The organism is Janthinobacterium sp. BHSEK, from assembly GCF_056174685.1.
The window spans coordinates 1-115,343 of record NZ_JBWBYV010000058.1; the positions used below are offsets into that span (position 1 = coordinate 1).

The 115,343-nt window shown below is 63.8% G+C and carries 86 protein-coding genes and 4 tRNA genes (1 of these 90 running past the window's edge); 20 read left to right on the forward strand and 70 right to left on the reverse strand.

All coding sequences use genetic code 11. The features are described 5' to 3' along the window. Window positions 1-158: 158 nt before the first annotated feature. Complete coding sequence (locus AC0V2Y_RS19380) at window positions 159-2,030, reverse strand: phosphoenolpyruvate carboxykinase (GTP) (RefSeq protein WP_475416661.1); 1,872 nt, start codon at window positions 2,028-2,030, stop codon at window positions 159-161. 328 nt (window positions 2,031-2,358) lie between these two features. On the opposite strand from AC0V2Y_RS19380, the gene AC0V2Y_RS19385 reads away from it, so the two are divergent. Beyond that, on the forward strand, window positions 2,359-3,372 hold the full coding sequence (locus tag AC0V2Y_RS19385) for a D-2-hydroxyacid dehydrogenase family protein (RefSeq protein ID WP_475416662.1): 1,014 nt from the start codon (window positions 2,359-2,361) through the stop codon (window positions 3,370-3,372). Here AC0V2Y_RS19385 and AC0V2Y_RS19390 read toward each other — a convergent pair. Further along, the gene (locus AC0V2Y_RS19390; RefSeq protein ID WP_475416663.1) at window positions 3,360-4,133 is read right to left on the reverse strand and encodes an L-asparaginase; all 774 of its coding nucleotides are present in this window, start codon (window positions 4,131-4,133) and stop codon (window positions 3,360-3,362) included. The genes AC0V2Y_RS19385 and AC0V2Y_RS19390 overlap by 13 nt on opposite strands. 151 nt (window positions 4,134-4,284) lie before the next feature. On the opposite strand from AC0V2Y_RS19390, the gene AC0V2Y_RS19395 reads away from it, so the two are divergent. Beyond that, window positions 4,285-4,770, forward strand: coding sequence for an asparaginase domain-containing protein (locus AC0V2Y_RS19395; RefSeq protein WP_034781194.1), 486 nt, complete (start codon window positions 4,285-4,287; stop codon window positions 4,768-4,770). Window positions 4,771-5,289: 519 nt separating this feature from the next. Further along, on the forward strand, window positions 5,290-8,013 hold the full coding sequence (locus AC0V2Y_RS19400) for a TonB-dependent receptor (protein ID WP_475416664.1): 2,724 nt from the start codon (window positions 5,290-5,292) through the stop codon (window positions 8,011-8,013). A 134-nt stretch (window positions 8,014-8,147) separates the two neighbouring features. Here AC0V2Y_RS19400 and AC0V2Y_RS19405 read toward each other — a convergent pair whose 3' ends face one another. Together AC0V2Y_RS19405 and dinB are read right to left on the reverse strand one after the other, a co-directional pair. Beyond that, complete coding sequence (locus AC0V2Y_RS19405) at window positions 8,148-9,044, reverse strand: recombination-associated protein RdgC (protein ID WP_034754435.1); 897 nt, start codon at window positions 9,042-9,044, stop codon at window positions 8,148-8,150. Between the two features lie 116 nt (window positions 9,045-9,160). Beyond that, a complete protein-coding gene (dinB, locus tag AC0V2Y_RS19410) occupies window positions 9,161-10,345 on the reverse strand; it encodes a DNA polymerase IV (RefSeq protein ID WP_475416665.1) in 1,185 nt (394 codons plus the stop codon). A 162-nt stretch (window positions 10,346-10,507) separates the two neighbouring features. Here dinB and AC0V2Y_RS19415 point away from each other — a divergent pair, with 162 nt between their 5' ends. The 8 genes from AC0V2Y_RS19415 to AC0V2Y_RS19450 all read left to right on the forward strand — a co-directional run bounded on the left by AC0V2Y_RS19415 (window position 10,508) and on the right by AC0V2Y_RS19450 (window position 15,717). Then, complete coding sequence (locus AC0V2Y_RS19415; RefSeq protein ID WP_475416666.1) at window positions 10,508-12,679, forward strand: S9 family peptidase; 2,172 nt, start codon at window positions 10,508-10,510, stop codon at window positions 12,677-12,679. A 98-nt stretch (window positions 12,680-12,777) separates the two neighbouring features. Continuing rightward, window positions 12,778-12,853 (forward strand) — tRNA-Val (locus AC0V2Y_RS19420). 54 nt (window positions 12,854-12,907) lie between these two features. Continuing rightward, window positions 12,908-12,984: transfer RNA gene (locus tag AC0V2Y_RS19425), tRNA-Asp, on the forward strand. Between the two features lie 217 nt (window positions 12,985-13,201). Continuing rightward, window positions 13,202-13,277: transfer RNA gene (locus AC0V2Y_RS19430), tRNA-Val, on the forward strand. Between the two features lie 57 nt (window positions 13,278-13,334). Next, window positions 13,335-13,411, forward strand: a tRNA-Asp gene (locus AC0V2Y_RS19435). Window positions 13,412-13,513: 102 nt separating this feature from the next. Continuing rightward, window positions 13,514-14,617 carry a hypothetical protein gene (locus AC0V2Y_RS19440; RefSeq protein WP_475416730.1) on the forward strand — a complete coding sequence of 368 codons (1,104 nt, stop codon included), beginning with the start codon at window positions 13,514-13,516 and terminating at the stop codon, window positions 14,615-14,617. Next, the gene (locus tag AC0V2Y_RS19445) at window positions 14,608-15,234 is read left to right on the forward strand and encodes an ABC transporter ATP-binding protein (protein ID WP_475416667.1); all 627 of its coding nucleotides are present in this window, start codon (window positions 14,608-14,610) and stop codon (window positions 15,232-15,234) included. The genes AC0V2Y_RS19440 and AC0V2Y_RS19445 overlap by 10 nt, the downstream gene beginning before the upstream one ends. A 135-nt stretch (window positions 15,235-15,369) precedes the next feature. Further along, window positions 15,370-15,717 (forward strand): CzcE family metal-binding protein, encoded by a 348-nt coding sequence (locus AC0V2Y_RS19450; RefSeq protein ID WP_475416668.1) that lies wholly within the window; start codon window positions 15,370-15,372, stop codon window positions 15,715-15,717. 66 nt (window positions 15,718-15,783) lie between these two features. Here AC0V2Y_RS19450 and ahpF read toward each other — a convergent pair whose 3' ends face one another. The 21 genes from ahpF to AC0V2Y_RS19555 form a co-directional block, all read right to left on the reverse strand. Next, window positions 15,784-17,379: an alkyl hydroperoxide reductase subunit F gene (ahpF, locus tag AC0V2Y_RS19455; protein ID WP_475416669.1), complete on the reverse strand. Its 1,596-nt coding sequence runs from the start codon at window positions 17,377-17,379 to the stop codon at window positions 15,784-15,786. 98 nt (window positions 17,380-17,477) lie between these two features. Further along, on the reverse strand, window positions 17,478-18,041 hold the full coding sequence (gene ahpC, locus AC0V2Y_RS19460) for an alkyl hydroperoxide reductase subunit C (RefSeq protein WP_070219447.1): 564 nt from the start codon (window positions 18,039-18,041) through the stop codon (window positions 17,478-17,480). A 194-nt stretch (window positions 18,042-18,235) separates the two neighbouring features. After that, window positions 18,236-18,631, reverse strand: a complete 396-nt coding sequence (locus tag AC0V2Y_RS19465; RefSeq protein WP_475416670.1) for a DUF3597 domain-containing protein — start codon at window positions 18,629-18,631, stop codon at window positions 18,236-18,238. Window positions 18,632-18,798: 167 nt separating this feature from the next. Then, window positions 18,799-21,642 (reverse strand): EAL domain-containing protein, encoded by a 2,844-nt coding sequence (locus AC0V2Y_RS19470; protein ID WP_475416671.1) that lies wholly within the window; start codon window positions 21,640-21,642, stop codon window positions 18,799-18,801. 134 nt (window positions 21,643-21,776) lie between these two features. Continuing rightward, window positions 21,777-22,169 carry a D-ribose pyranase gene (rbsD, locus tag AC0V2Y_RS19475; RefSeq protein WP_475416672.1) on the reverse strand — a complete coding sequence of 131 codons (393 nt, stop codon included), beginning with the start codon at window positions 22,167-22,169 and terminating at the stop codon, window positions 21,777-21,779. A 13-nt stretch (window positions 22,170-22,182) separates the two neighbouring features. Continuing rightward, a complete protein-coding gene (rbsK, locus tag AC0V2Y_RS19480) occupies window positions 22,183-23,091 on the reverse strand; it encodes a ribokinase (RefSeq protein WP_475416673.1) in 909 nt (302 codons plus the stop codon). After that, the gene (locus tag AC0V2Y_RS19485) at window positions 23,088-24,146 is read right to left on the reverse strand and encodes a LacI family DNA-binding transcriptional regulator (protein ID WP_475416674.1); all 1,059 of its coding nucleotides are present in this window, start codon (window positions 24,144-24,146) and stop codon (window positions 23,088-23,090) included. Before AC0V2Y_RS19485 ends, rbsK begins: the two co-directional genes overlap by 4 nt. 9 nt (window positions 24,147-24,155) lie before the next feature. Then, window positions 24,156-25,127, reverse strand: coding sequence for an ABC transporter permease (locus tag AC0V2Y_RS19490; protein WP_070303783.1), 972 nt, complete (start codon window positions 25,125-25,127; stop codon window positions 24,156-24,158). Window positions 25,128-25,145: 18 nt separating this feature from the next. Next, window positions 25,146-26,699, reverse strand: a complete 1,554-nt coding sequence (locus AC0V2Y_RS19495) for a sugar ABC transporter ATP-binding protein (protein ID WP_475416675.1) — start codon at window positions 26,697-26,699, stop codon at window positions 25,146-25,148. Window positions 26,700-26,785: 86 nt separating this feature from the next. Then, window positions 26,786-27,745 (reverse strand): substrate-binding domain-containing protein, encoded by a 960-nt coding sequence (locus tag AC0V2Y_RS19500; protein WP_475416676.1) that lies wholly within the window; start codon window positions 27,743-27,745, stop codon window positions 26,786-26,788. 208 nt (window positions 27,746-27,953) lie between these two features. Then, on the reverse strand, window positions 27,954-28,835 hold the full coding sequence (locus AC0V2Y_RS19505; RefSeq protein WP_475416677.1) for an EamA family transporter: 882 nt from the start codon (window positions 28,833-28,835) through the stop codon (window positions 27,954-27,956). 160 nt (window positions 28,836-28,995) lie between these two features. Further along, window positions 28,996-30,066: a zinc ribbon domain-containing protein gene (locus AC0V2Y_RS19510; RefSeq protein ID WP_475416678.1), complete on the reverse strand. Its 1,071-nt coding sequence runs from the start codon at window positions 30,064-30,066 to the stop codon at window positions 28,996-28,998. Window positions 30,067-30,074: 8 nt separating this feature from the next. Further along, the gene (locus AC0V2Y_RS19515) at window positions 30,075-31,190 is read right to left on the reverse strand and encodes a hypothetical protein (protein WP_475416679.1); all 1,116 of its coding nucleotides are present in this window, start codon (window positions 31,188-31,190) and stop codon (window positions 30,075-30,077) included. A 65-nt stretch (window positions 31,191-31,255) separates the two neighbouring features. Continuing rightward, on the reverse strand, window positions 31,256-31,981 hold the full coding sequence (locus AC0V2Y_RS19520; RefSeq protein WP_475416680.1) for a hypothetical protein: 726 nt from the start codon (window positions 31,979-31,981) through the stop codon (window positions 31,256-31,258). 49 nt (window positions 31,982-32,030) lie between these two features. After that, a complete protein-coding gene (locus AC0V2Y_RS19525; protein ID WP_475416681.1) occupies window positions 32,031-33,035 on the reverse strand; it encodes a zinc ribbon domain-containing protein in 1,005 nt (334 codons plus the stop codon). Between the two features lie 280 nt (window positions 33,036-33,315). Then, window positions 33,316-35,577, reverse strand: a complete 2,262-nt coding sequence (locus tag AC0V2Y_RS19530) for a YgiQ family radical SAM protein (protein WP_475416731.1) — start codon at window positions 35,575-35,577, stop codon at window positions 33,316-33,318. A 248-nt stretch (window positions 35,578-35,825) separates the two neighbouring features. After that, on the reverse strand, window positions 35,826-36,104 hold the full coding sequence (locus AC0V2Y_RS19535; RefSeq protein WP_034753883.1) for a DUF4404 family protein: 279 nt from the start codon (window positions 36,102-36,104) through the stop codon (window positions 35,826-35,828). An 11-nt stretch (window positions 36,105-36,115) separates the two neighbouring features. Beyond that, window positions 36,116-36,328, reverse strand: a complete 213-nt coding sequence (locus AC0V2Y_RS19540; RefSeq protein WP_071326083.1) for a VF530 family protein — start codon at window positions 36,326-36,328, stop codon at window positions 36,116-36,118. 109 nt (window positions 36,329-36,437) lie between these two features. Beyond that, entirely contained in the window at window positions 36,438-38,588 is a 2,151-nt protein-coding gene (locus AC0V2Y_RS19545) for a M3 family metallopeptidase (protein ID WP_475416682.1), read from the reverse strand. A 227-nt stretch (window positions 38,589-38,815) separates the two neighbouring features. Further along, on the reverse strand, window positions 38,816-40,969 hold the full coding sequence (locus AC0V2Y_RS19550) for a M3 family metallopeptidase (protein WP_475416683.1): 2,154 nt from the start codon (window positions 40,967-40,969) through the stop codon (window positions 38,816-38,818). Window positions 40,970-41,123: 154 nt separating this feature from the next. Beyond that, window positions 41,124-41,342, reverse strand: coding sequence for a SlyX family protein (locus AC0V2Y_RS19555; RefSeq protein ID WP_070290273.1), 219 nt, complete (start codon window positions 41,340-41,342; stop codon window positions 41,124-41,126). 160 nt (window positions 41,343-41,502) lie between these two features. On the opposite strand from AC0V2Y_RS19555, the gene AC0V2Y_RS19560 reads away from it, so the two are divergent. Together AC0V2Y_RS19560 and AC0V2Y_RS19565 are read left to right on the forward strand one after the other, a co-directional pair. Continuing rightward, complete coding sequence (locus AC0V2Y_RS19560) at window positions 41,503-41,886, forward strand: type II toxin-antitoxin system RelE/ParE family toxin (RefSeq protein WP_475416684.1); 384 nt, start codon at window positions 41,503-41,505, stop codon at window positions 41,884-41,886. Further along, complete coding sequence (locus AC0V2Y_RS19565; RefSeq protein WP_475416685.1) at window positions 41,883-42,239, forward strand: addiction module antidote protein; 357 nt, start codon at window positions 41,883-41,885, stop codon at window positions 42,237-42,239. Before AC0V2Y_RS19560 ends, AC0V2Y_RS19565 begins: the two co-directional genes overlap by 4 nt. Window positions 42,240-42,250: 11 nt before the next feature. Here the strand turns inward: AC0V2Y_RS19565 and AC0V2Y_RS19570 are convergent, their stop codons facing one another. After that, window positions 42,251-44,311: a UvrD-helicase domain-containing protein gene (locus tag AC0V2Y_RS19570; RefSeq protein WP_071326079.1), complete on the reverse strand. Its 2,061-nt coding sequence runs from the start codon at window positions 44,309-44,311 to the stop codon at window positions 42,251-42,253. Window positions 44,312-44,520: 209 nt separating this feature from the next. On the opposite strand from AC0V2Y_RS19570, the gene AC0V2Y_RS19575 reads away from it, so the two are divergent. Continuing rightward, window positions 44,521-45,006 (forward strand): SRPBCC family protein, encoded by a 486-nt coding sequence (locus AC0V2Y_RS19575; RefSeq protein ID WP_475416686.1) that lies wholly within the window; start codon window positions 44,521-44,523, stop codon window positions 45,004-45,006. 9 nt (window positions 45,007-45,015) lie between these two features. Here the strand turns inward: AC0V2Y_RS19575 and AC0V2Y_RS19580 are convergent, their stop codons facing one another. Together AC0V2Y_RS19580 and AC0V2Y_RS19585 are read right to left on the reverse strand one after the other, a co-directional pair. Next, complete coding sequence (locus AC0V2Y_RS19580; protein ID WP_475416687.1) at window positions 45,016-46,137, reverse strand: HD-GYP domain-containing protein; 1,122 nt, start codon at window positions 46,135-46,137, stop codon at window positions 45,016-45,018. Between the two features lie 165 nt (window positions 46,138-46,302). Further along, complete coding sequence (locus AC0V2Y_RS19585) at window positions 46,303-47,751, reverse strand: dihydrolipoyl dehydrogenase (RefSeq protein ID WP_475416688.1); 1,449 nt, start codon at window positions 47,749-47,751, stop codon at window positions 46,303-46,305. Between the two features lie 128 nt (window positions 47,752-47,879). On the opposite strand from AC0V2Y_RS19585, the gene AC0V2Y_RS19590 reads away from it, so the two are divergent. Continuing rightward, window positions 47,880-48,770, forward strand: a complete 891-nt coding sequence (locus tag AC0V2Y_RS19590; RefSeq protein ID WP_475416689.1) for an ArgP/LysG family DNA-binding transcriptional regulator — start codon at window positions 47,880-47,882, stop codon at window positions 48,768-48,770. Here AC0V2Y_RS19590 and AC0V2Y_RS19595 read toward each other — a convergent pair. Both AC0V2Y_RS19595 and hemE read right to left on the reverse strand, forming a co-directional pair. Then, window positions 48,767-50,824 (reverse strand): primosomal protein N', encoded by a 2,058-nt coding sequence (locus AC0V2Y_RS19595; protein WP_475416690.1) that lies wholly within the window; start codon window positions 50,822-50,824, stop codon window positions 48,767-48,769. The two genes, AC0V2Y_RS19590 and AC0V2Y_RS19595, sit on opposite strands and share 4 nt — an antisense overlap. Window positions 50,825-51,666: 842 nt before the next feature. After that, window positions 51,667-52,752 carry a uroporphyrinogen decarboxylase gene (gene hemE / locus AC0V2Y_RS19600; protein WP_070312001.1) on the reverse strand — a complete coding sequence of 362 codons (1,086 nt, stop codon included), beginning with the start codon at window positions 52,750-52,752 and terminating at the stop codon, window positions 51,667-51,669. Window positions 52,753-52,951: 199 nt separating this feature from the next. Here hemE and AC0V2Y_RS19605 point away from each other — a divergent pair, with 199 nt between their 5' ends. From AC0V2Y_RS19605 to AC0V2Y_RS19625, 5 genes are all read left to right on the forward strand, one after another. Beyond that, window positions 52,952-54,895, forward strand: coding sequence for a dipeptidyl-peptidase 5 (locus AC0V2Y_RS19605; RefSeq protein WP_475416691.1), 1,944 nt, complete (start codon window positions 52,952-52,954; stop codon window positions 54,893-54,895). Next, window positions 54,892-59,073, forward strand: a complete 4,182-nt coding sequence (locus AC0V2Y_RS19610; protein WP_475416692.1) for a DEAD/DEAH box helicase — start codon at window positions 54,892-54,894, stop codon at window positions 59,071-59,073. The genes AC0V2Y_RS19605 and AC0V2Y_RS19610 overlap by 4 nt, the downstream gene beginning before the upstream one ends. A gap of 69 nt (window positions 59,074-59,142) precedes the next feature. Next, complete coding sequence (locus AC0V2Y_RS19615) at window positions 59,143-59,631, forward strand: hypothetical protein (RefSeq protein ID WP_475416693.1); 489 nt, start codon at window positions 59,143-59,145, stop codon at window positions 59,629-59,631. Window positions 59,632-59,801: 170 nt separating this feature from the next. Beyond that, window positions 59,802-61,661: a DUF885 domain-containing protein gene (locus tag AC0V2Y_RS19620; RefSeq protein WP_475416732.1), complete on the forward strand. Its 1,860-nt coding sequence runs from the start codon at window positions 59,802-59,804 to the stop codon at window positions 61,659-61,661. 172 nt (window positions 61,662-61,833) lie between these two features. After that, complete coding sequence (locus AC0V2Y_RS19625) at window positions 61,834-62,235, forward strand: hypothetical protein (protein WP_475416694.1); 402 nt, start codon at window positions 61,834-61,836, stop codon at window positions 62,233-62,235. Window positions 62,236-62,319: 84 nt separating this feature from the next. Here the strand turns inward: AC0V2Y_RS19625 and tatC are convergent, their stop codons facing one another. The 40 genes from tatC to AC0V2Y_RS19825 all read right to left on the reverse strand — a co-directional run. Further along, on the reverse strand, window positions 62,320-63,075 hold the full coding sequence (tatC, locus tag AC0V2Y_RS19630) for a twin-arginine translocase subunit TatC (protein WP_035823092.1): 756 nt from the start codon (window positions 63,073-63,075) through the stop codon (window positions 62,320-62,322). Next, window positions 63,072-63,605: a Sec-independent protein translocase protein TatB gene (gene tatB, locus AC0V2Y_RS19635; RefSeq protein WP_475416695.1), complete on the reverse strand. Its 534-nt coding sequence runs from the start codon at window positions 63,603-63,605 to the stop codon at window positions 63,072-63,074. Before tatB ends, tatC begins: the two co-directional genes overlap by 4 nt. Window positions 63,606-63,653: 48 nt before the next feature. After that, window positions 63,654-63,890, reverse strand: a complete 237-nt coding sequence (gene tatA / locus AC0V2Y_RS19640) for a Sec-independent protein translocase subunit TatA (protein WP_046683197.1) — start codon at window positions 63,888-63,890, stop codon at window positions 63,654-63,656. 80 nt (window positions 63,891-63,970) lie between these two features. Continuing rightward, entirely contained in the window at window positions 63,971-64,342 is a 372-nt protein-coding gene (locus AC0V2Y_RS19645; RefSeq protein WP_475416696.1) for a histidine triad nucleotide-binding protein, read from the reverse strand. A gap of 15 nt (window positions 64,343-64,357) precedes the next feature. Then, window positions 64,358-64,729 carry a phosphoribosyl-ATP diphosphatase gene (locus AC0V2Y_RS19650; RefSeq protein WP_034753849.1) on the reverse strand — a complete coding sequence of 124 codons (372 nt, stop codon included), beginning with the start codon at window positions 64,727-64,729 and terminating at the stop codon, window positions 64,358-64,360. Further along, the gene (gene hisI / locus AC0V2Y_RS19655; RefSeq protein ID WP_070219635.1) at window positions 64,726-65,163 is read right to left on the reverse strand and encodes a phosphoribosyl-AMP cyclohydrolase; all 438 of its coding nucleotides are present in this window, start codon (window positions 65,161-65,163) and stop codon (window positions 64,726-64,728) included. The genes AC0V2Y_RS19650 and hisI overlap by 4 nt, the downstream gene beginning before the upstream one ends. A gap of 34 nt (window positions 65,164-65,197) precedes the next feature. After that, entirely contained in the window at window positions 65,198-65,959 is a 762-nt protein-coding gene (gene hisF, locus AC0V2Y_RS19660) for an imidazole glycerol phosphate synthase subunit HisF (RefSeq protein ID WP_034753845.1), read from the reverse strand. A 60-nt stretch (window positions 65,960-66,019) separates the two neighbouring features. Then, a complete protein-coding gene (gene hisA / locus AC0V2Y_RS19665) occupies window positions 66,020-66,793 on the reverse strand; it encodes a 1-(5-phosphoribosyl)-5-[(5-phosphoribosylamino)methylideneamino]imidazole-4-carboxamide isomerase (protein ID WP_475416697.1) in 774 nt (257 codons plus the stop codon). A 55-nt stretch (window positions 66,794-66,848) separates the two neighbouring features. Next, on the reverse strand, window positions 66,849-67,487 hold the full coding sequence (hisH, locus tag AC0V2Y_RS19670; RefSeq protein ID WP_475416698.1) for an imidazole glycerol phosphate synthase subunit HisH: 639 nt from the start codon (window positions 67,485-67,487) through the stop codon (window positions 66,849-66,851). 38 nt (window positions 67,488-67,525) lie between these two features. Further along, the gene (gene hisB / locus AC0V2Y_RS19675; RefSeq protein WP_010402123.1) at window positions 67,526-68,116 is read right to left on the reverse strand and encodes an imidazoleglycerol-phosphate dehydratase HisB; all 591 of its coding nucleotides are present in this window, start codon (window positions 68,114-68,116) and stop codon (window positions 67,526-67,528) included. A 19-nt stretch (window positions 68,117-68,135) separates the two neighbouring features. Then, window positions 68,136-69,230: a histidinol-phosphate transaminase gene (gene hisC, locus AC0V2Y_RS19680; protein WP_475416699.1), complete on the reverse strand. Its 1,095-nt coding sequence runs from the start codon at window positions 69,228-69,230 to the stop codon at window positions 68,136-68,138. Between the two features lie 33 nt (window positions 69,231-69,263). Then, window positions 69,264-70,193, reverse strand: coding sequence for a DNA-methyltransferase (locus AC0V2Y_RS19685; RefSeq protein ID WP_475416700.1), 930 nt, complete (start codon window positions 70,191-70,193; stop codon window positions 69,264-69,266). Next, window positions 70,190-71,515 carry a histidinol dehydrogenase gene (hisD, locus tag AC0V2Y_RS19690; RefSeq protein ID WP_475416701.1) on the reverse strand — a complete coding sequence of 442 codons (1,326 nt, stop codon included), beginning with the start codon at window positions 71,513-71,515 and terminating at the stop codon, window positions 70,190-70,192. Before hisD ends, AC0V2Y_RS19685 begins: the two co-directional genes overlap by 4 nt. Before the next feature lie 26 nt (window positions 71,516-71,541). Then, a complete protein-coding gene (gene hisG / locus AC0V2Y_RS19695) occupies window positions 71,542-72,210 on the reverse strand; it encodes an ATP phosphoribosyltransferase (protein ID WP_070219646.1) in 669 nt (222 codons plus the stop codon). A 146-nt stretch (window positions 72,211-72,356) separates the two neighbouring features. Further along, a complete protein-coding gene (gene murA, locus AC0V2Y_RS19700) occupies window positions 72,357-73,607 on the reverse strand; it encodes a UDP-N-acetylglucosamine 1-carboxyvinyltransferase (protein ID WP_076569461.1) in 1,251 nt (416 codons plus the stop codon). Window positions 73,608-73,611: 4 nt separating this feature from the next. Then, window positions 73,612-73,848 carry a BolA family protein gene (locus tag AC0V2Y_RS19705; protein ID WP_034753824.1) on the reverse strand — a complete coding sequence of 79 codons (237 nt, stop codon included), beginning with the start codon at window positions 73,846-73,848 and terminating at the stop codon, window positions 73,612-73,614. Between the two features lie 46 nt (window positions 73,849-73,894). Next, window positions 73,895-74,656: an ABC transporter permease gene (locus AC0V2Y_RS19710; protein ID WP_076569463.1), complete on the reverse strand. Its 762-nt coding sequence runs from the start codon at window positions 74,654-74,656 to the stop codon at window positions 73,895-73,897. Further along, entirely contained in the window at window positions 74,653-75,570 is a 918-nt protein-coding gene (locus AC0V2Y_RS19715; RefSeq protein WP_475416702.1) for an ABC transporter ATP-binding protein, read from the reverse strand. The genes AC0V2Y_RS19710 and AC0V2Y_RS19715 overlap by 4 nt, the downstream gene beginning before the upstream one ends. Before the next feature lie 211 nt (window positions 75,571-75,781). After that, window positions 75,782-76,129 carry an STAS domain-containing protein gene (locus AC0V2Y_RS19720; protein WP_475416703.1) on the reverse strand — a complete coding sequence of 116 codons (348 nt, stop codon included), beginning with the start codon at window positions 76,127-76,129 and terminating at the stop codon, window positions 75,782-75,784. Window positions 76,130-76,181: 52 nt separating this feature from the next. Beyond that, window positions 76,182-76,817, reverse strand: coding sequence for an MlaC/ttg2D family ABC transporter substrate-binding protein (locus tag AC0V2Y_RS19725; RefSeq protein ID WP_475416704.1), 636 nt, complete (start codon window positions 76,815-76,817; stop codon window positions 76,182-76,184). Window positions 76,818-76,889: 72 nt separating this feature from the next. After that, window positions 76,890-77,771 (reverse strand): MlaA family lipoprotein, encoded by an 882-nt coding sequence (locus AC0V2Y_RS19730; RefSeq protein ID WP_475416705.1) that lies wholly within the window; start codon window positions 77,769-77,771, stop codon window positions 76,890-76,892. After that, entirely contained in the window at window positions 77,768-78,238 is a 471-nt protein-coding gene (mlaD, locus tag AC0V2Y_RS19735) for an outer membrane lipid asymmetry maintenance protein MlaD (protein WP_070219660.1), read from the reverse strand. Before mlaD ends, AC0V2Y_RS19730 begins: the two co-directional genes overlap by 4 nt. 78 nt (window positions 78,239-78,316) lie before the next feature. Next, window positions 78,317-79,099 (reverse strand): lipid asymmetry maintenance ABC transporter permease subunit MlaE, encoded by a 783-nt coding sequence (mlaE, locus tag AC0V2Y_RS19740; protein WP_034780952.1) that lies wholly within the window; start codon window positions 79,097-79,099, stop codon window positions 78,317-78,319. Continuing rightward, window positions 79,096-79,905, reverse strand: coding sequence for an ABC transporter ATP-binding protein (locus AC0V2Y_RS19745; protein ID WP_152252789.1), 810 nt, complete (start codon window positions 79,903-79,905; stop codon window positions 79,096-79,098). The genes mlaE and AC0V2Y_RS19745 overlap by 4 nt, the downstream gene beginning before the upstream one ends. Window positions 79,906-80,164: 259 nt before the next feature. Continuing rightward, the gene (locus AC0V2Y_RS19750) at window positions 80,165-81,628 is read right to left on the reverse strand and encodes a glutamate synthase subunit beta (protein WP_475416706.1); all 1,464 of its coding nucleotides are present in this window, start codon (window positions 81,626-81,628) and stop codon (window positions 80,165-80,167) included. Window positions 81,629-81,708: 80 nt separating this feature from the next. Continuing rightward, complete coding sequence (locus AC0V2Y_RS19755) at window positions 81,709-86,409, reverse strand: glutamate synthase-related protein (protein WP_475416707.1); 4,701 nt, start codon at window positions 86,407-86,409, stop codon at window positions 81,709-81,711. Between the two features lie 194 nt (window positions 86,410-86,603). Next, window positions 86,604-87,311, reverse strand: coding sequence for a transposase (locus tag AC0V2Y_RS19760; protein WP_475416708.1), 708 nt, complete (start codon window positions 87,309-87,311; stop codon window positions 86,604-86,606). Between the two features lie 154 nt (window positions 87,312-87,465). Beyond that, window positions 87,466-88,146, reverse strand: a complete 681-nt coding sequence (locus AC0V2Y_RS19765; protein ID WP_034753797.1) for a response regulator transcription factor — start codon at window positions 88,144-88,146, stop codon at window positions 87,466-87,468. Between the two features lie 137 nt (window positions 88,147-88,283). Next, on the reverse strand, window positions 88,284-89,411 hold the full coding sequence (locus AC0V2Y_RS19770; RefSeq protein WP_475416709.1) for a PAS domain-containing sensor histidine kinase: 1,128 nt from the start codon (window positions 89,409-89,411) through the stop codon (window positions 88,284-88,286). Window positions 89,412-89,460: 49 nt separating this feature from the next. After that, on the reverse strand, window positions 89,461-92,565 hold the full coding sequence (locus tag AC0V2Y_RS19775) for a DEAD/DEAH box helicase (protein ID WP_475416710.1): 3,105 nt from the start codon (window positions 92,563-92,565) through the stop codon (window positions 89,461-89,463). Between the two features lie 132 nt (window positions 92,566-92,697). After that, window positions 92,698-93,177, reverse strand: coding sequence for a YbjN domain-containing protein (locus AC0V2Y_RS19780; RefSeq protein WP_475416711.1), 480 nt, complete (start codon window positions 93,175-93,177; stop codon window positions 92,698-92,700). Window positions 93,178-93,205: 28 nt separating this feature from the next. Continuing rightward, window positions 93,206-93,901, reverse strand: coding sequence for a hypothetical protein (locus AC0V2Y_RS19785; protein ID WP_475416712.1), 696 nt, complete (start codon window positions 93,899-93,901; stop codon window positions 93,206-93,208). 6 nt (window positions 93,902-93,907) lie between these two features. After that, the gene (locus AC0V2Y_RS19790) at window positions 93,908-95,641 is read right to left on the reverse strand and encodes a putative porin (protein ID WP_475416713.1); all 1,734 of its coding nucleotides are present in this window, start codon (window positions 95,639-95,641) and stop codon (window positions 93,908-93,910) included. Between the two features lie 37 nt (window positions 95,642-95,678). Further along, the gene (locus AC0V2Y_RS19795) at window positions 95,679-96,395 is read right to left on the reverse strand and encodes an energy transducer TonB family protein (RefSeq protein ID WP_475416714.1); all 717 of its coding nucleotides are present in this window, start codon (window positions 96,393-96,395) and stop codon (window positions 95,679-95,681) included. A gap of 10 nt (window positions 96,396-96,405) precedes the next feature. Further along, window positions 96,406-96,816, reverse strand: coding sequence for an ExbD/TolR family protein (locus tag AC0V2Y_RS19800; protein WP_034753784.1), 411 nt, complete (start codon window positions 96,814-96,816; stop codon window positions 96,406-96,408). Window positions 96,817-96,829: 13 nt separating this feature from the next. Next, window positions 96,830-98,599, reverse strand: a complete 1,770-nt coding sequence (locus AC0V2Y_RS19805; RefSeq protein ID WP_475416715.1) for a DUF2341 domain-containing protein — start codon at window positions 98,597-98,599, stop codon at window positions 96,830-96,832. Window positions 98,600-98,655: 56 nt separating this feature from the next. Next, window positions 98,656-100,293: a ShlB/FhaC/HecB family hemolysin secretion/activation protein gene (locus AC0V2Y_RS19810; RefSeq protein WP_475416716.1), complete on the reverse strand. Its 1,638-nt coding sequence runs from the start codon at window positions 100,291-100,293 to the stop codon at window positions 98,656-98,658. A 141-nt stretch (window positions 100,294-100,434) separates the two neighbouring features. Further along, window positions 100,435-114,081 carry a filamentous haemagglutinin family protein gene (locus AC0V2Y_RS19815; protein WP_475416717.1) on the reverse strand — a complete coding sequence of 4,549 codons (13,647 nt, stop codon included), beginning with the start codon at window positions 114,079-114,081 and terminating at the stop codon, window positions 100,435-100,437. 181 nt (window positions 114,082-114,262) lie between these two features. Continuing rightward, a complete protein-coding gene (locus tag AC0V2Y_RS19820; RefSeq protein ID WP_475416718.1) occupies window positions 114,263-115,210 on the reverse strand; it encodes a FecR family protein in 948 nt (315 codons plus the stop codon). Continuing rightward, on the reverse strand, window positions 115,203-115,343 hold the 3' end of the coding sequence (locus AC0V2Y_RS19825; RefSeq protein ID WP_035823145.1) for an RNA polymerase sigma factor. The gene runs 417 nt beyond the window's last position; only the last 141 of its 558 coding nucleotides appear in the window; its start codon lies off the right edge, out of view; it ends in the stop codon at window positions 115,203-115,205. The genes AC0V2Y_RS19820 and AC0V2Y_RS19825 overlap by 8 nt, the downstream gene beginning before the upstream one ends.

A 115,343-nucleotide genomic window follows, 5' to 3' on the forward strand; every position in this document is an offset into this window, starting at 1 on the left:
CCGTTTCTCTTTTTGCTAGCACGCCAGTCATTGCCGGCGTGTCACTTATAGCACGCCAGTCTATGCCGGCGTGTTTCTCCCCCACTACAACTCTCAACACCTGACAAGCTATTGCGCGGCGCGCTACGCTTGTCAGGCGCCGTCGTACGTTAACTTATTTACGCACTCAGCCGCTTTTCCAGCGCAGCCTTGTGATCTGCCAATTCTTGCGGCAGATGATACGCGAGTTTTTCAAACAACTGCGTATGCAATTTCAATTCTTCCACCCACGCGGCCTTGTCGATCGAGGTGATGGTGTCGAACTGTTCTTGCGTGAATGGCAAGCCATCCCAGTTCAGGTCGCCATACTGCGGCGTCGTGCCGAACAGGTTTTCCACGCCGCCCGCCTTGCCTTCGATGCGCTCCAGCATCCATTTCAGCACGCGCATGTTGTCGCCAAAGCCAGGCCAGACGAACTTGCCAGCCTCGTCCGTGCGGAACCAGTTGACGCAGTAGATCTTCGGCAGGGCAGCCGGGTTGACCTTGCCCACCTTGACGCCCATGTCCAGCCAGTGCTGGAAGTAATCGCTCATGTTATAGCCGATAAACGGCAACATGGCAAATGGATCGCGGCGCACGACGCCCATCTGGCCCACGGCGGCAGCCGTCGTTTCCGAGCCCATGGTGGCGGCCATGTACACGCCTTCGACCCAGTTGCGCGCTTCGGTGACGAGCGGCACGGTGGTCGAGCGGCGGCCGCCGAAGATGAAGGCCGAGATCGGCACACCGGCCGGATCGTCCCAGGCCGAGTCGATCACTGGGTTTTGCGTTGCAGCAACAGTGAAGCGCGCATTCGGATGCGCCGCCTTGGTGCCGGACGCCGGCGTCCAGTCCTTACCCTGCCAGTCGATCAGGTGGGCAGGTGCTTCCTTGGTCAAGCCTTCCCACCAGACGTCGCCGTCGTCCGTCAGCGCCACGTTGGTGAAAATCGTGTTGTCGCGCATGGATGCCATGCAGTTGTAATTGGTTTTTTCGTTGGTGCCCGGTGCCACGCCAAAATAGCCGGCTTCCGGGTTGATGGCGTACAAACGGCCATCGGCGCCCGGCTTGATCCAGGCGATATCGTCGCCGATGGTGGTTACTTTCCAACCGTTAAAACTTGCCGGCGGGATCAGCATGGCGAAGTTGGTCTTGCCGCAAGCGGACGGGAACGCTGCCGCGACGTAATGCTTCTTGCCTTCCGGCGATTCCACGCCGAGGATCAGCATGTGTTCGGCCAGCCAGCCCGGGTTGTTGTCGGACGCTTGCGCTTCCTGGTAGCCCATGTTCGAGGCGATGCGCAGGGCGAAGCATTTCTTGCCCAGCAAGGCGTTGCCGCCGTAGCCGGAACCGAAGGACCAGATTTCGCGCGTCTCCGGGAAATGCACGATGTACTTGGTGCTGTTGCACGGCCATTTCACGTCTTGCTGGCCGGCGGCCAGCGGCGCGCCCACGCTGTGCACGCACGGCACGAATTCGCCATCGGTGCCCAGCACGTCGTACACGGCACGGCCCATGCGGGTCATGATCTTCATGTTGACGGCGACATACGGCGAATCGGACAGTTCCACGCCGATGTGGGCGATCGGCGAGCCGAGCGGCCCCATCGAGAAGGGCACCACGTACATGGTGCGGCCGCGCATGCAGCCGTCGAACAGGCCGTTCAGGGTGTGGCGCATCTCGCCCGGATCGGTCCAGTTGTTCGTCGGGCCGGCCGCTTCTTTCGTTGCCGAACAGATATACGTGCGGTCTTCGACGCGCGCCACGTCGCTCGGGTCGGAGCAGGCCAGGTAGGAATTCGGGCGCTTGTCGGCATTCAGTTTTTTCATGGTGCCGCTGGCAACCATCTCGGCGCACAGGCGCTCGTACTCTTCCTGCGAGCCATCGCACCAGTAGATGCGGTCCGGCTTGGTCAGCGCGGCAATGTCGGCCACCCAGTTGATCAGTTTCTGTTGTTTAATATAAGCTGGGACGTTGAGTGCGGCGACGCCACCCATGACGGGCTGATTCATATTACCTCCAATACCAATAAAAGAAATTCTGGTCATTCCGGCAAGACAGGCAGCATCGTTGAGAGTTGGCTGCGGCTCACTGCGGGCGGGGTGCTCACGCGGGCAGGGCTCTGGAGTCGTTTACCTGGATCATGCACCCAGGCTGCAGGAACAGTTTGCGCTATAACTATAATCAGGAAGCTTTAAAAGTGCCGGCGATTGTACACCCGCGTAACGGCTATTCTCGCAAAAATGTAGGAGAATAGCTTGACTAATGTAGTAGGCTATTCAGCATTTCCCGTATCCTGTTATTTCCCTACCAAATCTTCACTAAAATCGGCCATCCACCATGAAAATTGCCATACTCGATGACTATCAGGATGCCGTGCGCGGCCTCGATTGTTTCCAATTGCTCGATGGCCACGAGGTCAAAGTGTTCAGCAATACGGCGCGGGGACTGGGCCAGCTGGCCATCCGCCTGGCGCCGTTCGACGCGCTGGTGCTGATCCGCGAACGCAGCAGTTTCAACCGGGCCTTGCTGTCGAAACTGCCGAACCTGAAACTGATATCGCAAACGGGCAAGGTCAGCGGACACGTCGACGTGGCGGCCGCCACGGAACTGGGCATCGCCATCGCGGAAGGCATCGGCTCGCCCACGGCGCCGGCCGAACTGACGTGGGCGCTGATCATGGCGGCGCAACGCAAGATCGTGCCGTACGCGCAACATTTACAGGAAGGGCTGTGGCAGACGTCGTCAATCGAGCCGGCGCGCAACACGCTCGGTACGGTATTGAAAGGGCGCACCCTGGCGATCTGGGGCTACGGCAAGATCGGGCAATTGATCGCCGGCTATGGCCGCGCCTTTGGCATGACCATCCTCGTGTGGGGCAGCGAAGCGAGCCGTGCGGCGGCCGTGGCGGCCGGCGACACGGCGGCACCATCGCGCGAGGCCTTCTTTGAACAGGCCGACGTGCTGAGCCTGCACCTGCGCCTGTCCGACAAGACACGCGGCCTGGTCACAGCCGAGGACCTGGCGCGCATGAAACCAAACTCGCTTTTCGTCAACACCAGCCGCGCCGAACTAGTGGCCGAGGGCGCGCTGGAAGCGGCGCTTCAGATGGGACGTCCGGGCGCCGCCGCGCTGGACGTGTTTACGGATGAACCCTTGCCGCCCGGCTCGCCATTGCTGCTGCTGCCGAACGTGCTGGCCACGCCACACCTGGGCTACGTCGAGCGGGACAGCTATGAACTGTATTTCCGCTACGCCTTGCAAAACATTGTCGATTTCATGCAGGGTCAATGCACGCGCCTGCTCAATCCGGAAGTACTGGCGCACGCGCGGCAAGTCCCTCAGGAGCGCTGAAAGCCCTTGAGGAGGTCGGGTTCTCCAGTGATGCGGATGGCGGGCGCCGGCAGCACGTGCCGGCCGCGCCACAGGCCGGCCCAGCCGGGCGGCCAGGCGATCTGCGGTCCCGCATACGGCGCCACGCCGGCGCGCACGGCCACTACCGGCACGGGCGGCATGTCTGGCAAGGGCTCGCCTGCCGTGCGCTGCATGTCCAGGCTGTACATGTAATTCGGCAATAAAGCATCGCAGACGCGGCCAAACCAGTCGCTATGGTCGTCGTCGCGCCCCAGCGCCTGCGCCAGGCCTTGCGGATCGAAACGGGCCAGGGCATCGATCAGCTCGCCAGTGGTGGCGCCGGGCGTGTCGCCCCAGCCCATCACCGGGTTGACGTTGTAATCGGCGCCCGAGCCATACCAGCCTTCGCGCCACGGCCGCTGCATCCAGTCGCGCGGCCCCGTGAACAGATGCCAGCGCCAGTGCAGGCCGGACGGCTTGGGCCAGGAATACAGATACAGTTTCTGGTAACCGGCCTGGTGCAGCTCGCGCACCATGGCCATCAGGCGCGCGTGCGGCATGCGGTCCGGCGGCGCGCGGCGAAACAGGATCGCTTCGCCATCGGCGAACTGCACGTCGTCGGTCGACAGGTTCAGGTCCAGGGTCCGCGCTTCGCTGCCGAAACGGGCGGCGATCCAGCCCGTCAGCAGATTGACGGACGTGATCACCCCGTAGCCGCGGTGGCGGTGAAAAATAACGGTACCGGGAGCGAGCGCTTTCATACGGAGTCGGGGTGGCAGGCAAACAAAGAAACCAGTGTACTCACAGATGGCTGAATTTTCCAGGTGCGATGCGCACCGGCCCGCCATTCACGCAAGGGACACAATCCACGCTATCATGCGCGTCATTCTCCACTGACATCGTGACCACATCATGACTTTGCGCATACTCGCCACCGGCGGCACTTTCGACAAACACTACAACGAATTGAACGGTACCCTGGGCTTTTCCGACAGTCATTTGCCGGCAGCGATTGCCCGCGCGCGCATGACGGCGCCCGTGGCGCTGGAGCAACTGCCACTGCTGGACTCGCTCGACATGCAGGATGCGGACCGCCAGCGCGTGCTGGCCTCGTGCCGCGCGGCGCAGGAAAAAGCCATCGTCATCATCCACGGCACCGACACCATGCGCGAAACGGCGCAAGTGCTGGGCGCGGCGAACCTGCAGCAAACGGTGATTCTCACGGGCGCCATGATTCCCTACGAAATCGACAATTCCGATGCCCTGTTCAACCTGGGCTTTGCCTGCGGCGTGGCGCAAACCTTGCCGGCCGGCGTGTACGTGGCCATGAACGGCCAGATCTTCGCTTGGGACAATGTGCAGAAGAACCGCGCCGCCGGCGTGTTCCAGCCCTTGTAAGCGATGGCAAAGCACAGGGGCACAAACAGGCCGGCAACGGCCTGACCGACACTCTGTCACAATTCGCCCCGCCCGCTTTCAGCGGGCTTTTTTACGTTTTTTGACCTTTCAGAAATTCTGCATAGCAACACTTTTCCTCGAATTATTGTAGGTAAAACATCGAATTGCCAATACAATAATTTTATGTTGTAAAAAAACGCCATTCAACATTTTTTAAAACACTGATATATTGAAATATAAAACTGCAATTTAACAAATAAATAAAATATTCTTCAGTATCTATAATTTATTGCCAAATCCGACACGGTTGACATGCATTTTTCCTTGCTGAGAAGACATAATGTTTGCCTCGACAAGTCAAAAGTGCATTTATAACAATATTGCGCTAAGTAGTCTTCCACCTCCCACCGACGTGGTTCCGCCTACCGTACACGCCTCCGCTGGCCCTCTATCCGATGGCCTGAGCGGTGCTCGTGTACTGCTTGTCGTTATTAAAACTACTACGGAGTAATTGTTACAATGGCATTTAAAGAAAAAATCGGCGTACGCAGCGTACGCCTGGCCCTGACCGTACTGGCAGGCAGCGTCTTGTTCTCCGGCCAATCCATGGCGGACGAAGCAATTCAAAAAGTTGAAATTACCGGTTCGAGCATCAAGCGTATCGCTGTCGAAGGCGCCCTGCCTGTGCAGCGCCTGTCGCAAGAAGCGATCGCCAAATCGGGCGCTACTTCGGTAGCCGACCTGATCCAGGCCCTGCCTGCCATGCAAGGCTTCACCATCGGCGCAGTCGCCGCTGGTTCCGACTCGGGCGGCAATACCAGTGCATCGCTGCATGGTATCGGTGAAACCTACACCCTGGTGCTGTTGAACGGCCGCCGCATCGCGCCACAAGGTTCCGGCACCACGGTCAACCTGAATGCCATTCCAATGAGCGCCGTTGAGCGCGTCGAAATCCTGACCGACGGCGCTTCGGCACTGTACGGTTCGGACGCCATCGCCGGCGTACTGAACTTCATCCTGAAGAAAAACCAGCAAGGCGCCACCCTGGAAGCCACCTACGGCGGTCCGGAAGACAAGGGCGGCAACGCCTGGAACACCAGCGTCACCTACGGTTTCGGCGATCTGGACGAAGACCGTTTCAACGTGCTGCTGTCGTACCGTCACGACGAGCAGTCGAAACTGCGCGCCACCGACCGCACGTTCGCCGCTAGCTCGTATGTGCCATTTAGCCGCAACGGCAATAACTACATCTGGGACCGCACCAGCACCTCGGCTTCGCCAGCAGGCGCCACGGTTGCCTACAAGAGCGGTGCGCCATCGACCGCGTTTTCGCCTTACCTGGCTAAAAATGGCAATTGCCCTGAAGGTTTCGACGTCACCACCGCCAATGCACGCGCTTGCGGCTTCGACACTGGCTCCACCGTGGAAGTCGTGCCGCAATCGAAACGCGACAGCCTGTTCTCCAAAGCGACGTACAAGCTGAACGACAACCTGAACGCATTCGCCGAACTGGCCTACTCGCGCTACGACCTGACGGCGCGTATCGCCGCCAATCCGATCCCGATTTCGATCGCCAAGGACAGCGCGCTGTACAACACCTATGTGTCGCCCTACCTGACGCCAGCGCAACGCGCCGACGTCAAATCCGTGACGGCCAACTACCGCAGCACCGACTTCGGTCTGCGCGCCAGCAACACCATCACCGAAACCAAACACATGGTCGTCGGTGTGGAAGGCGAACTGGGCGCGTGGAACTTCGAAAGCGGCCTGACCTGGTCGCAAAACTCGATCGACGAGCGCTACACGGGTGGCTACCAGAAAAATCAGGCGTTCAAGGACATCCTGGCCAATCCGGACTTCAACCCGTTTGCAGCGACGCAAAAGCCATCCGTGCAAGCACAGGTCGCTGGCGCGCAATTCGTCGGCTCCGTGCGTACCGCATCGACCACGATGCGCGGCGTCGACACGCACGGTTCGCGTGAATTGTTCAGCCTGCCAGGCGGCAAAGCCAGCCTGGGTATCGGTGGCGACTACCGCACCTATACCTATGAGCAATCGCCAGGCGCCACCGGCGACGACATCTACAGCTTCAACACCAAGCCTGCCTACGACATGAGCCGCGACACCTACGGCGCGTTCGTCGAGTTGCTGGCACCGCTGACCAAGTCGTTCGAAATGACCGTCGGTGGCCGTCACGATACCGTCAAGGCGATCGATGACAAGCTGAACAACAAAACTGTCGGCAAAAAAGACAGCGCCAATACCTACAAGGTATCGGCACGCTGGCAGCCGGTACAGACCGTGCTGATCCGCGGTTCCTATGGCACGGGCTTCAAGGCGCCGAGCATGCTGGAAATTGCTCAGCCACTGGTCAACGCCGGCTTTACCGCCAAGAAATTTGACTGCCCATACCCAGGTAACGCACTGTGCCGCGCGGAAGCAACGCAATACAATGCCGTATCGCAAGGCAACCCGGATCTGCAATCGGAAAAATCGAAGCAGTTCACCCTGGGCTTCCGTGTCGAGCCTAGCGCGGCCTTCTCGTTCGGCGCCGATCTGTGGGATGTGAAACTGCGCAATGCTGTGTCGGAAGTTTCCGAAGAGCAGGCATTTGCCGATCCGATCAAGTATGCATCGAGCTTCGGAACCTATACCGAACCATCGACCGGCATCACCTACTACTCGTTCAAGAAACTGTCGGTCAACATCGGCAAGAAGGAATACCGTGGTATCGACTGGGATCTGTCGGCCAACCACAAGTTTGACTTCGGCAAGCTGACCGCCCAATTGAGCGGTACGCACATGTTGCACGCCAACTACACCAAGGCTGGTAGCGACAATATCTACACCAGCAACATGAACTTCTTCGGCGACACCAACGAAGTCACGTTCCGTAACCTGATGAAGCTGACGACGACCCTGGACACGGGCCGTCTGAGCAACACGGTCACGGTCAACTACCGTAACGGCTACACCGACGCAGCCGCTACCGTGTACAACCTCGCTACTCAGAAAGAAGAGAAAAACTTCCGCCTGCAAGTACCGTCGTACACCACGTTCGACTGGCAAGCACGTTTCGCCTTTGACAAGCAAACCACGATACGCGCAGGTATCAAAAACCTGTTCGACCGTGCACCGCCGCTGTCGCTGCGCGCGTCGTCGGGCCACCAGGTCGGCTTCGACCCACGCTACGCCGATCCAATGATGCGTTCGTTCTACATCACCGGCAACTACAAGTTCTAATTTGACGTTGTGAATTAGCTTGTCTGGAAAGCGCCTTGCACTTCACCGTGCAAGGCGCTTTTTTTATGCGCCCGCATATTGCACAGACGAAAAAAAGGAGCCGAAGCTCCTTTTCCATACCGATATAACTGCTTTTATGCAGTCGCTTCGCCGCCCAGCGCTTCGACCACGTCGGCCATCAGCTTGGAGAGCTCGCCCGTCATCAGCATCACGTCGCCGTCGAAACGCTCTTCGTCGTTCTTCGTGCTCGATTCCGTTTCCTTGATCACGTCCAGCGGCTTGACGCTCTTGATCGCCAGCGACTCCGTCAGCACGAACGAGATCTTGTCGTTCCACGTCATGGCCAGGCGCGTGCACTGCTTGCCGGCCGCGATGTGGCGGCGCACGTCGTCCGCTTCCAGGGTGTGGCGCACGTAGCGCACGGTGGCCTTGCTCTCGCCCGTGGCGCGCAATTCCGTGTCCATGTCGACCGTGAAGCCGGCAGGCGCGTCGTCCGCCTGCAGCCACTCCGTCATCACCGCCACGGGCGAGCGCTGCACGCGCAGGCTTTCCAGCGGCAATTTATCGACGGCTTTCAGCAGCAGCTTGATGACTTCGTCGGCTTTCGCCGGGCTGGCCGCATCGACCACCAGCCAGCCGTTGACGGGATCGATCCATGTCCAGACGTTGCTGCGGATGCTGAAGGCGCGCGGCAGCAGCTCGTCGGCCACGCGCTCCTTCAATTCCTTCATGGCCTTTTTACCAGGCGCAAAGCCTTGCGCTTCTTCCATCTCGGCGGCACGGGCCTTGGCCACCTGGTTGATGACGGTTGCTGGCAGCAATTTCTTTTCCGTGCCCAGCAGGATCAGCATTTGCTTGTTGACCACGTGGACCAGGCCGCCGTTCGGGCGCGGCGTATCCCAGCCCTGGCGCATCAGATCCATGCTGGTCGCCGGCGTAAATTTGTTCGAGGACAAAGCCTCTTCCAGTTGTTCTGGCGTGTAAGCCCACGGTGCGGGCAGGCGGTAAATCTGAAGATTCTTGAACCACATAGTTTTTGTCTTCCGTTTGTTTCAGTAGTGCCAGGGGAACGCCATTCTACACTTTCGACGTGAAAATGCCGTCAAAAGCGCGGTCTGGCGCGGTATGTATCTTGTAGGAAACGCCGCTACAGGGCGGGAAACAGCTCCGCCTGGGCTGGTGCCTGCCGCGTCACGACGGCCGGATCGGACAAGGTCGAGATGCGCACGCCCAGCAGGCGGATTTTCTTTTCAAATGGCACGCGCCGCAAGCAGTCGCGGCTGGCGCGCAGGATGGCGGCGGCGTCCGCCGTGGCGCTGGGCAGGGTGACGTCGCGCGTCACCGTGCTGAAATCCTCGAAGCGCAGCTTGATGCCCACCGTGCGCCCCGCCAGCGACTGCTTGTCGAGGTCGCCCGCCACGCGCGTGCACAGGCTTTCCAGCTTTTCCGACAGGGTGGCGCGGTCGCGCACCACCTGCAAGTCGCGCTCGAACGTCGTTTCGCGGCTGACGGACTTGGTTTCCCGGCTCGTCTGCACGGGCCGCTCGTCGATGCCCAGCGCCGCCTGGCGCAGCCAGCCCGTGTACAGGTCGCCGAACTGCGTGCGCAGCATGGCCATGTCGGCCCGCGCCAGCTCGCCGATGGTGACAATGCCCAAGGCTTCCAGCTTGGCCGTCGCCTTCGGGCCGATGCCGTTGATCTTTTTCGCCGGCAAGGGCCACACGCGCGTTTCAATATCCTCGGGCGACAAAATGGTCAGACCGTCGGGTTTTTCCAGGTCGGAACAGATTTTCGCCAGCAATTTGTTCGGCGCCAGGCCGATCGAGCACGACAGGCCCGTCGCCTCGAACACGGCCGCCTTCAGGCGCGCCGCCATGGCCGGCGCCTGCTCGCCATGTTCGGTCAGGTCGACATAGATTTCATCGATGCCCACGTTCTGGATGATGGGACACAACTGCGCCACGGCTTGTTTGAAGCGGGCCGAATAGTCGCGGTAAGCCTCGAAATCGGCGGGCAGCAGGATGCTGTCGGGCGCCAGTTTCGCCGCCTTCATGATGCCCATGGCGGAAAACACGCCGAACGCGCGCGCCGCATAGGTCGAGGTGGTGACGACGCCGCGCCCCACATAGTCGCGCATGCGCGCGAATTGCCGCGTGCCGTCTTCCTGCAGCACGGGCTGCTGCAGCCGGCCGCCGCCGATCACCACCGGCTCGCCGCGCAATTCGGGATATTTCAGCAATTCCACGGACGCGAAGAAGGCGTCCATGTCCAGGTGGGCTATCCAGCGGCGGGCGGCAGGCGGCTCGGGAAGTGGGGAGGCAGATGTGGTCAAGGGCACCTCGCGGCGGAATGCAGTTAAATACTGTTGTTATATACAGTATCGCTGGAAATGCCCGTGGATGCAAGCGCCGCGCCGTGTTGACTGAAATCATGATTGGCTTTTCTATTTAGCAAGAATAGAATTGCTGCACAACAACGAACCGAAGGAGTTGCCTTGTCCACCGCACATCACGCCTTGCGCCGCATTGCCGCCTGCTCATCCATCCTGCCGGCCCTGCTGCTGTCCACGCTGGCGCCATCCGCGCTGGCCGCCGACGCCACCACCACCGCTGCCACTCTGTCCGCGCCCATCGCCGCCAAGACGGCCTGGCAGGAAACGCGCCACGGCACCGTCGTCACGGACGACTACCGCTGGCTGCAAAAAAAGACCGATCCTGCCGTGATCGACTACCTGAATGCGGAAAACGCCTACACGGCCGCCGTCACGGCCCCGATCCAGCCGCTGGCTGACAAGGTGTATGCCGAAGTCAAGGGACGCATGCAGGAAGTGGACCTGTCCGTGCCTGCGCGCCAGGGCAACTTTTACTATTACACGCGCGTGGAAGCGGGCAAGCAATATCCGATTCACTGCCGCCGCCCCGTCGGCGCCGGCGGCGCCTACGATGCGCAGGCGTTTGAAGAAATCCTGCTGGACCAGAATCAATTGGCCGAAGGCCACAAATTCTTTGCCGTGCGCGCGTTTGCCATCAGCCCGAATGAACAATTGCTGGCCTATACCACCGACACGACGGGTTTCCGCCAGTACGAGCTGCATGTCAAGGATTTGAAGACGGGCAAATTGCTCACGGACAGCATGCCGCGCGTGACGTCCGTGGCCTGGGCGGCGGACAATGCCACCCTGATGCTGGCGCAGGAAGACGCCACCACCAAGCGCTCGGACCGCGTGTTCCGCCTGGCCCTGGGCGGCGCGCCGCAACAGGTCTACCACGAGCCGGTGGAACAGTTCGCCATCCATGTGGACCGCACGCACGACAGGCAGTTCTTCGTGCTCACTTCGGGCAGCACGGATACGAGCGAAGTGCTGCTGCTGCCAACGAGCAAGCCGCAAGGCAGTTTCCAGAGCGTGCTGAAACGCGAGAAGGGCCACCGCTACGGCGTCGAGCACCGCGACGGCCAGCTGTACATTCTCACCAACAAGGATGCGAAGAATTTCCGCGTCGTCAGCGCGCCCCTGTCTGCGCCGCAGCCGAAGAACTGGAAGCCCGTCGTACCGCACAACAAGGATGCCGTGATCCAGTCCATCGACGCCTTCCAGGGCTATCTGGTGGTGATGGAAAAGGCGCGTGCCTTGAACCGCGCGCGCATCTTTGATTTTGCGCAAAAGAACTGGAAGACGGTGCAGTTCGACGACCCCGTCTACCTGGCCACGGCCGTCGGCACGCCGGAGTTTTCGGCCACGCAATTTCGCATGTCGTACCAGTCGCCTGTCACGCCGCCCACCATCATCGATGTCAGCATGAAGGATGGCCAGCGCACGGTACTGAAGCAGCAGGAAATCGTCGGCGGCTTTGACGGCAGCCGCTACACCACGCAGCGCCTGTGGGTGACAGCGCGCGATGGCGTGCAAGTGCCGCTGTGGGTCGTCTACAAGAAGGGCGTCAAGCTCGACGGTTCCGCGCCGCTGCTGCTGTACTCGTACGGTTCGTATGGCATCTCGACGGAAGCCACTTTTTCCATCAGCCGCATCAGCCTGCTGGAGCGGGGCGTCATCTATGCGCAAGCGCATATCCGCGGCGGCACCGACATGGGCGAAGCGTGGCATGAAGACGGCATGCTGATGAAGAAGAAAAACACCTTCCATGACTTCATCGACAGCGCCGACTACCTGGTGCGCGAAAAATGGACGAGCCCGAACCGCCTGATCATCCAGGGCGGCAGCGCCGGCGGCTTGCTGATGGGCGCCGTCGTCAACATGCGCCCCGAACTGTTCCACGCCGTGCACGCGGCCGTGCCCTTCGTCGACGTGATGAACACCATGATGGACGCCAGCCTGCCGCTGACCACGGGAGAGTACCTGGAATGGGGCGACCCGAACCAGAAGGCGGCCTACGACTACATGCTCAGCTACTCGCCGTACGACAACATTGCGCGCAAGAATTACCCGGCCATGCTGGTGACGACGGGCCTGAACGACAGCCAGGTCATGTACTGGGAACCGGCCAAGTATGTGGCCAAGCTGCGCGCCTATAAAACGGACGGCAATCCCCTGCTGCTGAAAACGAATATGGGCGCCGGCCACGGCGGCGCGTCGGGCCGCTATAACGCCATCCAGGAAAACGCCTTCAATATGGCGTGGATGCTGTCGCAGTGGAATATCACAGAATAATGTGAAAAAGCGCTTGCAGAAGGATTTTAGCCATCCTATAATAGCGCCTCTTCCAGACGTGGTGACAAACGTCGGGATGGTTTTCTGAGACAAGCAACGGGTGCTTAGCTCAGTTGGTAGAGCGGCGCCCTTACAAGGCGTAGGTCGGGAGTTCGAGCCTCTCAGCACCCACCAAATCAGAAAACTGTCCAGTGCTTCATGGATCAGCAACACAGATCATACGAGCTTGGAGTGGTAGTTCAGTTGGTTAGAATACCGGCCTGTCACGTCGGGGGTCGCGGGTTCGAGTCCCGTCCGCTCCGCCAATAAAAGAAAAGCCCTTTGGTTCCTGGAACCGAAGGGCTTTTCCCATTTCAGCAGCAGAAATCACGCCAGTACTCCCTTCCTTGAACATTTTTGCGCTTTTCAGCAAAAAAACTGCCATTCCCCCTCAAGAATAGTTGCACAAGCACGAAAGCGCCCCCTATAATAGTGCCTCTTCCAGACGTGGTGACAAACGTCGGGATAGTTTTCTGGGTATGCGGGTGCTTAGCTCAGTTGGTAGAGCGGCGCCCTTACAAGGCGTAGGTCGGGAGTTCGAGCCTCTCAGCACCCACCACCAATACAGAAAATTATCCAGTGCTTCATGGATCAGCAACACAGATCATACGAGCTTGGAGTGGTAGTTCAGTTGGTTAGAATACCGGCCTGTCACGTCGGGGGTCGCGGGTTCGAGTCCCGTCCGCTCCGCCAATAAAAGAAAAGCCCTTTGGTTCCTGGAACCGAAGGGCTTTTCCCATTCTGGAACAGCAAATGCACTAGAATCAGCGCTACCCTGACTCAGTCCACGCCTTGATGCGCCTGCCCCGCAGCTTTTCCCCCTACCTCGCCCTGCGCTTGCGCCTGGCCCATCATGCTTTGCTGCAATTTGCCGCCAGCCTGGCCAGTTCCATGGAGATTCTCGTGTTCCTGGCCGGTCCCGTCCTGCTGGGCTTGCTCAGCGTCATCGCCCTGCCCGGCTTTCTCGCCGTGACCCTGCCCTGGCCCGCCGCCCTGGGCATCATCGGCACGCAGACCGTGCTCACTTGCCTGCCCGCCTGGCTGCTGCGCAAGCGATTGCTGCCGGCGCATACCGCCGCCTGGCTGCGCCAGCTGCCCTTGCCGCCGCGCCTGCGCTGGCAAGCCGATGTGGCCGTGGCCGGCCTGCTGATGCTGCCGCTGGGCCTCGCGTACGCCGTCTCGGCCAGCATCTGGCTGCTGCAGTCGCCGCCCTGGCTGCGCCCGGTCGTCGCGCCCGGCATGGCCGCCACCCTCGCCGCCTGGCTGCTGGCCTGGCTGCTGACGACGCTCATCATGGCACAGCGCCTGCGCGCGCCGCACCCCGCCCAAAGGGCGCGGGCGCCCACGATGAGCACCTATGTGCCGCAGCCCCCCCGTTGGCGCAGCGTCTTCCTGTGGCGCCAGCTGTTCTGGCTGCCGTTCTGGCGCAATGAAAATGTGATTGGCCTGCAGCAAAGCGTGCTGCTGGCTACGGCCGGCGCCAGCATGCTGGCCTGGCTGCTGCGCGCGCCCCTCGTGCCCGCGCCGCTGCTCGGTTTACTGGCCAGCGCCAGCCTGGTCATTGTGACGGACCGCGGCGACAAGGCCGTGCGCGAGCAGATCGCCGTGCTGCGCCCCGTGCTGAACGCCTGGCCCCTGGCCAGTACGGCCCTGACGCGCCTGGCTTGCGCGGCCAGCCTGCTGCCAGCGTTTGCCGTGCTGCTGGCCGCCGGCGTCTTGCTGTACGCCACCGATCCCGCCGCCTTGCAGCAGCGCGCGACCAGGGTGTATGCCATCACCGCCAGCGTCGCCCTGCTGGCCATCGTCGGCCTGCCCCGCCTGACGGCACGCGGGCGTGTCGCCCTCGTCGTCCTGTCCATCCTTGCCTTGAGCGCCATCGGAAGCGAATTATGGAATTGAATGCCTGTCGTCCCACTCTGCACATCGAGCACCTCGATTTTCACTTCCCCACGCACAGCGTGTTCCAGGGATTCAACCAGCAATTCGGCCCCGGCGTCACCTGGCTGCGCGGCGCCAACGGCGCCGGCAAGACAACCCTGCTGAAGCTGGCGAGCGGCGCCCTGCTGCCCGCGCGCGGCGCCATCCGCCTGAACGATATCGACAGCGGCTTCATGCCGCTGGCCTACCGCGCCCAGGCCTTCTATTGCGGCGGCGATGCACCCGCCCTGCCCTGGCTGCAGGTGTACGAGTTTCTCGACCTGCACCTGGCCCTGTACCCGGGCAGCGACCAGGCCCTGCTGAACGATGAGCTGAGCGCGTTTGCCCTGCTGCCAACCTTGCAGCAAAGCATCAACGCCCTCTCGCTGGGCCAGCATAAAAAACTGCAGCTGGCCTTGGCCCTGGCCTTGCCCGTGCGCCTGCTGCTGATCGACGAGCCGTTCAATGGCCTCGACGCGGCCGCCATGGCTTACTTGCGCGCGCGCCTGGCCGAGCCATCGCGCCTGGCGCGCCAGTGCATCGTGCTGACCAGCCACATGGCGCCGGACGTGCCGCTGGCGGCCACCGTGGAAATATAGACAGGAAATACAGCTTTGCAGATCGGCCAAGAACCGCTTACGATGCCGTGTTGCAAAAACCGGCGATCCCGGTGCAGCCACAACGACAACATGGCGCGCTTATTCGGCGCGCCAGGCTAATTCTTGGAGATTGATATGTTGAACACCCACCGCAGCGCCCTGGCCATCCTGTGCGCCGCCCTCACCACCGTTGCCACCTCGGCGATCGCCGCCGGCCCCACGGGCACGGCCGCCGACTATGGCAGCAGCGCCCCCCACGCCGCCGCCCAGCGCAGCATCGAGCTGCAGCCCGATACGCGCCACATCAACGTCACGCGCGGCGAAACCGTCACCATCGCGCGCGCCGGCCAGCGTTTTACATGGCACGTGCAAACTTTTAACAACAAGACCGTCTTCGCCCTGGCCGAGATCGCACCGAAGGACATGGCCGTCGACGGCATCGCGGTGTACGTGGCCGCCAATCCCCTGTACGCGGGCAGTTAAGTTTCTTTACGCATAAAAAAACCGGAAGGGCCCCGCGGCCGTTCCGGTTTTTTCCAGCGTGACGATTTACGCCGTCAATGCTTCTTTCGCCGCGGACTCGTCGACCACTTCCTCGTCGTCCGAGCGGATCAGGTGGTCAAAGGCGGACAAGGCTGCCTTGGCGCCTTCGCCGGTGGCGATGATGATCTGCTTGTACGGCACGGTGGTGACGTCGCCGGCCGCGAACACGCCGGGGATCGAGGTCTGGCCGCGGGCGTCCACTTCGATTTCGCCGTGGCGCGACAGCGCGACCGTGCCCTTGAGCCACTCCGTGTTCGGCACCAGGCCGATTTGCACGAAGACGCCTTCCAGCTCGACCTTGTTCGACGCGCCGCTGACCCGGTCCGTGTAACTGAGGCCATTGACGATCTTGCCATCGCCGTGGATCTCGGTGGTTTGCGCCGAGGTGATCACGGTCACGTTGGGCAGGCTGTGCAGCTTGCGCTGCAGCACCGCATCGGCGCGCAGTTCCGCGCCGAACTCGATCAGGGTCACGTGTTTCACGAGGCCGGCCAGGTCGATCGCCGCTTCCACACCCGAGTTGCCGCCGCCGATCACGGCCACGCGCTTGCCCTTGAACAAGGGACCATCGCAGTGCGGGCAGTAGGCGACACCGTGGTTGCGGTATTCCTTCTCGCCCGGCACGTTGATTTCGCGCCAGCGGGCACCGGTGGCCAGGATGACGGTCTTGGCTTTGAGCACGGCACCATTCGCCGTTTCAATCTCGATCAGCTTGCCTGGCGTCAATTTCGCGGCGCGCTGCGTGTTCATGATGTCGACGTCGTATTCCTTGACGTGCTGTTCCAGCGCCACGGCGAACTTCGGACCATCGGTTTCCTTGACGGAAATAAAGTTCTCGATGGCCAGGGTATCGAGTACCTGGCCGCCGAAACGCTCGGCCAGCACGCCCGTGTTGATGCCCTTGCGGGCCGCATAGATGGCCGCTGCCGCGCCGGCTGGGCCGCCGCCGACGATCAGCACATCAAACACGTCTTTCTTGCTCAAAGCTTCCGCCTGGCGGGTGCCAGCATTGGTGTCGAGCTTGGCGAGGATTTCCTCGACATTCGTGCGTCCCTGGCCAAAGTGCTGGCCGTTGAGGAACATCATCGGCACGGCCATGATCTGGCGCGCTTCCACTTCTTGCGGGAACACGCCGCCATCGATGGTGGTGACCTTGATGCGCGGGTTGATCACGGCCATGGCATTCAAGGCCTGCACCACTTCCGGGCAGTTATGGCAGGAAAGCGAAATAAACGTTTCAAACTCGTAATCGCCGTCGAGGTTGCGGATCTGCTCGATCACGGCGTCGTCGAACTTGATGGTGTGGCCGCCCACTTGCAGCAGCGCCAGCACCAGCGAGGTGAATTCGTGGCCCAGCGGCACACCGGCGAAACGCACGCCGATGTCGGAGCCGGTACGGTTGATGCTGAACGACGGGGTGCGTACGCCAGCGTCAAGGCGCTCGACCAGCGTGATCTTGTCGCTCAACAGGACTATTTCCTGGAGCAATTCCTTCATCTCGCGGGCTTTTGCGCTGTCATCGAGAGAAGCGACCAGCTCAAGCGGATACACCACTTTTTCCAGGTAGGATTTCAGTTGGGTTTTGAGGGTTGCATCTAACATGATTTTTTCTTCCTTTACAAATATTTAGGCGAATGCCGGGCCGGACGCCCGGTCCGGCATCGCGGTAACTACTTGTTTGCTACGTCGTGCATCGAGACTTATATCTTGCCGACCAGGTCCAGCGATGGGGTCAGCGTTGCGGCGCCTTCCGTCCATTTTGCCGGGCACACTTCGCCTGGGTGGTTCGCCACGTACTGGGCGGCTTTCACTTTGCGCAACAGTTCCGATGCGTCACGGCCGATGCCGTTGTCATGCACTTCCAGCACTTTGATGAAGCCGTCCGGATTGATGACGAAGGTGCCGCGCAGTGCCAGGCCTTCTTCTTCGATCATGACTTCGAAGTTGCGCGACAGGGCGCCGGTCGGGTCACCGATCAGTGCGTATTGCACTTTCTTGATGGCGTCCGAGGTGTCGTGCCAGGCTTTGTGCGCGAAGTGGGTATCGGTCGAGATGCCGTAGACATCGACGCCCAGCTTCTGGAACTCGGCGTGGTGATCGGCCAGATCTTCCAGTTCGGTTGGGCAAACGAAGGTGAAGTCGGCCGGGTAGAAGACGAATACCGACCACTTGCCTTTCAGCGACGCTTCCGTCAGGTCGACGAATTTGCCATTGTGGTATGCGGTTGCCTTGAATGGTTTAACTTGGGTATTGATCAGCGACATGTCATTTCCTCTCGTGTGGTGAATCAGTAAGACTCTAGTGTAAGGGGTTTTAACCCATATTCAAAATTGATTGTCACAATAGTTTCAATTGGTTTTAGCTATCATGACGCCATGGGAACTCCATGATAGGCAGTTCCCACGGGATTGGATAGCGGTGACAGTGGATACCCCTGCCGCCGCCAAGTGTTTCCTTCTTAGTTCTTTAGCTCTTCCGGTACCTTGCCGCCGTTTTCCGCCAGCTTGATCATCACCTGGCGGTGCAGCCAGATGTTCATGCTGGCCGAATCGTTGGTGTCGCCCGTGAAGTGCAGCTCTTGCGCCAGTTCCTTGCGCGCGGCCAGGCTGCTGTCGAGTTGAAGCAGTTTCATCAGGTCGACGATGGACGTGCGCCAATTGAGTTTTTCCGCGTTCTTGCTGGCCAGGTCGACCAGCACCACTTCCACGTCCACCACGGGAACGGCAGCCGCCGGTGCGGCATCCGGAGCCGCAGGTGCCGCTGCCGGCGCCGTCGTGGCGGCTGGCGTGGCAGCCGGTGCGGCGTCGGACGAATGGTGGAAGATCTTGTTGTAGATATTGCTGAAAATGCCCATGAGGTCACCTCGAGTTGAGTGAATGGAAGAAGGTTTGCCTGCGTAGGGTCCGGGACCCATGACAGCAAAGCCGGACGCAGGCGCCAGCCCGTCGAGTATAAGCCCGTTCAGGCCGGGGGCCCCGTCCCGCAGGCTTGCGTAACATCTGGTAGCGCGGCGCGCCTGTTTCAAGGGTGCAAGGGCCGCCTGGCGTGCAGCAGCGCGTCGAACGCTTCGATGGCCAGCGGCGGCGCAAACAGCTCACCTTGCGCAAAATCGCAGCCGATCTCCAGCAGCCGCGCGCGCTGCTCTTCGGTCTCCACCCCTTCGGCGATGACTTGCAAACCCAGCTTGTGGGCCATGGTGACGATGGCTTCGCACAGCGCCAGTTCGCTGGCCCCGGGCCCCAGCTTGCGCACCAGCACGCCGTCGAGCTTCAGGTAATCGATGCCGCACTGCTGCAATTGCGTCAGCGAGGCATGGCCGCTGCCGAAGTCGTCGAGGGCGATCTGCAAGCCCGCCTCGCGCAAGTGCTGCAGGCGTGGCGCCATGCTATTGCCGTTAGGTAAGAGTACATCTTCGCGCATGTCGAGCACGATGGCCGAAGGCGGCACATCGAGCGCCAGCAGTTGGCGCAGCCAGGTGCCGGGCGCCTCGACTTCGCGCTGCAATTCCAGCGACGACTGGTTCAGGCACAGCTGCAGCCCCGGCAAGCCGATGACCTGGCCCTGCGCGCGCCAATGCAGCAGCTGCGCGGCCGCCGTGCGCAGCACCCAGTCGCCGATCTCCACGATCAAGCCGCTGCTTTCGGCCAGCGCCAGAAAATCGGGCGGGCACACGATGCCCCGCTGCGGATGGTGCCAGCGCAGCAAGGCTTCTGCCTTGGCAAGTTGGCCGCTATGCAGCTCGACGATGGGCTGGTAATGCAGCTGCATCTGCTGTTCCCGCAGGGCCGTGCGCAAGTCCGCCCCCATGCGCATGCGGTTGACGGCCGCCACCTGCATGGCGGGCGTGAAATAACTGTAGCGGTTGCGTCCCGCGCCTTTCGAGACATACATGGCCTGGTCCGCATGCTTGAGCAATTCCTCGATGGTGCCCGCGTCGTCCGGATACAGGGTGATGCCGATCGAGGCCGACACGAAGGCCTGCTCCTGCCCCAGCAAGAACGGCGCCAGCAAGCCGTCGAGGATTTGCCGCGCGATGCGGTCGACTTGCTGCAAATCATCGAGGTCGGACAGGATCACCGTGAACTCGTCGCCGCCCAGGCGCGCCACCGTGTCCGTCTCGCGCACGCCCACGCGGATGCGCCGCGCCGCCTCGATCAGCAGGATATCGCCCTGGTGGTGGCCGAGGGTGTCGTTGACTTCCTTGAAATGGTCGAGGTCGATGAACAGGATGGCCACGCGGCTCGCGTCGCGGCGGCCCTGGGCCAGCGCCTGGCGCAGGCGCTCGTGGAACATGCGGCGGTTCGGCAATTGCGTCAGAGTATCGAAGTTGGCTTGCTGCCAGATCAGCGCTTCCGTTTGGCGCTTGTCCGTCACGTCTTCCAGCATGCACAAGTGGTGTGGGCCGTCATGGCGTGCCGTGGCGATGGCCGTCACCGAGGCGTCGACCCACACCACGCCGCCATCGGGGCGCACGATGCGCTTGGCGTGGCGAAAGCCCTGCATGCGCCGCGCCAGCAGCTGCGCCACGTGGGCCTGCTCGCCCGCCACGTCGTCGGGATGGCTGATCTCCATCCAGCTCGTCTGCTTCATGTGCTCCAGGCTGCGCCCGGCGATGGCCAGATAGCGCGGATTGATATCCAGAAACTGTCCGCTCACGGTATCGATCAGAGCGATGCCCATGGGCGCCTGCTCGAACATGGTGCGAAAGCGCAACTCGCCCTGGCGGATGGTGTCTTCCGTGCGGCGGCGCTCGCGTGCCAGATTGCTGAAGTGAAAGGCGGCCGACACGGCCAGCAGGCTGCCCGCCACGCCCAGCGACAGGTACAGCCAGCCCAGGTCCGCGCCTGGCACGGGGCGGTACAAAAAGCCCTGGTAGGCGCGGCTGTCCGTGGCATCGCGCGGCAGCACGCCCATGGCGGCATACGTATCGGCGATATGCTGCCAGCGCTGGGGATTCATGTAGCCCGGTTCCACCAGCGTGGGCTGCAGCAGCAATTCCATCTGCTGCGCCTCGTACAGCAGATGGGCGCGGTCATGGCGCTGGCCGTACTTGACATGGATCAGTTGCGCCATTTCCTCGCGGTGCGCCATCGCGTATTGCCAGCCGCGCAGGCTGGCCGCGCGGAACGCTTTCACGCGCTCGGGATGGCGGCGCAGTTCGTGCTCGCTGGTAAACAGGTTGTCGCCGTAGAAATCGATGCCGGCCGTGCGCGGCGTAAACTGGTAATAGGGAAAGCCCGCCCGGTCCAGATAGTCCGGTTCGTTGGTGGAATACGCGGCGATCGCATCGACCTTGCCCTCGATCAAATCCTCGACCCGGTAGCTGGGCGGCAAGTGGCGCATCTGCTGCGGCGCGACGCCCATTTTCTTCAGGAACAGCGACACTTCATCGGACGCGGATGCCGCGTCGGCGGGCGCGCCTATCATCACGGGGGCGCCCGCCAGCCGGCGCACGTCGGGCGCGCCGCCATGCTGGCGCATCAGCAGCACGCTGGGCGAATGCTGGAACACGACGGCCAGCACCACCACGGGTTTACCGGCCAGGCGGCTGAGCAGCAAGGTGCTGTTGCCCACGCCATATTCGGCCTGGCCCGCCAGCACGGCCGCCTCGGCGCGCGGCGCGCCGCTGCCTTCGAGCAGCGTCACGTCGAGGCCCGCCTCGCGGTAATAGCCTTGCTCGATGGCCGCGTAATAGCCGGCGAACTGGAACTGGTGCGTGAAATTGAGCTGCAGGGAGACGGGTTCCAGCGCCCGGGCTTGTGTGGCCAGACACAGCAGCAGGAAGAAAAGGCCGCGCCAGCCGCGCGCCAGCCTGCCGGCGAGCGGCAAGACTAGGCGGAAAGCGTCGGGGGCTTTCATCGGCATGGCGGAACACCACAGGAAGCTGCCGAGCTGGCAGGGGTAAGGCTATTGTAGCCGCCCCTTTTGCCATTGGATAATTATTTCAGTGAGAACAATAGCGTTGATGTTTTTGGCAAACAATGTCGCCATTGTTTGCGCTAGAACACGACGCCGGCGACCAAAATGATGTTGGCATACGGACTGCATTCGCCCGTACGCACGATAGCGCGCGCGCCCTTGCTCAATTGCTTGAACTCCTCGTGCGTCACCTGGCGCGCATCGGGCAAGCCCAGGGCCGCCACCTGCGCCGCCATGGCCGGATTGTGCTGCGGCAACTCGCTGGCGAGCAAATGGTATTCCACCTGCATTTCGCTCAGCACGGTATTCACGGTATCGATGAAGCCGGGAATGCCGCGCGTCAGGGCCAGGTCGATCAGGGGCACGCCCGGCTGCGACGGCAAGCCCGCATCGCCGATGACGAGCATGTCGCCATGCCCCAGCGACGCGATCAGTTGCGACAGTGCAATATTCAGCAGCGGTGATTTTTTCATGGGCGTGGTGTCGTTAGAACAGCTCGTGCAAGTGGGGGATCGAGGTTTGCGCGCCGGGCTTGGTGACGCTCCAGGCGGCCGCGCGCTGGCCTTGCTGGATGGATTCCGCCTCGTCCATGCCGGACGCCAGGCCCGCGACAAAGCCGCCGATGAAGGTGTCGCCGGCGGCCGTCGTGTCGACCGCCTGCACCGCTTCGGCAGGAAACGTGAAATCGCCGCCATACAGGGACGCATGCACGCCCTTGGAGCCGAGCGTGATGATGACGTTGTCGCTGCCCAGCTTTTGCAGCGCCGCCGCCAGCGCCTGGGCATCGGCGCCATCCGGGCTGACGCCGGCCAGCATGGCCGCTTCGATTTCATTCGGAATCAGGTAGTCGACCAGTTCCAGCACGCCGTCCGGCAAGCTGGCCGCCGGGGCCGGGTTCAGCACCACGGTCTTGCCCAGCGAGCGGGCCAGTTTGATCGCGTGCACGACGGTGGCCATCGGCGTTTCCAGCTGCAGCACGACGATGTCCGCCTGCTCGATCAGCTCTTTCGCCGCGTCGATGTGCGCGGGGCTGAGCAGATCGTTGGCGCCGCCGGCGATCACGATGCTGTTCTGGCCGTTGTCGTCGACGAGGATGGAAGCGATGCCGGAAGCGACGCCCGGCAAGGTGGTGACGTGGCTGTCGATGATGCCGTCACCCACGAGGGCCGTGCGCAGGGTCGCGCCGAAGGCGTCGTCGCCCACGCAGCCGACCATGGCCACTTGCTGGGCGCCCGCCACCTTGCCGCTCAGGCGCGCGCAGGCCACGGCCTGGTTGGCGCCCTTGCCGCCAGGAATAGTTCTAAACGCGCCGCCCGTCAGGGTTTCGCCGGGCAGGGGCATGCGCGGCACGCGCAAGACCAGGTCCATATTGATGCTGCCGATAACCACGATCATGATGTCATTCCCATCAGTTCAGTTGCAGGAGAAGAAGTAGGTACTGCAGAAGGTACGGTGGCGGCCACGCTGGAGCCGCGCACGTGCAGCTCGGGTGCGATGCTGCGCTGCTGGCGCGGCAAGGCGGGGTCGGCAATGCGCGCCAGCAGGCACGCGGCCGTGATGCGGCCCAGCTCGCGCGTGTTCTGCGCCACGCTGGTCAAGGCCGGATGCACGAAGCTGGCCAGGTCGATATCGTCGAAGCCGACGACGGCCAGTTCGCCGGGCACGGCGATGCCCCGCTCGGCGGCGGCGCGCAGGGCGCCAAAAGCCATCAAGTCATTGCAGCAGAACAAGGCGTCGGGTCGCTGGCCCTGGGGCAGCGCCAGCAAGTCCAGCGCGGCCGCATAGCCGCCCGCGCTCGTAAAATCGCCATGTACGCACAGGGCCTCGGCCAGGACCACGCCCGCGTCCGCCATGGCGCCGCGCGCGCCGGCAATGCGCTCGTTGGAAATGCTCACCTCGCGGGGACCGGCGATGCAGGCAAGGCGCCGGCGCCCCAGCCCCAGCAAATGGCGCGCGGCCAAGGATCCCCCGGCGCGGTTGTCGACGGCCACCGCATCGATGGCCAGGTCGCTGGGCGCGCGGTCGAGCAGCACGGCCGGCACCTTCATCTTGCGCAGCAGTTCGCCATCGCTGTCGGCCAGCGCGGACAGAATCAGGCCGTCGCAACGCTTGGTCAGCAGCACGTTCAGGTAATCGCGCTGCTTGACGGGGTCGTCATCGGAATTGCACAGGATCACGCTGTAGCCGGCCGCGTAGCAGCTGTCCTCGATGCCGCGCGCCACTTCCGAGAAATACGGGTTCGTATTGTTCGGAATGATCAGACCGATGGTGCCCGTGCTGCGGCTGCGCAGGGAACGCGCCAGCGCGCTGGGCACGTAATGCAATTGTTCCGCCGCCGCCAGCACGGCGCGGCGCGCCTCGTCGCTGACGGGGCGGGTATTGTTGAGGACGTGCGAGACGGTGGTAAACGATACCCCCGCCGCCTGCGCCACTTGCTTGATGGTTGCCATGGGCCGGTATTATGAACGCTCGCCGCGGCGGCGGTAGGTGTCGAGCACGACGGCGGCGACGATCACCAGGCCCGTGACGATGCGTTTCACGGGTTCCGACACGCCCACTTGCGCCAAGCCCGCTTCCAGCACGGAAATGATCAACACGCCGATAAACGTGCTGATGACGGAACCGCGCCCGCCCATCAGGCTCGTGCCGCCGATCACGACGGCGGCGATCACCTGCAATTCCATGCCCACGCCGCCATTCGGGTCGGCCGCTTCCAGGCGCGACACCTGGAACAGCGCGCCCACGCCGGCAAGAAAGCCCATCAGGGCAAACACCAGCACTTTCGACGGTTTTGTATTGATGCCGGACAAACGCACGGCTTCTTCATTCGTGCCGATACCGATCCAGTGGCGTCCCAGCACCGTGCGCGTGAGCACCAGGTGGCCGATGACGACGATGGCGATCGAGGCGATGAAGGCGGGCGACAGACCGAACGCGATCGGCGAGCTGATGCCGTCGACGGCGCTGCCGATGTATTCTGTGCGCGAGTTCGTCACTTGATACGCCATGCCGCGCGCCATTTCCAGCACGCCCAAGGACACAATGAAGGAGGGGATGCGCCAGCCGACGGAAATGAGGCCCGTCGTCGCGCCGCACAGGGCGGCGACGAACATGCCCAGCAGGGCCGCACTCCACACGGGCCAGCCCCAGTGCACGACGGCCAGCGACAGCACGGAAGCGGCCAGCGCCATCACGGAACCGACGGACAGGTCGATGCCGCCGATGATCAGCACGAACGTCATGCCGACGGCCATCACGACCAGGGTCGGGATGTTGTTCGACAGGGTACTCAAGGTCGCCAGGGTAAAGAAGTTTTCGCTGGCAAACGAGAACAGCACGCACATGGCAAGCAAAGCACCGATCAGGCCCGCATAGTTTTTCAGGTCGGCCAGGCTGCGCTGCAGATACGAAGGAGAGGAGTTGGTGGTCATGGGAATCTTTCCGGCGGATCAGGCCGCAGCTGGAGTGGAAGTAGGGGTCAAATAGCCGGAGAAGGCGGCCGACAGCAGCGCGTCCTGGCTCCAGGCACCGCGCTCGAAGGTGTCGACGATGCTGCCCGCGCTCATGACGGCGATGCGGTCGCAGATCAGCATCAGCTCGCGCAAGTCGCTCGACACGATGACGAGGCCCTTGCCCTGGCGCGCCTGTTCGGCCAGCACCTGATAGATATCAAACTTGGCGCCGATATCGATGCCGCGCGTGGGTTCGTCGAACAGCATCACGGGGCAGTCGCGGTACAGCCAGCGGGCGATCACCACCTTTTGCTGGTTGCCGCCAGAGAGCTCGGCCACCGTTTGCGCGCTGTTGCGCGAGCGGATGCCCAGGCGCTGGATGTAATCGTCGGCCACCGACGCTTCGGCCGCGTCGTTGAGCCAGCCAGCGCCGCTGACGGTGTCGAGCGAGGCGAGGGTCGTGTTGACGGCGATCGACTGGCGCAGCAACAAGCCCTGGCCCTTGCGGTCTTCCGTGATCATGGCGATGCCGGCTTGCACGGCCGCCTGCGGCGAGTGCAAGGCGGCAGGGACTTCGCTGTCGCCGAGGAACACGTCGCCGGCGTCGGCGCGGTCGGCGCCGAAGATCAAACGCAGCAATTCCGTGCGGCCAGAGCCGATGAGGCCGGCGATACCGAGGATTTCGCCGGCGCGCAAGTCGAACGACGTCGGGTTGACGACCTTGCCGCGCGCCAATCCCCGCACGCGCAGCAGCGGGGCACCGATGGTGCGCCCGCTCAGGTCGACGGCGTCGTCGGCCGAACGGCCCACCATCAGGCTGACCAGGTCGGCGGCGGAATGGCCGGCGATGTCGTCGTCGCACACGAGCTGGCCGTCGCGCAGCACGGCGATGCGGTCGGCCACGCGCTTGAGTTCTTCCAGGCGGTGGGAAATATAGATGATGCACACGCCGTCGGCCTTCAGGCGCTCGATTTGCAGGAACAGCAATTCCACTTCGCGGTGCGTCAGCATGGCCGTCGGCTCATCTAACACCAGCAGGCGGCAGGCGCCGATCAGGTTGCGCGCGATCTCGATCATTTGCTGGTGGCCGATGCCCAGCTCGCCGACCAAGGTCCACGGGTCGAGGGCGCCCAGGCCCACTTTCTCCATCTGTTCGCGCGCGTCGCGCTCGAGACGGCTGCGATCGATGAAGCCGAAGCGCTGCGGCAAATTCTTCAGGTACAGGTTTTCCGCGATCGACAGGGTGGGAATCAGATTGAGTTCCTGCATCACCATGCGGATGCCCAGCGCCTCGGCGGCGCCGCGCGAGGCGGGCTGGTAGGGCTTGCCGTCGAGCAACATCGTGCCCGTGGTGGCTTGCTCCAGGCCGCAGATGATCTTCGACAGCGTGCTCTTGCCGGCACCGTTCTCTCCCGTCAGCGCCAGCACCTGGCCTGGGGCGAAGCGCAAGCCCACGCCGCCCAGCACGGGGCCGACATAGGACTTGCCGATGTTATCCAGGGTCAATAGAGGGGTGGCGGCTGAGGGCGCCGGGGGGATGTCGGTGGGCATGATAAAACTCCGCGGAAAAAGACGGCGGGGCCGGCGCCGCAGCCTCAGGCAGAGACGCGGACGCTGGCCCCGGCGGGATCAGACGATCAGGACTTGGCGCCCTTGGCGACCAGTTCGACCTTGGTTTCGATGACGCCACCGAGATCGGCCTGTTTCTTCTTCTGCGCCAGGGCTTTGAGCACAGTGTCGATGCCGAACACGGCTTGCTGCGAACCGAACTGGTCGGCGGTAGCCAGCACGCGGCCGTCAGCCAGCATCGGCTTGATGGCGTTGATGTTGTCATAGCCGACGACGAGCACTTTGCCCGTCTTGCCAGCCGCCTTGATGGCGGACACGGCGCCGATGGCCATGTTGTCGTTACCGCACAGCAAAGCCTTGATATTCGGGTTGGCGTTCAGCATGGCGGCCGCCACCGTGTTGGCAGGGGCGATTTCCCACTGGCCCGACTGTACGCTGACGACTTTCGCGCCGGCCGCGTTCATCGCGTCCTGGAAGCCCAGGGTGCGCTGCTGCGCGTTGTAGGTGGTCGACACGCCTTCGATGATGCCGACGGGGTCGCCCTTCTTGATCTGCTTGGCCAGGAAGTCGCCGACGACCTTGGCGCCCTTGCGGTTGTCCGGGCCGACGAACGGCACGCTGATGCCCTTCTCTTTCAGGGCACCATCGTCGAGCTTGTTGTCGATATTGACGACGATGATGCCCGCGTCGATGGCTTTTTTCAGCACCGGCACCAGCGCCTTCGAGTCGGCCGGGGCGATCACCAGCGCGTTGACGCGCGAGACGATCATTTGCTCGACCAGCTTGATCTGGCTCGACGTATCCGTTTCATCCTTGATGCCGTTCGACAGCAGGTCGTACTTGGCGGCATTGGCCTTCTGATGCGCCTTGGCGCCATTTTCCATGGTCAGGAAAAATTCATTGGCGAGCGACTTCATCACCAATGCCACCTTCGGTTTGGCTGGCGTCTGCGCCATCGCCGGCACGGCGGGCAAGGCACATACCAGGACAGCGGCGGCAATCATTTTCAGGCGAATACGGGATGTCATGAGCGTCTCCAGAGTGGTTGGTCAAGCACGTGTACTGCATGCTTTTGTGGAAATTCGTTGCGCGCAAACGTTTGCGCGAAGCGAATAGTGCCTCAATGCCCCATATCAGTGCAAGCAAAACTGTATGTGCGGTGCAGCAAAAAGGGAGCGCCCAGAGGGAAAGGGGCAGGCCGACGCGGTCAGCCTGCCGAGGGGAAATACGCGCAAGTCAGGCGTTTGTTGCGGGACGGGCGCTGGCCCACTGCACCGCCAGCACGCTGGCCAGCACCAGCAGCAAGCCCAGCATCGACCATCCCGTCATGGCTTGCCCCAGCAAGGCCCAGCCCAGCACGACGGCCATCAGGGGACTGAGCAGTCCCAGCGAGGAGACGGCCACGGGCGACAGCCTGGCGATGCCGCGGAACCACAAGGCGTAGGCCAGCAGGGCGCCGGCCAGGCACAGGTAGGCGTAGGCCAGCACTTGTTGCAGCGACAAGGCCGGCAGCGGGGCGTCGGCCAGCCAGGCGACGGGCGCCAGCATCAGGCCGCCGAGCAGCAATTGCCAGCCCGTCAGCGCCAGCACGGGCAAGTCCGGCTTCCAGCGCCGCGTCAGGTAGGTGCCGGCCGCCATGCACGCCGTGCCGCCCAGCGCGGCGGCAATGCCGACGGGTTCCCACACCGTGCGCGGCGACAACAACAAAACGCCCATGCCGGCCACGCCCAGCACGCTGGCAAGCAAGGCCAGGCGGGCTGGACGGCGCCCTTCCACGCCCCAGGCCAGGCCCATCACCAGCAGCGGCTGGATGGCGCCCACCACGGCCGCCAAGCCGCCCGGCAAGCGGTAGGCGGCCACGAACAGCAGCGCCTGGAATACGCCGATATTCAGCGCCGACAAAATCAGCACGCGGCCCCAGTCGCGCCGCGCGGGCAGGCGCCGCATGATCAGCAGCAACAGCAGGCCGGCCGGCAGCACGCGGATCAAGGCCGCCGTGTAGGGCCGGTCCGGCGGCAGCAGTTCGGACGTGACGATATACGTGGAACCCCAGATCAGGGGCGCCAGCGCCGTGAGCACGATATCGCCCCAGGCGGGGCGGACAGGAGAAGCAGGCATGACTATCTCGACGTTAAGATAAAAAGCCAGTGTGGGCACAAACTATCTTGATGTCAAGACAAACTGACGTGTGCGCCCCTGCCTGCGGGCATCAAAAAGCCCGGCAGGGCCGGGCTACGGGAATGAGGCAAGGCGGCAGGCTGCACCGCCTGCCCGACGCTTAATCGCGCACGCGCTGCAGCACCGCGATCGGCATGCCGCCGAGCATCAGCGTGGCCGTGTTGGTGTTCTCGCTCAGCGTGATCTGCATGGCGACGTCGCCCCCCTCTTCCGACATGACCGTCACGGCATCGCCCTCGGTGGTAAACGTCACCTTGGTTTCCTTGCCGTTATCGATCACGCTGTCGCGCGTGAATTCCAGGACCGAGCCCATCGGTCCCTTCCATTTGCCCACCAGCGGATGGCCGCCAAAGCGGAACAGGCTTTTCAGCTTGTCCAGCATGCCAGCTCCTTGCGCGCCGGACGCCTGACGCATGGCCATGGCGGCCTGGTGCAGTTGCGTGCGGTCGGTGACTTGCCATTGCTTGTCGACCAGGGCCAGCGGCAGTTGCACTTCCAGGTCGCCATGCGGCAAGTGTTGCAGGATCATTGCCCGGTCGGCCGATTTGGCGAGCCACGCCGCTTCATCGGTCAGCGCCAGGGTGGCCGTGGCCATCGCCACCTGCTGCCCGCCCATCTCGCGCACCTGCTCGTAGCCGCTGACCTTGGCCACTTTCAGGCCCTTGGCCACGCACAGCTTATTCCCGCGCAAGGCCGCCTTGCCGGGCGCGGCCAGCGCGTAGACAAATTGCGTTTGCACAATCCAGACGCCGCTGCTCTGCTCGACGGGAGCGTTGTACAAGCCGCTACGCACCAGCGCATCGAGCCATTGCCGAGTGGAACTGTCGTACGACGCCACACGGATTTCTTCCTTCTGGTACGGCAAGTCGGTGAGGCACAGCAGCTTGTCGCGCGCCGCCTCGTCGGCCGCCAGATGGGTGTCGATGGCGCGGCCAAAACTGCTGGCCGACGCCGCTTCCGGCGCCAGCAGCCACGCCAGGGCGCCGCCGGCCACGATGACCAGCGCCAGCACGCCGCCGGCGATGACGACGTGTCGCCGCTTCACGCCGGACAGCGCCGGCGTCGCGGCCGGGGCGGGTGCCGGGGCGGCGTTGACGGCCTTGCCGCACTCGTCGCAAAAGCGCGCGTCGGGCGCGTGGGCGGTGCCGCACTGTCTACAGAATTGCGCCATGGTCTGCCTTACTTGAGTTTATGCGCGCACTCGCCGCAGAACACGTCATCGGACGCGACCGGCGCCTTGCAGCTGGGGCAGTGCAGGCCGTCAGCGGGCGCAGCCGCTGGCGCTGCCGGAGCGGCTGGGGCCGCGGCCTGTTCGGCCAGGGCACGCGCGCGTTCGCGCGCTTCCTCGGCTTTTTTCTTGACCGTGGCCAGGCCGTCGTTCAGGCTCGCTTCCGAGGCGCTGAAATCGACGTTGCGCGTGGCGTTCAGGTAAATGATGCACACGCCCTTGCTGAAGATCAAACCCGGCACCACGGCCGCGGCCGCCATCAGCAAACCGCCGCCGAGGCCGGCTGCGATGATGTAGCCGGAACCGCCACTGAAACCCGAAGCCAGGGAATACATGTTCATCTGGCCGCCCGGGCCCAGGATGCCGGCCGACATGCCTGTCGTCAGCGACACGCCCGTGCCCACTACGCCAAAGATCAGCAGTGCCACGAACGCGGTGATCAGGAACAGCAGCACTTCCAGCAGGATCACCGACACCAGCTTGGTGCGCACGATCTGGTTCAGGCGGGCAATGATCTGGAACACGGTGGCGCCCGACCAGGCGGCGGGGCCGGCCAGCGGCAACATCACGTAGAACAGGGCAAACACCAGCACGCCCAGCACGATGGCCGACAGCGGGAAGACGACCGTGTACAGCACGGGACCGAGCACGGGAATCTTGCAGAGGAACAAGATGATGGCGATGGCGATCATGGCCGCCAGCACGATCAGAAATTCCAGGAACACGACCGCGATCAGGCGGTGGCTCGTGTACAGCGAGACGAGCACGGCATCCACCAGGCTCATGCCCGGCTGGCCCTGCGCATCGCGCATCAGCAGGATGCCCACGGCGTTGGAACCGTAAAACATCACGAGGAAGGCCATCAGGCCGCCCAGGAAGCCCAGCAAGACACTGCCCATGCTGCCGGCGAGCATCGTCAGCACGCCACCGACGAGCACGGCGCCGATGAAGGTCAGGGCCAGCAGGGCAATCGCGCGGAAATTCCTGATGGCGTCGGTCGCTTCGATCAGCGAGCCCACGGCAGAGGAAAAGGGAAGAGGGTTATGTGCTTCTGTGGAAATGGTCATGTAAAGCCTAGTGGAAATGAATCGGGAGGGGACGGCCTGCCTGGCCGCCCCGTGCTACCAAGGTGTTAGTAGGCGAGAGCCAGTTGCAGCTCACTCACGGGCGCCTGGCGCTGGACGATCTGCAGCTTGACGTCCTGGCCGCCGACGCGCTTGCTATTCAGGTACAGGGCCGTGCGCACCGGGTAAATGCCCTGCGGCACGCCTTCAGGCATGGGAATCGAGAAGCCGCCCTTGTAGGCACCGCTGCCGTTGTTGCTGCTGACCACCTTGCGCACGGTCTTGATCAGCTCGCCATTTGGCTTGTACAGGCTCAATTCCTCTTCCACCAGCGGGTTCGGATCGCGCGTGCCGGCCGCCACTTCGATATACGAATTGGTCTGCGCCTTCTGGCCCGGACGCACGGAGGATGGCGTAAAGCCCGTCTCGTACTTCACCAGGGTCGACTGTTCGGGCAGCTTGCCCTTGTTGGCCACCTTGTAGTCGGCTTGCACCTGCTGCGACGTCTTGACTTGCTGGCTTTGATAATTCAAGGCCACGCAGGCGAGCGCGCCCAGGCTGGCGCCCAGCGCCGCGCCGCGCACGGTATTGTTGCCGCCGCCCAGCAAGCCGCCCACGACGGCGCCGATGCCGGCCAGCATGGCCGTGTTGCACTCGCCGCTGGCCGCTTCCGTGCCTGCGGTGGTGGTATTGCCCGTGGCGCCAGGGCCGCCCGGCGCGGCGCAACCGGCCAGCATTGAGGACACGACCAGCAGCGCCACCATGGGCTTGGCAATTTGTTTCAAGTTTTTCACGTTATTCTCCAGGAGTATCAAAATAGGAAGGGAAGGCAAGCCGCGCGGCTTACTCGATCTGGATTTGCGACAGCGCCTTGTCCTGCGCCTCTTTCGCCTTGCGCTTGATGTCGAGCGCATGGCGGTTGCCCGTGTCCATGCGCAACACGGCATTCGCGTTGGCGATGGCACAGTCGTACTTGCGCTGGCTCATGCAGTGGCTCGCTTCCGACAGGCTGTCCGTGATCACGCTTTCCAGGCCGCTAGTCTGTTTGACAGGCGCCGGTGGCGGTGTCACCTTGACGGGCTTGGCCGGTTTTTCCGCGACGGGAGCCGGTTTTTCCACAGCCGGGGCCGGGGCGGGTGCGGGCACCGGCTCGGGGGCGGGCGCGGCGACAGGCGCCGGGGCGGGCGCAGCAGGCGCAACGGCAGGCTCGGCCGCCGTCGCGCCGTCGAGCGCCGGGTCGCTGATGGCCATTGGCTGCTCGGCGGCAGGCGCAGGGTCCGCCAGCGCTGGAACAACGGGTTCCGGCGCCGGCGCTGCCGGCTTGCTTGAGAGAAAATAGTAAGCGCCCGCACCACCCAGCAATACCACCGCTGCGACGGCTGCGGCGATCAGTTTCATGCGGCCGCCAGCCGGTGGGCTGTCCACCGGCACATCGGGCGCGGGAGCTGGTTCTGCCACGGGAGCAGGTGCCGGTGCGGGTGCGGGATCGGCACGGCGCTTTTCCAGCACGGGCGGCGGCGGCGCGACTGGCTGCGGGATGGCAACGGGCACGGGTTCAGCGACAGCTTGCGCGACCACCTCTGCCACTGGCGCCGGCTCAGGAACGACCACATTCACTGGCTCAGGAATAGGCGCCGAAACAGGTGCTGGCGACGCCACTGGGGCCACGGCGAAGCTGAACGCGCACTTGGGGCAGAACTTGGCATCGGGCTTGCATTCATGGCCGCACTGGCCACAGGATTTGCCCGGTACCGGGGCGGCGGCGGGAACAACGGCAAACGTGGTGCCGCAGGAAGAACAGAATTTGGCGCCCGGCTTATTCTCGGCCTGGCAGGAAAGGCATTTCAATTGGTATCTCTTTTCATATCAACGCTGGGAGTCGCGTACGCTGGCGATTGCCAGAAAGGCAGCTTTGTTGCCGTACGGCTAAATATCCAACGAGTATATTTTCAAACACCAAGTTGCCACAAGGGAAAATTGCCTTTTGCTCTATTCAATTTTTAAATATTGGTAAAAATCCCGCCGCCATGGCGTGCCATGCCCCATCCTGGTGCGCCCATAACAAAAAACCCGGCAACGCAGTACGCGTTGCCGGGTTTTCAGTCGAAGCCCGAAGGCCGAAGACCGTTTATTTGCGTCCGCCCCGTGCCGGTGCGGCATGGCCGCCCTTGGCCGGCGGCTTGCCGCCACGGCCCATCGGCGCGGCGGCCGGCTTGGCCTTCGTCTTGATGGTCGAGAGTATCGATGGACGCACCTTCGATTCGACGGCGGTCGCCTTCGGCGCCGCTGCCGTGCCGCCCAGGGCGATGCGGTTCTTGCCCGGCGTGACCTTGAACTTGTCCGGCGTGCCGGCGCCATGCGTCTGACGGCTGCGTTCGCCAGCGGCCAGGCCGCCCGACTCGGACGAGGTCCAGGCCGGTATCAAATGCTTGTCGCCATTGCCGATCAAGTCGCCACGGCCCATGTTGACCAGCGCTTCGCGCAGGATCGGCCAGTTGGCCGGGTCCTGGTAGCGCAGGAAGGCTTTATGGGTGCGGCGGATCTTGCCGCTGCGCGCCGTTTCCACCACTTCCGAGTCGGCTGTCACCTTGCGCAGGGGATTCTTGCGCGTGTGATACATGGTCGTCGCCATCGCCATCGGCGTGGGCATGAAGGTCTGCACCTGGTCCAGCTTGAAATTGTTTTTCTTCAGCCACAGGGCCAGGTTCAGCATGTCCGTGTCCGTCGTGCCCGGATGGGCGGCGATGAAATACGGGATCAGGTATTGCTTCTTGCCTGCTTCCAAGGAGAAACGGTCGAACATTTCCTTGAATTCGTCGTAGGCGCCGATGCCGGGCTTCATCATCTTCGATAACGTCCCCTCTTCCGTGTGCTCGGGCGCGATCTTCAGCAGGCCGCCCACGTGGTGCGTCACCAGTTCCTTGACGTACTCGGGCGAACGCACGGCCAGGTCGTAGCGCAAGCCCGAGCTGATCAGCACTTTCTTGATGCCGGGAATGGCGCGCGCCTTGCGGTACAGCGAGATCAGCTTGCTGTGGTCCGTGCCCAGGTTGACGCAGATGGACGGGTACACGCAGGACAGGCGGCGGCACGACACTTCAATCTCTTTTTCCTTGCAAGCGAGGCGGTACATATTCGCCGTCGGGCCACCCATATCGGAAATAGTGCCCGTAAAGCCTTTGGTTTTATCGCGGATATGTTCGATTTCGCGCAGGATCGATGGCTCCGAACGGCTCTGGATGATGCGGCCTTCGTGCTCCGTGATCGAGCAGAAGGTGCAGCCGCCGAAGCAGCCGCGCATGATGTTAACGGAAAAGCGGATCATTTCCCAGGCGGGAATATGCGCCTTGCCATAGCTCGGGTGCGGGGCGCGCGCGTAATTCATGTCGTACACGCCATCCATTTCGTCCATCGCCAGCGGCAGCGGCGGCGGATTGAGCCACACGTCGCGCTCGCCGTGCGCCTGCACCATGGCACGGGCATTGCCGGGATTCGATTCCAGGTGGAACACGCGCGAAGCGTGCGCATACATCACGGGGTCATCCTTGACGACGTCGTAGGCGGGCAGGCGCACGACGGTCTTGTCGTGCTTTTCCTTGGCCATGGCCAGGCGTTCTTCGCGGCTCATGATGCGGATCGGCTTGATGACTTCGGCCGATTTCGACGCATTTTCCGTGGCGCAGGCGGTCTTGTCTTCCTGCACCATCTCGTAGGGGCTGTAGTGCGGGTCGATCTTGCCGGGCACGTCGACGCGGGTGGAATTGTGCACGCCCCAGTCGTTGCCGGGCAGCCAGCCGGCCGGCACCATGAAGGCCGTGCCGCGCAGGTCGCGGATATCCTTGATGTTTTCGCCGGCGGCCAGACGGTGGGTCAGGTCGACCAGCGCCCGCTCGGCATTACCGAAAATCAACAAATCAGCCTTGGAATCGGGCAAGACGGAACGGCGGACCTTGTCCGACCAGTAATCGTAATGGGCGATGCGGCGCAAGGACGCCTCGATGCTGCCGATGACGATGGGCACGTCGGAATACGCTTCGCGCGCGCGCTGGGCGTACACGGTGACGGCGCGGTCCGGGCGCTTATTCGGTTCGGCATTCGCCGTGTAGGCGTCGTCGGAGCGGATCTTGCGGTCGGCCGTGTACTGGTTGACCATGGAATCCATGTTGCCGGCGGTAATGCCGTAGTACAGGCGCGGCTTGCCGAGGATGCGGAAGGCGTCGGCCGACAGCCAGTCCGGCTGGCTGATGATGCCGACGCGGTAACCCTGCGCTTCGAGCAGGCGGCCGACCAGGGCCATGCCGAAGCTCGGATGGTCGATGTAGGCATCGCCCGTGACGAGGATGACGTCGCACTGGTCCCAGCCCAGCGCGTCCATCTCGGCACGCGACATCGGCAGGAAAGGCGCCACGGCAGCGCGGGCAGACCGCTTGGGAACGGTCGCAAATAAATTGGTAGGGGAGCTCATAGGGTACGGATTGTACCGGAATTGGCCATTTCCAACCTGACGGCCTGCTTTTTACTGTTGGATTTCAGTACAAAAAACGTTTATTTTTCAATTACTTGGGAGAAAAGGGGCGGCCCCGTCGGGGCAATGCGGCCCAGTGGGGCGCATTGCGATCGCGTAGCGACTGACCCCGATCAGATACCCATGTTGGCTAAAATTTCACCCAATTCGCGTAAGGCCGGCTCCAGTTTCGGATGCTTGACGGCGAACTTGGCCGACAATTCCTGGCTGCGCTCGGCCAGCCCATAGGTGGTCGACTCTTCTTCCTGCTCCTGCGCGGCGCGCTTTTCCATCAGCAACTTGATGTCGACATCGAGTTTTTGCAGCAAACCATGCAGTTCTTCATCGACGGGGCCGCTGGTTTCCAGCGTCGAATGCAGTTGTTGCAGCGATTCCTTGAGTTTGCTATCCATGTTTTTTCCTGTCAGTCAGTAAATTGCGTGTCCAGGTACAGCTGTTCCACCTTGCTCCTGGCCCACGGGGTCTTGCGCAAAAACTTCAGGCTCGACTTGATGCTGGGATCGCTGATGAAGCAATTGATATCGATGTGCTTGGCCAAGCCGTCCCAACCGTAGTGGGCGTGCAGGCGCGTCACGATACCTTCCAGGGTAATGCCATTCAAATCTTGCTGACTCATATACTCTTTCGACTGCCTTCTTGTTTACATCTTACTCAATTCTACGCCGCCGGCACGGAAAGCTTGCGTGCACCATGTCAACGCAACGCAAGCTTCTGATGAGAACGGCTTACTTCGCGTTCAAGCCCCTGCGTTCCAGTAATGGTTCCACGGTGGCGTCGCGGCCGCGGAAGTCGCGGAACAGTTGCAGCGCATCGACGCTGCCGCCGCGCGACAGCAATTTGCTGCGGAACCAGTCGCCATTCTTGCGCGTCAAGCCGCCGTTTTCCTTGAACCAGTTGACCGATTCCGCGTCCAGCTTTTCCGACCACAGGTAGGCGTAATACGCCGCCGAGTAGCCGCCCGAGAAGCTGTGCGAGAAATACGTCGTGCGGTAGCGCGGCGGCACGGGCGCGTAATCGACACCAGCATCTTTCAGCGATGCCGCTTCAAAGGCCAGCACATCCGTCGGGATCTGGCTCGGCGCCAGCTGGTGCCAGCGCTGATCCAGCAAGGCCGCCGACAGGTATTCCGTCGTCATGAAACCCTGGTTGAATTTCTTCGCCGCCGTGACCTTGTCGAGCAATGCCTGCGGCATGGCCGCGCCGCTCTGGTAGTGCTTGGCGTAGTTTTGCAGCACTTCCGGCCAGACGGCCCACATTTCATTGACTTGCGACGGGTATTCGACAAAGTCGCTCGGCACGCTGGTGCCGGCAAAGCGCGGGTATTTCACGTTCGAAAACATGCCGTGCAGCGCATGGCCGAATTCGTGGAACATGGTCGTCACTTCATCGAACGTCAGCAAGGTCGGCTGGCCGGCGGGCGGCTTCGGAATATTCAATTGGTTGGCAACGACGGGATGCGTGCCCATCAGCGCGGATTGCGATACGTATTCATTCATCCACGCGCCGCCATGCTTGTTGCCGCGCGCATAGAAATCGGCGATGAACAGGGCCAGCGGCTTGCCGTTGGCATCCAGCACGTCGTAGACGCGCACGTCCGGGTTGTACACCGGTAAATCAGTGCGTTGCTTGAAGCTGATGCCATACAACTTGTTCGCGGCAAAGAACACGCCGTTGTTCAGCACGCTGTTCAGTTCCAGGTACGGTTTCAGCTCGTTTTCATCGAAATTGAAACGCTGCTTGCGCAGCTTGTCCGTGTAGATGGCCCAGTCGGCCGCTGCCACCTGGAAACCGCCCTTTTCCGCATCGACCACTTGCTGCAGGTCGGCCGCTTCGCGGCGCGCGTTGGCGACGGCCGGTTTCGCCAGTTCCGACAGCAGGGTGTTGACGGCCGTCGTGGTCTTGGCCGTCTGGTCTTCCAGCGAGTACGCGGCGTAGTTGGCGTAACCGAGCAAGGTCGCCCGTTCGGCGCGCAGTTTCGCCAGCTTCAGCACAATGGCGCGGTTGTCGAACTCGCCGCCCTGGCTGCCCCGGTTCAGCGACGCATCCATCAGGCGCTGGCGTGTCTTGCGGTCCGTCAATACGGCCAGCGGCGGCTGGCCGCTGGTATTGACCAGGGCGATGACGAACTTGCCCGTCAAACCCCGTTCCTTGGCGGCCGCGGCGGCCGTGTCGATATCGCTGTCCGTCATGCCCGCCAGCTCGGCACGCGTGTCGACGACGATGCTCTTGGCATTCGTTTCCTTCAGCACGTTTTGCGCGAAGGCCGTTTCCAGGCCTGCCTGCTCGGCGTTGTAGGCTTTGAGTTTTTCCTTGTCCGCATCGGACAGCTTGGCACCGGCGCGCACGAAATCCGTGTGATAGCGCTCGAGCAGTCGCAGGGATTCGGCATCGAGCCCCAGCTTGTCGCGCTTGGCGTACAGGGTGTCGATACGGGTAAACAGTTTTGGATTGAGCGTGATGGCGTCGCCATGCGCGGCCAGTTTCGGCGACACGTCCACTTCCACCGCTTCCAGCACGCTGTTCGTGTTGGTCGAGGTCATGTTGCTGAAGATGCTTTGCACGCGGTGCAGCAGCTGTCCCGTGCGCTCGAGGGCCACGATGGTGTTTTCAAACGTGGCCGGCTGGCGGTTGCTGGCAATCGCGTTGACTTCGGCCAGCTGGCGTTTCATGCCTTCGGCAAACGCCGGCGCGTAGTGACCATCCTTGATCAGGCCGAACTGCGGCATCTGGAATGGCAGCGGACTGGCTTTGAGCAAGGGGTTCTGGGCGCTGACGGCGGCGGCCGGTGCGGATTTCGCAGTGGCGGCCAGGGCGGAAGGAGCGGCGTGGGCCAGCATGACGCTGGCGGCGATGACGAGCAGTTGTGGACGGATCATGACATCTTTCAGGAAGCGCGGGGAAGAACCGCGATCGCGTCGCGGGCCAGTGGCAGATCATAGCAGCCTGTCACACAAGCGTCATCCAACATGGGCGATCCTGTGGTGCAGCACGCCAAATGCGCGGTTTACCACGGTTTACAATCAAAATCTCCAAATAAAAATGGCCGCCCATTGCCGGGCGGCCATTGATGTTCAGCACCGGCGAGGCCTGTGCTGGGGAGGAATTACTTGCCGTTCAAGCCACGGCGTTCCAGCAGCGGCTCGATCTTCGCATCGCGGCCGCGGAAGTTGCGGTAGATGTCGAGCGCATCGGCGCTGCCGCCGCGCGACAGCAGTTTATTGCGGAACCAGTCGCCGTTCTTGCGCGTCAGGCCACCGTTTTCCTTGAACCACTCGACCGTGTCGGCATCGAGCTTTTCCGACCACAGATACGCGTAGTAGCCGGCCGAATAGCCGCCCGCGAACGCGTGCGAGAAATACGTGGTGCGGTAGCGCGGCGGCGCCGGGGCGAAATCGACGCCCGCGTCCGTCAAGGCAGCTTTCTCGAACGCCAGCACGTCGGTGGGGATCTGTGCCGGGGTCAGCTGGTGCCAGCGCTGGTCCAGCAGGGCCGACGCCAGGTATTCCGTGGTCTTGTAGCCCTGGTTGAAATTGTCGGCCGCCGTTACCTTGGCCAGCAGTTCGGCTGGAATGGCCGCGCCCGTCTGATAGTGCTTGGCGTAGTTTTGCAACACTTCCGGCCACAGCGCCCACATTTCATTGACTTGCGACGGGTATTCGACGAAGTCGCGCGGCACGCTGGTGCCGGCGAAGCGCGGGTATTTCACGTTCGAGAACATGCCGTGCAGCGCATGGCCGAATTCGTGGAACATGGTGTTGACTTCGTCAAACGTCATCAGGGTCGGCTGGCCCGCTTCCGGCTTTGGAATGTTGAGGTTATTCGCGATCACCGGCTTGCGGTTCAGCAAGCTCGACTGGCCCACGTAGGCATTCGCCCAGGCGCCGCCGCGCTTGTTGCTGCGCGCGTAAGGATCGAGCGTAAAGATGGCCAGTTGGGTGCCGTCTTCATTGAAGACGTCGTACACCAGCATGTCCGCCGTGTAGACGGGCAAGTCCGTGCGCTGCTTGAAGGTCAAACCATACAACTTGCCAGCGGCAAAGAACACGCCCTTGGTCAGCACGCTGTGCATTTCAAAGTACGGTTTGAGTTGATTCTCGTCAAAGTTGTAGCGTTCGGCGCGCACCTTGTCGCTATAGAAGGCCCAGTCGGCGGCGCCCACCTTGAAGCCGCCCTTGCCCGCATCGATGACCTTCTGGATATCGTCCGCTTCACGGCGCGCATTGACGACGGCCGGCTTTGCCAGCTCGCCCAGCAGGGCGTTCACGGCGGTGGTGTCGTGCGCCGTCTGGTCTTCCAGCGAGTAGGCAGCGTAGTTCGGGTAGCCCATCAGCGCGGCACGTTCGGCGCGCAGCTTTGCCAGTGCCAGCACTTCCTCGGTGTTGTCGAACTCGCCGCCACGGCTGCCGCGCGCTTGCGATGCGGCCATGATGCGTTCGCGCACCGCGCGGTTGGTCAGCAGCGACAACGGCGCCTGGCCCGTCGTGTTGACGAGGGCGATCAGGTATTTGCCATCGAGGCCGCGCTTCTTGGCCAGGCCGGCGGCCACTTCGATGGCGGCCGGCGACAGGCCGTCCAGTTCTTCGCGCGTATCGACGACGACGGCCGACGCGTTCAATTCCTTCAGCACGTTTTGCGCGAACTTGGTCGACAGGGCAGCCAGCTGGCCGTTGTAGGCGCGCAGCTTTTCCTTATCAAGCGCCGACAGCTTGGCACCGGCGCGTACAAAATCGGTGTGATAGCGTTCCAGCAGGCGTTTCGATTCCGCATCAAGGCCCAGCTTGTCGCGCTTGGCGTACAGGGTGTCGATGCGCTTGAAGAGTTTGTCGTTGAGCATGATCGCATCGCTGTGGGCCGCCATCTTCGGCGCCAGTTCGCGTTCCAGGCCCTGGATCGTCTCATTCGTATTCGAGCCGGACATCACGGAAAACACGGTGCGCACGCGGCCCAGCAGCTGGCCCGAGCGTTCCATGGCGACGATGGTGTTGTCGAAGGTGGCCGCTTTCGGGTTATTGGCAATCGCGTTGATTTCCGCCAGGTTGGCGGCCATGCCTGCCGTAAAGGCGGGCGCGTAGTCGGCGTCCTGTACCTTGTCGAACGGCGGATACTGGAATGGCAGGCTGCTCGCCTGCGCAAACGGGTTCGAGGCGGGCAAGGCTGCGGTAGCGGCGGGCACGGTAGTAGCGGCGGTGGCGGCAAAAGCGGCGGCTGGCGCCAGCATCAGGCTGGCGGCGATGACGAGCATTGTAGGACGGGTCATGTCTTCTTTCAAGGAACGCAAGAGAGCCGCGATTGTGTCGCGGGCCAGCTTGAAATAATAACAGCCTGAAACACTTGCGTCACCAGCAACTACCGATGGTAGCGATACGCCCGTACAGCAAAGGTTTTCATGCGCCGTACATGAAAATGTTTGTTTAGTAATGCGGCGGACGCTCGTTGACCAGCCCGCCATTTGCCTGCTGCGCCCCGTCGCGCACATGCTCGCCCAGCTTGTGCAGCATCGCTTCCAGCTGGTCGATGCGCTTGCCCTGCTGGTACACCATCTGGTTCAGCGACTCGACCAGGTCTTCCTGCTGCGCCAGCTTGATTTCGATATCGACGAAACGTGTTTCCATCTGTTCTGCATTGTCCATGGTGCTCTCGGTGATTCCTGACTGAAAGGGGCATTCTACCGCCGCAGCGGCGTGAGCCAGGACAAACAAGCGGCATTCTTCCCGAGGCGGTGCCGATTTCTGCCTATTCTCTCCGTATGGCTGAATCAAACCGCTTGACGAATGAGAACAAACGATTACAATGAACACACCAGCGCCACCCGAACCAGTGCGGATCGATACGCGCAAGACGGCCGAATACCGGCGCTGGGAAGATTCCCTGCACGATGTGGCGGCCGCCGCCATCGATGCCCGCATCAAGCACTTACAGCACGGTAAGAAGGGCGACTGGCGGCCAGTGGGCGAAGGCGTGTGCGAACTGCGTTTTTTACAGACGGGACCCGGCTGGCGCGTGTATTTTCATGAAACGAATCGGGGCACCCTGATCTTGCTGCTACTCGGTGGCAACAAATCGAACCAGCAACGCGACATCAAACAGGCGCAAGCGATCCTCAGGGAGCTGAAAGCCCGGCAGGCGGCCATGCGGAAAGCGGCGGCGGCATCCACAGGAGCACGAAAAAAATGAATCAAGCTATCGACCATGACACCTTCGACCTCGACGACCTGGCAGCATTAGGCCTGAGCAAATTTGATCCAACGCAACACCTGACCAGCAAGGCTGCCGTGGCCGCCTACATGAGCGAAATCGTCGCCACCGGTAACGCGGAACTGTTCCAGTCGGCCATGAACGATGTGGTGCGCGCCTATGGCATGGGCAAGGTGGCGGCCCGGGCCGACATCACGCGCGAAGGCGCGTATAAAGCCTTGCGCGAAGGCAGCAAGCCGCGCTTTGAAACCATTTTGAAGATGCTCGATGCGCTGGGCATGCAGCTGGCCATCGTGCCGAAAGCCACGCCCGACGGCGCCGTGGAAGCTTGAACAATCCTTAATTAAACTTTCGGCGCGGCCAGCAGCGCCTTCATGCGCGCCAGACGTTCTTTCGGCGAAATCACTTCCGCCTCCGTCGGCACGGCGTCGCCCACGTCGAGCTGCATTTCCTTGATGAAGCGCGACGGGTCGCAATGCACTTGCTCGCCGGCCCGCTTGCGCTTCTTGCACCAGGTAATGTGCAAGGTGCGCTGGGCGCGCGTAATGCCCACGTACATCAGCCGCCGCTCTTCCTGGATGCGCGCGGCGATGGTTTCGGCCGGCGCGTCCGCGTCGCCCTTGTGCGGCAAGATCCCCTCTTCCACGCCCACCAGAAACACGTGCGGGAACTCAAGACCTTTCGACGCGTGCAGGGTCGACATGCGCACGGCGTCCTGCTCCTCATCCTTGCCCTCGAGCATGGTCATCAAGGCTACCATCTGCGTCAGTTCCAGCACGTTCTTTTCTTCGCCGTCGCGGTCCTTGCCGCCCCGGCCCCGCTCTTTGAGCCAGTTGACGAATTCCAGCACGTTCTGCCACTTGCTTTGCGCCTGCCGTTCCTCGAAGGCATCGTACAGATACGATTCGTAGTGGATTTCCTTCATCATGTCGTCCAGCACTTCGGCCGCGTTGTCGCCGCTGCCGGCCGCGCCGGGGCGGCTGGCGCGCGATTCCAGATCGTTGATGAAGTTGCAGAAATCGCGCAGGGGACCCAGCTGGCGGTCCGTCAGCTTGGCCTCGATACCGCCCTTGAACACGGCCTGGAACAGCGAGCACTGCCACTGCCCCGAAAACGCGCCCAGCACCTCCAGGGTCGACTGCCCCACGCCACGGCGCGGCGTCGTCACGGCGCGAATGAAGGCCGGGTCGTCGTCCTCGTTGGCCAGCAAACGCAGATAGCTGATGATGTCCTTGATTTCGGCCTTGTCAAAAAAACTCTGGCCGCCCGAAATCGTGTACGGAATGCGTTCCTTGCGCAGACATTGCTCGATGATGCGCGCCTGGTGGTTGCCGCGGTACAGAATCGCGTAATCGGAAAATTTATTTTTTCGCTCGAAATGGTCGGCCGAGATCATGATGGCGACCTGCTCCGCCTCCTGCTCGTCCGTCTGCATGCCCAGCACCTTGATCGGCTCGCCCAGGCCGTGTTCCGACCACAGCGACTTTTCAAACAGCTTGGGATTGTTGCCGATGACGGCATTGGCCGCATTGAGCACGCGCATGGTGGAGCGGTAATTCTGCTCGAGTTTGATCACGCGCAAATCGGGGAAATCCGTTTCCAGCGTTTTCAGGTTTTCCACGGTGGCGCCGCGCCACGCATAGATCGCCTGGTCATCGTCGCCCACGGCCGTAAACATCGGCTTCTTGCCGATGCCCGTCACCATCAGTTTCACCAGTTCGTATTGGCAGGTATTCGTATCCTGGTACTCGTCGACCAGCAGGTAGCGCAAACGGCGCTGCCACTTGTCGCGCACGGGGCCGTTGTTGCGGAACAATTCCACGGGCAGGCGGATCAGGTCGTCGAAATCGACGGCCTGGTAGGCGGAGAGCGTTGCCACATAGCTGCGGTAGATACGCGCCGCGTTCGCTTCATCTTCATCCTTGGCTTGCGCCAGCGCCATGTCCGGATCGATCAGGCCATTCTTCCACAGCGACATGGCGTTCTGGATGCCGCGGATCACCTGTTTATCGGTGGTAATGGCGAGGTCTTGCACGAGGGAAAAACAGTCGTCGCTATCCATGATGGAAAAGCGGTCCTTCAGCCCCACGCCATTGGCTTCCTGGCGCAGGATTTTCACCCCCAGCGAGTGGAAGGTCGACACCGTCAGCTGCTTGGCCTGGCGCGGCTGTTTCAACAGCTTGGCGATGCGCTCCTGCATTTCCAGCGCCGCCTTGTTGGTGAAGGTCAGCGCGGCGATGGTGCGCGGGTCGTAGCCCCGGTCTTCGATCAGATGGGCGATCTTTTGCGTGATCACGCGCGTCTTGCCCGAACCGGCGCCCGCCAGCACCAGGCAAGGGCCGTCGAGGTAGGTAACCGCTTCGCTTTGGGGCGCATTCAGACCGAACTGTGGTGCTTTGGACATCAGGGTATTTCCGCAGGGAACAGCAGCCCATTGTAACAGCGTCGCGCCCGCCATTTGCACGGCGATATCTGCATGAAAAACAGGCAACGGCATTGATATATCGCCATATGCCGCCATCTTGGCCGCTGCAATGCGTGCGGCGCGGCCACGCCTGGAGTACCATTCCGCCTATATCGCCCGCGCGCGCCCACTTACCGAATGGCAGTCCCATGAAATTTGAACACCTGATTGAAATCAACGATCCCTTGAACCCGCTGATCGACACCCTGAGCCTGGAACAGGTCTGGCGCGGCCTCGTCTTGCGCGCCGAGTCACCGAAACTGTTCGTGCCGCACCTGGATGAATGCCGGATCAGCGAGCGCAGCGATGCCGGTTTCGCGCGCAGCCTGCGCTACGGCGAGCTGGTCATCAACGACAAGGTGGTGCTGGTGCCGCAACTGCAGGTGCGTTACGAAGTGCCAGCGCAACAGGATATCAGCGCCTCTTCATTGGTCATGACCATCGAGATGCCCGACGAAGCGAGCCTGTGGGTACGCTTCCAGTACGACGACGGCCACGACGCGGCCACCGATGCGGCCAACGCCCTGTACGACGACTTCCGCCGCTCCGCCTACAAGGAATCCGACATCGACACGGTGCGCATCATGCGCGAGCTGGCGCTCGAGGGACGGCTGGATGCGGGTCTGCTGAATTAAGCTCCCGCGCTAAATCCGTGCGCTGCGGCCCCATAGCTGGTCGGGGCGAAACTGCAAGCCCGCCTGCTCCGCGCTGAGCACTTCGCGGATGGCGTGCAAGTCCACGCGCGTGTCGCGCCGCAACGGCACGTCCAGGCGCGCGCCGCGGGGGCCGATCAGCGACTGCACGTGGGGCGTGGTGGCATTCAAACCCTTGCGCGTGACGACGCCGATTTCGCCATTCAACAGCTTGACGAAGGTGCCGACGGGGTAGATGCCCAGCTCGCGCACCAGCAGGGATGCCAGCGGCGCATCCAGCGTGGCCTTGTCGGCCAGCAACATTTCACGCAAGGCCACGTTCGGCAGCAGGGGCTGGCGGTAGCTGCGCTTCGAGACGCGCGCGCAATAGCGGTCTGCCAGCATGATCAAGCGCGCGCCGATACCGATCGCCTCGCCTTGCGTGCCCAGCGGATAGCCGCTGCCATCGATATTTTCATGGTGCTGCAGCACGGCTTGCAGCCAGACGGCGTCCGTCACGCCCGCCGCGCGCAGCAGGTCGACGCCGGCTTGCGGATGGGCGCGCAAATAGGCGCGCTCCTGCGCGTCCAGCGGGCCCGCCTTGTGCTGGAAATCCGCATGGCGCTCCAGCATGCCCACATTCATGCTCAGCGCGGCCAGCACCACGCTGCGGATCACGCCATCGTCGAGCTTCAGCGCGCGCGCCAGCAGGGCCGCGATGACGGCCGTGTCGACGCTGTGCCGCACGGCAAAGTCGCCCGCGCCCTGGTTGTGCAGGATGCAGGCCAGCGCCACGTCGGCGTCCAGCACAACGGCCTCTTCCACCAGCTGCGCCAGCGGCGCCAAGGACAAGTGGCTGCCCGCCTGCCCGGCGGCGATGACCGGCAAGACAAGGGCCAGCCCTGCCGTGACGAGGTTCAGCATGCGCAGGGCCGACGGCGCTTCCGTGGCCGTGCGCGGTACGTCGGCGCTGGTATCGGCGATGACGCCGCGCGCCAGCAGCAATGCGATCTGGTTTTCGCTGCTGATGACATGGCCCAGCCTGGCCAGCAAGCCGCCCGTCTCGCCATGCACGTCCCAGGGCAGGGCCACGCCCAGGGCGAGTTCTCCCGCGTAAATGCGCCGAATTTTCACATCGTCTCCATCATCGCCTGCACCCGCTTGTTTTTACCATCGTGGCATCAGCGGCATGTGCCAATTGAAATGTTTTTTGCTTTTAATCAATATTTCAATGTGGCAGCGATGATCGCGCAATCATGTGCGCTTGTCTACAAAATTATATAAAGCATAAAGTTGCATTCAAGGTCCTGGCGTGCAGTCGGCGCAGCCGGGCGCATGTTCCGGGTCTTTTTCCAGGTGCAGGGCCAGCTCGCGCAAGGCCGTGCGCACACCTTCCTCGATGACGGGGTGGTAGAACGGCATGTCGAGCATGGCGGGCACCGTCAGCCGGGCCTGGCATGCCCAGGCCAGCAAGTGGCCCAGGTGTTCCGCCCGCGGGCCGATCATCTCGGCGCCGAGAAAGCGCTTGCTGCCGAACTCCGCATACACGCGCAGCAAGCCCTGGTTTTGCAGCATCACGCGGCTGCGGCCCTGGTTGCCGAACGACACGGCGCCGACGGCAAAGCGGCCCGCGTGGCTCACGCACAGTTGCTGGTAGGTGGCGCCCACGGTAGCGATCTGCGGCTCCGTGAAGGCGATCGCCAGCGGCGTGCGGCGCAAGCCGGGCTTCACCTCGGGATAACGGGCCGCGTTCTCGCCCGCGATGCGGCCCTCGTCGGCCGCTTCGGGCAGCAGCGGCAAGGCGTTGTCGGCATCGCCCGCGATGAAGATGGCGCTCTTGCCGCACTGCATGGTGTGCGGGTCATGCAGGGGGATGCCATGGCGGTCGAGCTCGATTTGCGCCGTGTCCAGGCCGATCTTGTCCACATTCGGGCGGCGGCCGATGGCGGCCAGCACGTACTCGAACTGTTCGGTTTTTTCCACGCCCGCATCATCGCGGCTGGTGAGCGCGATGCCGCCGCCATCCGGCGTTTTTGCCATGTGCGCGACCTGGGTCATGAAACGGATATCGAGTTCGCGCGCCAGCACGGCATCGGCCTCCCGCAGCACCAGCGGGTCCGTCAGCTGCGCGACTTTATTGCCGCGCGCAAACACCGTCACGCGCACGCCCAGCCGCGCCAGCGCCTGGCCCAGTTCCAGGCCGATGACGCCGCTGCCGACCACGGCGACCGATTGCGGCAAATCCGTCCACTCGAACACGGCGTCGCTGCTGATGACGCGCTCGCCCGCCGCCTGCCACTCCGGCGGCACGATGGGCGTGGAACCGGTAGCGATCACCACGCTGCTGGCCTCGACGAGCGTATGCTCATCCACCTGCAATTTACCGGGGGAAATAAAACGCGCATGGCCGCGCAATTTTTCTTCGTCGGGGATGGCGTTGACGCCGTCGAGCACGAAGCCGACAAAGCGGTCGCGCTCGCTGCGCACCCTGGCCATCACTTGCCGGCCGTCGATGCGCACGGGCCCGGGATGCACGCCAAACGCGGGCGCGGCAGCCACCGCATGGGCCGCCTCGGCCGCCGCGATCAGGAGCTTGCTGGGCATGCAGCCCACGCGCGCGCAGGTCGTGCCGTACGGCCCGCTTTCGATCATCAGCACGCGCTTGCCCTGCATGCGCGCCGCCCTGTGCGCCGTCATGCCGGCCGTGCCGCCGCCGATCACGGCCACATCCACTCGTATCGTTTTCATCGTGCTATCCATCCACCGAAGTTGCTCACAGCGTTCGATACTACCCGTTTGCTGAAAATAAGGTTTTACTTTGCAGCAATATATGCATTAGTATAACTAATCATTTTCAAAATTTATAAGCTGAGCTAATGAGATCACTCGATTATCGCGCGCTGGCCGTGCTGGACGCCGTCGCCAGCCATGGCAGTTTCGACAAGGCCGCCCTGGCGCTGGGCATCACCCAGTCGGCCGTCTCGCAGCGCATCAAGGCGCTGGAAGACGCCAGCGGGCGCCTGCTGATCATCCGTGGCCAGCCAGCCGTGCCGACGGGCCTGGGCCAGCGACTGATCGTGCATCACCGCAACGTCAAGCTGATGGAAGCGTCGCTTGACATCGACCTGGGCAACAGCGTCAGCATGCCGGAAATCGCCATCGCCATCGATGCCGACAGCCTGGCCACGTGGTTTCCCGACACCTTATCCGCCCTGCTGGCGCCGCCCCGCTGCCAGCTCGACGTGCGCCTGGCCGACAGCGACAGCGCCTTGCAGATGGTGCGCGACGGCTCCGTGTTCGGCTGCGTGGCGGCCGAATCCGGCACGGCGATCGACGCGGCGGCCGCCACCAGCGTCACGCCGCTGGGCACCTTGCGCTATGTCTGCGTGGCCACGCCCGTGTTTGCGGGCCACTGGTTCGGCGACGGTTTCAGTGCCGAGGCGGTGCAACTGGCGCCCGCCGTCGTGGGCCAGCACGGCTTGCTGGCGCGTTTCCTCGCTGAACAATTGAGCCTGCGCGAACCGTTTCCGCACCATACCTTGCCCGTGGAAGCGGCGCGCCGCGCCTGCGTGCAGGATGGCCTGGCCTACGGCCTGATGCCGCAGCGCCTGGCCGCGCCAGCGCTGGCGACGGACCGTCTCGTGGATCTGCTGCCGGGCCGCACCCTGGACGTGCCCCTGAGCTGGCACGCCTGGACCCTGGACACGCCGTTTACCAAGCTGCTGTCGGAACAGATCGTCAAGGCCGGGCGCGACTACCTGGTTTAAATGTCCAGCGGGTCCACTTCCAGCGACCACTTGACGCGCGTCTTCATGGCGCGCAGTTCCGCTAACCATTCCTTCAAAAACGCCTGCAAGGCCGGCCGCGAGGGCGATTCCAGCAGCAGCTGGGCGCGGTCCACGTTGTAGACGCGCGTCATGCTCATGGGAATCGGGTCATTGATCGTCACCTGCGGGTGTTCCATGCATTCCTTGGCCGCCTGCAGGAATTCGATAGCGGTCGCCAGCTCGGGCGCCTCGGCGCGCAGGAGGGCCTGGAACAGATACGGCGGCAACGCCGCCTGGGCCCGCTCTTCCAGCAGAGTGGTGGCGAAGTGGTCGTAATCGTGGTTGACGACGGCGTCGTACAGCGGATGGCGCGCATAGCGCGTCTGGATCAGCACTTCACTGACGCTGCCCCCTTCCGTCTGCGCGGCCCGCCCGGCCCGGCCCGCCACCTGCATCAGCTGGGCGAACAGCCGTTCGCTGGCCCGGTAATCCTGGGAAAACAGGGCCGTGTCCGGATTCAAAATACCGACCAGGGTCAGCTTTTTGAAATCGTGGCCCTTGGCCACCATCTGCGTGCCGATCAGGATATCCACTTCGCCCCGGTGCACGGTGTCGAACGCTTCCTGCGCGCTGCCCTTCTTGCGCGTGGAATCGGCATCGATGCGCAAAATGCGCGCCTCTGGAAACAGTTGCTGCAAGCCCTCTTCCACCCTCTGCGTGCCGCGTCCCAGCGGCTGCAAGTCGACGTTGCCGCAGGTGGGGCAATGGCGGGGGATGCGCAATTCCAGGCTGCAATGGTGGCAACGCAAGCGGTGTTCGGGCTTGTGCAGCACCATGAACGAGGTGCAGCGCGTGCAATTGCTGATCCAGCCGCACGATTCGCAGCAGATCACGGGAGAATAGCCGCGCCGGTTCAGGAACAGCAGCGACTGCTCGCCGCGCTCCATGCGCAGTTTCAAGGCGGCGACCAGGTGTGACGTCAAGCCATCCTTCGGCTTGTCGCGCTCCATGTCGAGGATCTTAACGCGCGGCAAGACCGCATTCTTGACGGCCCGCTCGCGCAATTCCAGCTTGCGGTAGCGCCCCGTCTGCGCGTGGTGCCAGCTTTCCAGCGAGGGCGTGGCCGAACCGAGCACGATGGGGATCTGCAATTGCCAGGCGCGCCACACGGCCAGATCGCGCGCCGAATAGCGCAAGCCTTCCTGCTGCTTGTAGGACGGGTCGTGCTCCTCGTCGATGACGATCAGTTTGAGTTTCGGCAAGGACGCCAGGATGGCCAGCCGCGTGCCGAGGATGATGCGCGCCTGGCCCTGGTGCGCGGCCAGCCAGTGCAGCATGCGCTCGCCTTCGGACAGGCTGCTGTGCAGGGTGGCCAGCATGACGCCGGGAAAGCGCGCGCGGATATTGCCTTCCAGCTGGGGCGTGAGGTTGATTTCCGGCACCAGGATCAGGATTTGCGCATCGTCCTCGCGCGCCAGCACCTGGGCGCAGGCTTGCAGATACACTTCCGTCTTGCCGCTGCCCGTCACGCCGTACAGCAGGGTCGGTTTAAAACCCTGGGCGCCGCCGATGGCGTCGGCCGCTTCTTGCTGAGCGGCATTCAAGGCCGGCATGTTCAGCGGCGTGCCGTCGTGCGCGTCGGCCAGCTTGCCCAGCTTCTTGATGGCGCGGTCCAGCGCCACGGTGGTCAGCACGCGCAGGTTCTTCGGCAAGCCCGGCAGGGCCACCTCACCGAGCGGGCGCTGGTAGTAATCGGCGGCGAAGGCGGCCAGCGCCAGCCATTGCTCCGACAGCGGCGCCAGCTGGCTGCGCACGGCCAGCACGTCCTTCATCTTCGCGGCGGGCACGTCGGTGCTGTCGGACACGCCGACGATCAGCCCCATCACTTCGCGCCGGCCGAACGGCACCAGCGCCAGCTGCCCCACTTGCGGCAGCGGCACGGCAGCGTCCACGCCGGCATCCGCCGCCCCGTTCCAGCGGTAGTCGAACAGGGCGTTCAGGGGCGTGTCGAGCGCGATTTTCAGGATGCACGACGTCAAAAGGCACTGCGGCATGGAGGTATGGCCTATCTCAATAAAAAAGCGCGCCGCAGGGGCGACGGCGCGGCGGGATGTCCGGCATCAAGCCAGCGGGCCATGATACTTGTTTCGTCCGTCAAACGCCTAACGGCAGACAGCACGGCGTGTCATCGTGCCAGAAGAAAATTCTGTGGATAACTTTGTGGACAAAGCAAAATTAACTTTCAGAAAAATGTGGATAGAAAATTTCGATCGCCGTCAAGAGCGGCACGCAAGAAAAATTAACCATTTAAAATCAATGGCTTAAAAATTGATGCCCGGGAAGCGCCAAATCCGTGGGACATTTCCGCCGCTGTGCATAACTGAACCATTTATGATTTTTTTATACAGCAATCCGCACCGTTTTGATGCGCCCTATGCGGAAAAACACGGGCCGCATGCGGCAAAATTGACAATTGCCGGGCAAGCGTTCGGTTTTACCTGACGGACGGCGAAACATTGTTCAATTATCATGCACTGCAACATGCACTTCAGGTGAAACCTGAACATCGTCGCTAAGTATCGGTTAACAAAATACTTTTCAATTTTATCCACAGAATCTGTTGATAACTTTGTGGACAATGAAGGAATAAGGCTGGCGGACGAAAGAATAACCTTATCAATAGCAACAAAGTCCGCCGAACAAGGCATTTTTTATCTCTTAATAATCAAGCACTTGCAAAGCTCCCCCGGGCATGGCTTTGACACTGCCTGTTATTTCCGCAGCAAAAAAAAATGTGCATAAGTCGGTATTTTCTTGCTAGGGTGCAGCAAAGAAAAAGGCAGGCTTCCACCGGAAAGCCTGCCTTTTCTGCCCCTGCGCCAGGGGATGCGCTTGCTTACTGGCCGCTGCGCATGGCGCGGCTCATGCTGTGCACGGCTTCCACCATGGCCGCCACGGATTCCGGCGGCGTGAACTGGGAAATGCCATGGCCCAGGTTGAACACATGGCCCGTGCCTGCCGACGGCGCGCCGAAGGCGTTGAGCACTTTCGCCACTTCCGCGCGGATCTGCTCGGGGCTGGCGAACAGGATGGCCGGGTCGAGGTTGCCCTGCAAGCCCACTTTATGCCCCACCAGCTGGCGCGCGCGCGTCAGGTTGACGGTCCAGTCCAGGCCCACGGCATCGGCGCCGATGTCGGCGATCTGCTCGATCCACTGGCCGCCGCCCTTGGTAAACACGATGGCGGGAATCTTGACGCCATCCTTGTCGCGTTTCAGCTGCGCCACCACTTGCTGCATGTAGGCCAGCGAGAATTCCTGGTAGGCGCCGTCGGCCAGCGCACCGCCCCAGGAATCAAAGATCATCACGGCTTGCGCGCCGGCATCGATCTGCGCATTCAGGTATTGCGCCACGGAGGTGGCGTTGATCGCCAGGATGTGGTGCATCAGGTCCGGGCGGTTGTACAGCATCTTCTTGATGGTATGGAACTCTTTCGAGCCGCCGCCTTCCACCATGTAGCAGGCCAGGGTCCACGGGCTGCCGGAAAAACCGATCAGCGGCACGCGGCCATTGAGTTCCGTGCGGATCTGCGTGACGGCCTTGAAGACGTAGTCGAGCGACGCCAGGTCCGGCACCTGCAGCGCCTTGACGTCCTGTTCCGTGCGCAGCGGGCGCTCGAACTTCGGCCCTTCGCCATCGGCGAAATACAGGCCCAGGCCCATCGCGTCCGGCACCGTCAGGATGTCGGAAAACAAAATCGCCGCGTCGAGCGGGAAGCGCTCCAGGGGCTGCAGGGTCACTTCGGTCGCGTAATCGGGATTCTTTGCCAGGCCCAGGAAGGAGCCGGCCCGCTCGCGCGTGGCGCGGTATTCGGGCAGGTAGCGGCCCGCCTGGCGCATCAGCCAGACAGGGGTGTGCTCGGTCGGCTGGCGCAGCAGGGCGCGCAGGAAGGTGTCATTCTGGAGCGGAGCAAATTGTGGCATGGCAGGCAATCGAGCTTGGAGAAGCGGTATTATCGCATCCAATCGCCGCCATTTCATTGATTCCGGTGCCGCTTTGCAGCATTTGCCACGCACAGCGATGACTTTCGTTGTGCCTGACCTTCCATTATGATGATGCACGCCGCCGCGCTGCCTGACGCCGCCTGGAGGCCCCCTCTTTCCACCACGACACGGAGCCCGCATGACCTCGACCGCATCCATCACCCCTTATGGCATCTGGCCATCGCCGATCAGCGCGGCCACCGTCGCCGCCGGCGCCTCGCCGCTGACGCAGCTGGCCCTGGGCGGGGCGGACGGCGCCGACGTGTTCTGGCTGGCCGGGCGCGCCAGCGAGGCGGGCCGCAACACCCTGCTGCGCCAGCGCGGCGCGCGGGTCGATGAACTGACGCCGGCACCGTTCAATGTGCGCACCCGCGTGCATGAATACGGCGGCGGCGCATATGCCGTTGCCGGCGACACCGTGTATTTCTCGCATTTCGCCGACAATTGCCTGTACCGCGTGAGCGGCGACGCCGCGCCCGAAGCGTTCACCACGGGCGGCAATACGCGCCACGCGGACTTCGTCGTCGATGCGGCCCGTGCCCGCCTGATCGCCGTGCGCGAACAGCATCCGGACGCAGGCCACGCGCATCCGGAAAACTGCCTGACCGCCGTCGGCTTCGACGGCCGCGAAACGGTGCTGGCGCGCGGTCACGATTTCTATGCCGCACCGCGCTTGTCGCCGGACGGCAGCCAGCTGGCCTGGATCAGCTGGGACCACCCGCGCCTGCCGTGGCAAGGCACGGAACTGTGGCTGGCCGACGTGCACGCGGATGGCACGCTGGGCTCGCCGCGCCTGATCGCCGGCGGCGCGCGCGAGTCGATCTGCCAGCCGGAATGGTCGCCGAGCGGCTTGCTGCACTTCGTTTCCGACAGCAGCGGCTGGTGGAATTTGTACCGCCTGCACGGCGCCGACATCGAGGCGCTGTGCCCGATGGAAGCGGAATTTGCCACGCCGCACTGGACCTTCGGCGGCAGCATGTACGGTTTCCTGTCCGACGACGAGATCGTCTGCACGTATATCCAGGCCGGCGTCAGCTACCTGGCGCAGCTGAACGTGGCGGCGGCCAAGCTGGAGCCGATCCCGCACCCGTACCAGGAAATCCGCGAACTGCGCGTGGGCCCCGGCTTCGTCGCGCTGCTGGGCGGCAGCCCCACCATCGCGCTGGAACTGGCGCGCATCGATTTGGCTAACCATGAGCTGGAAGTGCTGGCGCAGTCGATCACGGCCTTGCCCGCGCTGGCTTACCTGTCCGTGCCGCGCAGCTTGAGTTTCCCTAGCAGCAATGGCCGCACGGCCTACGCCTTCTTTTATCCGCCGAAAAATGACGACGTGCAGGCGCCGGCGGGAACCTTGCCACCCGTCATCGTCATCAGCCATGGCGGCCCCACCAGCATGGCCAGCAATACCTTGAAACTGGCGACGCAGTACTGGACCAGCCGCGGCATCGGTGTGCTCGACGTCAACTACGGCGGCAGCAGCGGCTTCGGCCGCGAATATCGCGACGCGCTGCGCGGCCAATGGGGCATCGTCGATGTGGAAGACTGCATCGCCGGCGCCCGTTACCTGGCGGCCAACGGCCTGGCCGACCCCGAACGCCTGATCGTGCGCGGCGGCAGCGCGGGCGGCCTGACGACCCTGTGCGCCCTGACCTTCCACGACGTCTTCAAGGCGGGCGCCAGTTACTATGGCGTATCCGACCTGAAAGGCTTGGACGACGATTCGCACAAGTTCGAATCGCGCTACACCGATTACCTGATCGCTTCGCAGCCGCAAGCCGAGGCGCTGTACCGCGAGCGCTCGCCCATCCACCACACGGATAAATTGTCGCGCCCGATGATCTTCTTCCAAGGCCTCGATGACAAGGTGGTGCCGCCGCAGCAGTCGCAGCTGATGGTCGACGCCCTGCAGGCGCGCGGCGTGCCCGTCGCGTATGTGCCGCTCGAAGGCGAGGGCCACGGCTTCCGCAAGGCGGAAAACATCGTGTGCACGCTGGAAGCGGAACTGTATTTCTACCAGCGCGTATTCGGCCTGCCCGTGGCGGCCGGCGAGCCGCCCGTGCACATCGCCAACTTGCCCGCATGACCGACCCGCATGCAGACCAGCGCTTGCTGGATGAATTCGCCGCCCTGGAGCAGCATGAACAGATGATCCTGGCCTTGCTGGCCATCGCGGGCGAACCGGTGGGCAAGCATGCCGTGTATGAACACTTGCAGCGCGCCAATGTCGTCGAGCCGGACGGCACGCCGTTCGCCCTGCTTACCGTCACGGGCATGCTGCAACATTTGACGCGCCACGCGCTGGCGTCCGAAGTGGTGGGACGGGGCTATGCCTGCGAGGCGAAATTGCGCTGGCCCGCCATGCGCGCCGCCATCGAGCACCTGGTATTTCGCGACCTGTGCCAGGCCATCGAGCTGATCAACCCCGTGCGCCGCAACTGGGATGGCTATGTGGAGCTGCGCAGCTACCGCCAAGGCGTGGCGCGCCTGCGCATCGCCCTCTTGCGCAACGACGAGGTGCGCCAGGTGGCCGCCATCCTGGCCGCCTGCATGGCCTGCTATGAAGCGCAGCAGCTGCATCCGCTGATCGAGATCTTCGGCCGGCCGTTCGAGCCGGAAATGTTGTCTTTCGTCATGCCGCAATTGCAGGACGACATCCTCGCCGTGCTGCTGGGCAACGCCCCGCGCGAACCGGCCACGGCGCACGCCATCCGCGCGTACGCGCGCGCCCACCATGCGCGCCAGGCGGCCGCCGGCGACCACATCGGCGCAGCCCTGCCGCTGGCCCTGGCCGAGGACGCCCTGCTGTGCGGCGAACTCGACGCGGCCGCGCGCTACCTGGCGGGCCAGCAGGGGCCGCAGGCGCTGTTTATCGACAGCAGCATCGCCCTGTTGCGCGGCGAACACGCCCACGCCGTGGCGGGCTTCGAAACGGCCTTGAAAGGGCTGCGCAAGGAAACGGGCAAGCGCAAGCTGTGTTTTACGGGCATCGGCGGCCACCTGTACGTGTTGGCCCTGCTGCGCGGCAACGATGCCAAGCTGCTGAAAAGCGCGGAAACCTACCTCGATATCGCGCTGCATGCGCAACCGAACCACGACAGCATCGTCTACCAGCAACTGAACACCTTGCGCCTGGTGCGCGCCGGCGTGCAGCAGGCGGACAGTATCCCTACGCGCAGCTGGGAAACGGCACTGCAGGCGCAGCTGTTCCAGGCCTTGCTGTACTACTGGCTGGCGCTGCCGCAATTGAGCGAACGCAAGGACCAGCTGCGATCGCTTGTGCAGCAAGCGGACGCGGCCGGCTACGACCTGATCGCGGCGCAGGCGGCCGGCTTGCTGGGCTTGCTGGGCGAACCGCAGCAGGAGCGCTATGCGACGGCCAAGCGCGCGCAGCACGGTCTGACGGACATGGCGCCGTGGTTCGAGCGCCAGGAAGCGTGGCAGCGCCAGCTGAGCGCCCTGATCAACCTGCAGCAGAACACGCCCGCCGAAGCCATCGGCAGCGTCTCGCGCCTCGTGTGGCTGGTGGCGTTCGACCCGCGCTTCGGCTTGACGGCCGTGGAAGTGCGCGAGCAGAAACGCGACGCGCGGGGCGGCTGGAGCAAGGGCCGCGCCATGGGCCTCAAACGCCTGGCGGAAGAGGCGGGCGACATCGATTTCCTCACGCCGCAGGACGCGCGCGCGGCGGGCAGCATCGCGCCGTTCAAGCAATACTATTCATCGGCACCGCGCTATGAAATCGAGCTCGACAAGGCCGCCATCTTGCTGGTGGGCCACCCGCTCGTCTTCTGGCTTGACCACCCCGACACGCGCGTGGAACTGATCGCCGGCGCGCCCGAGCTCCTGATCAAATCGCACGAGGGACAGCTGTGGCTGGGCATGCAGCCGCCCTTGCCCGACAACGGCGGCAATGTCGTCGTGCAGCGCGAGACGCCGACGCGCCTGCGCGTGGTGCACATCCTCGACGAACACCGGCGCATCGGCGCCATCGTGGGCCTGGGCCTGTCCGTGCCCCTGCATGCGGAAAAACAGGTGATGCAGGCGATCGGCGCCATCTCGTCCATGGTCACCGTGCAATCGGACATCGGCGGCGGCGCGGGCGATGCGGAAGTCATCACGGCCGACCACCGCCTGCACGTACACCTGCTGCCCTACCAGCAGGGTTTGAAAATGCAGATTCTCGTGCGCCCGCTGCTCGACAACGGCGCCTATTACGCACCGGGCAGCGGCGCCGAAAGCGTGTTTGCCGATGTGGCGGGCCGGGCCGTGCAAGCGCGGCGCGACCTGAATGCGGAACGCGAAGCGCAGCGCCAGCTGATTGGACGTTGCCTGGTGCTGGAAGAGGCGGAAGAAGAGCATGGCGAGTGGCTGCTGGGCCAGCCAGCGCTGGGCCTGCAATTGCTGGTGGAGCTGCAATCGCTCGACCCCGCCGGCATGGTCTTGGCCTGGCCCGAAGGCGAAACCATGCGCGTGTCGAAGCGCATCGACAGCGGCCAGATGCGCCTGAATATCAAGAGCGAAAAAGACTGGTTTGCCGCCAGCGGCGAAGTGCAGATCGATGAAGACAAGGTCATGGATTTGCGCGCGCTGCTCGATTTGATGCAGAACAATAAAAGCCGCTTCGTGGCCTTGGGCGACAACCAGTTCCTCGCCCTCAGCGATGAATTGCACCGGCGCCTGTCGGAACTGGCCGCGTATGGCGAAGCGCATGCCGATGGCGTGCACATCCACCCGCTGGCCGCGTTTGCGCTGGAAGAGCTGGCCAACGATGCGGGCGGCGTGAAGGCCGACAAACTGTGGCGCGAACACCTGCTGCGCCTGCGCGCGCTCGACGACTATCAACCGCAGCTGCCCAGCACCCTGCAGGCCGACTTGCGCGATTACCAGCTGGCCGGCTACGAATGGCTGGCGCGATTGGCGCACTGGGGCGTGGGCGCCTGCCTGGCCGACGACATGGGACTCGGCAAGACGCTACAGGCGCTGGCGCTGATCCTGGCGCGCGCGCCGAACGGCCCCACCCTCGTCGTCGCCCCCACGTCCGTGTGCATGAACTGGATCAGCGAAGCGCAGCGCTTCGCGCCGACCTTGAACGTCAAACTGTTCGGCAGCGGCGACCGGGCCGACATGCTCGACACCTTGCAGCCGTTCGACGTGGTGGTGGCCAGCTATGGCTTGCTGCAGCAGGAAGCTGCCATGTTTGCCGGCGTGCGCTGGCATACGATCGTGCTCGACGAAGCGCAGGCGATCAAGAATGGCGCCACCAAGCGCTCGCAAGCCGTGATGGCCCTGCAAGGCGACTTCCGCATGGTGGCCAGCGGCACGCCGCTGGAAAACCACCTGGGCGAACTGTGGAATCTGTTCCGTTTTATTAACCCGGGCTTGCTGGGCACCCTGGACCAGTTCAATTTGCGTTTTGCGGGACCGATCGAAAAGGATCAGGACAAGCGGGCGGCGGCCGGCGCGCGCCTGCGGCTGCGCCGCCTGATCGCGCCGTTCATCCTGCGCCGCACGAAGACGCAAGTGCTGTCAGAATTGCCGTCACGCACGGAAATCGTGCTGGAAGTGGAATTGTCGCCGCAGGAAACGGCGCTGTACGAATCCTTGCGCCGCGAAGCGCTGGAAAAGCTGGCCATGGTGGAAGGACCGGCCTCGAAAAAGGCCATCCAGATCCTGGCCGAGATCATGAAACTGCGCCGCGCCTGCTGCAATCCGCAACTGGTGGCGCCGGAACTGGGCCTGGCCAGCAGCAAGCTGGCCGCCTTCGCCGAACTGCTGTCGGGCTTGCTGGAAAACCGCCACAAGGTGCTCGTCTTCAGCCAGTTCGTCGACCATTTGACACTCATCCGCAAGCACCTGGAGCAGCATGGCGTCAGTTATCAGTATCTCGACGGCAGCACGCCCATGCAGGAGCGCAAGCGCCGCGTGGATGCCTTCCAGGCGGGAGACGGCGACGTCTTCCTGATCAGCCTGAAGGCGGGCGGCATGGGCATCAACCTGACGGCGGCCGATTACGTGATCCACATGGACCCGTGGTGGAACCCGGCCGTGGAAGACCAGGCCTCAGACCGCGCCCATCGCATGGGGCAATTGCGCCCCGTTACCATTTACCGGCTGGTGGCGAAACACACGATCGAGGAAGGCATCGTCGAATTGCACCAGCACAAGCGCGATCTGGCCGACAGTCTGCTGGAAGGCAGCGACGCGGCCGCGCGCATGTCGGCCAATGACATGCTGGGCATGCTGCAGGAGGGCTTGAAGCGATGAGCTTGAAAAAATGCACGGGCAAGCCGCGTTCCATGCGATGATCGTTTTTCCCTGTTTTGATGCCACGCCATGACCGACTATATCGCCACCAGCGCCGGCCAGCGCGCCACCTTTTTGTGCGGCAAATCCTGGACCGCCTATGTCAGCACCTTCATCATCGCCGTGCTGCTGTTCTTTGCCGCCCTGCCGCTGGCCTTCAAGTACAACGCGCGCGCTGCCTTCGTGGTGCTGATCGGCTCGGCGCTGATCGTCGGCTACCGCCTGCTGACCATCCGCAGCTATCAGCTGTACTACGACGAAGCGGGCGTGTGGCTGGCGTCCGGCATCTTGCCGTGGAAAAAGAAACTCACGGGCGTCAAATGGCGCGACATGGATGAAGCCGACTATGAAACCAACTTCTGGAGCTGGCTGTTCCAGTCCTACACGGTGCGCGTCGGCCAGCGCTACACGCAGGAAACGGAAATCCACGCCACCGGCATGGCGCGCGGCAAGGATGCCGTGGCGGCCATCAATGCGCGCCACCAGGACATGCTGCGCAGCAGCGCCATCGTCGTCTAGCGCGGCGCCGCTCCCGGCGCAAAAAACTGCGCAGCGGCGGCAATTAATGCTAATCTTTGGGCCGCCCAGGCAAGCAAGGCCAACCTTTCAATAGTTGTTTGTTACTTATATTATCAGTTTATTATTTCCTGATGAGAACAAACGGCAAAATATTCAAGAGATAAACTATGCTGATCAAAAATAAAGTTGCGCTCGCCGCATTGATGATGGCTTTTACCCTGACACCGGCCAGCGCCGCCAAGAAGCCGCAGAAAAGCGGCAAGGCCGGCACCAGCAGCAGCAAGAAAAAAACCGTCGGCAAGAAAGCGGCCGTCGTCACGGCGGCCACGGCAGCCACGGTCGCGGCCGTCGCCAGCGAGAACAGCAGCGACCGCTCCATGAATAACCTCAGCGGCCAGTTCCTCACGGCCCTGTGGCGCCTGGATCCGGAAAGCGCGATTTCGGTCGGCAAGTACGATGGCGCCGCCAACCTGAGCATTCCCGACGCGGCCAGCCGCCAGAAGCAGCTGGCCTTCATCGAAGAATGGCTGGGCAAGTTCGGCAAGCTGAATGCCGGCAAAATGTCGGACAAGCAACGCACCGACCTGGCCTTGCTGACGAATAAATTGCAATCGGACCGCTGGTATCTGACCACCTTCCGCGAATTCGAATGGAATCCCGCCCAGTACAACGTGGCTGGCTCCATCGATTTCATCCTCAACACGGAATACGCGTCCCAGCCGCAGCGCCTGCGCACCTTGCTCAAGCGCATCGCCAGCGTGCCGCAATACTATGCGGCCGCGCGCGCCAGCATCGTCAATCCCACGCGCGAACACACGCAGCTGGCCATCGCCCAGAGCGCCGGCGTGCTCAGCGTGCTTGACGACCTGAACAAGACGGCACAGGGCTCCATCCTGACGCCGGCGGAAAAACAGCTGTACAACGCCCGCATCGCCGCGGCCCGCACGGCCGTGCAAGGCTATGCGGCCTGGCTGACGGAACAGGATGCCGCGCTGGCGCAGAACGGCAATGCGCGCTCCTTCCGCATCGGCAAGGATTTATATGAACAGAAATTCGCCTACGATATCCAGGCCAGCGTCAGCGCCGAGCAGATGTACCAGAAAGCCCTGGCCGCGCGCGAAAAGCTGCTCGAGCACATGGACACCTTGTCCGACGAGCTGTGGGTGAAAACCATGGGCAGCACGGCCAAGCCGGCGGACCGCACGGCGAAGATCGGCATGGTGATCGACAAGCTGTCCAGCAACCACGTGGCCCCCGCCGACTTCGTGCCGGAAATCCGCCGCCAGATCCCGGAATTGCAGGAATGGGTGACCAGCCACAACCTGCTGACGATGGACCCGAAAAAGCCCCTCGTCGTGCGTGAAACGCCCGCCTACCAGCGCGGCGTGGCCGGCGCCAGCATCGAGGCGCCCGGCCCCTACCGCCCGCAGGACCGCACCTATTACAACGTGACGCCGCTCGACGGCGAAACGCCGGAACAGGCGGAAAGCAGCTTGCGCGAATACAACCACTGGATCTTGCAGATCCTGAACATCCACGAAGCCATCCCCGGCCACTACACGCAGCTCGTGTACGCCAACAAGTCGCCGTCGCTGGTCAAATCGATCTTCGGCAATGGCGCCATGATCGAAGGCTGGGCCGTGTATGGCGAGCGCATGATGCTCGAATCGGGCTATGGCAACAATGCGCCGGAAATGTGGCTGATGTATTCGAAATGGAATTTGCGCAGCGTCACCAACACGATCCTCGACTACAGCGTGCACGTGCTGGGCATGACGGAAGCGCAGGCGCTCGACCTGCTGACGCGCCAGGCCTTCCAGACCAAGCGCGAAGCCACGGAGAAATGGCGCCGCGTGCAGTTGAGCTCGGTTCAGCTGACCAGCTATTTCAGCGGCTACAGCGAAATCATGGACTTGCGCGAACAGCGCAAGCAAGCGCTGGGCAACAAGTTCGTGCTGAAGGATTTCCACGAGCAATTCCTCAGCTACGGCAGCGCGCCCGTGAAAGTCATCAAGGAATTGATGAATTAACTCGCACGCCTCCTCAGCTTGCAAAGGGCGCCGCGGCGCCCTTTTTGCATGCGTTTGCGCCGCCGCAAACCACCGGCATCCCCGTCTATTAAGCTGACGGGAAGGCAGGCGCCACCGCACTCCTCACTGGCAATTGCCGATTTTTCTGCTAGGGTGAGAATCAGGAGCGTCCATGCATATGCCCATCCAGTTCGACACCCTCGATTACGCCAAACGCCTCGCCTCGGCGGGCGTGCCCACGCAGCAGGCGGAAGCCCATGCGACGGCCCTGGGCGAGGTACTGGGCTCTGCCGTCGTCGTGCATGGCGAGCTGGCGGCGCTGGAGCGCAATCTGCTGGGGGAAATCAAGCTGGTGGCGCAAAACGTCGATACCAAAGTAAGCGCCCTGGAGGTGAAGATCGATGCGCTGGAGCTCAGGCTCGACACCAAAATAGATGCCCTGGAGCAAAAATTCAACGCCCGCCTGGAACGCCTGGACTTGCGCCAGGGCGCCGACATGAAACACGTCTACTGGATGATGAGCACCTTAATCCTGCTCAACCTGGGCATCCTCAGCAAGCTGATGCTGCAGTAAGCGCGCACCAACTTTCCCGCCAATGAAAAAGCCGCTGCTCCCGGGGGAGGTCAGCGGCTTTTGCCTGCGAGTATGGTAGCGCGTCTAGGATGCTTCTTCCGGCGCCTGGGTGGCCTTGACGAAGATGGGCGCCACCAGCAGGCCCAGCTCGAACAACAGGCACATCGGAATGGCCAGCGAGAACTGGCTGACGACGTCCGGCGGCGTGACGATGGCGGCAATCACGAAGGCGCCGACGATGATGTAGGGACGCACTTCCTTGAGTTTCGCGATGGAAACGAGCCCCATGCGCACGAGGATCACCACCACCACGGGCACCTCGAACGTGGCGCCGAAGGCCAGGCACATCGACATGACGAAATCGAGGTAGTTTTCGATGTCCGGCGTTACCGCGATCGACGACGGCGAAAAATCGCTGATGAAGTGGAACACGCGGCCGAACACAAAGAAATAGCAGAAGGCCACGCCGGCCATGAACAGCAGCGACGAGGAGATGACCAGCGGCGCGATCAAACGCTTTTCATGCGTGTACAGGCCGGGGGCGATAAACGCCCACATCTGGTACAGCACCCAGGGCAAGGCGACGATGAAGGCGATCACCAGCGTCACTTTCATCGGCACCAGGAACGGCGAGATGACCCCGGTGGCGATCATTTTCGAGCCGGCAGGCAGCGAGGCGATCATCGGCGCGGCGATAAAATCGTAGATATGCGAAGGGCCGGGCCAGTAAAACAGCACGGCGCAGACGACGGCGATGCCGATCGAGGCCTTGACGAGGCGGTTGCGCAGCTCGACCAGATGCGAGATAAAGGTTTCTTCCACCGGGGATTTGCTACTCATGAGTAAAAGGAGGAGGAACTGGCGCGCGGACGAAAGCGCGCCACGCGGGCGGCCGCCGACTGCACGTGCTGCTTGCCGCCATGGCGCTGCTTGTACCAGCCAGGAACGGCGGAATTGCGCACCAGTTTCTTGCGGCGGAATTCGCGCGCCTTGCGGGCCAGGTCATCGTTGGTGGCGCGCAGCATGGCTTCATGGGCATCGTGATGCCCCTCATACGAACTGGAATCACCGCGCCAGGCGTTTTCCACCTCGGCCAGGTTGCCGGAAATCGAATTTTCCACGCCATGCATGGATTTCTCCACGCTTTGCTGGACGGAATGGGCCGCATCCTGCACTTCCTTCTGCAGGTTTTTCAGCTCTTCCATTTCAATTTCGCGCGAGACTTCGGATTTCACCTGGTTCAGGTAGCGTTGCGCGCGGCCATACAGGGTGCCGGCCATGCGCGCCACTCTCGGCAACTTTTCAGGGCCGATGACTATCAACGCAACCACGCCGATGATGGCGATTTTAGAGAGACCGAGATCGATCATAAGCGGACAAGGGCTGTTACCGGACGAGGCAAGCGCCCCGCCACGCTATCAGGACTTGCTTTTCTCTTTCGTTTCGACGTCGATGGTGCTTTTGTCGGCCACTTGCGATGGCGCAGCAGGAGGGGTATTGGCTGCCGGGGCATCATCGTCGCCCTTGACGCCATCCTTGAAGCCTTTGACGGCCTTGCCGATATCACCGCCGATATTGCCCAGTTTCTTGGTGCCGAAGACCAGCATCACGATAACCAGAACGATCACCCAGTGCCAAATACTCAATGAACCCATCACATTCTCCTTGCGGGACGGTGCCCGAATAGCGTCAACCAATGCCGGTAGTATACACGCGAACCCGGCGCGCGGCGAAATCAGTGCTGGCCGCGCCAGGGACGGGGACCGCCGTACACGTGCATGTGCAAGTGATACACCTCTTGCCCGCCGTTCGGACCGCTGTTGATCATGGTCTTGAAGCCGCCGGCAGGCGTGCCATCGGCGTCATACGTGACGGCGCAGCCGAACTCGGCAGCGAGTTTCGGCGCCAGGCGCAGCAGCTTGCCCAGCGTTTCCGTATGGCTGTCGTCGCAATCGGACAGGGTCGCCACGTGGCGCTTCGGGATCAGCAGCAGATGCACGGGGGCGGCCGGGTTGATGTCCTTGAAGGCCAGCAAGTCGTCGTCCTCATACACGATGCTCGAAGGAATTTGTTTTGCAGCAATCTTGCAGAAAATACAGTTATCCACGCACGCTCCAGTAGGTCAGTGTTTGTCTGTTTCGCCGGCGTCGCGCAACTCGTCCTTGCGCGCCGCCTTTTCCTCGAGGCCGGACAGGCCTTCGCGGCGCGCCAGCTCGTCGAGCACCTGTTGCGGCGTCAGGTCGAACTGCGCCAGCATCACCAGCGAGTGGAACCACAGGTCGGCGCACTCGTACAGGACCTTCGACGGGTCGTTGTCGCGCCGCGCATCCTTGGCGGCCATCACCGTTTCCGTCGCTTCTTCGCCAATTTTTTTCAAAATGGCATCATCGCCCTTGGCGAACAGGCGCGCGACATAGGAGGTGGCGGGGTCGCCGCCGTTGGCCAGCTTGCGCGATTCGATCACGGCGGCCAGGCGCTTCAGGGTTTCACTCATTTGCTCTTGCTTTCCGCGTAAATCGTCTCAGGGTCTTTCAGGACGGGGTCGGTGATCTGCCATTCGCCCGTTTTCTCGTCGCCTTCGAACTTCTGGAAGAAGCACGAATGGCGGCCCGTATGGCAGGCGATGCCGCCGGCTTGCTCGATTTTCAGCAAGACCACGTCTTCGTCGCAATCGAGGCGGATTTCCAGCACCTTTTGCGTATGGCCCGATTCTTCGCCCTTGTGCCACAGTTTCTTGCGCGAACGGCTCCAGTACACGGCTTCGCCCAGCTCCACCGTGCGCGCCAGCGCGTCGCGGTTCATCCAGGCGAACATCAGCACGTCATTGCTGCCCGCTTCCTGCGCGATCACGGGCACCAGGCCGTGCTCGTCCCATTTGACCTTTTTCAGCCACTTGGCATTGCTTGCTACGATGGTTCCGTTCTGCATGTTCTTCTATCCCGCTGATATTGTCCGCTTGTCTTTACGCCAGGCGCATGGGGATGCCCTGCTGCGCCATGAAACGCTTGGCTTCCTGCACCGTGTGCTGGCCATAGTGGAAGATGCTGGCGGCCAGCACGGCGTCCGCACGCCCCACCTTGATGCCGTCGACCAGATCCTGCAAGCCGCCCACGCCGCCCGAGGCGATCACGGGAATGCTGACGGCGTCGGACACGCCGCGCGTCAGGCCCAGGTCGAAGCCCACCTTGGTACCGTCGCGGTCCATGCTGGTGAGCAAGATTTCTCCGGCGCCCAAGCTTTCCATTTTACGCGCCCACTCGAACGCGTCCAGGCCCGTGGCCGTGCGCCCGCCATGGGTAAACACTTCCCACTTGCCGGGCGACACCTGCTTGGCGTCGATGGCGACGACGATGCATTGCGAGCCGTGCTTTTGCGAGGCCTCGTACACCAGCTGGGGATTCGTCACGGCCGAGGTGTTGATGCTGACCTTGTCGGCGCCCGCGTTGAGCAGCCGGCGCACGTCTTCCACCACGCGCACGCCGCCGCCCACGGTCAGCGGAATGAACACTTGCGACGCCACCGCTTCGATGATGTCGAAGATCAAACCGCGGTTGTCGCTCGAGGCAGTAATGTCGAGGAAAGTGATTTCGTCGGCGCCCTGCTCGTCATAACGGCGGGCGATTTCCACGGGGTCGCCCGCGTCGCGCAATTCCGTGAAGTTGACGCCTTTGACGACGCGGCCATTGGTCACGTCGAGGCAGGGGATGATACGTTTTGCAAGCATGATGGTATCCAGATTGTCGCCAGGCCAGGACACGCGCAGGCGCGCCCCGGCCGGGCAGGCTTAAACGGCGGCGTCGGTCAGTTCGTCGGCGCGTTCCTGCGCCTGCGCCAGGTCGATCGTGCCTTCATAGATGGAACGGCCGCAGATCACGCCTTCGATGCCTTCGGCCTGGACCGCGCACAGCGCTTCCACGTCGCCGATGTTGTGCAGGCCGCCCGAAGCGATGACGGGGATCTTGACGGCTTGCGCCAGCTTGACGGTGGCCTCGATATTGATGCCGCCCATCATGCCGTCGCGGCCGATGTCCGTGTAGATGATCGATTCGACGCCGTAGGCTTCGAATTTCTTGGCCAGGTCGATCACTTCGTGGCCCGACATCTTGCTCCAGCCATCCGTTGCCACTTTGCCATCCTTGGCATCGAGGCCGACGATGATGTGGCCCGGGAAGGCGCCGCAGGCGTCGTGCAGGAAGCCGGGGCTTTTCACGGCCGCCGTGCCGATGATGATGTAGGTGATGCCGGCGTCGAGGTAGCGCTCGATGGTGTCGAGGTCGCGGATGCCGCCGCCCAGTTGCACGGGGATTTCCTCGATGTCGTTTTCCGCGGCGAAATCCTGCACGGCTTTCAGGATGGCTTTCACGGCGCCCTCGTTCTTCGGCTTGCCGGCAAAGGCGCCGTTCAGGTCGACCAAATGCAGCCGGCGCGCGCCTTGCATCAGCCAATGGCGGGCCATTTCGGCCGGGTCTTCGGAAAATACGGTGGCAAGTTCCATATCGCCTTGTTTCAGGCGTACGCAGTGACCGTCTTTCAGGTCGATGGCGGGAATGAGCAGCATGGTCAGTGTGATTTAAAAGTGAGTGAGGGGCGGAAAAAAAGCCGGAAAACCAACGTCAAGGTTGCCAGTGAACGAAGTTCTTGTACAGCTGCAAGCCAGCGGCAGCGCTTTTTTCAGGGTGAAACTGTGTCGCGAAAATATTATCACGGGCGACGGCGCAGGCGAACGGCGCGCCATAGATAGTCTCACCCACCGTGTGCGCGGCCTCTTGAGGTTGAGCAAAATAGCTGTGCACAAAGTAAAAATACGCATTGTCGGCGATACCATCCCACATGACATGGGACGCCGTTTGCCGCACTTGGTTCCAGCCCATTTGCGGCACCTTGAAGCGCGAGCCGTCTTCCTGCACCTGGCCGTCGAGCTGGAAACGCACGACTTTGCCTGGCAGCAAGCCCAAGCCGGCCGCGTCGCCCTCTTCGCTGCCGTCGAACAGCATTTGCTCGCCGATGCACACACCCAGCACGGGCTTGCTGTCGGCGGCGCGCAGCAGCGCCTCCAATACGCCCGAATCGCGCAGGCTGCGCATACAGTCGGGCATGGCGCCCTGGCCCGGCAAGACGATGCGGTCGGCGCTGTCGATGTCTTGCGCCAGGCCGGAAATGCGCACATCGGCTTCCGGCGCCACGGCACGCAGCGCCTGCGCTACCGAGCGCAGATTGCCCATGCCGTAATCCACCACCACAATTTTATTCATGTTTGATCCCGGAATCTACAATATAGCGAGCGCGGCGCTTACAGGCTGCCCTTGGTCGATGGAATGATGCCGGCCGCGCGCTCGTCGAGCTCGGCAGCCATGCGCAGCGCGCGGCCAAAGGCCTTGAACACGGTTTCGCACTGATGGTGGGCATTCGTGCCGCGCAAGTTGTCGATATGCAAGGTCACGCCCGCATGGTTGACGAAGCCGCGGAAAAATTCCAGCGTCAGGTCGACGTCGAAGCCGGCGATCATGGCGCGCGTAAACGGGATGTGGTACTCGATGCCCGGGCGGCCCGAGAAATCGAGCACCACGCGCGACAGCGCCTCGTCCAGCGGCACATACGCGTGGCCGTAGCGGCGGATGCCCTTCTTGTCGCCGATGGCCTTGGCCACGGCCATGCCCAGCGTGATGCCCACGTCTTCCACCGTGTGGTGGTTGTCGATATGCACGTCGCCCGTCGCTTCGATATCCAGGTCGATCAGGCCGTGGCGGGCGATCTGGTCCAGCATATGGTCGAGGAAGGGCACGCCGGTGTTGAGCTTTTGCTGGCCCGTGCCGTCCAGGTTGAGGGCGACGCGAACTTGCGTCTCATTGGTGTTGCGCGTGATTTCTGCGGTGCGGTTCATGGGAGGCTCTGGCGGTAGGCTAAACGAGGGATGCCTTGAAGGCATCGTAAAAAAGGGAATTTTCTTCCGGGGTGCTGACGCTGATGCGCAGGCAATTGGCCAGCGCAGCATGCATTTTACTCATATTTTTAATTAAAACCCTGCGGGCAAGCAGTTTTGCGCAAACATCGTCGGAATCCGCCACACGAATCAGAAGAAAATTTGCCTTCGAGGGAAAGACCGTCACGCCGGGCAGCTCCGCCAGGCATCGTGCCAGGTCGTCGCGCGCGCTGTTGAGCAAATCCGCCTGCGCGTTGAGCACGTCGAGGTGCTCGAGCGCGAATTCGGCCGCCGCCTGCGTCAGCACATTCACATTGTACGGCGGACGCACTTTCTCGAACTGCGCCAGCAGGGCCGGCGCGGCCGACATGTAGCCGAGGCGGATGCCGGCCAGGCCCAGTTTCGACACGGTGCGCATCACCACCAGGTTTTCATATTCGGGCAGGCGGCCCATGAAGCTGTGCTGCGCGAACGGCTCGTAGGCTTCGTCGACGACGGCGATGCCCGTGTCGCCGAGGGCGGCAAGGAGGCGTTCGATGTCGGCAGTGGCAAACAGGTTGCCCGTCGGGTTGTTCGGATAGGCGAGGAAGACCAGCGCCGGGCGGTGCGCTTCGATGGCCGCCAGCATGGCCGGCATGTCCAGGCTGAAGTCGGCCTGCAGCGGCACGCCGACGAAATCCATGCCGGCAAACTGCGCCGAGCGCGCATACATGACGAAGGCCGGCACGGGTGCCAGCAGCACGGCGCGCTGGCCCGGCTCCTGGCGGGCGCACGCCATGGCCAGGATGGAAATGAGTTCATCGGAACCGTTGCCCAGCATGACGTCGTAGCCGGCGGGCACGCCCAGATTGGCGCAGATGGCCGCCTGCAGGCTGGCGTACGATGGCGGATAGCGGTTCAGCGCCACGCCGGCCAGGCGCGCGCCCAGTTCCTCGCGCAGATGCTGCGGCAGCGGATACGGGTTTTCCATCGCATCGAGCTTGATGTAGCCACTGGCATCGGCGACCTGGTAGCCCTTGACGGCCCGCACATCGGCGCGCACGGTGTTGCTGATTAACTGATCGAGGAAAAACATGCTGCAAACACTCCTGATGAAATGAAATGGAGACTAAATGACGACGTCTTCCGGCACGCTGGCGCTGCGCGCCTTGCGGGCCGGCGCTTTTTTCACGGCGGGCGGCTTTTTCACGGCAGCCGTTTTTCTGACCGCCGCCGGCTTTTTCGCCGCCTTGGCTGGCTTGGTCGCGGCCGGTGCTGCCAGCTCCTGCGCGAGGGCCGCCAGGCGCTGTTCGATGATGGCGCAGTAGTCGGGATTGAGTTCAAAGCCGACGAAATCGCGCCCGCAGCGCTTGGCGGCCAGGGCCGTGGTGCCGCTGCCCATGAACAGGTCGAGCACCACGCCGCCCGGCGGGCACGAGGCCTTGAGCATGCGCTCGATGATTTCGAGCGGCTTTTGCGTCGGGTGGTCGGCCCGTTCCGGGTGTTCCTTGTGCAGGCGCGACACGCTCCACAGGTCTTTCGGGTTGTAGCCCACTTCCAGCCATTTCGCACCGATGAAGATCGAGCGCGAACGGGCTTTCTTGGTGGCCGCGTCGTAGGCGATGCGCACCGCGTCAAGGTCGAAGTAGTAATCCTTGCGCTTGACGAAGAAGCCGATGGTGTCGTGCACCGATGAAAAGCTGCGCACGCTGCCGCCCATGGACGGCACGCGGCGGTCCCAGATGATTTCATTCATCATCGCCATGCGCTGTTTCAGCATGACGAAGATTTCCGGCGAATAGCGCCAGGTCAGAAAGATGTACAGGCTGCCGTTGGCTTTTAGCTTGGGCAGCGCCGCATCGATCCATTCTTCCGTCCAGCGCAGGTAATCGGCCACCGACTGCTGGTCCGACGCATTGCCGTAATCCTTGCCCAGGTTGTACGGCGGATCCGTCAGGATCAGGTCCACCGAGCCATCGGGAATGCGCGCCAGCCCCGCCAGCGCGTCTTCGCAATAGACCCGGTTGACCCAGTCCGGCTGATCCGCCATCGTCGTCATGGCTGCGGCTTCAGACGCAGTTCGGCGCTGCGCGCGTGCGCCTGCAAGCCTTCGCCATACGCCAGCGTGGCGGCGACGCGGCCCAGGGTTTGCGCGCCCGCCTCGCTGACGTGAATGATGGACGAGCGTTTCTGGAAGTCGTACACGCCCAGCGGCGACGAGAAGCGCGCCGTGCGCGACGTCGGCAGCACGTGATTGGGACCGCAGCAATAGTCGCCCAGCGATTCGGACGAGAAGCGGCCCAGGAACATGGCGCCCGCGTGGCGGATCTGCTCGGCCCACTGCTGCGGGTTGTCCGCCGAGATTTCCAGGTGCTCCGCCGCGATGGCGTTGGCGATTTCGCACGCCTCTTGCATGCTGCGCACCTTGATCAGGGCGCCGCGGTCGGCCAGCGAGGTGCTGATGGTGGCCTGGCGCGGCATCGTCGGCAACAGCTTGGCGATGCTCTCCTCCACTTGCGCGATATATTCCGCGTCGGGGCACAGCAGGATCGCCTGCGCCAGTTCGTCGTGCTCGGCCTGCGAAAACAGGTCCATCGCCACCCAGTCCGGGTCCGTCGTGCCGTCGCACAGCACCAGGATTTCGGAAGGTCCCGCGATCATGTCGATGCCGACGATGCCGAACACGCGGCGCTTGGCGGCCGCCACATAGGCGTTGCCGGGGCCGACGATTTTATCCACGGCGGCAATCGTCTGCGTGCCGTAAGCCAGCGCGCCGACGGCTTGCGCGCCGCCGATGGTGATCACGCGCGTCACGCCGGCGATCGCGGCGGCGGCCAGCACCATCTGGTTTTTCACGCCATCGGGCGTCGGCACCACCATGATGATCTCACCCACGCCCGCCACGTGCGCGGGAATGGCGTTCATCAGCACGGACGACGGATACGCCGCCTTGCCGCCCGGGACGTAGATGCCGACGCGGTCCAGCGGCGTGATCTTCTGTCCCAGCACCGTGCCATCGGGCTCGGTGTAAGTAAAACCGCGCAATTCCTCGCGCTGGCGTTCGTGGAAGGCGCGGATGCGCTGGGCGGCGATCTGCAGCGCCTCGCGCTGCGCCGACGGCAGGCCGTTCAGGGCCGCCTGCAGTTCGGATTGCGAAATATCAAACGCCGCCATTTCCGCCGCGCCGCCATGCGGGATACGGTCGAAACGGTTGGTGTACTCCAGGACGGCGGCGTCGCCGCGCGTTTTCACGTCGGCCAGGATTTTTGCGACCGACGTTTCAATCGCTGCATCGGTGCCCGCCTCGAACGCCAGCAGCGTGTCGAGCGATTGTTGGAAACCTTCCTGGCTTGAATCGAGCTTGCGTATCTGTATCGGCATAATCGGCTTTCTGCTACTGAATGTGTCTAGGCTTGCGAGGCGCGTTCAAACGCCTCGATAATCGGCTGCAAGCGCTCGCGCTTGAGCTTTAATGCCGCCTGGTTGACCACCAGGCGCGACGAAATTTCCATGATGTGCTCGACCTCGACGAGGTTGTTCGCGCGCAGGGTGCTGCCCGTGCTGACCAGATCGACGATGGCGTCGGACAGGCCGACCAACGGTGCCAGCTCCATCGAGCCATACAGCTTGATCAGGTCGACGTGCACGCCCTTGGCGGCGAAATGCTCGCGCGCCGTGTGCACGAACTTGGTGGCCACGCGCAAACGCGCGCCCTGGTGCACGGCCTTTTCATAGTCGAAACCGGCCTGCACCGCCACCGACATGCGGCAGGAGGCGATATTCAGGTCGATCGGCTGGTACAGGCCTTCGCCGCCGTGTTCCAGCAAGACATCCTTGCCCGCCACGCCGAAATCGGCCGCGCCGTACTGCACGTAGGTCGGCACGTCGCTGGCGCGCACGATGATGACGCGCACGTTCGGATCGTTGGTGGCCAAAATCAGCTTGCGCGAAGTCTCCGGATTTTCCAGCACCTTGATGCCGGCCGCTTCCAGCAGCGGCATGGTGTCCTCAAAAATGCGGCCCTTCGAGAGCGCCAGGATCAGCTGGGAGCTGTCGCCGTTGTTCGATCCGTTCATGCTCGTTCCTTACTCATTTATGATTTACAACACCTGACAAAACCGTAGCGAGCGAAAGTGATTTGTGGTCGAGAAGCGCAACTGTACGAAGGTACAGTGAGCATCGCAGGCCGCAAAGCACGACGCGCAGTAGGTTTTGACAGGCGTTACTTGATGCGTACGATGTTGGCGCCAACTGCCGACAATTTCACTTCCATGCGGTCGTAGCCGCGGTCGAGGTGATAGATGCGGTCGATCAGCGTTTCGCCGTCGGCCGCCAGGGCGGCGATCACCAGCGACGCCGAGGCGCGCAGGTCGGTCGCCATCACGGGCGCGCCGCGCAGCTGCTTGACGCCGGCGATGATGGCCGTGTTGCCCTCGATGGTGATGTCGGCGCCCAGGCGGTTCATTTCCTGCACGTGCATGAAGCGGTTCTCGAAGATCGTCTCGGTGACGCGGCTGGCGCCGTTGGCGATCGTGTTGACGGCCATGAACTGCGCCTGCATGTCGGTCGGGAAGCCCGGATATTCCGTGGTGCGGAAGCTGACGGGATTCGGACGGGCCGACATCTCGGCGCGGATCCAGTCGGCGCCGAAGGTCATCGTCAGGCCCATGGCGCGCAGCTTGTCGAGCGCCGCGTCGAGGATGTCCGTGCGCACGTTGCGCAGGGTGATGTCGCCGCCGGTGGCCGCCACGGCGCACAGGAAGGTACCCGTTTCGATGCGGTCGGCGATCACCGCGTGCGAGGCGCCGTGCAAGGCGTCCACGCCCTGGATCACCAGGCGGCTGGTGCCGATGCCGTCGATCTTCGCGCCCATGGCCACCAGCAGGTGCGCCAGGTCGGTCACTTCCGGTTCGCAGGCGGCGTTTTCCAGGATGGTCTCGCCTTCGGCCAGGGTCGCGGCCATCAGCAGGTTTTCGGTGCCGGTGACGGTGATCATGTCGGTGACGATGCGCGCGCCTTTCAGCTTGGCGCACTTGGCGTAGATGTAGCCCGCTTCGATGCGGATCTCGGCGCCCAGCGCTTCCAGGCCCTTGATGTGCTGGTCGACGGGGCGCGAACCGATGGCGCAGCCGCCCGGCAGCGAGACCTTGGCTTCGCCGAAGCGTGCCAGCATGGGGCCCAGCACGAGGATCGAGGCGCGCATGGTTTTCACCAGTTCATACGGCGCTTCCAGGGTGGTGATGGCGCTGCCGTTGAGGACCACGCGGTCGCCGTCCTGCTGCACTTTCAGGCCCGTCTGGCCCAGCAATTTGAGCATGGTGGCCACGTCGTGCAAATGCGGCACGTTCGTCAGGTCCAGGTCGCCCGCGGTCAAGAGACCCGCGCACAGGATGGGCAGGGCGGCGTTTTTCGCGCCGGAGATGGCGATGTCGCCGTTCAGGCGGTTGCCGCCGTTGATGAGGAGCTTGTCCATGTGCTTATCCTTGGAATTCTTCAGGTGTCAGGGTTTTCATCGACAGCGCGTGGATTTCCTCGCGCATGCGGTCGCCCAGGGCCGCGTAGACGATCTGGTGGCGCTGGATCAGGCGCTTGCCGGCAAACGCGGGCGAAACGATCACGGCCTGGAAGTGCTGGCCATCGCCCTCCACTTCGAGGTGCGTGCATTCGAGGCCGGCCGACAGGTAGCCGTGGATCAGTTCTGGAGTGGTGGTCACGATAAGTCCTTGATATTGAATAATGTAGTGATGTGATGTGCCGCAATCAATGGCGCAAACGATAGCCGCTTTTCAGCAGGCGGATCGATGCCAGCGCCAGGATCACGAGGAAGCCGGCGACGATGGAAAGACTGAGCCAGGGGCTGACGTCGGACGTGCCGAAGAAGCCGTAGCGGAAGCCGTCGATCATGTAGAAGAAGGGGTTCAGGTGCGATACCGTCTGCCAGAAGGCGGGCAGCGAGTGGATCGAATAGAACACGCCCGACAAAAAGGTGGCCGGCATGATCAGGAAGTTCTGGAAGGCGGCCAGCTGGTCGAATTTCTCGGCCCAGATGCCGGCGATCAGGCCCATGGTGCCCAGCATGGCGGCACCGAGGAAAGCGAAGATGACGATCCACAGCGGCGCGACAAACGACAGGTCGGCGAACCAGCAGGTGATGGCAAACACGCCAAAGCCCACGGCCAGGCCGCGCGCGACGGAAGCGAGGACATACGCCGAGAAGATTTCCCAGTGCGACAGGGGCGTGAGCAGCACGAACACCAGGTTGCCCGTGATCTTGGACTGGATCAGCGAGGACGAGGAATTGGCAAACGCGTTTTGCAGCACGCTCATCATCACCAGGCCGGGAATCAGGAAGGCCGTGTAGCTGACGCCGGGGCTCGGCTCGACGCGGCCGTCGAGCACATGGCCGAACACCAGCAAATACAGCATCGACGTGAGCACGGGCGCGGCCACGGTTTGCGTCGCCACCTTCCAGAAGCGCAGCGTCTCTTTGTAGACGAGGGTGCGAAATCCTGTCGAAATCATACGGTACCTTTATCCATGATCTGCAAGAAGATATCTTCCAGGTCGGCTTGTTGCAATTGCATTTCATCGATTTCGACGCCCGCTTCGCGCAGGCGGGCGAGGATCTTCTCGACTTCGCTGTATTCATTGACGCGCAGGCTGAACTTGTTCGGCGCCTGCTGTTCTTCCGGGTGCAGCACCAGGTGCTGCAGGTCGGCCGGCAGGCTGCCGTGTTTCAGGTGCACCTGCAGCTGCGAGCCGGCGATGCGGCGGATCAGGGCCGACATGGTGTCGAGCGCCACCACCTTGCCGGTCTTCAGCATGGCCACGCGCTGGCACATGGCTTGCGCCTCTTCCAGATAGTGGGTGGTCAGCACGACCGTGTGGCCGCCTTCGCGGTTCAGGCGCGAGATGAACTTCCACAGGGTCTGGCGCAGTTCCACGTCGACGCCGGCCGTCGGCTCATCGAGCACGATGACGGGCGGCTTGTGCACCAGCGCCTGCGCCACGAGCACGCGGCGCTTCATGCCGCCGGACAGGGCGCGCATATTCGTGTCGGCCTTGCCGGTCAGGTCGAGGTTTTCCATGACCTCGTCGATCCACTTGTCGTTGTTCGGCAGGCCGAAATAGCCGGACTGCAGGCGCAGGGTTTCGCGCACGGTGAAGAACGGGTCGAACACGAGTTCCTGCGGCACCACCCCCAGGTTGCGGCGCGCGTTGCGGAAGTCCGTGACCACGTCGTGGCCGTGGATCTTGACGGTGCCCGCGTCGGGGCGTATCAGGCCGGCGATGATGGAAATGAGGGTGGTCTTGCCGGCGCCATTCGGGCCGAGCAGGCCAAAGAACTCGCCTTCTTCGATGGCCAGCGACACGCCGCCCAGCGCCTTGAGCGATTTATAGCTCTTTTCTACATTCGTTATTTGAATTGCGGTCATGTGCTTGTTTCAAGTGTAATGCGTCTGGTGTGATGCGCCAGTTGCCGGAGACATCCAGGCCGGCAGGCCGGTGCAGGGCGCCACCTTCAGGCGAGGACGGCGCAACAGTCAATTATAGTTGGAAAATTCGTGGAACACTTGGAGATCAATCCGGCGGCGCTGCTGGTCTGCCGGCTTGAAAGCTACTGCTGATGCGGGGAGTGGGACAGGATCAATGATGATGCAGGTCGGACGGGCTGCGTTCGGCGTGGCCGCCGGCGCTGGCGCAGTCGTCGGCCGTCAAGGTGCTCGAGACGAGCGAGCAGACGCCATACAGCTTGGTGAGGTTCTTCAGGTTGTTCGGCAGGTTTTTCAGCTCCAGCACGGCGCCCGCCTCCTGCGCGGCGCGCTGCCACGTCAGCATGACGGACACGGCGGCCGAATCGACGGCCTTGACGTTGCGCAGGTCGAACTTCGTCTGACCCGAGCGGATGGCGTCCAGACCCTGCTCCAATGCCGAAGTGGCATTGTGCACGGTCAGGGAAGTCAGGGACTGCAAGGTGTCGAGAGAATCGGGCATGGCGTCGGGCTGCGCTGGTCTGGAGCTGGGTCAGGAGCTATATGATAGCCGATTATTTGGCTTTGGCAGCGGGACGGCTGGCCAGGGCCTTGTTTTTTGCCTGCAAGGTCTTGATCAGACCATCGATGCCGCCCTTGCTGATCTCGCTGGCAAAGCTGCTTTTGTAGGTTTCCACCAGCCACGCGCCCAGCACGTTGATGTCATAGATCTTCCAGCCGGACGGGGTTTTCGCCACGCGGTAGTTCAGGGGCACGGGTTCGCCGCGCGCCACGTTGACCTGCGAACGCACTTCCACTTCCGTGTCGCTAGGGTCGGCGCGCAGCGGCTTGAATTCCACGGTTTCGTTCTTGATCTGCGACAGGGCGCCCGAGTACGTGTAGATCAGCAGCGTGCGGAATTCCGCGGCCAGCTGCTTTTGCTGGTCGGGCGTGGCGTCGCGCCAGTGACGGCCCGCTGCCAGCGAGGTCATACGCTGGAAATCCACGTACGGCAAGATCTTGCTTTCCACCAATTCGGTGACGCGCTTGATATCGCCTGCCTGGATGGCCTTGTCGTTCTTGGCCGTGTCGATCACGTCCTGGCTGATGCGCTTGACCAGGACATCCGGCGCTTCGACGGCAGGAGCGGCCTGGGCGGCGGTGGCAAAGGCGATGGTGACCATCGCCAGCAGTTGTTTCATCAATTTCATGGTTCTACCTTTCATGGTGTTGCTATGCACCGGCTGGCGTTGATCGCAGCCGTGGTGTTTCTGTACCGGAGTTTACTCCTGGGGCCTGGCCTCGGAAGCAACGGTATTGCTACCAGATGTTACGAGGTCCGCCGGCGCCACCGCGGCGGCGGCCGTGGCCGCAGGCGCGTCATTGGCAGGCTGCGGTTTTGCCTCGTACTCCGGCTCGTATTCGCTGCTGTCGTTTTTTGGCACTTTGCGGTCGCGGCGGTCCGTATCGCCATCGAAGACCTTGCTTTCGCGCGCCTGCAGGAAACCGTCGCGGATGAATTCATAACGGTCCAGCGCGGCCGCTTCCATCAGGTTCGTCGCGTCGAGCAGCGCGGCGCGCTTGTCGACCACGCGCGTCACCGTGCCGATATTGCGCACCGAGGCAGGATCCTTGTAGCGCCAGGGGTCACCCGTGATATCGAGCGGCAGGGCCACCGTGTCGCGCACGGTCGACGGCCCCAGCAGCGGCAGCATCACGTACGGTCCCGACTGGACGCCATACCAGCCCAGGGTCTGGCCAAAGTCTTCGTTATGCTTGGGAATACCGGCCTGCGAGGCGATGTCGATCAGGCCGAGGATGCCGAAGGTCGAGTTCATGCTGACGCGCACGACGTCTTGCAAGCCCGCTTCACCCTTGCCTTGCAGCAAATTGTTCACGGCGCTCCACACATCGGACAAGTTGCCGAAGAAGTTGCCCACGCCCGTTTGCACGAACGACGGCGTGACCGTCTTGTAGGCCGTGGCGACGGGCTTCAGCGCCACCTGGTCGACGGTATCGTTGAACTTGAACATCGCGCGGTTATACCCTTCCAACGGGTCGCGCGGATTGGTGCCAGTGGCGCAGGCGCTCACGCTGGCGGCGATGGCCAGGGCCAGGCCGATACGCGCCAGGCTGCCTTGGGATTGCTTGGTCGACTCGCTCATTTGCTGTCCTTTCCTTCCGCTGCCTTGCTGTAGATGAACTGATTGATCAGGTCTTCCAGCACTGTGGCCGATTGAGTACGGGCGATCTTGTCGCCCTCTGCCAGGTTCGCCAAATCGCCGCCTGCTTCCAGGCCGATATATTGCTCACCCAGCAAACCGGCCGTCAAAATCTTGGCCGAGCTGTCTTTCGGAAATTTGTAGCCATCTTCGATGTCGAGTTTCACCAGCGCCTGGTACGTCTTGTCGTCAAAGCGGATCTCCGCCACGCGCCCCACCACCACGCCGGCGCCCTTGACGGGCGCCTGCGGCTTGAGGCCGCCAATATTGTCGAACTTGGCCGTAATGGTATACGTCTTGCTGAAAGACAGCGAGCTCATATTGCCGGCCTTGAGCGCCAGAAACATCAACGCCGCCACACCCAGCAAGACGAACAAGCCGACCCAGACATCCAAAGATTTACGTTGCATAAACAATCCTAAATAATTTTACTTGCTGCCGCCTGCGCAACATCTTGCCCAGGCCCGCTGTTTGTCGCTGATCGGCAATTACTTGCTAAACATCAACGCCGTCATCATGAAATCGAGCCACCACACCATCAACGACGAAATCACCACCGTGCGCGTGGTCGCGCCGGAGACGTCTTCCGGCGTCGGCTGCGCCTGGTAACCCTGGAACAGCGCGATGAAGGTCACCGCGATGCCGAACACCAGGCTCTTGATGGTGCCGTTACCCACTTCTTTCCAGACATCCACGCCGCCTTGCATCTGCGACCAGAACGAGCCTTCATCGACGCCGATCAGCACCACGCCGACCAGGTAGCTGCCGATGATGCCGACGGCCGTGAAGATGGCGCCCAGGATCGGCATGGCGATCACGCCGGCCCAGAAACGGGGCGCCAGCACGCGCTGGATCGGGTTCACGGCCATCATTTCCATGGCCGACAATTGCTCGCCCGCCTTCATCAGGCCGATTTCCGCCGTCAGCGAGGTGCCGGCGCGGCCCGCGAACAGCAGCGCCGTGACGACGGGGCCCAGTTCGCGCGTCAGCGACAGCGCCACCAGCAAGCCCAGCGACTGCTCGGCGCCATACGTGGTCAGGGTGTAATAGCCTTGCAAACCCAGCACCATGCCGACAAACAGGCCGGAGACGGCGGTAATCACCAGCGAGCGGTTACCGATAAAAAACAGTTGCTCGATCACCAGGCGCGGACGGCGCCACAGGCCGCCCGACGAGGCGATGATGATAAAGAACGACCGCACGGCAAAGCCGAGGTCTTGTACCGAATTGCGCAACCATGCTCCGATCGCCGCCAGGAAACGCGCGATCATCGGCCCGCCCCCGCGTGCAAGCCCAGGTCGTCGGCCAGCGACTTGCCCGGATAGTGGAACGGTACGGGGCCATCGGCCTCGGCATTGACGAACTGCTTGACGTACGGATGCGTCGACACGGCCATCTCGGCCGGCGTGCCGTGCGCCACGATCTTGCCTGATGACAGAAAATAGACATAATCAGCGATGGCGAAACACTCCTTCACATCGTGCGATACCAGGATAGACGTGGAGCCCAGCGCATCGTTCAGATTGCGGATCAAATTGGCCGTCACGCCCATGGAAATCGGATCCAGGCCGGCGAACGGCTCGTCGTACATGATCAGTTCGGGGTCGAGCGCGATGGCGCGCGCCAGCGCGACGCGGCGGCCCATGCCGCCCGAAATCTCGGCCGGCTTCAATTGCGCCGCATTGCGCAAGCCCACGGCGTGCAGCTTCATCAGCACCAGGGTGCGGATCAGCTCTTCATTCAAGTCCGTGTGTTCGCGCAGGGGGAACGCCACGTTCTCGAACGCCGTCAAATCCGTAAACAGGGCGCCGTGCTGGAACAGCATGCCCATCTTGCGGCGCAGCTGATACAGCTCGTCGGTCCCCAGCGTATGCACGATCTGGCCGTCCACGTTCACGGAACCGGAGCCGGGGCGCAACTGCCCGCCGATCAGGCGCAGTACGGTCGTCTTGCCACTGCCGGAGCCACCCATGACGGCCACAACTTTTCCACGTGGGAAATCCATTTGAAGGCCCGATAAAATCGAACGTTCTCCATAGGCAAAGTGTAAATCACGGATCTCAACAAGATTTGGCACGACGAAGCTCACTATTTTAATGGCGTATTGTAGTGCAGAAACGCCAACCTCTGCTGAGACACCCCTTGGGACAGCCCCGTGAAGGGGAAGAATACAACACTAATGAATCGAAAGTCAGATATTGTAGTGGAAATTTGACCTGCGCATCGCGCCCCCATCCGATGGCGCTCACAGCTGTCGACTTGACAAGTAAAAATAAGAAAGGCCACGCCGCAATCCGCGCCGTGGCCCTGTCAAAAAACGAACAATTGCTCGTTAATTAGCGCGGCAGCAGGGATGCCCCCATCAGGAACTCATCGACGGCGCGTGCGCACTGGCGCCCTTCGCGAATGGCCCACACCACCAGCGACTGGCCGCGGCGCATGTCGCCGGCCGCAAACACCTTGGCCACCGAGGTCTGGTAGCAGCCGGCGCCATCCGTGGTCGCCTTGACGTTGCCGCGCGCATCCGTATCGACGCCGAACGCTTGCAGCACCTGTTGAACAGGAGAAACAAAGCCCATGGCCAGGAAGACCAGGTCCGCCTTCATCTCGAATTCCGAGTTCGGCACTTCGCTCATCTTGCCGTCTTTCCATTCCACGCGGCAGGCGATCAGCTTTTCCACCTTGCCGCCCTTGCCCTCGAAACGCTTGGTGGCCACGGCCCAGTCGCGCTCGCAGCCTTCCTCGTGCGAGGACGAGGTGCGCAGCTTGGTCGGCCAGTACGGCCAGACCAGCGGCTTGTTTTCCTGTTCCGGCGGCTGCGGCATCAGTTCGAACTGGGCCACCGAGGCGGCGCCATGGCGGTTCGAGGTGCCGACGCAGTCGGAACCCGTGTCGCCGCCGCCGATCACCACCACGTGCTTGCCCGTGGCCTTGATCTGGTCCTTGAGCTTGTCGCCCGCGTTGACCTTGTTTTGCAGCGGCAGGAAATCCATGGCGAAATGCACGCCTTTCAAGTCGCGGCCCGGCACGGGCAAGTCGCGCGGCTGCTCGGCGCCGCCGGCCATGATGACGGCGTCGAATTCTTTTTCCAGGTCTTCCGGGAAAATGGTTTCCTTGGCCCAGTTGTTGACGTTGGCAGGGAAATCCTTGCCGACCAGCACGCTGGTGCGGAACACCACGCCTTCGGCTTCCATCTGTTTTACGCGCAGATCAATGTGCGACTTTTCCATCTTGAAGTCGGGGATGCCGTAGCGCAACAAACCACCGACCCGGTCGCTCTTTTCAAACACGGTGACGGCATGGCCGGCGCGCGCCAGCTGCTGCGCCGCTGCCAGGCCGGCAGGACCGGAACCGACGATGGCCACTTTCTTGCCGGTGCTAAAACCCGCCGGCTGCGGCGTGACCCAGCCGTGCTCCCAGCCCATGTCGATGATTTTATGTTCGATCGACTTGATGCCGACCGGATCTTCGTGGATGCCCAGGGTGCAGGCCGATTCGCACGGCGCCGGGCAGATGCGGCCCGTAAATTCCGGGAAGTTATTCGTCGAATGCAAGATGTCGAGCGCTTCGCGGTAGGCGCCGCGGTACACCAGGTCATTCCAGTCGGGAATGATGTTATTCACGGGGCAACCCGTGGTGCAGAAGGGAATGCCGCAATCCATGCAGCGCGCGCCCTGCACGGTCGCTTGCGCGTCCGACAGGTGCAAGACGAATTCCTTGTAGTTCTTCAGGCGCGCGGCGGGCTCCAGATAGTGTTCGTCCTGGCGCTTGAATTCCATGAAGCCGGTAATTTTACCCACGATGTTTCCTTTGTATTTGGCTGGCGGGGAGCGGCCGGGCCGCTCCCTGGTCAATTCATTTGGCAATGAGCTTGGCTGGCTCAGGCGGCGACGGCTTGCACTTCCATGGCGGCGTCCGCTGCCATCTCGATCAGCGCGCGCTTGTATTCGTTCGGGAAGACTTTCACGAACTTGCCGCGCGCCGCGGCCCAGTCGTCGAGCAGGACACGGGCGCGGGTGCTGCCCGTGTGCTTGAAGTGACGCTCGATCAGGCGCTTGAGGATGACCTCGTCCGCTTCCGGCACGCCGTCGCGGTGCTGCGTATGCCAGGCGTCGCGGTCGACGTGCTGTTCCGCCGCCGAGACGACCTTGTCCAGGCTGACCATGGCCGTGTTGCATTTGCTGGCAAAGTCGCCGGCCGGGTCATACACATAGGCGATACCGCCCGACATGCCGGCCGCGAAGTTGCGTCCCGTGTTGCCCAGTACCACCACCGTGCCGCCCGTCATGTATTCGCAGCCATGGTCGCCCAGGCCCTCGACCACCGTGGTGGCGCCCGAGTTGCGCACGGCGAAGCGTTCGCCGGCCACACCGTTGAAGAAGGCTTCGCCGGCGATGGCGCCGTACAGCACCGTGTTGCCGATGATGATGTTGTCCACGGCCCAGCCACGGAACTCGGTATTCGGCCGCACGATGATGCGTCCGCCCGACAAGCCTTTACCGACGTAATCGTTGCCCTCGCCCACCAGGTCGATCGTGATGCCGTGCGCCAGGAAGGCGCAGGCCGACTGGCCCGCCGTGCCTTGCAGCTGGATGTGGATGGTGTCGTCCGGCAAGCCGGCGTGGCCGTATTTCTTCGCCACTTCGCCGGACAGCATGGTGCCCACCGTGCGGTTCAGGTTGCGCACGGGCGAGATGAAGGAGACGCGCTCGCCCTTTTCCAGCGCCGCGCGCGCTTGGGCGATCAGCTTGTGGTCGAGCGCCTTCTCCAGCGCATGGTCCTGGAATTCCACGTGGCGGCAAGCCTGGCCATCCGGCGTTTCCGGCTTGTGGAAGATGGCCGAGAAATCCAGGCCCTGCGCCTTCCAGTGCGAAATCGCCTTCGATTTGTCGAGCAAGTCGACCCGGCCGATCAGTTCGTCGTACGTGCGGATGCCCAGCTGCGCCATCAATTGACGGGCTTCCTCGGCCACGAAGAAGAAGTAATTGACGACATACTCGGGCTTGCCCGAGAACTTGGCGCGCAGCACAGGATCTTGCGTGGCCACGCCCACCGGGCACGTGTTCAGGTGGCATTTGCGCATCATGATGCAGCCTTCGACCACCAGCGGCGCCGTGGCGAAACCGATCTCGTCGGCGCCCAGCAGGGCGGCGATGACCACGTCGCGGCCCGTCTTCATCTGGCCGTCGGCCTGCACGCGGATGCGGCTGCGCAAGCCGTTCAAGACCAGCGTTTGTTGGGTCTCTGCGAGACCCAACTCCCACGGCGTGCCCGCATGTTTCACGGACGACAATGGCGAGGCACCCGTGCCGCCGTCGTGGCCGGCGACGACCACGTGGTCGGCTTTCGCCTTGGTGACGCCGGCGGCCACCGTGCCGATGCCCACTTCCGACACCAGCTTCACGGAAATCGAGGCGCGCGGATTGGCGTTCTTCAAGTCATGGATCAGCTGCGCCAGGTCTTCGATCGAATAGATGTCGTGGTGCGGCGGCGGCGAAATCAGGCCCACGCCCGGCACGGAAAAGCGCAGGCTGGCGATGTACTCGGACACCTTATGGCCCGGCAACTGGCCGCCTTCGCCCGGTTTCGCGCCCTGCGCCATCTTGATCTGGATCTGGTCGGCCGAGTTCAGGTAGGCGGCCGTGACGCCGAAACGTCCCGACGCCACCTGCTTGATGCGCGAGCGCATGGAATCACCTTCCTGCAGCGGAATGTCGACGACGATCTGCTCGGCGCCCACGACGGACGCCATGGTATCGCCCTGGCGGATCGGGATGCCCTTCAATTCCTGCGTGTAGCGGTTCGGATCTTCGCCGCCCTCGCCCGTGTTCGACTTGCCGCCGATGCGGTTCATGGCCACCGCCAGGGTCGCGTGCGCTTCCGTGCTGATGGAGCCGAGCGACATGGCGCCCGTGGCGAAACGCTTGACGATTTCCTTGGCCGGTTCCACTTCGTCGAGCGGAATGGCCTTGGTCGGGTCGAGCTTGAACTCGAACAGGCCGCGCAGGGTCAGGTGGCGACGGCTCTGGTCGTTGATGATTTGCGCGTACTCCTTATAGCTGGAGAAATTGTTGCTGCGCGTGGAGTGCTGCAGCTTGGCAATCGCGTCCGGCGTCCACATGTGGTCTTCGCCGCGCACGCGGAACGCATACTCGCCGCCCGCGTCGAGCTTATCGACCAGCACGGGATCGTTGCCGAAGGCCAGCGCGTGCAGGCGCAGCGCTTCTTCCGCCACTTCAAACACGCCGATGCCTTCCACGTTCGAGGCCGTGCCCTTGAAGTATTTGTCCACCAGCGACTTGTTCAGGCCGATGGCTTCGAAGATTTGCGCGCCGCAGTACGACATATACGTGGAAATGCCCATCTTCGACATGACTTTCATCAAGCCTTTGCCGACCGCCTTGGTGTAATTGTAGATAGCTTTGTCCGCCGACAAGTCGCCGGGCAAACCGTGCGCCATCTCGGCCAGGGTTTCCATGGCCAGGTACGGGTGGACGGCTTCCGCGCCATAGCCCGCCAGCAAGGCGAAGTGGTGCGTTTCGCGGGCCGAACCCGTTTCCACGACGAGACCGGTGGAAGCGCGCAAGCCCTTGCTCACCAGGTGCTGGTGCACGGTGGACGTGGCCAGCAGCGCGGGGATCGCCACCTGGTCGGCGCAGATGGCGCGGTCCGACACGATCAGGATGTTGTGGCCGGATTTCACGGCATCGACGGCTTCCGCGCACAGCGAGGCCAGGCACGCTTCCACGCCTTCCTTGCCCCAGGCCAGCGGGTAGCAGATGTCCAGTTCGTACGACTTGAACTTGCCGCCCGTATGCGCGCTGATGTTGCGCAGACGCGCCATGTCGTCAAAGCCCAGCACGGGCTGCGCCACTTCCAGGCGCATCGGCGGGTTGACGTTGTTGGTATCGAGCAAGTTCGGTTTCGGGCCGATGAAGGACACCAGCGACATCACCATCGCTTCGCGGATCGGGTCGATCGGCGGGTTCGTCACTTGCGCGAACAATTGCTTGAAGTAGTTATACAGCGGTTTCAGCTTGTTCGACATGACGGCCAGCGGCGAGTCATTGCCCATCGAACCCGTCGCCTCTTCGCCGGCCAGCGCCATCGGCGCCATGAGGAATTTCAAGTCTTCCTGCGTATAGCCGAACGCCTGCTGGCGGTCCAGCAGCGACGGCTGGGCTTTTTCGCCCTGGGCGCGGTCGAGCTTGGCTTGTCCTTCGGCCAGCTTGATCTCGTCGAGCTTGATGCGCACCGAGTTGATCCACGCTTTATACGGCTTGGCGTTGGCGTAGGTGTTTTTCAGTTCCTGGTCGTCGATGATGCGGCCCGCTTCCAGGTCGATCAGGAACATTTTACCGGGCTGCAAGCGCCATTTCTGGATGATCTTCGATTCCGGGATCGGCAGCACGCCCGATTCCGACGCCATCACCACCAGGTCGTCGTCCGTGACGATGTAGCGCGCCGGACGCAAGCCGTTGCGGTCCAGGGTGCCGCCGATATGGCGGCCGTCCGTGAACGCCATGGCGGCCGGGCCGTCCCACGGTTCCATCATGGCCGCGTGGTATTCATAGAAGGCGCGGCGGTTGTCATCCATCGTCGTGTGGTTTTCCCACGCTTCCGGAATCATCATCATCATCGCCTGGGCGATCGGGTAGCCGGCCATCAGCAGCAGTTCCAGCGCATTGTCGAAGCACGCCGTGTCGGACTGGCCTTCATAGATCAGGGGAAACAGCTTTTGCAAATCGTCGCCCAGCACGGCCGACTTCATCACGCCTTCGCGCGCGCGCATCCAGTTGAAGTTGCCTTTCACCGTGTTGATCTCGCCGTTATGGGCGATCAAACGGTACGGGTGGGCCAGCGGCCATTCCGGGAAGGTATTCGTCGAGAAACGCTGGTGCACCAGGGCCAGGGCCGAGATGCAGCGCGCATCCTGCAAGTCCTTGTAGTACACGCCCACCTGGTCGGCCAGCAGCAAGCCTTTGTAGACGATGGTACGGGCCGACATCGACGGCACGAAGAATTCCTTGCCGTGCAGCAGTTTCAAGGCCTGGATGGCGTGGCCCGACGATTTGCGGATCACATACAGTTTGCGCTCGAGCGCGTCCGTGACCATGATGTCCGGGCCGCGGCCGATGAAGATCTGGCGGATGACCGGTTCCTTGGCGCGCACGGTGGGCGACATCGGCATGTCCGTATCGATGGGCACGTTGCGCCAGCCCAGCACGACCTGGCCCTCGATGCGCACGGCGCGTTCGATTTCCTGTTCGCAGGCGATGCGCGACGCGTGTTCCTTCGGCAGGAAGACCATGCCCACGCCGTATTCGCCAGGCGGCGGCAATTCCACGCCCTGCTTGGCCATTTCTTCGCGGTAGTACTGGTCGGGAATCTGGATCAGGATGCCGGCGCCATCGCCCATCAGCGCATCGGCGCCCACGGCGCCCCGGTGATCGAGGTTTTTCAGAATCAGCAAACCCTGTTCGACGATCGAATGGGTCTTGTTGCCCTTGATATGGGCGACGAAACCGACGCCGCAGGCATCGTGTTCATTGGCTGGGTCGTACAGGCCTTGCGCTTTCATGGGCTTCTCCGCTGCATATGACTATCGAAAAACTAGAGTAGTGCAACGCAACAAAAAACTCAACCAGAATAATTAGGGTCGGAGTCGAATTAAATTTGATTCCGTCGCCCGAAAAATTTAATAGGGACACAGTCAAAGCGATTTCAATAAAACGTCAGAAAGAAACCGTTTTTTGTTTTAAATGCGAATACTTTTCAATTGGCGTCCGACTCGGCCACGATTTTGCGGGGACGACCGCGCTTGGCGGGCAACACTTGCCGCTGCATTTTCTGCTCCAGCGCCTGCTTGAAAGCGTCGGAACCCAGTGGCCAGCCCTTCAATACAGCCTGTTCCACGGTTTTCACCTGGCTGCTGCCCAGACCTTGCTCGAACAGGCGCAGATACGCCGCCTCGCGGTCGAACGGCGTGTTGCCCAGCGCCCAGTACAGCGCGTGGTCGGTGATGACGGGATCGGGCCGCACACCGGCATGGTGGGCATAGCTGGACCAGCCATAGTCCAATGCCTGGGCGGCCAGACCCGTTTGCACGGGCACGCATTCCAGGTAACGGCAGCAAGTAAGGAAGAAATTGTCGGGATCGATGACGGAGGTTTTGTAGCGTCCCTGCCACAACGCCCCTTCGCGACCGTATTTCTGGTTGAAATACGGCACGTAATAGCGTCCCAGCCACTGCATCAGCTGCCCCAGGCCCGTCGCATCGGCTGGCGTCGCCAATAAATGTAGCTGATCAGGCAATAAAACATAGGCGTGGACGGCCACCTTGAACATTTTCGCGCCCGTTTTCAGCCAGGACAGGAATTGCGCGTAATCAAACGCATCTTGGAACACGGGCTGGCGGTTGCTGCCGCGCTGGATCACGTAATGGGGCAGTGCGGGAATGATGAGACGGGGCAAACGGGCCATGGGGGAAATCATAAAATGAAGGCTAAGGCCTTGATTTTACACACTTGCGAGCGCAGGACGCGACTCTGACCCTGTTTTATTTAAAATGCCGGGAAAAACGATGGACTCTGTCCCTTTTATGCAGCCACCCTCCGTGGGTGGCTGGCATACGGTATCAAGACAAGTTGAAACTGGCCGACAGGCTGTAGCCCTCGCCATACGCGCTGCGCAGCGGCAAGTCCTGGCCCAGGCCCGTCTTGGCCTTCTTGCGCAGGCGGTACACGAGCATGTCGACGCGGCGGCCCGCATCGGGGTCTTCGCCGCCCATGCCGGCCACGATGACGTCGCGCGGCACGGGGCGGGTGTTGATGGTCAGCAGGTGCAGGAAGTTGAATTCCTTTTCCGTCAGGGCGATGACGGCGCCCATCAATTCAAGTTGGCGAGCGCTTACTTTCAAGGTCCACTTGCCTGGCTCGGGCACGGGGTCTTGCGGCCCCACGCGGCGGTCGAGCGCCTCGATGTGGGCGGCCAGTTCCGGGAATTTGATGGGCTTGGTCAGATAGTGGTCGGCACCGAGGCGCAAACCGAGGATGCGGCTGTCGAAAGCGACACGCCCCGTCAGCACCAGCACGCCGATTTGCGGATACAGCTGGCGCATGCGGGGGATGACGTTGAAGCCGTCCTCATCGGGCAAGCCCAGGTCCAGCACGACCACGCCGACATTACCATGGCTCAACGCCGTCCACATCCCGCCAGCGGAGCTGGTGATATGCACTTCGTGTTCGAGCTCAACGAGAAACTCCGCCATGTCTTCGGCGTAGTCCAGATTGTCTTCGACGATCAGTATTTTCGTCATTGCTACGCCATTCTTCCGTTAGTGAGCTACCGTGGGCAAACCATGCCATTCACTTCTACACCATGATGGACGGCACAATAGGTTTACGTCAAGGAATTATCACGGTTGCCTTCAGCGGAAGCAAGGCTTTTCCTTGTCTAGACAGGAAGCGGCAGCCAAATCCGGAAAAGCGCCCCGCCTTCGGGCAGATTATGCCCCTGCAAACTCCCCCCATGCACGTCCACCACGGCGCGCGCCATGTACAGGCCCAGGCCCGCGCCCGCATGCGTGGCATCGGTTCCACGGAAACCTTTCTCGAACAGCTGCGCCAGTTCCTCTTCCCGCAAGCCGGGCCCCGCATCGCGCACGCACAGGGCCACGCCGCCCTCGGGCACCAGCCTGGCCGACACGGTAATGGCGCTGCCCGGCGGGCTGAACTTGACGGCGTTGTCGAGCAGGATTTTCAGACACAGAGCCATGCCGGGCACGTCGCAGCGCAGCCTGGCCGGCAAGTCTTCATCGAGTTCCAGCTGCACGCGGTGGCTGGCGGGCACGGTGGCGGCCGCCTGCTGCAGCAAGGCCAGCGGCGCGATGCCGTCGGCGGCCCGCTCGCGGCCGATGGCCGCCATGCGTTCGGGCGACAAATAGTCGTCTATCATGCCCAGCAAACGGTCGACGGCCGTCTGGATTTTCACGTAGCGCTTGCGCGTGGCCTCGTCGGCCTCGCTCGACGTCGAGACGAGGCGCTGGATGGCGCCGTCGATGGTGGCCAGCGGCGTGCGGAATTCATGCGACAGCATCGAGGCGAAACGCTTCTGCTCCTTTTCCCGCTCGGCTTCCTGCGCGTGGGCGGCGCTGACGTCGCGCACCGTGCCCACCACGGTGACGCCCCGCCCCGGGGCCGCGGGCACGATGGTCGAGCTCACTTCCAGCGCCAGAGGATGGCCGTCGGCATGCGCCAGCTCCACTTCGCGCAGCAGGGTCAAACGGCTGGCGTCGCCGTCGCGCCAGCGCTGCAAGCGGGCCGGCACGTCCGCCGCCAGGCGCGCCGCGTGTGCGCGCAAGGCGGCCAGATCGTAACCGGTCAGGCGTTGCGCGGCAGGGCTGATGTAGAGTAATTCGAGGGTCGTGGCGTCGAGCAGGAAGGCCGCGTCGCGGCCGTGCTCGGCCAGCAGGCGGAACTGCGCTTCGCCCGCCCGCGCGCGCAGCAGGGCGCGGCGCAACTGGACGAAACGCAGCGCCATGAGGACGGCGCCGGCAAGCAGCAGGAGGAAAATGGGCAGCATGCGTTATACCTGGCAGGAAAGAAGCGCCAAGTATAAGCGTGTGCCAGCGTTAATCTTCCAGCGGGGCGAAAATCTGCTGCAAGTCTTCCTGCGTGAGCGCCATCTTTTGCGCTTCGCCTTCGGCCAGGATCGATTGCGCCAGTTCCGATTTCTTTTGCTGCAGCAGCTGGATTTTTTCTTCCAGGGTGCCCTTTGCAATCAATTTGTAGACGAACACGGGCTTGTCCTGGCCGATGCGCCAGGCGCGGTCCGTGGCCTGGTTTTCCGCCGCCGGATTCCACCACGGATCGTAGTGGATCACCGTGTCGGCGGCCGTCAGGTTCAAGCCCACGCCGCCCGCTTTCAGACTGATCAGGAAGATCGGCACGGCTCCCTGTTGGAAGGCCGCCACTTGCGCGCCCCGGTCCTTCGTCTCGCCCGTCAGCAAGGCGTACGGAATGTCGCGCGATTCCAGCTCTTCCTCGATCAGCTCCAGCATGCTGGTAAATTGCGAGAAAACGAGGATCTTGCGCCCTTCGTCAAGCAAGTCTTCCACCATCTGCATCAGGTCGAGCAGTTTGGCCGAACCGGCCGACTGCTTCTTCGCCGGCAAGGATTTGACCAGACGCGGGTCGCAGCACACTTGCCGCAGTTTCAGCAGCGCTTCGAGGATGACGATCTGGCTGCGCGCCACGCCCTTCTTGTCGATTTCTTCGCGTACTTTTTGATCCATCGCAAGACGCACGGTTTCATACAGGTCGCGCTGCGGCCCCGTCAACTCCACCTTGCGCACCATTTCCGTCTTCGGCGGCAGTTCCTTGGCGACATTGTCCTTCGTGCGGCGCAGCAGGAACGGTTTGATGCGGCGGTTCAGCAGCATGCGGCGCAGCGGGTCGTCCTGGCGCTCGATCGGATGGCGGAACTGGGTGTTGAAGGTCTTCTCGTCGCCCAGCAAGCCCGGCAGCAGGAAGTGGAATTGCGACCACAGTTCGCCCAGGTGGTTTTCCAGCGGCGTGCCGGACAGGCACAGGCGGTGGCGCGCGCGCAGCAGTCCCGCGCTTTGCGCCGCCTTGCTGCGCGTATTCTTGATGTAATGCGATTCATCGAGGATGACCAGGTGGAAATCGTGCTCGCGCAAAGTTTCCTCGTCGCGCGGCAGCAGGGCGTAGGTCGTCAGCACCAGGTCGCACTGGTCGATCTGGTCGAATTGCTGGGCGCGGTCCTTGCCTTGCAGCAGCAGCACCTTCAGGCTGGGCGCGAACTTGGCCGCCTCGTCCTGCCAGTTGCCCATCAAGCTCGTCGGTGCGATGACGAGGGCCGGATGCGTGAGACGGCCCGCTTCCTTTTCCACCAGGATATGCGCCAGCGTTTGCACGGTTTTACCTAAGCCCATGTCATCGGCCAGGATCCCCGCCAGGTCATGGTCGCGCAGGAATTGCATCCACGCCAGGCCATCGGCCTGGTAGTCGCGCAGGGTGGCCTGCAAGCCCGCCGGCGCCGCCACTTTTTGCACGGAGCCGAACTGGCTCAGCTTGCGGCCCATGGCGCGCAGCTGCTCGCCGCCCGTCCACTGCATCTCCAGGCCCCGCGCCAGCTCTTCCAGGCGCGCCGCGTCCAGGGTCGACATGCGCACGGCATGCCTGATCTTGTCGCCGAAATACAGTTCGCCCAGGGTGTTCAAGATCGGCCGCACGCGGCCCCACGGCAGCGCCACGCGCGTACCGTCCGGCAAGGTCGCCAGCATCTGGTCGTCGTCCGCATGCGCTTCGATGACTTTCGGGTTGAAATCGTTGGGCGCGTTGCGGATCAGCTGCACCAGCACGGGCAGCAAGGGCACGCGCTCGTGATTGACGACGATGCCCAGTTCCAGTTCGAACCAGGCGTTGCCGCTGTCCGGGTCCTGGTCGTCGATTTCCGCGTACCAGTCGCCCACGTCGCTCACGTCGTAGCGGTACTTGGCCGTCTTTTCCACGATCCAGCCCTGCGCCAGCAAGGCGTCGATGCCGGACTCGGCAAAACGCAGCCATTCCGCCTGGGAAGGCAGCAGCAATGCGCCTTTCAGCCCGCTCAGGGGGGCGGAGCCCGGCTTCTTGAATTGCAGCTCGGCCAATGTCGCCAGCGCCCGCGCTTCATCGACCGTATTTCTCTGGATAATTTCCGTCACCTCGCCCACTTGCCGCACCACGCGCTGCGACGGGTCGAACGAGACGCGCTCGCCATCGTAGTCGTAGGACAGCACGGCGAAATCGCTCCAGCGCTGCAGGCTGCCGTCGGCCAGCATGGCGCTATCGAGCAGCAACACCGGTTGCGCCGGCACGTCCTTGCGCAAGCGCTGCGGCAACGGTTGCGGCAGCGGCATCAGATGCTGCAAGCCTTGCGCCAGCAGCAGCTGCGACACGCGCACCTTGTCGTTCGCGTTCAGGGGCGGCGCCTGCGCCACCAGCGCCTGCAGGTCGGCCAGGGAAATGTCGGAGCCGCCCTGGTTCAGTTCCAGCACGCCGCACGACAGGTTGTCGATATACCACGGCGGATCGGTGGGCAGCATGTAGTCGATCTGGTCGGCGCCATGGTGCTTCGCGCCTTCCGGCGGGTCCACCTGCCAGCCCAGGCGCATGGTCTTGCCCTCGTCGCGCCAGAACAGGCGCGCGGGGCGCACGGGACCTTCCTTCAACGGGTACACGAGACCATTGCCCACGTCGGCCCAGGAATTGGCCCACAGCAGCTTATCCTGCTCGGCCAGCATTTTCAGCAGGGCCGCGCCCACCTTGCCCTTCGGCTCCGTGGCGCTGCCCGTCTGCGAATTCTGTCCGCTGCGCATGGCCACGAAGAACCGCACGAGGTCTTCATCGGCCGGCGTCAAGAACGTGGGCGGCGCCGACAGCAGGGAAAAGATTTCGCTGATGGGAGACGCCGCCGCCACGTCGCCGTTCGGCCGCAGCCGCGCCTTGTACAGGCACAGGGCCACGTGGCGGCCGCCGCTGGTGGGCGCCAGCACGTAGATCAGGCGATGCTGGTTGAGTTTGGGATCGGGCTCGGCAATCGTCAGCACAGCCTTCGGATGGGCGGCAGCCTCCACCCGCTGCAGCCAGGTGGCGACGGCATACGGCAAAGGCGCTCCCGGCGCGCTGGCCGGGGCAACTGGGGTTTCACTGGTTTCGTCGCGGGTAAAATCCATGGGGCGCATTTTTGTGTAAAGGTCGTATCCAAATCGGCAACAGGCAATATTATCCGCCATACAGGCGTTGCTGGCTTGATTCACACACGCTCTTTGAGCAGTTTTAATGCGCGATGCCTAAAAAATAAGTATTTAATACGACACTTGGGGTCCGCTGGCGGCCTCGACTACCGGTGCCGTGCTCGTATCGGCCGGCGTAAAGTTGCGCAAAAACAAGAAGAATTGGCCCATCATCTGCGTCCACAGTTGCAGATTGATATCCAGGTACTCCTTGCTGACGCCGCCGGCAACCAGCACATCCATCTCCAGCACGACGAAATCGCCATGCTGGGCCACGCGGGCAAAACGCTTGCTGCGGTGCCATTCGGCCAGCAAGCCGGCCGGCAGGTCGCCGCCCTGCACGCGCAGCGGGCAGCTCAAGGTCAGGTCCGCGTACTGGCCAGGCGACGCTTCATTCCCCCACAGCACCTGAAAGCCGATGCCATGGCTGGCGCTGTGCAGGCGCACGACGCCGTCGTGTTCGATGCTGGTCACGGCGCAGCCGGCCGCCTTGATGGCGTCGGCCGTTTGTTCCGCATTCAGGGTGGTCAGCAAGGTGTTGATGTGTTCCATCGTCATTCCATTCATTTCAAAAATAAAATTATTGGGGTGCCGGCGCGGGAGCGGCCGGCGTGTCACTTGTTTGACGCGCATCAAAGCGGCCCTGGTACAGCTCGTCGCCGTACTGCTGGGCGATTTGCTCGAGTTTTACCCGGCTTTGCGCGGCGAACGGCTGGCGCGCTTTCATGACGTCCAGCACATCGAGGCCTTCATACGCTTGCAGGATGTCCTGCCCGGCCGCATACAGCTGGGCATTCTTGCTTTCGCAGCGCGCCAGCGCGCCGCGCTGCGCCGCCACCTCGCCATCGAGGCGCGCACGCTCCGCTGCCAGCTGCTTGCCCGTGGCGGCCAGCTGTTCGCCGGCCTGGCGGTACTGCGCCAGACTGGCGCTGGCCTCCTGCGCAGCGGCGGCGCTGCGCTGCTGCTCGGCTGCCAGTTTCTCCCGCTGCGCGCGTTCCTGCGCCAGCTGCGACTGGCTGCGCGCCAGCTCCTTCTTCAAGCCATCGCTGGCAGGCGCCGCAGCGGCGGGCGCCGCCTTGGCGGCAGGCACGCCCTTGGCTTTGAGCATTTCCAGCTCGCCGCGCGTCTGCTGCAATTGCGCCGTGACATTGCGCAACTCGGCCCGCAAACGCTCTTCCATGCTCTGCCCCTTCTGTCCCTGCGCCTGGGCGGCGCCGCCGGCCAGCAACATCAGCAGCAAGACCGGCAGGCGCGTTTTGTTGAATATCAACATCATGGCTCCTTAAAAACGCGCGTTCAATTCGATTTGCAGGGTGTCGATCGACAGCGCCGAACCGAACACTTCGCGGCTCGACGTCCAGCGGCCATTGAGCCAGGTATTCTTGTCGAGCGCATACGCACCGCCCAGGTAATAGCCGCGCGCATTCGTGCCGCCCAGGTGGAAGGTGGAATCGTTGTAGGCGTCAGGCAGGGCGTCCGGTTCGATGCGCTTGTAGCCAAGCAGCACGTTCCAGTCGCCGCGCGCCGCCGGGCTGGCCTTGCCCAGGGTCGCCTGCAGCATGTAGGCATTGCCGCCGCTCTTGAAATCGGCTTGCGAGATGCCGCCCGTGCCGCCGAAGTTGTTCATGATGCCGCCCTTGGCGCGCGCCCACATTGCGTTCTTGTCGTAGGCCATGTTGCGCACATAATCGCCTTCGATGCGCAAGTCCGTGCCGCCGGCCACCTTGCTATCCCAGCGCGCATTCAGGTTGGCCAGGCGGAATTTCGACGCCAGGCCCACGAATTGCGGCTGCGGCGTATTCGCCGGGTCCAGCGGATTCAGGGCGATATTGCGCAGCAACATCAAGCTATTGCCCTTCTGCATGCTCGATGGACGCGACCAGTCCGTGCTGCAGCCATCGGCGCCCGCATACAGCGCGCACGGCTGCGAATATTCTCCGCTGATGTTGCGGAAGTTGTAGTAGGCCAGCGCACCGCGCAATTGATGGTCTCCATTGATCTTCCACGAGGCGCCCACCTGCGCACCGAGCAGCCACTTGTTTTCGCTGGACATTTTTGCCTGGCTGCGGCTAGGCGCATTGTCGGACGAATACTCGAGCGGAATCAGGCCCAGCGTGCCGAACACGGTAACGTCCTTGGCCGCGCCCACCGGCTGCTGCACCTTGGCGGCGATGCCGTCGAAATTGAGTTCGCTGGAAAACAGTTCGTCACCCGACACGAATGGATTGTCGAAGCGGCCCGCCGTCAGTTTCAGCCAGGAAGCGGGCTGGTAGGACAGCCAGGCCTGGTCCAGCCAGATGTTTTTCTTGCCCAGGCCGCCGCCGAGGGTTTGCGTGGTCGATACCGGGCTGTCGTCATTGCCGCTGGCCAAGCGGATGCCCGCTTGCGTGCTGTCGGAAATGTCGGCCAGGATGCCCAGGCGGGCACGGGCGCGCAGCAGGTGCTTGCGGTCTTCGCGCGTGTTGAGCAACGCCGGCAGGGCCAGGTTGGTGTTCGAATTGACGTCGTAGCCGCCGCCGCTGTTGAGCGAGCGCCAGTCGATCTCGATATTGCTGTTGGCCATGTCGTAGTAGCGCGATTCGTAGCGCGCGCGCACGTCGCCTTCCAGGCGGATGCGCTTGGTCCAGGCCGGCGTTTCATTCGGCGCCGCCCAGCCGCCCGCCTTGGCCTCGGCCAGCACTTGTCCCTTGATCTCGTCGCGGATCTGTTCGCGCACGGTTTGCGAAATATACGGCACGCGCACGTCGCCCGGCTGCACCTGCGCCAAGGCGGCCGGTGCGGCGGCCGGACGGGCTTGCGCGGCGGCCAGCGCTTCGCTTTGCGCCTGCGCCAGCAAGGCTTCGCCGGCATCCTTGTTCAGGGCGCCGCTCTGGATCAGGCCACGGATCAGCTTGACCATGGTGCTGTCGGCCGGTGCCTGCGCTTGCACGGCGCCTGCCGCCATGCTCAAGGCCAGGGCGGCCAGCGCCAGCGGAAGGCGGCGCGCACGCTGTGGGGAAGAAAATAAGGAATTCATTGTTTCTTTCGGTAAATGAGGAATTAAATTCATGCGCTTACGGGCGCCGGCCTTTAATGGATACCCTGGCCGGAAAACGCAGGGACGCCGGCGGCCGTTCATCGGCGCGGAAATCGCGCACCATGGCCAGCACTTGCTCATCCGTCTGCGCATTGCCGGTACCTTGCACCAACTGCACTTTCGACGTCCGGCCTTCCGTATCGAGCCACAGGTCGACGCGGATGTCGGCAAAGGCCAGCTGGCGCGTGCGCGGGTCGCGGGCGAACGCCAGCTGCAGCGCGTTGGCCACATAGCGGCCGTACGATCCCGCGCCGAGGCCGCCGCCTCCGCCGCCGCCCGTCATGCCGCCGCCGCGCCCGGCCTGGATACCGAAGGCGTCGCTGCCGGCCTGCGCCGCGCCGTCGATGGTGACGGGGTCGCCCTTGTCCGGCGACGGGCTTTCCGGCGCGTCATCCATGGGCTTGTCGGCCGGCGTCGGTTCCGGCTCGGACACTTCCGGCACCACCTTGTCGGGCGTCGGTTCCGGCAGTTTTTCCGGTTCCGGCGGCGGCGGTGGCGGGGGTGGCAGCATCAGCATCGGCGGGGCCGCCACTTCGCGCTTGGTGGCCGCCGTGTCCGACAGCAAATACCAGACCAGCGCGGCCAGCGCAGCGGCCAGCAGCGCGCCGCCGGCCACGCCGCCCCAGCGGCGCCACCACTGCGCCGCGCCCGACGGTTCCGAGGCGGCCGTCTTCATCATGTCGTCACGCTTCACCTTGCGCTCCTCATGCCGGCTTGCCGGTCACCAGGCCCACCTGGTTCAGGTCGATGCGGCGCAACAGGTCCAGCACTTCGACCACTTTCGCGTATTGCACGGCGGCGTCGCCGCGCACGATCACGGGGAAGTCGGGCGTCAGCGCCTTTTCCGTGCGCAGCCGCTCTTCCAGTTCCGGCAGGGTGACGGGATAGGCGTCGAGGAAGACCTGGCCCGCGTTGTCGATGGTGATGGCCTTGGTCTTCGGCTTTTCCAGCGCCATGGCCGAACTGGCCTTGGGCAGGTCGACCTTGATGCCGGGAATGCTGGCGTTGCTGGTCAGAATAAAAATCACCAGCACCACCAGCAGCACGTCGACGAAGGGCGTGATGTTGATGCCGCCGCTACGCTTGCGGGGGGTAAACTTGGCGGAGGTGGCCATGGTTATGCGCCCCTCACGCCTGCTGCAGCACGGGACGCATCTGGCGTCCGTCGCCCTGCTCTTCCGCCAGACGCGTGGCGAATTCATCGACGAAGACGGCCATATCGGCGACGATGGCGTCCGAACGCGAGGACAGCCAGTTGTAGCCGAACAGCGCGGGAATCGCCACGCCCAGGCCGGCGGCCGTACACAGCAGCGCGGCGGCCATGCCCGGCGCCACCGAGTTGATGTCCACCGCGCCCGCCATGGCGGCCACGACGAACACCAGCATGATGCCGATCACGGTGCCGAACAGGCCGACGTACGGCGCGCCTTCGATGGTGGTCGACAGCCAAATCATGCGTTTCGACATGCGTTCGCTTTCGCGCACCATCACGCCATCCATGGCGGCGCGGATGGCGCCGATGGTCGCGTTCGAGACGGCGTTCAGGTCGTAGCCGCGGTCGTGGCGGCGGCGCATCTCGTCGATGGCCACGTCATACAGGCGCCACAGCGAGGAATCCGTCTTCACGGAAGCGCTCAGCTTGCCGTTGCGCGCCAGGTGGTCGAGCGGTGCGCCGGCCGCTTCGTGGAACGATTGCATGAACTGGGCATTGGCGCGCGAGATGGCGCCATAGCTGCGGCCCTTGCCGATCATGATGATCCACGACAAGACCATCATCAGGCCCAGCACGCCGACGACGATCCAGGCGTCGAGCGGCATGGCGGCGATGATGAAGCCGAAATGGCTTTTGCCGGCCTGCTGTTCATCGGCGCCAAACACGGCCAGGCGCGATTCGGAACCTTGCGAGACGGCATCGGCCAGCAGCAGGGCGTCGGGACGGGCCGTGCGCGACAGGCGCAGCTCGTCGATGGCGCCCGTGAAGTTGGCCAGGCCGACCGTGGTGTTGACGTCGGCGCCCACCGAAGCGGCCGTCGTAAAGGCTGGCAGGGCGGTGGCCAGCGAGACGGCCGGACGGCCGCCCACGTACAGGGCCACGTTGGCTTTATCGGCCTTGACGGCCAGGTGCGACCATTGCGCGGCCTGGATAGGCTGGCCAGGCTTGCTGCGCTGACCGTTGACCTGCACGAAAGGCACGCCCTGGTCCACGCCGATCAGCAATTCATTGGCGCCGTCGCGGCGCGCATACAGCACTTGCTGGGCGCCCAGGCTGTCCGGACGCACCCAGGCGGAAAAGGTGAACGGCGCGCCGGCGGCCAGCGCCAGCGATGGCGAGGCGGGCAGCATCAACGGCGTCGTGCCCAGGCGGGCGCCGGCGCCGATGACGGAACCGTCTAGCGCCGGCACGGCCGTCTGGGCATGGTTGCCGTAGGCGGTGCTGTCGCGCGAAGGCACGCCAGGCTCGCTGAAGTGGTACACCAGGCTGTAGTCGGGGTCAAACGTACGCTGGCCATTGCCGGAGGCGGGCGCCTTCGGATTGCCGTAGTACATCCACAGCTGCTGCGGCGTACCGGCCGTCAGGGCCGGCACGTCGACCCAGATCAGGGCGATGCCCAGCAGCGGGTTGAATTGCTCGATCTGGTGGTTCAACACGGTTTTATCGTCGCCCGCCACGAAGCGCAGGTCGGCGCCGTTGTCGCTGACGCCTTCGAAGTTGAAGTTACCCGAATGCAAGCGCAGCAGCACGGGGATGCGGCCGGGATCGCCGCCCACGGCGCCCGCCTTCGGGCCCGCGTCGACGGTGACGGGTTTGCGGTAAGCCCAGTCGGGCTGCCACCAGGCATGCGCCAGGCCGGGAACGAGCGTGCCCAGGATCGTGAGCAGAAAAAGAAAACGTTGCATGACAGTGATTCTCCGAAGAAAAGTCTAAAAAAGTGCAGTGCTGTTGAGCTGGCCCGTCAGTAGCTGGCCGACAGGTTGAAATTGATGCGGCGCACGTGTTTGTGCGTGCGCGGGCCATCGCGCAACGGATACGAAAAATCGATGCGGCCATTCAGGTAGCGCAGGAACTGAAAGCTGCTGCCCACGCCCACGGAGGCCAGGCCGAACAGGTCTTTCTGCTCGATCATCGGATCGCGCAGACGCAGGCGCGCGCCATCGGCAAAGGCGAATAAACGCCAGTTTTCCAGACGGCTGAAATACGTCAGCTGGGGCGTGCGCCATTCGACGGTGCCGGACACGCCGTAGTCGCCCGTCGCTTCGGCCGACAGGTAGCCGCGCACGGAATTGGCGCCGCCGGCGGCCATCTGTTCGCCCGACACCAGCGCCGCATCGGCCAGCTGGCCCGAGATGCGCCCATGCAGCTGCGCGCCGCTGCCCAGGGTATGGGTGGCGTTGGCGTCGCCCTTCAGCACGAGGAAGCTGGGCGAGGCCTTGTAGCGCTTGTTGTCGTAGGCGGCGCTGTCGCTGCCGTAACCGAACGAAGCGCGCGTGCCGGCCACCAGCGACAAGCCCAGGCCGTAGGTCGCCGCGTCCGTCTGCGCGAAGCCGTTATACGACACGCTCAGGGGCACGTACTTGAGCGGAATATTGCTGCCGGCGCCATTGAGCTTGAGCGCTTCCTGGTTGTCCTTGAAATCGATGCCGGCGGAAAAACTGTGCCACCAGATACCGCTGTTGGGCACCGTGTAATTGAGCTTCATGCCCAGCGCATGGCCCTTGCCCAGCACGCTGGTGCCGCCCGTGCTGGCCACGTTGCTGTTCGACTGGTAGCCCGTCGCTTCCACGCTCCAGCCCTGCGTGCCGATCGGCGCCACGTACGAGGCGGACCACACCTTGGTCTGGTTCAGGTCGCCCGGCGTGCCGAAAAAGCTGATGGTGGCGCTATGCCCCATCTGCCACAGATTGTCGTGGCCGACCGACATGCTGGTACGCAATTTCTTCGTATCGGCGCTGTAATCGTTGTTCAAGCCCACGCTGGCGCGCCACGGGCTGCTGTCGTCCACTTTCAGGTCCACGTCCATGGTGCCGGGCAGGCTGCCCTGCTTGACCAGCGGCATCACCTGGCGCTTGGGACCGCGGTTCAGGGCCGTCAGCTCCACTTGCGCCTGCGTAAAGTCGGGCACCTTGCCTTCCGTCAATGCCGGCACTTGCTGGCGCACGTCGAGCGGCGAGTTGTACTGCGCGCCGACCACGCGCAAGCGGCCCACCTTGGTTTCGCTCACCTGCAGCACCACCACGCCCTGCTCCACCTGCTGCTCCGGCAAGTCCACATAGACGGACTGGTAGCCCCGGGCTTGGTATGCCGCAACGAGGGCGTCGCGCGCCCCTTCCACGTCCTTCAGGGTGCGGCCCGGCCCCAGGAAGGGCGTGACCGCCGCTTCGATGGCGCGGGCGTCGAGCACGGTATTGCCGCGCACCAGGTATTCCTCGATCGTCACTTGCCGTTCGGGCGCGGCCACGGGGGCGGCTGCCGCGACGGCGTCCTGGGCGCGGGCCATGCCGGGCAGCGCCAGCATGGCCAGGCACAGCATCGTCAAGGCGGTCGCGGGTGCCGCGGGTGCTGCCCCCTTGCCCTGTTTTGTCATCTCACGCATCTTCCATTCACCTTAAAATCAAACGGTTGCCCTGTGTTGCGGCGCTGGGCCGGCGTTTTTTTGTTGCCAATACTGATCTACTGATGCCTAGACAGCCGCCGCGCGCGGCGACTGCCGAATGTCATCAAATGTTCATAAAACTCACGGTTGCAGTCCGCGCCGCTCGTTCGGCGTGAGCGCCTGCAGCTGCGGTGCCGTCAAGGGCCCCGCGCCCAGCACCTGCACCACGCCGGCCGGCTGGTAGCTGGACGCCTGCGGCTCGCCGCCCTGGTGCTTGCCGGCGCCGCCCTCGTCCGCCTGCTCGTTGCCGAAGCCCAATACTTTCACCGTGAACAGCGATGGCTGCGCCTGGCGCGTGGCGGCCCGTTCGCGCTGCAGCACGTCCTGCGCCGCCGTCACGGCTTGCGAGGCGGCCGCGCTGGCATTGCTGAGTGCTCCCACGTTCACCGAAGCGATGGTCGGGATACCCGTCGCCTTGCCCTGCACCTGGATGTTTTCCGCATTCACCACCTGCAAGGCGGCCAGGTTGACGTTGCCCGAGACGCGGATGCCCGCCTCGCCCGCGTCGATGGTGCCCAGCGGGGCGATCAGGTCGATGTCGCCGGGCGGCACCTCCGGGATCGGATTCAGCGTGGCGATGCCGGCGCCCGTCGTCGGCGTGCTCGGCGACAGGCTGACGAGGCCGATGCTGTCGTAGGCGCGGCGCTGCGGCGTGTAGACGACGGTGGACTTGGTGCCGCGGCCCGCGTTGATGTCGCCCGTGGCCGACCAGGCCAGGATGTTGCCGCCGAAGGTAGTAAAGATGCGGCTCTGCCCCAGCAGGATGCTGTCTTTCGCATACATCTGGATGTCGCCCTGTCCCTGCGTCAGCACGCCCGAGCCTTCGCCCGGCGCATAGCCGCCGTCGACGCCGATCAGCGCGCGGCCGCCCGGCACCGCGATGCCGATGTCGCCGCCGAAATCCGTGTGGATGCCGGCATCGTTGACGATCACGTGCGGCACGTTGACCGACGGGCGCCCCGCCTCGTTCCACTCCTGCGGGCTCAGGTAGCGCACGCCCGCCAACGGCCGCTTGGTGTACACGCCCTCGTAATCATTGACGGTGTACAGCGCGCTGCTGAACATCGTCAAGTCGCCCTGGTACTCGATCTTCTTGCCCGCCTTGTCCTGCGTCGGGAAGAGGGTGGCGATGGCTTCACGGCCGCGCAGGTAGCTGCCGCGGCGCACGCCGTCCGCATCGTTGTACTCGCGTCCGGCCGCCTTCAGCTCGGCAAAATAGACGTTGCTCAGGTACACCTGCTGCTGTTCCTTCGGCAAGGCGGCAAAGAAGCTGCGCGCATCGGTGGCCGGGTCGTAGCGGATGCCCAGGCCGCTGTCGCCGCCAAAGCGCGTCGTCAGCCAGTTCACCAGGTGCAGCTGGCTGACCTGCGCATATTCGCGCGCCAGGTCGCGCCGCACGCCGCCCGTTTGCTGGCCGGCCTTTTCCAGTTCGGCCTGCTTCGTGCCGAGGAAGGCGGCAGCGCCCGCCTCGTCGCCGCTGTAGGCGAACTGGCCGCGCAGCCAGTCGGCCAGGGTCAGCTTGCCGCCGTAGACATACACGGCGCTGCCGGCCTGGTCGGCCAGCGGCTTGCCTGGGTCGGCCAGCTTGGCCGGGTCCAGGTAGCGCGCCGCGAAGGCCGCATAGTCGGGACCGTTGCGGCCCACGCCGGCGGCCACGCTGATGCCGGCGCCATCGCCGCGCTTGTCCTGGCCGACATGGACGATGGAGCCGAGGCTGCGCAGCTCGCCCTTGTCGGCCATGTACAGGTCGCGCCCGGCGCTCACATTGAGCTGGCCCGGCCCCGCCACATAGAAGGTGCTGTAGCGGATGTCGCGCCCGGCGCTGACGACGGAAACGTCGTCGGCATGGCGGTGCACGAACAGATTGCCGCGCGCCGACGAGCCGCCGAAGACGACCGGCTTTTCCGGCAGTTCGGGACTGTTGGCAAAGGGCTGGCCGGTCCATCCCGCCGCGCCGTCCGGCACGAACTCGACCGTTCCTAGCGGCGTGCCGGAATTGACGATGTCGCGCCCGGCACGCACGGCCACGGCGCCGCTGCCTTCATACCAGAGGCCCAGCGGGCCCGTTTCGCCCTTCAGCTTCGCCCGGTACACGATGCCGCCCGTGCGCAGGCCGACGATGTCGCCGTTGTTGGCATAGAAGTGCGCAGGCAACTGGCCTGCCGGCACATAGTCGGAGACCGTCGGCGGCGTCATGCTGAACAGCGGATACACTTGCTGATTGGCATCGCTGGCGCCATTCGACGTCGTACCAAACCATTTCAATGCCCCGGGCGCCAGCGCATCGGCGCTGACGTTATGCAGCGGCAGCAGGCCGAACCAGACCTTGTCCAGTGCGCCGACGAAGCCCGGATTGAACGGATTCGGCAGCATGCGCGGGTCGGCGCCCGATGGCGTGATCGGATAACCGGCCGCATGGATGGAGTCGGCGGCCAGCATTTCCAGCTGGCCCGTGCCCGTCCTGACAAATTGCGGCGCCACCGGCGACGGCGCCAGGATCACGCCGTTTTGCGGCATGTCCACCTTGCCGCCATCACCCAGCCTGCCCAGGCTGGCATTGCCGTAGTACAAGCTGCCGCTGGCGGCCACGGCGCGCAGCACGGACGGCATGACGAAGCGCCCGTCCGTCGGCGCGTGGTTGTCGCCGGGCGTCGCATTGATCCAGGACGAGGTGGGCGTCAGGTTGCCGCCCGCGCTGAACAGGTCGATGGCCGTGGCCGGCGTCCACAGCGAGAACCAGCTCCAGCCTTCGCCGGTGCGCTCCACGCCCTTGTAGCTGAACGGCGAACCATAGCCCAGTTGCTTCACGCGGCCCGCATCGGCCACGCCGCCCAGCACCACGTCGCCGCGCGCATCGATGCGCACGCCGCTGTCGCCCGGCACCAGGATCGGCCCGCCGCTGGCGATCGCCGTGCCCGCCGTGTAGGTTTCGTACGGCCGCGATTCCGTCGGATCGGCGCGGTCGAAGCGCAATTCGATGCCGCCCACGGCGCCCGCCTCCAGGCGCAGCGCACCGCGCAGGTTGGTGAGCGTGCTGTTCAGGCCAGGGATCTGGCGTTCGAAACGCGTATTCGGATTCGGCCGGTCGCTATTGCTGTCGAAACTGCGCACCTCGGCCACTGGGTTCAGCCCGCCGCCGATGCGGATATCGAGATCGCCGCCGCCCGTCAGCAGCAGCTTGCCGTCCGGCGTCACCCTGCCCGTGCTGCCCACGGCCACGTTCAGGCCCTGGCTGCGCGGCGCGAACTCGCCGCCCGCATCGGCGCGCGAGGCCAGCATGCCGGCGTCGCCGCCCGCCTGCAGCAGCAGATTGCCGCCGCCCAGGGTGCCGATGCCCGTAAAGCCCGACAGCCCCGGCAAGCCCGAGAACAGGTCGACGCCTTCGGGACGCGCGACATAGGTGCCGAAATTGATCCACCATGCCGTGGGCACCCCAGCGCCCGTGCTGCCGCTGCCCTGGCGCCACAGCCAGGTGCCGATGTCGCTGCTGTCCTGCTGCGCGCGCAGCCAGCCGATGGCATCCTCGCGGCGCTGGGTGGAGCTGCCCAGCGTGTCGCCCTTGACGTCGCCCTGGGCGCGCAGCAGCAGGTTACCGCCATGCTCGGGATACCAGGCGCGGTACAGGCTCCGGCTACCGCCATCGACGAACGGCGTAAAGTCCGTGCCCAGCGCACCGAGCAGCTGGCCCTTGGCGTTCAGGCCGCGCGGCAGGTTGAACAGATCCTTGCCATCGACCAGCGGCGAGGCCGACTGCGTGCCCGCCGTGTAGACGCCATACAGCGAACGCATGTCGAAGTCGCCCGCAGCGAGCAAATCGAGGTCGCCCGTGCCCGTGCGCAGCACGCTGAACAGGGGCTGGCGCGCCGGCGCAGTCACGTGCACGTATTCAGGCTCCGTGCCATCCTGAATCTTGACGACGATTGCGCCATATTCATTGAAGCCAAGCAGCGCTTCTTCGTCGGGAAAGAAAGCCAGGTCGATCGGCGTGCCCGGTATCTCGCCAAACAGGCCGGCATCTTCGCCCCATTCATACTTTGCGGGCAAGCCAGTGCCTGGAACCAACTCGCGGACAGTGGCCATGCCGTAATGCGCATCGGCCAGCATCAGATGCGCGTCCTGCGCATGCGGTTTCAGCGCGCGCGTATCGGCCGCCGCCGTATCGGCGCCGCCCACCAGGCGCAGCGACCACGCTTGCGAACCCTGGGCCAGCATGGGCGCCAGCGCCAGGTTGCGGCCCTGGCTTCCGCTGCCATCCGCGCTGCGCAGCGACACCATGGTGACGTCGCCCGGCAGCCTGACCACGGTGCCGGCGGGCAGCACGCTGCCCTTGTCCAGCGCCAGCGCCGAGGCCAGCACCACGCCATTGACGGCATTCGTGCCATCGGCCACGTCCCACGGCCGGCCTTCCGGGAAAGGCAGGGCCACGTTCGCCGGCCACACCATGGCCGCCACCTGGGCCGCGCCAGGCAGGCGCAGGCCGGCATCGAGCTGCATGCCGCTCGATAAGGTCAGCGCCTTCGGCAAGACGGTGCCGGCCGCGTACAGCACGCTGCCGTCGGCATTGCGCACGGCGCCGCCCAGCACGCTGCCTGCAGGCAAGTTCAACTCCGCCGTCAAGGTGGCGCGCGCCGCCAGCAAGGTACCGCTGCGCAACTCCATGGCTTTCATCGGCACGGCGAAATTGACGCTCGTGCCCGATCTGAAATAGGTGTTTTCGGCCAGGGTCACCAGGCCCGCCTGCGGCACGACGACCTCGCCGCCCCACGGCAGCCGGCCTTTCACCAGCTGCCAGCCCTTGTCATCGATCGTGACGGGCAGGACGCTGGTATCGAAACCATCCGTGATGCTGCCAAAGACGCTGAGCTTGCCGCCGGCGCGCAGCACCAGCGCACCGGCCTCGCCCGAGCCGTACACGCCGCTCAGGCGCGCCAGCGGATTGACGCCGTCGTAGCGGTGGCCGGACAGGTCGATGTCGCCATCGATATGCAGGTCGCCGCCCGGCGTGGCGCTGACGATCTCGACGCCGGGACGCAGGTGGAAGGCGTTGGCGTCGCCGCGCAAGCCGCGCAATTTAGTGTTCATCAAATTGCCGTTGGCCAGCGCATTGGCCATGAAGGCCTGGCTGTCCGCGTGTTTTTCGTCCAGGTAAGCCTGGTTGATGCCCTGGTAGCTGCGGCCGTCCGCATCCTTGCCCGTGCCCGCCGGCGCATCCTTGTATTGCCAGAAGGCATTGACGTTGATCGTGCGCGCGCCGGCGATGTTCAGCGCGCCGGCCGCGTCGATATCGACGTCGTCGCCCGTGGCGCCGCCGAGGCGGCGCGCGTTCAGGTCGATGCTGCCGTAGTTGCCGCCCTTGTCTCCGCTGCGCAGGTCGAAACGCGCGCCGTTTTCCAGGGTCAGGCGGCCGCCCGGCGATGCCAGTTCGATCACGGCGCGGTTCGGCGCCTCGATCACCTGGCCATAGCTGTCCGTGCGCAGCAGCGTGCCATGCGCATCGAGCACGGCGCCCGATTGGATGGTGACGCCGTCGCGGCCGGCCAGGCGGATGCTGCCCACCTGTTCGCCGCTGGCGTCGATGCGGCCGTTCACCGTCAGGCTGCCGCCGTCGACGGAGACGCTCACTTCGCGCGCCTTGAGCTCGTCACCGATGGCCAGATTGCCCTGCTTGAGCTGGAAGCCGCGGCTGCCGAATACCTTGCCCGTGTTCAGGCGCTGGTTCAGGCCGGCGAAATCGCCGACATGCTGAGCGCGGATGTCCACGCCGCCCGCCGCGTAGGCTACCTGAGTGCCGCCCGCGTCATAGCTGCCGCTGGCGCCGCCCAGCAGGCTGCCGCGCAAATCGACGCTGCCGGCGCCGGCGCCGGTGGCAGTCGCGCTGAGCTTGCCGGCGCGGTTGTGCACGGCCGACACGTCGATCACGGAAGCGGCCGCCTGGCGCACGTCGCCCTCGCGGCTGTCGAGGATCACGTCGCCGCCCCAGCTGTACTTGCTGGTGTCATAGAAATCGATCTTGCGGCCCGCCAGGTCCAGCTTGGCCTTGTCGCCCAGCAATACGTCGCGCTCGGCCGACAGGGTCAATTTTCCGCTCGGCAAGACCACCGCCGTATCCACGCTGACGCTGTTGCCGCTGAGCGCCACTTCGGCGCCCAGGGCGCCGGCCAGCGCCGCATTCGTCGGCGTGGTGGCGGCGGCACCGGCCGGCGCGCTCACCTTGAGGTCGCCGCCCGCCGTGAGGCGGTTGACGGAACCGGCCGCGCCCGTCAACAGCGGCGTGTTGATCAGCAAATCGCCGCCGCTGTAGCGGTAGCCATTCGTGGCCGTATCCCACGCGCTTTGCGACTGGTAGACGGACAGGCTGCCCTTGTTGTTGGCCGTCAGCTGTTCGCTGGCATTCAGCGCCACCTGGCCAAAGCCCAGCACCAGGCGGTCCAGCTTGTGGATGGTGTCGGGACGGCTGTCCGGCGTGAAGCCGAACTCGATGCGCTTGGCGTCGACCTGCAGGCGGCCGCTGCCCGTGCCGGGGCCAGCGGCGACCACCGCGCCGGGCGCGTTCGTCGCGCCCTGCCACACGAGGGTGTCCGTGTGGATGCGCGCCAGCGCGTCCGGGCCGCCATAGCCGTAGATGGCGGGCGTGTTGAGCACCAGGCGCGACAGCGACGACTTGCCCGTGGCCGCATCGATGGTCGACAGCTGCGACGAATCATAGAAGTTGAAGGAATTGCGCGCCGTCAAACCCAGGTTTTCCAGCGCCGGTGCGCCCGTGCTGGTGTCGCCGCGCAGCAGGCGGTCGAGCACGCCCTGGTTCAGCGCCAGGCCGTCGGGCAGGACGCCGCGGGCGCTGGCGTCGGCCAGGGACGCCTCGCTGCCGACATTGATCGACCCCATCGCCAGCACCAGGTTGCGCGTGCCGTAGCGCACGTTGTCGCGCAGGGTAAATGCGCGCTCCGTCACGGCGGCGATGGTGCCCTCGGAATACAGCGCGGTGCTGCCGCCGCAGGCGCCGTCCGCCTTCGCACACGCGCCGATATCGATGATGCCGGGGCCATACGATTCGGACGACGGCGGCGCAGCCGGCAGCATGTCCAGCCAGCCGTTCGAGACGGCCAGCACGCTGCCCATCGGTTCGTACACATAGCCGTCGCGGGAATCCCAGGCGGCCTTGCCGCGGCCCAGCGTATTGATGCCGGAACCCTGCTCCAGAATGATGCCGTCGTCTTTTCTCGCCGTCACCAGAAACACTTCGGCCGCCTTCAGCACGGCGCCGTCGCGCAGCACGATGCCGCCCGCCGATTCCTTGATGGCGGCAATATTGGCGCGCTGGTTGCTGCCCGTGCCAAAATCGCTGTAGTTCACGCGCGGCAAGCCGCCGATGCCCACGCGCTGGGCGCCGAAGGCATTGATCTGCGACGCATGCACGGAGACGCCATTGAAATCGGCCAGCGGCGCCGTGCCGTCGGCCAGCACTTCATAGCGGGTCGACGCATGGTTGCCCGTGCCCAGCAGCATGGAGCCGCCGAAGCCGCCTTCGGCCGGCGCATACAGGGCGCTGCCATCCATCATCAACGGCGTATGGTTGTCCTTGACGCTGTGCACGGACGGGGCGATCAGCTGCACGCGCACGCCCTTGGCATCGCGCTCCAGCGTGGCGCGCGGCACGCCGTCGCGCGTGGCCTGCGCCACGGCGAAGGCGGCATAGCCCGTCTCGTTGTATTGGGAATAGGTGCGCAGCACGTCGGCCGGCGTGAGGATGGCCTGGCGCGCCACCACGTCGCGGATTGCCGTGCCGGCCACGCCCGTCTGCGCCGCCGTCGCATACGAGCCATTGCGCATGGCCACCGTGCCGCCCGCCTCGACGGCGCCGGCCAGGCCATTCAGTTCCACGCGGAAGGCACCAGGCAGCAGGGCGAAATTCGATGGCAGCAGGGTGTAGGTGCCGGCCGCCAGGCCGGGCACGCCCGCGGCTATGGTGATCTGACGTCCCACGGCGGGCTTGCCCGCGCCTTGCTCGGCCGTCAAAGGCGCCACGTCCGGCTGCACGCCGGGAAGGATGGCGTACACGGGGTTGGTGTTCAGGCCGGGCAGGGTGAAACCGCCGTTCGGCTTCATCTGCACCAGCGGATTGAGGCGCGCATCGGTCGAGCCGCCGCGTCCGGCCAGGAAGGCCGCGCCCGTCAAGGTGCCGCCGCCCGACAGGTCGAGCACGGCGCCTTGTTGCACGTCGACGGCGGCGCCCGTCAAGGCGATCTCGGGGCCATTGCCCACGCCCTTGAACACGACATCGTTGCCGTCATACAGGTAGCTGAGGCCATCGAGGGTGCCGCCGTAGGGCATCGTCAAGCCTTTCGCGCTGACGGACGTCAGGCTGCCAGGCAACAGGTTGACGCGGCCCGTATTGGCTTCGTAGCCTTCGGCACCCAGGTTGATCTGGCCCAGCGGCGCGCGCAGCACGCCATGCTGGTTGATGGTGGGCGCAACCAGGCTCAGGGTGCCGAACACGGAGAACGGCTGGTTCGGCATGGCGCCGTCGCCGCTGCGCCCGATATTGAGCGTGCGCAGGGGATCGAGCGTGACGCGGATATTGCCATACTCGTCGATGCCGCTCTGCTGCCCCACCGTGACCATGCCGCTGTCGCCCGTGGCCGGGTAGATCTGCGCGGCCACCAGGCTGGCATTGCCGGGCTGATACAGGGCGGCGCTGTTCGACAGGCGCATGTCGCCGCGGCTGTTGAGGGTCAGCTGCTCGAAGGCGTCGCGCTCGACCACCAGGTCGGCGCCGCTGCTCTGCGCGATGGTGCCGCGCGTACCCATGTTGACCTCGCCCGCGATATCGAGCATGCCCGCATCGATGCGCAGCAGGGAATCCTCGGCCACCAGCGGCACGCCCAGCATGCCGCGTCCCTTGCCCAGGTTCTTCGAGCCCTTCACGGCATTGGGCACGATGTAATCGTCCTTCTGCGTACGCACGGCCGTGCCCAGGCGCACGTACGGCGCCGCCAGGTGCACCTGGCTGGCGAGGCTGCCCGCCTTTTCCTCGCCATCGGGCAAAGGCTGCTGCGCCAGGCCCAGCGAACTGGCGCTCAGGCGCAGGCTCTGGCCCAGCGACAGGCTGACGTCGCCGTCAAAGCTGAGCATGCCGTTCACGTGCAGGGCCAGGTTGTCGAAACCGCCGGCCTGCACGCGGTCGGCGCCCAGGCGCGCGCTGCCGTAGCGCAGCGCCGCATCCTGCTGGCCGGCGCGCAAGTCGTCGGGCAAGGCGCTCTCGCCCTGCACCTGCGCCAGCTGCATTTCGCGCGGCACGCGCACCGCGTTGTCCACGTTGTCGCCTTGCAAGTTGTAGCGGTTGACCTTGCCATAATTGGGCGTGTCCAGCGCCAGCGCCAAGGTGCCGCCGGCCGCCCCGGCGCCGCCGGCCGCCGCGCGCAGGGTGCCGTCGGCGAAGATGCCGTTATACGAACTGAGCGAGATCAAACCGCCGTTGCCGGCCACGTCGACGGTGCCCTGCTGCGGCAAGTCCAGCGTGGCGTGCGCGCCGCTGGCGTCGAGCAGCGCGCCCGGACGCACGACGACAAAGGCATCGGCCGCGTCGATGCTGGCGGCGTCAGCCTTGTAGCGGGCGCCGATTTCGATGCTGCCGCCCTGGTCGGCACGACCATAGCGCCCGCCGCGCATGTCGGTGGCGACCGTGGCGCGGCCGGCCACGTCGAGCACGGCCTTGTCGCCGATCCAGATCGAGGTGGCTTGTCCCTTGCCGTTCGGTACGTCCACCTCATTGCCCGTGCCAAACGTGCCTGGCAGGACGGCGATCTTGCCGCCCCAGGCTGCGAGCTTGCCGTCGATGGTGATCTGGTCATTGCCCGTCAGGCTGATCTGGCGGCCCGGATCGACCTGGATGGCGGCGCCCTCCTGCACCGCCAGGGCGCCCTTCACGTAGGAGCTGCCGGCCGTCAGCGACAAATTCGCGCCAGCGCGCTGCGTCAGACTGGCCTTGCGCGCATCTTCCTGGTACAGCTGCGGCGTCCACACTTCCAGCGCGGCGCCAGGATCGGTGCCGCCCGCCACCGTACGGCCCGTGGCGGGATTGAAACGCAGCACGGGCATGGTGACATCGATCTGCGCATTCTTGACGACCACCACGCCATCGCGGCCCGTGACGGCATAGTCGGCAAAACCGCTCTGGAACAGGCTGGCGTCCAGCGCCAGCAGCGGCTTGACGGTCGCGTCGCGCCCCAGCACCGTGCCGGCCGGCAGCAGCAGGCCGCGCGGCGCGCGCAAGTCGTCGGCGGCGATGCTGCCCGCCGCATACTGCGTCGTCACCGGCTGGATCGGCAAGCCGTTCGGAAAGACCTCCGCCGACACCACGAAACCGGGATTCAAGCCATTGATGACCGTCAGCACGCTGCCAGCTGGAACGGTGGAGCCAGCCCAGACATACGTCTTGTTGTCGATGACGACGTGCGCGCCTGGCGGCAACAGCAGGTCGGCACCCAGCACCAGCGGTTTCTGCACCGACACATCCACCGTCACGGGTTTGCTCAAGACCTGGCCCGGCTTGATCAGGCTGGTGCTGAGCGCAAAATCGAAGGGGATCTTCTCGCCCTGGGCGATCAGGAATTCATCGGCCAGGCGCAGGCCTGGCGCAGCGCCGGTCCCCGCCGCCAGCACGTCGCCTTCGAGCAGCTTACCGCCGATGCTGACGGCTGCGCCGCTATCGATCACCAGGCGCCCGCCGCCCTTCACGCCATGGCCGCGCAATTCGCCGTCGAGCTTGAGCATGGCACCCGTCGGCGCTTTTTCCGTCGGCAGGTCGACCGCCAGGGTGATGTCGCCGCCGCGCCCGCCCTGCAGGCTGCCATTGCTCATCAGGGCGGCGCCGGACGAGACGTCGATGACGCTGCCGCCCGTCAGGTCGATGCCGCCCGAGCTTTTCAGTACGACCTTGCCGCCATTGATATACGGCAAACCGGCGACGGCGCCCGGGTCCAGTTCCAGGTTGCTCCACAGGCCGCGCGCATCGAGGCGCACGCCGGGCGCCACGCGCACGCCGGCCGTTCCCGTGGGACGGTTGTCCGGCACCAGCTTGCCTTCAGCCCATACGTCGCCCGCACCCGCCAGGTAGCGCGAAACGATGTCGCCGGCGGCGATGCTGCCGCCGCGCGCGCTCACGTTCGCCTTCAGGGCCACGTCGGTGGCGTGCAGGGCGATGTCGCCGCCATCGGCCACGCGCACGTCGGCATTGACGTCGAGCTTGTCGTAGGCGTAGAGATTCAGCGCGCCCAGCTCCAGCCCGTTCAGCCAGTCCGCATCGAGCTGCAAGGTCTTGCTGCGCGCGGCCGGCAAGGCCTCGCCCAGCAGCTGGCCATCGGCGATGCCCGCCACCTTGCCGATTTGCACCTTTTCCAGCACGGCTTGCGGGCTGTCGCGCAGCTGGCCCGCCTTCGGATCGAAGACGGGCGTCAATTTGCCGACGATTAATTGGCCGGCGCGCGCCGCCGCCGTCTGCGCCTGCTTGTAGCTGTCCATGCCGTCATCGCGCTTGCGCTGCTGGCGCTCGCCCTGGAACACGGACGTATCGATATCGCCCTCGAGCACGGCCGCGCCCGTGGACACGATCAGGCGGCCCGCGTCGCGGCCCACCGTATAGCCGTTTTCCAGGCGCTCGCGCGGGCCGATCAGGGCATTTGCATGGGTTTCCGTCGTGTTCGCGCCCCAGCGCGCATGCGTGCTTTCGTAGCCGCGGTACAGGCCCGTGTACAGATTGTCGCCAGGGGCCGTGCTCAGCTTGTACATGGCGCCATCGGCGCCCTTCAGCCACGTCTGCTTGACCATGCCCGTCTGCACGTCGAGCGAACCGCCGGCGATGTTGATGCGCGAACCGGCCTGCGTCACCACTTCGCCGCCGCCAAAGCCGACGGTGCCGCCCTGGGCCGCCCACTCGCCGATGCCGTGGCCGCTGGTGTTCAGGTAGCCGCTCACTTCCAGCAAGCCGCCGGCCGTGTACCAGCGGTCCGTGGCGTAGCCATTCGTGCCGGCCGGCACCAGCACCAGGTCGCGGCGGTCGACCCACACGTCGCTGTTGTTCAGGTATTTCGCGTCGCGGCTGCCCGGTGCGTCGCGCTGTTCGTTGCCTTGCACATTGATCAGCACATTGTTGCTGCTCATGTCGACCTTCACGCCGACGGCGCCCGAGACGTCGATGGCGGCGTCACGCGCCACGTGGCTGCGGCGGGCCGCGTCGACCAGCACCTGGCCGCCCGTGGCCAGGGTCAGCGAGTCGCCTTCGAACTCGACATTGCCAGCGGAGACGACGCGCACCAGCGACTGGTCGCGCCGGTCCTGCGGCGTGTCCGTGCCCTTGCCCGTGTCCTTCAGCAAGGTATCGCGCTGCACGTCGAGCGCCGTGGCGCCGTTGTCGTCGATGACAATGGCGCTGACGCTGCCGCGCGCCAGGGTGACGCCGGCATTCTCGCCCGCCGCCGCCAGGTGAATGCTGCCGCGTCCGTTGACGCTGGTGCTCGACAGCAGCACGCCGTCCTGGCGCAGGGTGTTGCCGCTCAGCGTGATGTCGCCGCCGGCCGCCTGGATCAGCCCGTTGTTGACAACGCTGCCCGCCTTGCTGTCCGCCGCGCGCAGCATCTCGACTTCATTGCCGCGCGTGCTCGAATACTGGTTCTTGTCCGTGCCCTGGCCCGGGCGCACGACGATGGCGTCGCCGGCGGCCAGGGTGGTCTGGCCATTCGGCGTGGTGATGGCACCCGCGTTGTCGACGCTGCGGCCGGCCAGCAGCACGTAGCCACCGCCTTCCGTCACCGTCTGCGGCTTGCGCGTGTCGATGCGCGCGCCGGCGGCGACGACGACGTCCGCCTCGGCCTTGCCATACGTGGAGGTATTCTGGCCCAGCAGCAAGTCATTCGCGAAGGTCGGCACGGCGCCCGTGCCCTGCGCCTTGCCGTACAGGCCGCTCTTGAACTGGCTGTCGCTCATGCCCATGGCGGCCGCTGCCAGGTTGCGCGTATCGACCTGGCTGCTGCCCGTAAACACGATGCCGTTGCGGTTGACGATCATCACCGTGCCGTCGGCCTTGATCTGGCCCTGGATCTGGCTGGGGCGCGCCAGCGGATCATTGACGCGGTTCAATACGGACCAGTTTGATTTCTGGTCGAATTGCAAGCTGGTGTTCTTGCCGACGTTAAAACTTTCCCAGTTCAGTATCGCCTTGTCATCCGTCTGCACGACCTTCACGACGGTCTTGCCGTCGGCCTGGGTCTGCACGGGGCCCTGGGCATTGAGCCAGCCGGCCGTCAAGCTGTTCGTGTCGACCTGCAAGCCGCCCTTGACCAGGCCATCGGGCGCGCCGCCCGCCGCCAGCGCCGCCTGGCGCGCGGCCGCCTGCACCGCCTGCTCGGCGGCGATGCCGCGCGCGGCCAGCAACAGGTTATTCAGCGATTGCTGCAGCTTGCCTTCGGCCTTTTGCTGCTGCAGCAGGGGATTGTTCAGCGAGGTGGCCGGCTGGCCATTCGGCAAGCGTCCCGTGGCGGTGGCCGCGCCCTGGTTGGCGCCCTTGCCGGCGAACCAGGCGCCGCTGAACGGCTGCTGCGCCTGCGCGCCGCCCGCCTGCAGCAGCATGGCGATGGCCAGCGCCAGCGGTTTCAAGCGCACCGGGCGGCCCGTCTGGCTGCCCGCCATGGCGGAGGAGGATGCGTGTTTCGTGACCGACTTGCTTCGCTGCATGGCGACATTCCCTTTTCATGTTCCGTTGCTGACCGATATCGCGAGGCGGCGCGCGGCACGCACGGGGGCGGGCGGCGGGCACTGATTCGCGGCTTCCAGCAGCATTGACAGGGAACAAGGTCCGGGACTGCAAAAGGTCATGAAAATGTCATAATTGGCGGCATGCCATCGGCGTGCATCGCTAGCCGAACAGCACGATGCCGCCCGGCAGCCGCGTCACGCGCGCGCCATACGCGTCCTGGATCAGGGCGATCACGTCATCGAGACGGTCGAGCGAAAAGCTCGCTTGCACGCGCGTGTGTTTCAAGGCGTCGCCATTGAGGATCAGCTTGCCGGGACGGTAGCGGTTCACCTCGTCCACCACCTCGGCCAGGGTGCTTTGTTTGAACACCAGCAGCCGGTGGCGCCACGCGCTGACGTCGCTTTTTGCCACCGCGCGGGCGATGCCGAAATGCTCGGGCCGGTAGCGCAGCTGCTGGCCCGCCGCCAGCTCCGCATCGTTGCCGGCCTGCGCCACGCGCAGGCGGCCCGCCAGGCACGTCACGCACACTTCCTGGCCGAACAGGCGGATATTGAAGCGCGCGCTGCCGGCCGACACGCTGCCGTCGCCCGCCTGCACGCGCACCCGCGCCGCGCCGCGCAGGCCGGCCTGGAATTCCGCCTCGCCCGCCAGCAGCACCAGCGCCGCGGCGCCGTCCTGCACGGGCGCCGCGTCGAGGCGCGTCTGCGTATTCATCTGCACCAGCACGCCGCCATCGAGCGCCACTTCGCGCTGCTCGCCCGTGCCCGTGGCATAGTCGGCGGCAAGACCCGCGACGGCCGGCCACAGGTCCGTCGGCGGGCGCAGCGCCAGCAAGCCCAGCGAGGCCGCCACGGCGCCGCCCAGCCAGGCGCGCCGCGCCGTATTCACAGGCGCCTGTGCCCGCTTGACGGCGCGCGCGGCCGGCGCCATGGCGCCCCACACGGCGCGCGCCTCGGCAAACGCCGTCGCATGCCTGCGGCTGCGCGCGCACCAGTGGCGAAACACTTGCGCATCGCGCTCGCTGACCTGGCCCGAGGCCAGGCGCACGACCCATGCCTGCGCTTCCTTCTGGATGACACCCATGTCGTCTTCCGCTTGTTCAATCATGATGTTTAGACGTTTTTCCCGCGCCGGGACCGAAGCGCTGGATGAAATCGCGTCCCATGCGTTCGCAGCAATGTTCCAGGCCGGCGCGCAATTCCTTCTCCACCGTGCGGGCGGAAATGCCGAAGCGCTCGGC

Excerpts from the sequence above, each read along its gene's own strand:
- AC0V2Y_RS19510 (WP_475416678.1), bottom strand. The coding sequence starts at position 30,066 with ATGGCGCAATTCTGTAGACAGTGCGGCACCGCCCACGCGCCCGACGCG.
- hisF (WP_034753845.1), bottom strand. The coding sequence starts at position 65,959 with ATGCTTGCAAAACGTATCATCCCCTGCCTCGACGTGACCAATGGCCGC.
- hisD (WP_475416701.1), bottom strand. The coding sequence starts at position 71,515 with ATGCCGATACAGATACGCAAGCTCGATTCAAGCCAGGAAGGTTTCCAA.
- AC0V2Y_RS19440 (WP_475416730.1), top strand. The coding sequence starts at position 13,514 with ATGCGCCTGCCCCGCAGCTTTTCCCCCTACCTCGCCCTGCGCTTGCGC.
- AC0V2Y_RS19490 (WP_070303783.1), bottom strand. The coding sequence starts at position 25,127 with ATGACCACCAACTCCTCTCCTTCGTATCTGCAGCGCAGCCTGGCCGAC.
- hisG (WP_070219646.1), bottom strand. The coding sequence starts at position 72,210 with ATGAACGGATCGAACAACGGCGACAGCTCCCAGCTGATCCTGGCGCTC.
- AC0V2Y_RS19585 (WP_475416688.1), bottom strand. The coding sequence starts at position 47,751 with ATGAAAACGATACGAGTGGATGTGGCCGTGATCGGCGGCGGCACGGCC.
- AC0V2Y_RS19785 (WP_475416712.1), bottom strand. The coding sequence starts at position 93,901 with ATGATGTTGATATTCAACAAAACGCGCCTGCCGGTCTTGCTGCTGATG.
- AC0V2Y_RS19730 (WP_475416705.1), bottom strand. The coding sequence starts at position 77,771 with ATGAGCGAGTCGACCAAGCAATCCCAAGGCAGCCTGGCGCGTATCGGC.
- hisC (WP_475416699.1), bottom strand. The coding sequence starts at position 69,230 with ATGTTTTTCCTCGATCAGTTAATCAGCAACACCGTGCGCGCCGATGTG.
- AC0V2Y_RS19775 (WP_475416710.1), bottom strand. The coding sequence starts at position 92,565 with ATGGATTTTACCCGCGACGAAACCAGTGAAACCCCAGTTGCCCCGGCC.
- tatC (WP_035823092.1), bottom strand. The coding sequence starts at position 63,075 with ATGAGTAGCAAATCCCCGGTGGAAGAAACCTTTATCTCGCATCTGGTC.
- AC0V2Y_RS19650 (WP_034753849.1), bottom strand. The coding sequence starts at position 64,729 with ATGAGTGAAACCCTGAAGCGCCTGGCCGCCGTGATCGAATCGCGCAAG.
- AC0V2Y_RS19595 (WP_475416690.1), bottom strand. The coding sequence starts at position 50,824 with ATGCCGCAGTGCCTTTTGACGTCGTGCATCCTGAAAATCGCGCTCGAC.
- AC0V2Y_RS19625 (WP_475416694.1), top strand. The coding sequence starts at position 61,834 with ATGCATATGCCCATCCAGTTCGACACCCTCGATTACGCCAAACGCCTC.
- AC0V2Y_RS19810 (WP_475416716.1), bottom strand. The coding sequence starts at position 100,293 with ATGCGTGAGATGACAAAACAGGGCAAGGGGGCAGCACCCGCGGCACCC.
- AC0V2Y_RS19770 (WP_475416709.1), bottom strand. The coding sequence starts at position 89,411 with ATGCTGCCCATTTTCCTCCTGCTGCTTGCCGGCGCCGTCCTCATGGCG.
- murA (WP_076569461.1), bottom strand. The coding sequence starts at position 73,607 with ATGGACAAGCTCCTCATCAACGGCGGCAACCGCCTGAACGGCGACATC.
- AC0V2Y_RS19515 (WP_475416679.1), bottom strand. The coding sequence starts at position 31,190 with ATGACCATTTCCACAGAAGCACATAACCCTCTTCCCTTTTCCTCTGCC.
- AC0V2Y_RS19715 (WP_475416702.1), bottom strand. The coding sequence starts at position 75,570 with ATGACCGCAATTCAAATAACGAATGTAGAAAAGAGCTATAAATCGCTC.
- AC0V2Y_RS19720 (WP_475416703.1), bottom strand. The coding sequence starts at position 76,129 with ATGCCCGATTCTCTCGACACCTTGCAGTCCCTGACTTCCCTGACCGTG.
- AC0V2Y_RS19820 (WP_475416718.1), bottom strand. The coding sequence starts at position 115,210 with ATGATTGAACAAGCGGAAGACGACATGGGTGTCATCCAGAAGGAAGCG.
- tatA (WP_046683197.1), bottom strand. The coding sequence starts at position 63,890 with ATGGGTTCATTGAGTATTTGGCACTGGGTGATCGTTCTGGTTATCGTG.
- AC0V2Y_RS19540 (WP_071326083.1), bottom strand. The coding sequence starts at position 36,328 with ATGAGTCAGCAAGATTTGAATGGCATTACCCTGGAAGGTATCGTGACG.
- hisA (WP_475416697.1), bottom strand. The coding sequence starts at position 66,793 with ATGCTGCTCATTCCCGCCATCGACCTGAAAGACGGTCACTGCGTACGC.
- AC0V2Y_RS19575 (WP_475416686.1), top strand. The coding sequence starts at position 44,521 with ATGAAATTTGAACACCTGATTGAAATCAACGATCCCTTGAACCCGCTG.
- AC0V2Y_RS19400 (WP_475416664.1), top strand. The coding sequence starts at position 5,290 with ATGGCATTTAAAGAAAAAATCGGCGTACGCAGCGTACGCCTGGCCCTG.
- hisI (WP_070219635.1), bottom strand. The coding sequence starts at position 65,163 with ATGCAGAACGGAACCATCGTAGCAAGCAATGCCAAGTGGCTGAAAAAG.
- AC0V2Y_RS19710 (WP_076569463.1), bottom strand. The coding sequence starts at position 74,656 with ATGATTTCGACAGGATTTCGCACCCTCGTCTACAAAGAGACGCTGCGC.
- AC0V2Y_RS19560 (WP_475416684.1), top strand. The coding sequence starts at position 41,503 with ATGAACACACCAGCGCCACCCGAACCAGTGCGGATCGATACGCGCAAG.
- AC0V2Y_RS19615 (WP_475416693.1), top strand. The coding sequence starts at position 59,143 with ATGACCGACTATATCGCCACCAGCGCCGGCCAGCGCGCCACCTTTTTG.
- AC0V2Y_RS19395 (WP_034781194.1), top strand. The coding sequence starts at position 4,285 with ATGACTTTGCGCATACTCGCCACCGGCGGCACTTTCGACAAACACTAC.
- AC0V2Y_RS19555 (WP_070290273.1), bottom strand. The coding sequence starts at position 41,342 with ATGGACAATGCAGAACAGATGGAAACACGTTTCGTCGATATCGAAATC.
- AC0V2Y_RS19405 (WP_034754435.1), bottom strand. The coding sequence starts at position 9,044 with ATGTGGTTCAAGAATCTTCAGATTTACCGCCTGCCCGCACCGTGGGCT.
- AC0V2Y_RS19760 (WP_475416708.1), bottom strand. The coding sequence starts at position 87,311 with ATGGCCCGTTTGCCCCGTCTCATCATTCCCGCACTGCCCCATTACGTG.
- AC0V2Y_RS19470 (WP_475416671.1), bottom strand. The coding sequence starts at position 21,642 with ATGCCGATGAAAGCCCCCGACGCTTTCCGCCTAGTCTTGCCGCTCGCC.
- AC0V2Y_RS19570 (WP_071326079.1), bottom strand. The coding sequence starts at position 44,311 with ATGTCCAAAGCACCACAGTTCGGTCTGAATGCGCCCCAAAGCGAAGCG.
- AC0V2Y_RS19610 (WP_475416692.1), top strand. The coding sequence starts at position 54,892 with ATGACCGACCCGCATGCAGACCAGCGCTTGCTGGATGAATTCGCCGCC.
- rbsD (WP_475416672.1), bottom strand. The coding sequence starts at position 22,169 with ATGAAAAAATCACCGCTGCTGAATATTGCACTGTCGCAACTGATCGCG.
- AC0V2Y_RS19725 (WP_475416704.1), bottom strand. The coding sequence starts at position 76,817 with ATGAAATTGATGAAACAACTGCTGGCGATGGTCACCATCGCCTTTGCC.
- hisH (WP_475416698.1), bottom strand. The coding sequence starts at position 67,487 with ATGAATAAAATTGTGGTGGTGGATTACGGCATGGGCAATCTGCGCTCG.
- AC0V2Y_RS19445 (WP_475416667.1), top strand. The coding sequence starts at position 14,608 with ATGGAATTGAATGCCTGTCGTCCCACTCTGCACATCGAGCACCTCGAT.
- AC0V2Y_RS19385 (WP_475416662.1), top strand. The coding sequence starts at position 2,359 with ATGAAAATTGCCATACTCGATGACTATCAGGATGCCGTGCGCGGCCTC.
- AC0V2Y_RS19565 (WP_475416685.1), top strand. The coding sequence starts at position 41,883 with ATGAATCAAGCTATCGACCATGACACCTTCGACCTCGACGACCTGGCA.
- AC0V2Y_RS19545 (WP_475416682.1), bottom strand. The coding sequence starts at position 38,588 with ATGATCCGTCCACAACTGCTCGTCATCGCCGCCAGCGTCATGCTGGCC.
- AC0V2Y_RS19790 (WP_475416713.1), bottom strand. The coding sequence starts at position 95,641 with ATGAATTCCTTATTTTCTTCCCCACAGCGTGCGCGCCGCCTTCCGCTG.
- hemE (WP_070312001.1), bottom strand. The coding sequence starts at position 52,752 with ATGCCACAATTTGCTCCGCTCCAGAATGACACCTTCCTGCGCGCCCTG.
- AC0V2Y_RS19755 (WP_475416707.1), bottom strand. The coding sequence starts at position 86,409 with ATGAAAGCGCAAGGCCTGTACGACCCAGCCAATGAACACGATGCCTGC.
- ahpC (WP_070219447.1), bottom strand. The coding sequence starts at position 18,041 with ATGTCGCTGATCAATACCCAAGTTAAACCATTCAAGGCAACCGCATAC.
- AC0V2Y_RS19465 (WP_475416670.1), bottom strand. The coding sequence starts at position 18,631 with ATGGGCATTTTCAGCAATATCTACAACAAGATCTTCCACCATTCGTCC.
- hisB (WP_010402123.1), bottom strand. The coding sequence starts at position 68,116 with ATGAACCGCACCGCAGAAATCACGCGCAACACCAATGAGACGCAAGTT.
- AC0V2Y_RS19805 (WP_475416715.1), bottom strand. The coding sequence starts at position 98,599 with ATGCAACGTTTTCTTTTTCTGCTCACGATCCTGGGCACGCTCGTTCCC.
- AC0V2Y_RS19500 (WP_475416676.1), bottom strand. The coding sequence starts at position 27,745 with ATGACATCCCGTATTCGCCTGAAAATGATTGCCGCCGCTGTCCTGGTA.
- AC0V2Y_RS19815 (WP_475416717.1), bottom strand. The coding sequence starts at position 114,081 with ATGCAGCGAAGCAAGTCGGTCACGAAACACGCATCCTCCTCCGCCATG.
- tatB (WP_475416695.1), bottom strand. The coding sequence starts at position 63,605 with ATGATCGATCTCGGTCTCTCTAAAATCGCCATCATCGGCGTGGTTGCG.
- mlaD (WP_070219660.1), bottom strand. The coding sequence starts at position 78,238 with ATGCAACGTAAATCTTTGGATGTCTGGGTCGGCTTGTTCGTCTTGCTG.
- AC0V2Y_RS19505 (WP_475416677.1), bottom strand. The coding sequence starts at position 28,835 with ATGCCTGCTTCTCCTGTCCGCCCCGCCTGGGGCGATATCGTGCTCACG.
- AC0V2Y_RS19390 (WP_475416663.1), bottom strand. The coding sequence starts at position 4,133 with ATGAAAGCGCTCGCTCCCGGTACCGTTATTTTTCACCGCCACCGCGGC.
- ahpF (WP_475416669.1), bottom strand. The coding sequence starts at position 17,379 with ATGTTAGATGCAACCCTCAAAACCCAACTGAAATCCTACCTGGAAAAA.
- AC0V2Y_RS19450 (WP_475416668.1), top strand. The coding sequence starts at position 15,370 with ATGTTGAACACCCACCGCAGCGCCCTGGCCATCCTGTGCGCCGCCCTC.
- mlaE (WP_034780952.1), bottom strand. The coding sequence starts at position 79,099 with ATGATCGCGCGTTTCCTGGCGGCGATCGGAGCATGGTTGCGCAATTCG.
- AC0V2Y_RS19590 (WP_475416689.1), top strand. The coding sequence starts at position 47,880 with ATGAGATCACTCGATTATCGCGCGCTGGCCGTGCTGGACGCCGTCGCC.
- AC0V2Y_RS19530 (WP_475416731.1), bottom strand. The coding sequence starts at position 35,577 with ATGTCGCGTGCCGAGATGGACGCGCTGGGCTGGGACCAGTGCGACGTC.
- AC0V2Y_RS19485 (WP_475416674.1), bottom strand. The coding sequence starts at position 24,146 with ATGGCAACCATCAAGCAAGTGGCGCAGGCGGCGGGGGTATCGTTTACC.
- AC0V2Y_RS19765 (WP_034753797.1), bottom strand. The coding sequence starts at position 88,146 with ATGACGAAAATACTGATCGTCGAAGACAATCTGGACTACGCCGAAGAC.
- AC0V2Y_RS19605 (WP_475416691.1), top strand. The coding sequence starts at position 52,952 with ATGACCTCGACCGCATCCATCACCCCTTATGGCATCTGGCCATCGCCG.
- AC0V2Y_RS19780 (WP_475416711.1), bottom strand. The coding sequence starts at position 93,177 with ATGGAACACATCAACACCTTGCTGACCACCCTGAATGCGGAACAAACG.
- rbsK (WP_475416673.1), bottom strand. The coding sequence starts at position 23,091 with ATGATCGTGGTTATCGGCAGCATCAATATGGACCTGGTCTTGCGCGTG.
- AC0V2Y_RS19535 (WP_034753883.1), bottom strand. The coding sequence starts at position 36,104 with ATGGATAGCAAACTCAAGGAATCGCTGCAACAACTGCATTCGACGCTG.
- AC0V2Y_RS19685 (WP_475416700.1), bottom strand. The coding sequence starts at position 70,193 with ATGACGACGATGGCGGATCAGCCGGACTGGGTCAACCGGGTCTATTGC.
- AC0V2Y_RS19550 (WP_475416683.1), bottom strand. The coding sequence starts at position 40,969 with ATGACCCGTCCTACAATGCTCGTCATCGCCGCCAGCCTGATGCTGGCG.
- AC0V2Y_RS19800 (WP_034753784.1), bottom strand. The coding sequence starts at position 96,816 with ATGGCCACCTCCGCCAAGTTTACCCCCCGCAAGCGTAGCGGCGGCATC.
- AC0V2Y_RS19495 (WP_475416675.1), bottom strand. The coding sequence starts at position 26,699 with ATGCCCACCGACATCCCCCCGGCGCCCTCAGCCGCCACCCCTCTATTG.
- AC0V2Y_RS19380 (WP_475416661.1), bottom strand. The coding sequence starts at position 2,030 with ATGAATCAGCCCGTCATGGGTGGCGTCGCCGCACTCAACGTCCCAGCT.